Genomic DNA, 110,249 nt, shown 5'->3' on the forward strand with positions numbered 1-110,249 from the left:
TGGTAACAAAATCAGCAATCCGCCCTGGGTCAAATTTCAATCGGCAGGGTGGGTCAATTTTCCATCAGCGCCAACACGTCATGCTTCAGGTTATGAATATTCATGGCTGCTCTCCTTGCAGGGAGGCGTCAATGGCGGCGTCTACGCACTCGCGGAGTGCGCCCCTGATAGAGCTAAATGCAATCTTCCCGGTATCCTCGCTTTCGGCACTGACGACGTATCCGCCCAGCCAGTCCAGCCGCTCGGAATCCTTCCGCAACGCATCCCGTTCGGCCTTCAGCGTCTCGATCTCAGCTAGCAATGCTTTTCGCGTGACCTCTGCGGCATCCATGTAGTCGTTCTTATGCTCGCGCAGGTTGGCAGACACGCGCTGCTCAACCTTGATATCGCTCTTGGCTATCAGCAGTGCACGCTCAACCGCATCCCGCTCAGCGAGAAGGGCGCGATTCCGAGCGACCTGATCGTCCAGAAGGGCCTGCAGCTGCATGCGCTGGTCGGCTTCCTTTGCCAGTCGCGCCTTGAGCTTGTCGATGTAGCGATTCGTGCTCATGCCGCCTCCCGCTTGCTCTGTTCGATCTGCTCTGCCTTGCTGCGCAACTGCGCCGCGTGGTGTTCGATGAATGCCGCTTGCTGCTTGTCGATGCTCCAGACGATCTCGTTCAGGGCCTCGTCTAGCCATTCGTTCGAATAGCCAATGCGGCTGCGCAGGGCGTCCCACTTGCCGGAGCAGATGGACAGGATCAGCGCCTTGGCCAGAGCTGCCGGCACCTCAAGCTTGTCCTCGCAGAACTCGGCGTAGGCCTGCATGGTTGATTCGTGGAGGCTGTCGAGCGCGGCCAGAACCTGCTCTGCCTCGGAAACGCTGTCATCCGGGCACGGGTATTCCCGAACCCCTGGTTCGTGTCTGTACATGGTGGATACCTCGGTTGCCCGGATGGGCGGTGGAAGGGTGATGCGATGCATCGGGGAGCGGCCTGTGCGGACTTGAACCGCCTCTCACTGGTTACACCAGTCGCATATCTCACGCAGGATCGGTATCTAGAATTTCCCCTGCGCCCCTTTTGCTAGCATCTCCTAGATGCTTTCAGGCCGCTCCCCGATGCAGGCTCGTTACGTGAGCCATTCGGCCTGCTACCGATTCCCGGCAGGCGCTAGGCAGGAGTTGTCTTCCGTGACGCCGGATCGGCTCCAGCTGAGTCTGTGGCGCTACCAGCACCGGGCGCCCTCGGTTATTACAGGCCCGTTAGGGTCTGGCCTGGCTGGCTCAGGGTTTATGGCGCCACCACTCCCACGCATACAGCGCAGCTAGTACGCAGATGAGGAGGAGGGCTTGGGGTAGGGTTAGCATGGCGTGCTCGGCTTCATAAATACGAGCCAGTGGGTAAATCCTGCCCGCCCGCTGACTTGTCCAAACATTGGAGCACAAGGCGCGAGTGATAAAACCTCGCTCACCTTCACTTGCGTTTCGTTCCATTTGAATACGAGAACGCCTTCAGGCTTTAGCACTCTCCAGCACTCAGCGAATCCGCTACGCAGGTCGTCTCGCCAGTCATTGCTCAGCTTTCCGTATTTGGCTGCTAGCCAGCTTCTCGGGCCTGCGCGCTCAAGGTGCGGCGGGTCAAATGCGACTAGGCGAAAGGAGGAGTCAGGGAATGGGAGGTCGCGGAAATCCATCATCAAGTCAGGATCAATAACCAAGCTGCGCGTGCCGTTCTGCCGTCCGTTGCTGCGGTCTGTGACTACCACCGTCTCCCGGCGTATGTCGCCAAAAATGGCTCGTGGATCGGACTTATCGAACCACATCATCCGACTGCCGCAGCAAGGGTCTAGCGCGAGAGGCATTTGCGTCCATTCGCTCATCTCATCCTCCTATGTGCTGATGGGTGCCCGCTGCAGCCTGTAGCCAAGCGGCGGGGCGGGGTTAGGCGTACTGCTTGACCATCAGCTCGCGGGCTTGCTGTGCCATCCAGTAGGAGTCGCCGGCCGGCTTGGTGCCGAAACGTTTATCGTTTGCCATCAGGTAGCGCGCCTGGCTGTGTTCGCGGATCAGCTCGGCAACGCTAGGGATCTTCTGCTTCATGTTGTCGCTCCGTTTCGTTTGTGAATTCATCGCCGCCCCACCGTAAACGGCAGATCGGCGCGCTGGCCTACCGCCTGTCTTCCATACGGGAACTGCTCTGTGGCCCTGTCCTTGGGTACTAGCGATAGGGCGGGTCGGGGTTGCGCGGGTTGCGCTGGTTGCGCGGATTGCTTGGTGGGCTTCATACGTGCCTCCTTGAAGTGCTAAGGAATCCTTGGTAGTTCGTTTCGGTTGTCTTCCCAATGGCCACTCTTGCGAATGGCCTGAAATCGACTCAGGCATTACTTGATGCCGCGTTTGGCGTAGAAGTAATCCGTCGAACTGACGATCCATCCGCCAAGCCTGCATCGGAGGACTGGCAAGCTGCCTAGGTGTGGGTAGTGAATAAATTCACATCCGATCTCTGCAGGGTCAGCTTCCGCCAGCGACTCATGTGCTGGCCAAGAAGGCAGGCTATCTACGGTCCACTTAGCCATTTCGCGGCGCCGGCTATTCATGCCTGGCCAGCCCGAACTTCTCATGGAACGCCTGCACGCTCATCCTTGCGTGCCCGCCGCATAAGCGATCTCGGTAGTCGCAAAAGTTGAAGTACAGCGCTCTCAGCTCGTCTCCATTTAGCTCTCGCATCTGCATGTCTCCGTTGTTAAGCCGCCAGTTGCGCCTCATCAAGACGCTGCACGCGGGTCAGCGTCTGCTGCCGTGGTGCGTCTGGGCGGCGCATAGGCTGCATCGGTGTCGAGTGTCCGCCGCCTACCAATAACGCCAGCACCAGCGGGGCGATGATTCCCCGGCGCATGGCTTCAAGGCAGAGGCCGCGAGTGGTGCGCTGGTTGCCCAGCTTGAAGCGGGCGTCGTCCAGCTGCTGCTTGACGGTGTAGTGGCTGCAGTCCATCAGCCGGGCGATTTCCTTTGCCGTCTTGTCTGTTGCCGCCCAGAGAACGGCCAGCAACTGGCGCGGTGCCAGGCCTTCGCCGAGGCGTCCTTGCCAACCATCAATTTGGATTGTGTCCATCGTGGTTCTCCTTGCTTTGGGTCTTGCTGCTTCCCAATGCACCCTGTCGCCAAGGTGCATCAGGAAACGACTCGCTCGTTGTCTTGCGCTCCGTCCCCGCTGCTGATTGCAGGTCGTGAGTCGTCAGTGGGTTGGCATCGGGGCTTCCTGTTCACGTCGCTCGATCAGCGTTGCGGCGTGGTCATCGGCAAATACAACATGCGGCGCACAGCCCCTGGCGCCCGGTTAAGTAGGCACACCACATGAGGTCCGGCGCTCCTCATAGCCGAGGCTCGGAGCGCTAATTCGATTCTGTTTCAACTCGCTGCACCGTCCGGGTCATCCTCTCGGTTCGGTCATCACCTCGCGCACCGTCTTCCCCTCTACGGCTTTCGGTGCGCGCCGGTCGCCTTCTGGCGCAGCGTCTTGTTGATCCTGACTTTCTGTCGCCCCACAGGATCTGGCCGGGGCTGTCTTGCCGATCGCTCGGCTAACTGTTCATGGCGCATGCTGTTAAAGAGCGTTCCGGGTTGCCCCGAGGCCTCTCGGCCTGTCGTCGCTGTGTTTCGCTTCGATGGGTGAACATTACAACTAGAAATTGTAGCTTGCAAGTGGAAATTGTAATTTTCTTCAAAGAAAAGCCCGCTCAGTGGCGGGCTATGGTTTCAGTGTTCTGATCCGGTCCAGATGACGTGGACGCTTCCATCTGGCCTTCGGCGCATGGTCACGTTGTCTGCCTGTTCGATCTCTTCGAGAAGGCGCTCCCAGTCATCCTGGCGATCATCCGGGCACGGCCGGAGATTGGCCTGGCGCTCGCGCTGCGCGGTAGGCGCCGTGATGGTGAGGTTTACGCGCCGCACTAGGCGGCTGTAGCTGGAGAGCTGGCGTTGATTGGTGACGACTGCTGGTCCTGGCATGTGAATCCTCCTTACTGCTGGATATCCACACAGTAATTGTGAGGGTTTCACCGGGCAAGAGGAAACATGGTGGCCGGTTGCCACATGTAAAGAAGTGGCTCAGACCAAAGTAGGAGAGGGCTTGAAGCGCTGCACCAGAAAAGCAAAACCCGGCCGTAGCCGGGTTTCAGGCACCATCTAGGATTGCGACTCCAGAAGATGGCGGCCACCTCTCGGTGGACTTAAAGCCCGATGCGAAAGCAGAGCGGGAACGGAGGTAAATATAGGCCTTGAGGTGCATTTGCGTCAATGCACGAATGCACGAATGCGTTACACAGCTTAAACCCGGTTTACGAGATGCGGGAAGCCCAAAGCCGTGAGCATGCAACGCTGGATGGCAGCCAGATCTTCTGGGTCGACGTACTGATTTACGTACTGCCGCTGCCCTCCGGCATCCTGATACCAGGGAAGATTCAGCCGGTAAAAACCTACTGTATAGATCATGTCGCACTTCACCCAAACGCTCGGCTCCGGGTAAGGAGCTGGTAGCGGCGGGTCTATCGACAAGTTGTAGTGATAAGGCTGCTCCGGCCGAGGCGCGGTTGTGCTGATGGGCAGGATAGTGCACAGGCCTGATCTGCCTCGGAGTCGTGGCGACATCACAATAGCTGGCCGTCGCTTCACAATTTCAGGGGCTTTCAGTCCTTGAAAATCGCAGATAACAATCTGTCCAGCGGGAGGGTGAAACGGTAATGACATCCTTGCGCCCTTACTAAACCCTAGCCCTGCTCGGCGGCACGATGGCGCCGACCGAATGGATGTGCTCGATTTGCTCCGTGGGGATGTTGCGGATCGCATGGCCGTTCACTGAAAGCAGGCTGACTTCCGCCTCGTTGCAGTAGAGCAGCCGCTTCAACATGCTCTCGCCTTCCGTGGTGCGAACCATGACGTACTCGCCTGGGAAGTAGTCCCGATCCGGCTCGATGACTGCGACCCAGCCGCTATGGATCGCCGGCTCCATCGAGTCACCCTTGAGGCGTAGCGCATAGGCGCTGGCGTCGCGTGAGTAGGCATCCACGGTGCCGTCAGCTTCTTCCAGGGCATACCAATAGCCCTCGGCACCCATCTGTGCAGTGCCGACGATAGGGATAGCGCGGTACGGGCTGACGATTGGCGGGCCTTGCTCGACGTTCGATTCCAACTGGCCAGTAATTCGCTGGAATTCGCCTTCAATAGCATCGTCTGACATCAGTTCGCCGACTGTTGCGCCCAATACGCCAGCCAGCTTCTTCATCTTCTGCTGGCGAGGCACGTTCTTCCCGGCCTCCCAGGCCTGTACGGACTGAGGGGTCACGCCCATTTCGCGGGCCAGTTCTGACTGGTTCCAGCCCTTCTGTTCGCGCAAGAGCGCGATGCGTTTTCCGATGCTGTTCATGCCGCTAACGATACAACCGCCGGTTGTAACTGGCATTGCAATTCTCCCTTGTAAAATCCTCTGCATCCCTGTAACTTTGCGTTGTAGTTCGAGATAAACGGAGTTCCACATGAACGAAAACGCCGCCACTCGTGCTGCGGCTGCAGCGGGTGGGCAGTCAGCTCTCGCCAGGCTTCTTGGCTGTTCTCCTCAGGCCGTACAGCGCATGTGCGCTACCGGTCGAGTACCAGCCGAACGTGTTTTGCAGATCGAGGCGGCCAGCGGCGTTTCTCGTCACGAGCTTCGTCCTGATCTGTACCCGAAGTCGCGGAAGCGAGCTGCTGCATAAGAGACATCCCTGTCAGTGGTTTCCATGGTTCCCATCTTAGGACCAACGGATCGGACAGGTAAGCGAAGCGGAGAGGGTGTTGGTTTATCCAGTACCTGATTCTGCAGGCGAAAAAAAGCCCGGAGGCAACCGGGCTCTCAACAGCAACAACACAGGAAGGAATTTAGCACATGACTTACGGATTTATCTACTGCCTAGGTAACCCAGCGATGCCGGGCATCTTCAAGATCGGTATGACCGAGCGTGCACCGGCTCAGCGCTGCATTGAGCTGTCCGCATCGACCAGCGCCCCCTTTCCGTTCGACATCCTTTGCTTCGGCCAGGTTGAAGAGCCGCGGAGCACGGAGGCAGAGATTCACGAAACGTTTTCAGCCGTTCGGGTTAATGAGTGCCGTGAGTTCTTCAGGGGTCCGTACTCCGACATTCGCGAAGTAATCAAGAGCTACAGCGAAGGGTTTGCTGAGACTAGCTTCGGAGGTGAGGCACTACAGCGCGAAGACCTGATGTCGGCCTTCCTGATCCACGAGGACATTGAGAAAAAGGCAGAGGCACTTATTGCTGCCGCTCACTTTGAGGGGATCACCTTCTGGAAAGAGGCTGGAGAGCTTCGCATGAATGGTCTCCTGCTTCCTTCCTCGTGGATTTCAGGCGCAGTGCACATGCTTCGCTCTCAGCTGGTCAGCCTGGTTTCTGAGAAAAAGCAGAGCCACTTGGCGGTCGTCGCTGCGAAGGTTTGCGCAGAGGAGATCGACTGGTGAGCACAATCATTATGACTCAGTGCTGGTCTCTCCAGTCCATGTCTGCAGCTCAGAAGGCCGTCCTGATCTCGCTTGCAGACAACGCAAACGACGAGGGTGTGTGCTGGCCTGCGATTAGCACCATCGTTAAGCGTACCTGCCTCTCAGAGCGCGCTGTGCGTAACGCTATCCGCTGGCTGGAAGACTCGAAAGTCCTGACTAGCCATCAGCGTCATGGCCGTTCCACTTGGTACACCGTCACCCCGGCATCTTATGCCCCCGGCACTAAATGCCCCCCGGCACTAGATGCCGCCCCACCCCGGCATGACGTGCCCCCCACCCCGGCACCAGATGCCCCCAGAACCGTAAAGGAACCATCAATTGAACCGCAAGAAGGTGCTAGCGCACCTGTCGCCAAGTCGCCCCGCAAGGTTTCGGTTCCAGTGCAAGCGATTGTCGACCTGTTCAACGAGACGCTTCCTGAGTTGCCAACCGTCGTCCTGATCAACAAGGGCCGCCAGGCCACCGTGAAGGCCCGCTGGAACGACAGCGAGGTTCACCAGGATCTGGACTTCTGGCGCGATTTCTTCGAGTCGGTACGCAGCAGCGACTTCCTGATGGGCAAGACCAAGGGCCGCGACGGCCAGCCTTTCCGCTGCAGCTTCGACTGGCTGCTGTGCCCGTCCAACTTCGTGAAGGTCGTCGAGGGTAACTACCATGCATGATCCCTACAGCCTCGAAGCCGAGCAGGGCGTCCTTGGCGCGATGATGATCCGCCCCGAGCTGATCGACACCCTGGCCGACGGCCTGACCCCGAGCGATTTCTACTTCGCCGACAACGAAGAAGTGTTTCGCGCAATCCTTGAGATGCACGGCAAAGGCCAGGGCGTCGATTACATGACCGTCGCCGAGCACATCGGCACCCTGCAGAGCGGCGATTTCGCCCTGGGTTACACGGCCACCCTGCACAAGAACACCCCAAGCGTCGCCAACGCTTCGACCTATGCCCGCATCGTCGCAGACCGGGCCACTGAGCGCGCCCTGATGACCTGCGGCGAGCGTATCCACGAGATCGCCTGTAGCGATCAGGATGTGGCCGACAAGGTTGCCGCGGCTCAAGCCGAGGCGATGGCAATCCAGTCCGGCGTCGGTGATGACGAAGTGGTCATGGCTGCCGACATCCTCAACGAGCAGGTTGAGGTGTGGCAGGAGCGCCAGGATCGCCACACCCGCGGCGAAACACTGATCGGCCTGTCTACCGGCCTGACTGATCTGGATGAGATCACTGGAGGCCTGCAGCCCGAGCAGCTGATCATTGTTGCCGGCCGTCCTGCGATGGGAAAAACAACCATCGCAATGGGCTTTGCCGCTGATGCAGCAATCCGCCAGGGCAAATCGGTTCTCGTCTTCAGCCTGGAAATGAGCAAGGGCCAGCTGATTGACCGCATGACTGCAGCAGAGGGCAAGGTCCCGCTGAAGCTGATCAAGAACGGCACCGCGGCTTTCGACTACGGCTCTCAGATGATTGCAGCCGGTGCGCTGATCAAGCGTGCTCGCCTGGCCATTGCCGACCGGGCCGGTCTGACCATGAACCGCATTCGGGCAATCGCTCGCAAGCACAAGATGCGCCGCGGCCTTGACCTGATCGTCATCGACTACCTGCAGCTTCTTGACGGCAACGGCGGTAGCGGTAACCGCACCGAGGAAGTGAGCGCCATGAGCCGCGGCGCCAAGTTGCTAGCTCGCGAGCTGAAGATCCCGGTGGTGATGCTCTCCCAGCTCTCCCGCAAATGCGAAGAGCGCCCGAACAAGCGCCCGATTCCGGCTGACCTGCGCGAGTCCGGTGCCATTGAGCAGGACGCTGACGTGATCCTCTTCGTCTACCGCGACGAGGTTTACAACGAGAACAGCGAATACCGCGGCGTCGCCGAAATCATCATCGGCAAGGGCCGTGACATTGAAACCGGAACCGTTCGCGCGTCCTTCCGTGGCGAGATCAACCGCTTCGACAACCTAGCCGCGGGCTGGCAAGAGCCAGAAGACCGTCCGGCCAAGCCATCAAAAGTCGCCTCCCTGGCCGGTCGCTACGGGAGCCGCACATGAAGCACATCAACGAACTTCTCGAAGCAAGGCTCGAGCAAATGGAGCCCCAGCAGGAGACGGCCATGAACCGTATGCGTATTCGAAACCTACTCGCCAAGGTTCGCGCCAAGCGCGCCGATCGCCGGAGGGCTGCAGCATGACCGACTTCATGGAAATCACCGAAGCCTTCCACCAGGCCCGCACAGCCCCCGATGTAACAGACCGCGCTACTGGTCTAGAGGAAGCGGATCGTATCGGTGGCGTGGCGATGGTGCGTGAACGGCTGCAGGGGCAGGGCGCTGAGTTCTGTGCCGACTGTGACGAGCCTATCCCCGCCAAGCGTCGCGCTGCTGCTCCGTGGGCAGAGCGCTGCATCTCCTGCCAGGACGACCACGACAAGCGGGAGGCGCGCCGCCATGGCTAAAGCCACTAAGGCGATGCCGGTCTACCTGACCCTTCGCAAGATGATCGACCCAGCTACCGGAAAGGAGCGCGCCGCATTCGTGGCCGCTTCCGATGCCGATGCCGCGCTGATGACCGAGCGCGGCTTCAAGCTCAACGCCAGGGTTCGCGCCGACCTCAAGCAGCCCCGCAACGAGCGATTCAACCGCCTGGTGCACGGCCTGGGCCGCGTACTGGTCCAGAACATCGACCGCTTTGCCGGTATGCAGGCCCACGCAGCCATCAAGGAGCTGCAGGCCGAGTCGGGCGTGTACTGCGACCGGGAAGAGTTCGACATTCCCGGCCTTGGTCGCCTGAGCCGCCTTGTTCCGCAAAGCCTCGCGTTCGATTCGATGGGCGAGGAGGCATTCCAAGACTTCTGGCGCGGCTGCTGCGCGTATCTCGTCGCGACCGACTGGCCGACGCTCACCGAAGAGCGACTGACCGAGATGGCCGAGTTCGAGACGTTCCGGGAGGTGGCATGAGCCGAATAGTCAGCAAAAAACTGCGCGATTCGGCTCGCGGCCAGTCCTGCACCCTTCGCCTGCCTGGCTGTGGATTCGATGACGGCACGGTCGTTCTGGCCCATCTGCCGTGCGGCCAAAAGGGAATGGGCATGAAGGGGCCGGACCAGATTGCCTGCTTCGCCTGCGACCACTGCCACTCGGTGCTCGACGGGCGCCGCAAGGGCGAAATCACCGAGGGCGACATGCTGCGCGCCCTGGCTGAAACACAACTGATCTGGTTCCGCGAGGGGCTGCTGACTGTGAAAGGTGCTGCATGAACGACGAAATCAACAACCCGAGCCATTACATGCTGTTCCCTGACATGGAAGCCATCGACGTAATCAAGGCAGCCCTGACCCCCGAGGAGTTCGCCGGCTACTGCAAGGGCAATGCTCTGAAGTACCGGCTGCGCGCTGGCGAGAAAGGCCCGGTTGAGAGGTGCATCGCCAAGGCCTGCTGGTATCAGAACAAGCTGCGCGAGGTGACCCGCGCCGACTTCGGCCAGCAGAACACCCTCGACTACCGCACCGTGCATGGAGGCTTGGAAAGGGTAGAGATCGCCCCTGAGGTTCTTGATGAGCTTACCCGCCAGTTCGCTGTGAATAGGGGTAGGCCATGAAGATTTCTCGAATCGACGTACAGGCGAGGCTAGGCGATGACGCTATCTGCGGACAGTGCTGGATCGACCGAGACGAGCCGTTCGGCTGCGCCTGCGAAGGCTTGCTGGTCGGTCAAGCTGCCGGGCCGGAAACCCTTCGCCATGGTGGGCGCGAAGATGACCGAAGCCGAGGCGCTGGAGACGGCGCGCAGGATCTGGCCATCGGCATTAGTGTCGTGATGGATCGTGTGTGCGAGTGCGCCGGTTGCGGTTGTGGTCCGGCTGAAGGCGAGGGCGCGTGATGCTTGAACTTCCATGGCCACCGAAAGAGCTTTCGCCCAACGCCCGGACCCACTGGGCCAAGCGCAGCAAGATCGCCAAAAACTACCGCGCTGCGTGCCATGTGCTGTGCAAGGCGGCCGGAATAGTCGCGCCAGAGGGAAAAATGCTGCTGATCATGGAGTTCGTGCCGCCAGATCGGAGGCGCAGGGACGATGACAATCTTCTCAGCAGCATGAAGGCTGGCAGGGATGGCCTTGCAGACGCGCTGGGCATTGATGACCACCGATTCGTTACACAGATCAGCATCAGCGACGAAACCACCAAGGGCGGCACCGTACGCGTCCAGATCAGAGGGGTAGCAGCATGAAAGACATGAGCACCGAGTATCTGCTGCGTGAATGGGGCGTATGGGTTCGCTGCCAGACCGGAGTGCCGAAGTATGTCTCACCATCCTATGCCCTGATGCGCGACAAGATGGGTGACACTGGCGGGGAGGTTCCTCAGATCCAGGAAGAGACGGCCATGATGATTGACCGTCTGGTGTGCCGGATGGCTGCTCGCTACCACGAAGCCGCCTATGCACTGTTCCTGTGGTATCGGCACAGCATGACCAGCTATCGCCAATTGGGCCGAGCGATGGGCGTTCACCACAACAAAGCAGAGATGTACCTGACTGCTGGGATTGCCTGGGTAGACGCTATGCTCTGCAGTTACGCTGAGGCCGCTTAAATTTACATGTAAAAAGACTAGACGTGGCGCCAGTTGTATGTGAGTATTCCCACAAATTGCGGTTTTACCGCTTCACAAGAGCCCGGCCATTGAGTCGGGCTTTTTTGTGCCTAAGTTTCGGGCGCTAAAGACCGTTTGAATGGCTCGCCACCATGCGCCCAACCCAGCAATACATCCGCCATGCCTCTGACCATTTGGAGAAACACCTCAACATGGTCATGCACAAGTCGCGCGGATATTCATTCGCACCGCATCGCGCACTAAGGTGCAGCACCACGGCAGCTTACGCGGCCTAACGTGCAATGCAGTGCAACCCTATTCCGGCCTCGCCTAGTGCGGGGCTTTCTTGTTATCGCACCCATTAGAGGAAGACGCGATGCCGACCAATGAAGCAGCACTCGAGCAAGAGATCCAAGCCAAAGGCCTGAATGCGCCACGACTTACGCCTGACCTGATTGATTCAGTTATTGCCAGTGAGTGGTACATCAACGCTGGAGAAGGCGTTGCGGCCGATGAGTTCCAGCCACCAGTTCCCGCCAGCCATCCTCTTCGGCAGTTAACTTTCTGCGTTCTGGTCCTCAAGAACGGCTTCACCGTCACTGGTGAGAGTGCATGTGCCTCGCCAGAGAACTTCAACGCCGAGATCGGCCGGAAGATCGCCCGCGACAACGCACGCAACAAGATATGGCTGCTGGAAGGCTACTTGCTCCGCCAGCGCCTGCACGAACAGGGCTAAGCCCGACCCTATTCCGGCCCCATGCCTGCCTCCTTGCTCATAGGCGGATCGCACGCGCATGCGAGGCCGGACCAATTCGATACACACCCAGGACATTCCATATGGCTGAACCGACCTCTACCGGTATCGCAGTTGCCGGCGCGTTCGGGGCAGGCATTGCCGGTGTGCTCGCTGGAGTGGATAGCGCCGCTGCTGTCGGCTCGCTGTGTGGCTCGGTGATCTACTTCATCAGCTCCAAAGAACTGCAGATGCCCGAGAGGCTGGCGTACTTCCTGATCTCGTTCGTGATGGGCTACCTACTGGCGCCCGCGATCACTGGTATCGAAGCATGGGGCATCAAGCCATTCACAATGCCAGCGCCTGCAGCATTCGGCGCATCGCTGATGGTGGTAACGATTTCCCTAGCAGCCCTAAAGCGCAAAGGGCGCTCGCCCATAGATGGTGGCTTAGATGGCTAACTCTCTGACCTACGCAACCCTGATCCTCTGCCTGGTGATGTTCGTTCGCCTGTTCACCTACCAGAGAGGCGATTCCCAGTTCCGGCGTGACGTGTCAGTCATGGCCGCGCTGATCATGGCCTGCTGCGGTGCGACTGCGATCTACATCGTGTCCGGCGATCTGCGCATTCCCTATCAGGCGTGGCCACTGGTACTGCTACTGGCCGTCCTCGCTGCCTCGCTAATGCGCTGCGGCGGGAACATGAGCAAGGTGCTGCGTCACCCCATCGAATGGGATGGGCACGAACGCAGGCGCCGACAGTGAAACGCCTCCACGCCACCCTCCTGCTACTCCGCATAGCCGCCTGTATCGCTGTGATGATCGGGAAAGAGGTGTGGGTGGCAGCTCGAAGGGAGTGGAAGAATGGGCGCAAAGCCGCTTAAGCCATGCGCAACTCCTGGATGCTCAGCCCTGGTAAGGGGAACAGCTCACTGCCCGCCTCACCAAGTAGCAGCAGACGAGCGACGCGCATCTCACATGAAGAAGATTCACGCCTCGTACAACCAGAGGCGTGATGATTCGGACAAGTTCTACAAGTCGCAGGTATGGCAAAGATTCAGAGCGGTCTACCTGCAGCAGCATCCTCTGTGTGTGGAATGCCAGCGTCACGGACGTGTGAAGGCAGCAGTAATTGTCGACCACGTCATCCCTTTCAAGAAGGCCCCAGAGAGAGCGCTAGACGCGAGCAACATGCGAAGCCTATGCAGGGCATGTCACAACCGCGTGGGCGAGCGTGTGGGCCTCACAGGAGGGGCGGGGGTAGGTTAAAACCTCTTTCGAATCGGTTCCCGAACGACGGGGGGAGCCTCTTTTTCATCTCCACAAAATTCGAAGTCCCGAAAAATGGCCAGACCACGCAAGCCGACCAATGTCCTCGAGCTGACGGGGGCGTTCAAAAAGAACCCCAGCCGCGCACGCCAGGACGCTGACACGGTAGGGCCATTGACCGACGCGCCCGCCCATCTCGGCGGTGCCGCCTTGCATGCCTGGAACGAGATCGCGCAGTACGCGCCGCTTGACGTGTTGACCGACTCCGATCGGATCGCGCTCGAGGTGGCTGCGAATCTATTGGCTCAGTTCCGAGACGATCCAGTCGAGTTCCCGTCCACCAAGCTTGTCCGCCTCGAAGCGCTGCTCGGTAAGTTCGGAATGACCCCGGCTGACCGCGCCAAGGTCGGCGGAAAGAAAGAGGCGCCAAAGGGCAACCCCTTCGCGAACCTGTAATGGCAGGAAAGACCAAGTATCCCGGCGTTAAAGCTGCGGAGGATTACGCGCGCGCCGTTGTTTCAGAAAAGATCGTTGCCTGCAAGTGGATACAGCTCCTCTGCAAGAAGCATCTGGACGAGCTGGAGCTATCCAAGCAGGACGATTACCCGTACTGCTTCGACCCTGCCAAGGCTGAGCGTGTCGCCAAGTTCCTGCAGCTGCTGCCCCACACCAAGGGCAAATGGGCCGGAAAGCGCGAACTGATCAAGCTAGAGCCTTGGCAGCTGTTCTCGGTGTGCATCCCGTTCGGCTGGCTGCGCAAGAAGGACGGCACCCGACGCTATAGAACATTGCTGGTCTTCGTGCCGCGTAAGAACGGAAAGTCAATCATCGGCGGCGGTCTTGGCGTCTATATGTTCGTCGCTGATGGCGAGTTCGGCGCCGAGGTATACAGCGGCGCGACAACCGAAAAGCAAGCATGGGAGGTCTTTCGGCCTGCTAAGCAAATGATCGAGCGGACGCCAGAGCTTCGCGATCACTACGGCGTCGAGGTGAATGCCTCTAACATGGTTTGCCTGTCGGACGGATCTCGATTCGAGCCTGTGATCGGCAAGCCAGGCGATGGCTCGTCTCCCTCCTGCTCCGTGGTCGACGAATACCACGAGCACCAAGATTCAACCCTGTTCGACACGATGGAAACGGGCATGGGCGCCCGCGAGCAGCCGATCATGCTAGTGATTACCACGGCAGGATCGAGCATCGGCGGGCCTTGTCATCAGCTGGTACGTGATTCCGAGCGCATGCTCGAGGGTGTGATCGACCGTCCCGATCTGTGGCCGGCGCTCTACACCATCGACCAGGGCGACGATTGGACGTCTGAAGACGCTTTGCGAAAGGCGAATCCGAACTTCGGCATCTCAATTAGCGAAGATTTCCTACTGGCTCGCCAGCGTGACGCCATGCAGTCGGCAACGAAGCAGGCGACATTCCGAACCAAGCACTTGAACGAGTGGGTCGGTGCGAAAAATGCCTGGCTGAATATGCTGCGCTGGCGAGAGGCGCCGGCACGCAAGAGCTTGTCCGAACTCGAAGGTCGCCCGTGCTTCATCGGGCTCGACCTGGCTAGCAAGATCGATATCGCCGGCAACATTCTGGTGTTCCCTCCAGTTGCTGACGATCCGCTCTGGCATGTGCACGGCCGGTACTACCTGCCGGAAGCGCGCGTGATCGAGGAGTTGGATAGCAACACGGCGCGGTATCGGGAGTTCGATGCGCTCGGCTTGCTCACCCTGACTGATGGCGAGGTCATCGACTTCGAAGTCATCAAGGAGGATCTACGCGAGTTCGCCGGGCGGTTCGATGTCCAGCAGGTCGCCTATGACCCCTGGCAAGCCACACAGATTGCGCAGGAGATGCAGGCTGAGGGGATGGTCATGGTTGAGGTGCGCCAGACGGTGCAGAACATCAGCGAGCCAATGAAGGAACTGGAGGCGCTGACGCTCCGCAAGGTGCTCGCTCATGGTGACTGCCCGATCCTCACTTGGATGGCCTCTAACGTCGTCGCCAAGCTGGACGCGAAGGACAACATTTACCCGAACAAAGAGCGACCCGAGAACAAGATCGACGGGGTCATTGGTTTGATCATGGCGATCAGTCGAGGGATGGCACGTCCCGCACCTGAGCCTGAATACAAGATGATCTTCCTGTAGCAATCAACCAGAAGAAAGCCCGCTTAGAGCGGGTTTTTCCGTTTTATGGAGTCCGTAATGGACAAAAGAGCCTATAGCACGCTGCATATCAAGGCGGTGGACGATGACCTGCGCGAGATCGTAGGCATTGCCAGCACGCCTGGCACTGACCGGATGGGCGATGTTGTAGAGCCGTCCGGCGCAGAGTTCACGCTTCCGATTCCGCTTCTGTGGCAGCACCGCCACGACGCGCCAATTGGCCAGGTTGTATCGGCCAAGATCGTGAAGGGGGGCATTGAGATACGCGCAAAGCTGGTTGCGCCTACTGAAGGCATGCCAAGCCAGCTGATTGCCCGACTTGATGAAGCCTGGCACTCGATCAAAACCCAGCTTGTCCGCGGCCTGTCGATCGGGTTCAACGCCATCGAATACAGCTTCATGGACAACGGTGGGATTCACTTCACCCGCTGGGACTGGCACGAGCTTTCGGCCGTGACTATCCCGGCAAACGCAAGTGCATCCATCACCGCTGTTAAATCCCTCGATCAGAAGCAGCGCGCCGCGCTTGGCGAAAAGCTGCTTCCGGTTGTTCGTGCTCTACCCGCCGGCGCTTCGGCATCCGTCAACAAATCAATCAAAAATCCGAAGCCCCAGGAGGGCCGAGAAATGAAAACCATCGCTGAACAAATCGCTGAATTCAAGCAAACCCGTCAGGCCAAGTCGGTCGAGATGGAAGGCATCATGACCAAGTCGGCAGAGCAGGGCACCACCCTGGATGCTGAGGAGTCCGAACAGTTCGACACCTTGCAGGCTGAGATCGAGTCGATCGACAAGCACATCTCCCGCCTGCTCACCATGCAGAAGGCCCAGGCAGCCAATGCCAAGCCTGTGAGCGAAGACCCGCGCGGCGAGAAGTCCCTGGAAATGACCAGTGGCCTGCAAGTTCGCGCCAAGAACACTCAGAAACTGGAGCCTGGCATTGCCTTCGCTCGCGCTGCAAAGTGCCTGGCGCTCGGCCACCTCGAGCATCGCGATGCTATCCAAATCGCCAAGTCGCTTTATGACGGTCAGGAGTCGATCATTGGCGCAACTCAGCGTCTGGTGACAAAGGCTGCTGTTGCACCGGCTACGACCACTGACGCGTCCTGGGCTGGCGCTCTCGTTGGCCCGCAAGGCGACGTTTTCGCAGACTTCATCGAGTATCTGCGCCCGCAAACCCTGCTGGGCCGTTTCGGCCAGGCCGGAATCCCAGATCTGCGCCGCGTTCCTTTCCGTGTTCCCCTGATCGGACAGACTTCTGGCGGTGATGGTTACTGGGTAGGTGAAGGCCAGGCCAAACCGCTGACCAAGTTCGACTTCTCTCGCACCACGCTTGAGCCGCTGAAGGTTGCCAACATCGCAGTTGCCACCATGGAAGTCATTCGTGATTCCAGCCCGGCTGCTGACTTCATCATTCGCGACCAGTTGTCCGCCGCGCTGCGTGAGCGCCTGGACATCGACTTCATCAATCCGGCCAAGGCTGCAGTAGCTGGCGTCTCTCCAGCTTCGATCCTGAACGGTGTTGCCGGTATCCCTTCCAGCGGCAACGATGCTGATGCGATCCGCACCGACGTACGCGCTCTGTTCATGTCCTTCGTGGCTGCCAACAACGCACCGACCTCGGGCGTATGGGTGATGAACTCGGCCGCGGCACTGGCCCTTAGCATGCTGCGCAACCCGCTCGGCCAGAGCGAGTTCCCGGGCATCACCATGAACGGCGGCACTTTCGAGGGCCTGCCGGCCATCGTGTCCGAATACGTGCCTTCCGGCATCGTTGCTCTGGTCAACGCCTCCGACATCTATGTCGGCGACGAAGGCGGTATCGACTTGTCGATGTCCACCGAGGCTTCTCTGCAGATGGACAGCGCGCCGGATAACCCGACCAGCGATACCACTGTCATGGTCAGCCTGTGGCAGCGAAACCTGGTTGGCTTCCGAGCTGAGCGCTCCATCAACTGGGCTCGCCGCCGCGCTTCCGCAGTGGCTTACCTCACCGGCGTGGCCTGGGGTACGCCTGAAGTCGCAGCTGGCTAAACGAGCCGTTTGGCTCAAGGGGCTGCCTAGCGGCCCCTTCTACGAGACGGCACGGAGAACGACATGAAAGTAGATTTCACACACAAGACAGGCCGAATCCAGCCAATGAGCCGTAGGGATGCAGAAATTCTGCAGCGCCTGGGGCGTGGCACCTACCTGACCCGCGATATGCGAGCAAGCACTTCACTCGTTCCTTCCTCGACGCCTGTCGAGCCGCCGTCCGATGAGCTCGATGCATTGAGCGCTGAAGAACTGCACAGGCTGGCAAAAGAGCGCGGCGTTGAGGTCCACCACCGCGCCGGTGCTGACAAGGTGAAAGAAGCTCTGCGTAAAGCGCAGTCTGGCAACTAAGCGGAAGACGACTATGCGGATTTTTGGAGTTCATATGCCGTTCACCGGCAAGCAGGAGAAGGCATTATCTCCGGCTTCTGGCGGCAGCGGCTGGTGGCCGATGATCCGCGAGCCGTTCACCGGAGCATGGCAGCGGAACATGGAAGAGCGCGTCGACACGCTCATTCAGTACCCAACGCTATACGCCTGCATTGCCCGGATTGCTCAGGACATTGGCAAGCTGCCGTTTATGATGAAGGCGCGGCAGGCCAGCGGTATTTGGGTAGAGGTCACCGTTGACTCAATCAGCCGAGTCCTACGAAAGCCGAACCACTACCAGACCCACCAGCAGTTCCGTGAGGCCTGGCAGCTTTCCAAGCTAACCCAGGGCAATACCTACGTACTTAAGGAACGCAACAATCGCGGCGTCGTGGTTGCTCTATACATCCTTGATCCAATGCGCGTCATGCCTTTGGTATCGGATTCAGGTGAGGTCTTTTACCAGCTGTACGTCGATAACCTCAACATGCTCGGCGAAGACCAGCAAATGCTGGTAGCTGCGTCGGAAATCATTCACGACCGATGCATATGCCCGTTCCACCCATTGATCGGGCTCCCGCCAATCGCGGCGGCGAACTGGCCTGCTCTGAAAAACATGCGAATCCTGCGCTCATCGGCCGAGTTTTTCGGAAATGGTGCCCAGCCTTCGGGAATTCTGGCGGCGCCGGGCGCTATCAGCGATGACACGGCAAAACGCCTGTCCGCATATTGGAATGAAAACTTCTCCGGAAAGAACTCGGGCAAGGTTGCGGTGGTTGGCGATGGCTTGAAATTCGAGTCTCTGTCGGCTAAGTCAGTTGATGCTCAGATGGTCGAGCAGCTCCGCTATTCGGATGAGCAGATATGCCAACCGTTTGGTATCCCGCCGTTCAAAGTTGGAATCGGCTCAATTCCTGCCGGCCTAAAGGTCGACGACATCAACCAGCTTTACTACTCCGACGCTCTTCAGGCCTCGATCGAAGCCATGGAGACACTGCTTGATGAAGGGCTGAGCGTTCCTGATCGACACGGAGTCGAGCTGGATCTATGGCCATTGCTGCGGATGGATATGCAGAAGCAGGCAGAGGTAGAGGGCGCGTTGGTGAAAGGGTCGATCAAGAAAATCGACGAGGCCCGCAAGAATTTCGATCTTGCTCCGGTCGAGGGCGGCGATTCGATCTACATGCAGCAGCAGAACTACAGCCTTGCAGCACTTGCGCGTAGAGACGCACAGCCTGACCCGTTCAACCCTGCTGCAACCGAACTCCCTGTCGGACTCATCGAGCCCGCCGACGAAGAAATCAACGAACAGGCCCGCATGCTGGCGTTCCTGATTGAAAAGGAGATGACCAGTGCACAACTTGCGTGAGCTAGAGGCCCAGGCTAAGGCATTGGCGCCGGTATTTTCCAAGCTGCTCGACCAGGCGGGAGCTGCTATCCGTAAGGAATTCAAGCAGCAACTGGATGAGCGCGATCAGGTGATCAAGTCGCTGAAGCAGGACCTCGAGTCCATGCAGATCGATGAAGATTCCATCGTTCAAAAGCTGCTGAAGGCTATCCCGCCACCGAAGGACGGTGAGCCTGGCGCTGATGCGGACATGGATGCTCTGAAATCCCATCTTGAAGCATTGGTGAAAGCATTGCCGGCGCCTGAAAACGGCAAAAGTGTGACCGCAGAAGAGCTGATGCCGCTCATATCTGAGGAAGTGGGCAAGGCCGTTGCTGGGATTCCTAAGCCTGAAAACGGCAAGTCAGTTTCGGCTGAAGACGTTCAGCCAATGCTCGCTGAAATGGTTGCTGCGGCCATCAGGTCCATTCCAGAGCCGAAGCCGGGGAAAGACGCCGATATGGAAGCGCTACGCCTCCATTTGGACAACCTTTTCAAAGGATTCGAGCCGCCAAAACCCGCCAGCGCAGAAGAAATTGCCGCTAAATTCGAGCGCAGATTCTCTGATTTGGTGCTTTCTTGGGAGCGTCAGGCCCGCGACACCTTCGACAAGGCCGCTGATCGCATGCCTGTACCGAAGGACGGCGAAAACGGCCGCGATGCTCTGCCACTTGAATCCTTCGACCTTTCGCTTTCAGAAGATGGCCGCACGGTAACTTTTAAGCTTCAGGCCGGTGAAACGATCATCGAGAAGTCATTGAGGATCGCAGCGGTGCTGGATCGCGGCGTGTATTCGAGCGAGAAGGCTGCCAAGTACGAGCGGGGCGACGGCGCCACTTATGGCGGTTGCTATTGGATTGCTCAGAAAGACGCGCCTGAAGGGGTGCCGGGAAGCTCTGCAGACTGGCGTCTTGCAGTGAAGAAGGGGCGTGACGGCAGGGACCTGCGCGACAGTGCTTCCAAGCATGATCCAGCCAAACCGGTGAGCATTCGGAGCGACCTCTAATGGCAATAATCACGCTGGCCGAGGCGAAGATTCACCTCCGGATGGAGGATGAAACGCACAACGACCCACGAATCATGCAAAAGCTAGAGCAGGCGTCGGCGATAGTAGTGGATTACCTCAAGCGTCCGGAAGATAGCTGGGGTATTGAGCCTGATGATGAGCAGGCGCCGTTCCCAATCAAGGCGGCGACCTTGCTGGTTATGGGAATCCTATTCACTGATGAGCAGGCGGACCCAATATCTCCAGCAGTTAGGAGTTTGCTGGTTCGCTACCGGGACCCGGCCCTGGCATGAAATACGGACAACTGAAGCATCGAGCATTGATTTATGAGGTAAACGCAGACCTTAAAGCGGTCGATCTGGGCGGGGTATGGCTTGAAATTCAGGCCAAGGAGTCGGCAGATCCTGCGTTCCCGGTAGGGCTGCGTAGCCCGGCAAGGATTGATATCCGCGCCTGGTATAGCGAGAGGCTAGTACAGGGCCGCTACCTGAAGCATGAAGAGCGGCTGTTCCAGATCACCAGCGCCCGCGACGTGATGGGAACGAAAGCGGAGCTGCGCATCACCGCTGACGAGTTCATCGGCCAGCCTGCCCAGTACCGGCCGCAAGAAGGCGTCCCGGTGCCGTGCCGTGTGCACCTCACCCATGAGGCGCCATATCGCGACGAACTGGGGCAGGTCACTGACTACCGAACTCGCGCCGAGGTGGCGCTGATCGAGGTCGGTCGCCCGCAGCCTGATGACCAGCTGCTGGTTGGTGGCACGCTGTACAACGTGATCGCCTATGCCGACGAGTCGGACGACGGCGTCGTGCGTGGGCTTTGGCTGGAGGGCGTCTGATGCAGGTTTCGGTCAAGATTACCGGATTGGACATGGCGCGAGCACGGCTTGCGGAGGTCAGTCGCCAGGTCGATCCGGTGCTGCGCGGTGCGCTGAACACCACTGCAACAAAGGCGCGCACAGTTCGCTATGTGAACCCTCTGCGCGGCTCGCTGACGCCGGTTTACAGCCGCCGAGCACTGCGCGTGAAGCGTGCGCGTGGTCGGCTTACCAACGCCCGAGTCATCCCGTCCAGCTCCGGTGTGCCCGTAACGCGGTATCTCGGCTGGGGCTACAGCAAGATCAGCGCGACTCGAGCCCGTATCTGGGTCAAGGGTCCGAAAGGGCACAAGGTTGCAGCTGGCTTCGTTAACCCGTCGAGCTTCAGCCGAATGCCTTGGAGCACGCGCATCAAGGTACGTGGTGCGGCGAAAGGCTTCTTGGCTCCAGCGCTCGGCCCTTCGGTCGCGTACTGGTTCAAGCAGCTCACTGACGGCCAAACCATCCGCTGGACGAACATCTTCCTGCAACAGGAATTCGAGAAGCGGATCAGGCGAGAGATTGCAAAGGGGGCGCGATGACCAAGGCCAGCGATATCAGCCAGGGCCTGCGCTCCCGGCTTGAACAGATCAAGCCCGCCAACGGCTTCCACACCGAACTCCAGCGCGTTTACGGCCCGACGGAAAAACCTACAGACAAGGCGCCGCTGCCACTCGCGCTAATCCGCCCGCAGCACGACGCCAAGACCAGCGCGGCCGGAGTGCAAGCGACGCGGGTGCGCACCTATGAGATCGAAGTCCAGTTCTCCAAAAGCGCGGATGAGGCGGCGCTATCGGCCGTGCACGTCGACATCCTTCGGGCGCTCGGCTTTGGCCAGGACCAGCCCGAACGCAAATTCCCCGGGCTACTTGAAGAAGACGACCAGGCTGAGTTCCGCTTCGCCAGCGCTGGCGAAACCACCCACAGCATCACCCTCACCATCGGCGTGCTGTACGTCGAGAGCTACAACTGACGGCCGCAGGCCAGGAGAACCCCATGAGTCTGATGAACTACACCCAGCTGTTCCGCGGCCCGATCTTCGTCTCCGCGTGGCCGAACTGGAACTTCGAGGAAGTGTTCAAGCTGCAGAACGTTACCGCTGAACCGACCACGACCGAAATCACCATCAATGACCCGACCCGTATCGGGCTGCCGCCGCTGGACAGCGTGACCTCCACCAGCGAAATCAACCTGACCGGCGAGGCGGTCTCCTTCAGCCCTCGCGCCGCCGCTATTGCCATGTACGGTTCCGTCACCCAGGTGCCGAGCGGCTCGGTAGCCGGTGAGGAACATGCTGCCTTTATCGATCGCGCCATCATGCTGGCCAACATCCCGCTTGAAGTCACTGCGGTGACCAGCGAGGACGGGGCAACCACCTATGCCCGCAACGTGGACTACGCGGTCGGCCCCTACGGCATTCGCATTCTGCCGGGCGGTCCGCTGGCCGCCGCCATCGCAGCCACCACTCCGCCGGAAGGTGAGCTGCGCAGCCTGCCGATCCTGGTGGACTACAGCTACCCGACCGTGGATGTCATCAAGCCATTCACCACCGGCCAGAAGTTCTACCGCGTGATGACCGGCCAGACCAACGAAGGCGGCAACGGCGAGAAGCGCCGCATCCAGTGCTTCTACTGCAAGATCGCTCTCAACGGCGGTGTGCCACTGAACCAGGGGGCAGAGTTCGGCACCATCCCCGTGCAGATAAAGCTACTGGCCGACCCGAACATCATGGACGCCGACGAAGCCGCCATGTGGCAGTGGGAAGTGCAGAACACCATCGCCTAAGCGCCCGAGTCCAAGCCCATCGGATCGGTGGGCTTTGGCGCGTGCGCCGTGTCCGCGCTTCATATGAAAATCATATGAAAACCATATTAACTGCCTAATAACTCCTTGCTAGTGTTTCTGCTTGGGTCTATATTTCCCCTCAGCGCCGGTACTGGCGCCCACATGGAGGGGAGTGATGACGCAAAATATATCAATATCAACATTCGAAGACCTCGTGTTTGAGGTCGAGCAGGTTCGTATCGTTGTCCGAGGAAATCCACGGGATCTCGTTCAGGATTACGGGTACGAGCGCAAAGCTGCAGGCAACACGTCGGTTACGGGCTGGCTAGAGACGCGGGTTTACCCGGCGCTCGAAGGCAAGTATTCCGTTGCGGTTGTCGATGGCAGCGGAGCGATACCGCACGGGCGAACTCATATGAGCAAGCTGCGTGGAAGCTACCTGGTCGAATAGCGGTAGGCAGAAACAAGGAAGCCCCAAGTGCTGGAACACCTGAGGCTTCGTACAACGTGAACACACTGGCAAGGATATTCACATGGACAAGTTTAACACAGCATCAGGCAATGTAATCCCGTTCAGCTTCGGAGCTCAGCCCGTCCGCGCTTTGTTGGATGACGATCAGCCATGGTTTTTCGCGAAGGACGTTTGTACCGCGCTGGCGCTGATGGACACGAACAAGGCTTTGATCGGGCTTGATGATGAAGAGAAACGCGAACACGAACAGTATTCGGGTTCGGGAAGAAAGCCTGTTCTGATCAACGAGTCAGGTCTTTACTCGCTGATCCTTCGCAGCAGGAAAGCCGAAGCCAAGCGCTTCAAGAAGTGGGTGACCGCTGAAGTGCTTCCGGCCATCCGCAAGCACGGCCGTTACTCCGACGACAGCAGAAAGATGGCAACGCTGGTGAATGATGTGATCGGCGTGTCAGGCGCAAACCTTATCGGTGGAGTGATCAGTCAGAAGGTGTCGGTGCTCCCGGTGGGAGTTCAGCGCCAGGCGCGCCACCGGATGCACTCGGTTCTCCACACTCGCTTCAACGTGCCGCGCACCGAGCTGATCCCGGCCGAAAAGCTGGACGCAGCCTGCCAGTACATTGCGGCCTACGTGCTGGAGGGGGAATGGCTCGAAAGCAGCCAAGCCAAAGGCATGCAGCTGTCGGAGCGTGAAGTGCAGGCGCTCTATCTGATGATGAGTCACTACCACTTCGCTATGGAGTGGGCGATGAAGTCCGGGATTTACGCCATTGCGCGTATGACGGATTCAAGGCCGCTGTCCAACTTCAATGAGCACTTTTCAGAGATTGGCATGGGCTTCCGCACCTTGGACGAGCGCCGTGATGAGATTTATCGCATCTACAGCCAGCGTGGAGCGGGAGGCGGCTACGCAATGCAGGCCGCGAGTTAGGTATCAGCTTCAGACAGAACCCAGCCATGTGCTGGGTTTTGGCTCTGCCGTCGTGATAGATTTCCCTCATCAATGGGAGGGAACCTTATGCAGTGCCCGAAATGCAAATATGAGCCGACGATGAGCGAGATGCAGCGCAGCCCGGATGACTGCGTGAAGTGTGGAGTCAAATTCAGCAGTTCAACCCCATCGGCGATTCCGAGGCCAGTAAGGCGAGGCGCGCTATCTGCCGTCACTGGAGTGATTGGTTTATCTATCCTGCTAGTCGTTGGCGGTTACTTCGGGCTGATTGAGTACAGAAAGCAGGCAGCTATAGACGAAGCTGGGCGTTACATGAGATCTGCAAACGGCTATGTCGCCGAAATGCTAGACGAGAAGGCTAACCGGACTACCGCTGAATTCCTTGGAAAGCTTCCCAGAAGAATACAAAGCTTAGATGACCTAAATGCACAAGTTCTGGCAATGGATGATTCTTCACTGCCAGGCCTGAAGGGGGCGACCGCTGACTATATAAGAGCGTCTCGTTCCTTTCTTTCTAGTTTCGCTGATATGCGTCGGGCAGAAATCAGCCTTTCGGTAAAGAAGGCAGGTCATGCTACCTACGAGTCTTACTCCGTCAGCCATCAAGGTCGTTCGGATCTGGCGCTTTCAGATGCGCAGATGAAAGCAGAGCTAGATGTTGCAACCGCAAGGCATGACTCTGCCAGCACGATGAGCGAAAAGATTGCGGCGCTCGGGGCTAGTGCGAAAATTCTTTCGAGATCAAAAAAAAGATTGTCATATCTGACTTCTCTTGAAGATGTAGGCGCGGCGGATCAACAATTTGAAATGGCAAAGAGACGTTTCGAGGCTGCGCGAGACGAATTGAGCACGGCTGGCCGGAAGCTGTCTGAGCTTGCCGATGAACCGATGCCGGTGCAGCCGTGGTTCGACAAGTAGCATTCATTTATTAATCAACCCGCTTCGGCGGGTTTTTTATTGCCCGGAGTTTTTATGAGTGAGTTGAAAATCCTGTTTCCTGATCCAGTCACCGTCGAGGTGATGGGGCGTGAAGTGCAGATTCTTCCCGTGAAGCTCCGCCACTTTGAGCAATACGGAAAGTCGGCTGGCAACCTGGTCGAGCTGTTCAGTCCAGCCAGCGTCCATCAGATCAACCGCTATGCCGTAACGCATGCCCGAGAGCTGCGCAAGGTGCTACTGGTAACGACCAGCCTTAAGCGCTGGCAGCTGTGGTTCCTGCCGGCGACCGTCTCGGTGCAGCTGTTCGTCGAGGTGGTGCGGGTCAATTCCAGTTTTTTCGGCGAAGCCCTGCCGGCAATGGTAAGGGCGCTGAGTGGGGCTCCGTCGTCCAGCGACTGATTGGCGCCGGCCATGCCTTGGCTGACGTGCAGGAATACAGCCTGCGGCAGATCGAGACATTCCTAGTGGCGATCGATCAGGAAGACCGTGCAGCTAACCGGGTCGCGCTGATCGCTGCGCGTGCGGCAAATGCCAAGCCCGAAGATTTCAAACGATTACTCAAGGATATTGCCTGATGGCTACGGTAAAAACTCAGCTAGTCATCGACGGCAAGAACAACTCCAAGAAGGCGTTCGATGAGGTCAATTCGCAGCTCGATACAATGAATAAGCGCCTTGCATCTTCCGGTAAAGCCTTAGTGGGCTTGTTCTCTGCAGCCTTAGTGGCGGGCGCCGCGAAAGCCTATGGCGATCTCGCCGACCAGAGCAAGCAAATGGAAGCAAGGCTGCGTCTTGCATATGGGACTCAGGAAGAGTTCAACCGGGCTATGTCAGATGTTCGCAGGATTGCTGACGAGAACGGCGCTTCATTAGAGTCGGTCACCAATTTATATACGCGCCTAACGCCAGCTCTCAAGGGAGCCGGACGTAGCCAGAGTGAGATTGGAAAGGTCACAGAGGCGGTGACCAAGGCGTTGCGCATTTCTGGCGCATCAGCTGCTGAGTCTTCCGCCGCAATCACTCAGTTTGGTCAGGCGCTGGGGGCTGGCGCCTTGCGGGGAGATGAGTTTAATAGCATTGCCGAGCAAGCGCCTCGTCTTATGCAAGCCCTTGCTGACTCCTTGGGCGTTCCAGTTGGAAAGCTACGAGAGATGGCAGCAGCAGGCCAGCTGACTGCTGAGGTAGTAACTGACGCACTGATTCAGCAGCTGCCGAAGCTATCAACAGAGGCAGAGCAGCTTGGTGACACTTTTGGGACTGCCGGGGAACGGCTTAGTAATAGCGCAATCGAGGTCGTTGGCGCATTCGACAAGATGACAGGGGCGTCAACTAAAGCTACTGGCGCAATGAATGACCTGGCTGCTGCCATGAACAAGGTTGCCACTGGCGAATTTCTAGACCTGTTCAGAGATGAAAAGCAAACAGCGGGCGGGATCAACACTGAAATATCGCTGCTGCTTTACCAGCTTCGCGAACTGAACACGCTTCGGGACAAGCTTAAAAATGCGAACTGGTTTGAGAAAATAGCTCTCAAGCTAAGAGGCGTCACCGAAGAGTCTGTGCGCGAGGGCGAGGCGTCGCTTAATGCTCAAATTGGAGCCTTGAGGAATCAACTGAGGACTCAGTTCGACGGAGCCAATGATGAGAGGAATGATGATCTCGCCTCCCGCCGAAAGTACGTTGCCGAAATAGAAAAGGAGCAGGACCGACTGGTCAAGGCGTCCGAGCAGGGCGTAAAAGCGCTGATCTCGGCAGAGAAGAAGGCCAACAGCGAGCTGGAGAAGGTGCGCAAAGCGCGCCTGGATATTGAGAAGCGATACCAAGATGCCATCGCTGGCATGAACTCTGGCGGCGAGGCTTCCTACGGGGCCGCTCAGGCGCTGAAGGTCGGCGCACGTGAGGCATTGCGTGCCGGTGACGTTGAAGGCGCCCAGGCGAAGGCCCAGGCCGCTCTGAAGATGCTGCAGGACTTGCAGGCAGCCGGTGCCAACACCTACGGCTTTGCCGGCTTCGTTGGCGAGCTGCGCGACATTGAGCTTGCCGCGAATGACATCGAGCAGAGCCGGGCAGAGCAGAAGATCGCCGACATCAAGCAGGAGATGGTCAACCTCAAGACGGCAGCTGCCGCGCTGGAGGATATGCCCGTCAGTGTGAAGATGGATGATGCCGCGTTGGCGCAAGTGCAGGCCGCCCTGGATGCCCTGGCCAAGCGCGAAATCATCGTCAAGGTTGGGGCAAAGTACGACTTCAGCCAGCCTTACACGCTGCAGGATCCAGGCCCTGCGCCGCAGAAGTTCGCCACAGGCGGTTATATCAGCGGTCCGGGAACTGGAACCAGCGACAGCATCCCGGCCTATCTGTCGAACGGCGAGTATGTGATCAACGCAGCGGCCGTGCGCAAGCTTGGCAAGCGGCATCTCGACATGCTCAACAACGGCATCCCGATCCCTCGGTTCGCCGATGGCGGCATGGTCGGGACGGTTGCGAGCTTAGATACTGCGGCATCAGGCCCGAGCCGGGGCGTCGTCAATCTCACGCTTCCTGGCGGTGAAACGTATACGATGCTTGCGGAGGCGGATCAGTTTGACCGCTTGTTAAGCAATACAGCGCGGAAGTTCGGACGCACGCATCGGGGACCCTAATGGCAAGCAGGTATCTATTTTCGGTTGAGGCAAAGCATGAGCTGGTGAAGCTCCCGCATTTCGGTCCGTTTTTAACGGCGACCGAAGCGGGTCAAGCTGTAGATCGGCTTCTAGCGAGATATGAAGAACTTTCAGTTCGTATTCATGTTTTTGAAGATGCTGGTTTGACCGGAGAAGAAATCGAAGAAAAGAACAGGCTCTGCACCGTCCAGATCGATGACGCCTGCACTGAAGGATTATATCTGTCGGTAGTGGAGCCAATTCAGGAGGTGCCCGAGTTGCCTAGCAGCCAACTTGCTGCGCAAATAGCAGCCGATAACCATATCGAGCCTCAGGACTTAGGGTTCCTCCCGAGCAGCAATGGCTATGTGTTATTGCGGGTTCACATGATTACTACTGACCTATCAAAGGCCATGACCGCCGTACGCTGGCGTCGTCGCGAGTTGGTTGGGGCTAGCAATGCACCAGAGGTCGCAGTAATGACAATGCCAGTACCTGTCGTTCCCTGACAGCAAGCCTGCCTTAATACGGCCCGCCTAGTGCGGGCTTCGTCGTTTCTGGAGCCTGAGAAATGCCACAAACACAAATCATGCTCGGCGGCGTGCCGATCATGGCGCACGCGGGTGCGCCGGAACAAAGCGAAGAGGCCATCGGCGGCAGCACCGTGCTCCGTATGAGCGATGGCGCGGCAGCCAAGATGCAGCATTGGCAGAAAACGGCCGGAACCATCACCGGCACGGGCCTGATGCCACCCGGGCTGGATGGTTTGGACTTCAGCCAGCCGCTCGAGCTGCGCAGCATGCAGGTGAGCAACATCGTCGGGCCTGGCCCGACCTTCACGCTCACCAGCACGCCACGGCCTGACCTGGCGCCGTGGGCGCACGCCTTCTTGGGAGGGCGTTGGGTGCGCACCCCGTGCGTAACCAATGAGGGCGTGGTGACCGTCACCGCCGTGGCAGGCGCTACCGATTACCAAGTGTCCTGGTTGCCCGTGTACTCGGTATTTGCCACCAAACCGGCGAAGTCGCAGTCGTCCGCGCACACCTGGTCCATCACCTGGGAAGAAACCTAAATGCTCAACGCCTCGCCACTCAACGCCGTGCCGCTGAATGGCGTAGCTGGATCGTCTGCCGAGCCGGAGTACATCGTGCGCGGCAATGCGTTCGTATGGGCGCTGCGCGTGCTGGTGGGCGGCGTGAACCTCACGTCTCAGCTGACGGGTACCGTAACGGTAGATCGGGAAGAGGGCGCAGCCGGCATCGCTGGTTTTGACCTCTACATCGCGCCTGGCACGCCTGTCGTGCCGCCTGACTGGAAAGGTCAGACGGTCACCATCGACTACATCAGCACGAAGCAGGGCGAGACGACCGAGGCGCGCAGCTATACCGGACAGATCAGCCGCGCCGATTGGAACCCTGTCAATCGGGTGCTGAGCTGCGAATGCTCGGACCAGCTGCAGCAGCGTGTCGAGGGCATGAGCATTGCGGCAATTAACGCTCTGGTCGGTGGACTCTGGTCGGAAGATTTGTTCGAGCCGGTCGAGGGCCGCAGTCATTGGGACTACGCGCAGGAGCGGCTAAGTACGCGCCCCGTGAGCCTGGACTGTTCCGCCAATGGAACGATTCGCGTCAGCAGCTGGTATGCCGGGGCGCCTAACTTCGTGTTCGGCCAGGGCACCACGCTGTATCAGCGAATCGAGCTGCAGCAGTCGGACCTTGATGCGGCCACGAACCGGGTTGAGATCGAATTCAGCTACCGTTATCAGCGGTTGTGGCAGCTTAACGAAGGCTATACCTGGACGCACATCAACGCGGGCGGCGGCATCAGCGGATTCTGTAATTGGCGGGTATGGTCCACCGATCTGCCGGACACAGAGATGATTGCCAGCGCCGTATCTGGCAGCGGGCAACAGCTACTCGGCGGTGTGGGTGGCTACAAGCTGCCGCTGTCCATGCCAAACCCATGCGGCGACGGCAACGCGTGGAGCAATACTTTCGACAACCTGTGGCTTTCGGCGCAGTTCACTGGTGCCCGCCGCTGGGTGCAGACGGTAACCGAGAGCTACAAGCTGGTCCTGGCGACGGCGGCGGGCGAGGTTGAACAGTCCCGCATCGTCCAGCGTGCCGGATACACGCTTTCCGTGGAGCGTGACATTGCCGAAACCTGGGGCAGTGATCCGATCCGCGACGGCGGTACTGGCAGCCAGGATCTCTCGGACGAGAGCCGGCGCAGCAATGCGCTGGCGACCGCGCTGCGCATTGGGCAGGTGCAGATCGTCGGCGCCCACCGCGAGACGACGCTCACCTGGGAGGTTCCGGCAAGTCTGGCCATGGGGGTTGATCTCTCGCACACACTCGAGATCAGCGATCAGGGCGTGCACGCCAGAGGCAAGTGCCGGCGCATCGTGCACCAGTTCAACCTGGCCAGCGGCGAGGCCATTACGGCGCTCAGCGTTGCGATCATGCGCGGCGGCGGTGCGAGTGACGTACTGAGTATTCCGGCCAGCCCTGACACCAGCCTGCCACCATTCGGCTCTTCGATGACTCCGTTGCTCGGCACGCAGCTGGGCGGGCGTCAGGTCGACCCGTTCACCGGCTTTTCCATCGGCCCGTACGACGAAGACCGAATGGGGTTCGCCGGCAACTACGACGCCAACGACAACATGCCGGCCGAGATATACCCGCGCCGTTTCGATATTGAGTCTCGGGAGATTGCCGCGGAGTACCGCGACGAGCGAGCGGGTACGACCGAAGCGCTGTATCGCGTAGGCATCCCTAACGATTTGCTGGAGCTATGACCCATGACCAATGAGGAACGCCGCCGCGCTTCTGGTGCGGCCATGGCATCAAGCCGGCAGGCCAGTGGCGCAGCCATGGAGGCGAGCCGTCGGGCTGGTGGAACGGCGATGGTCGAGCGCCGCACAGGCAAAAGCGTGGCCGAAGACATCCAGTCTCTCGCCGCTCCCCAGCGCCAAGCCAGATCATTGCCGCGTGTCGATCCGGTCGGTCCGCTCCCAGCCCAGCGCGGGACTGGCAACTATCAGGCGCCATCCGGCGGCGGTACTGGCGGCGGGATTGCCAGCCCGCTGACCGAGGTTCCTGAATCTCGGGCTTATTACACCGAGGCGCAGTCGCAATCGATCTATTCAAATGACTACCTTCTGAGTATGGAAGTCTTGCCGCTGAAGTCGTTGTTTATGACCGATGCCTCAGGCGCTGCCGTGCAAATGAACTTCGCCCTGCCGGTGAGGGAAGCCTGATGTTTGATTCGCCGCTTGAAGAGTCGATACCGGGCCAGGTTCTGCGCTATGGCCTCGGTTATCACGGCTTCGTCGAATTCCCAACGCTCCAATCGAAGACGTCATGCCCTGGCAATGAGGTGAAGCTGACGACCTATAACGGGCTGACGCTCTATCCGTTTCCGGCTGGCGTGACATTCCCGCGGCGAACAGGCGAGAGCGCCGTGCTGTTCCGCGATCCACGGGCAATCGATCTGCCAGGTGACGAGGAAAACGCTGCAGGCCGGGACTGGCGCCGCTACGCGGTCATCCAAACCAACGGCATCCGAACTGGATCAGGGCCAGGCGATCCGACATACAACTTCGCGCTTCACACGCCTACGCGAAACCTCTTCGTCAACGTGTCCCTGACTGTTTGCCTGGTCACAAAAACGAAGGTCGTCGCCCGTAGATCATCGCCCGTTAGTCAAGAGAGCTACCGAATAAGCGGGCCGTCGCTCGGTAACAGCGCGCTGTTTGTCGACGCGGTGCCGACGGGCGCTAGGGCGTTGTATTGCAGCCCTGGCAACTGGCTACGGCAGCTTGTTATCTCGGGGAGCTATCCGGGAATCAGCCCGGTTAGTTCTGACATTGTTCCGCAGGCTTCCGCCGACACAAGTTCTGAAAGCCGAACCGGGACATTCGCCGAGGATGTTGATACTTGGCGCTTTGGTGCGTCCGCAGAAGTCGGGATTGGCGGCACCTACTACGTTCTGGTCATCGATAACGTGAATCAGGGCGGAACTTATGGACGCACATTCAGGCTCCCGTACGCAGGCGAGACGACGACTACCCGCCGTCGCATTGTTGGTGGCTACTTCGATGGCGAGCAAATCGCTCAGCTATGGCGCGAAGATGTATTCAGCGCTGCCAGGTCGCATGACGTAACGTGGGGCGTGACGAATGAGCTTGTTACCGATGAAGGGGCGACGGTTTCGACCAGCTTCAGCTCAAGCACCACTGAGGACCGCTCTACTTCAATCGCGCTGATTCAGGATGGAATCCCGGTTACCAAGTTTGAGATCCGCACAGCGCTAAGCACAAACGTTTCCGATATCAGAAACAGTAGCCTTGGAGAATTCACCAACAACGAAAAAGTGGAAACCATCACTTCTGAAGATGATCTTCAGATAACGCTAGATGGTGTAGATCTGCTTGCGGGCTTTGCCGGGGAGTGGGTAATCATCGGTGGCGGCGGGGATGGGCTGTTCTATTTCAGCGACACCTCTGCCCCGTCTCGCACGGTGACGCAGTTGCAACTCAACGTCGGCGTTTACAGCTACTCCATGCAGCTCAAATGCCTTCGCGTGGAGATCATCTATACGCGGCGCGTATCAGACGTCGTGGTTGAGACTCGAGCCGCCTATTTCTACGGCAACGCCTGCAGCCGTGGCGCTATCGACAGCGGGGTGTTCTCTCCCGCCGGCGGCGGCACGCTTTACGGCTCGGCCGACCCACTGACTGGCGAGATACGCCGTAATTATCCATATCCTGTGACCTGGTGTTAACCATGCCTAACTTTGTAAACAACTGGCTCCGGGATATCACCCTGGAGCAAGGCGCTACGTCGTGCCCGCTGGATTTGCCAGACGGCGAATATCGCCTGACGCTGGCCGATGCAGCAGCCGGCGCAACTCAGTGGGAGATTGTCGACGCAACAGTTGCCAGCGGTGTCGCCACTTTGGTGCGTGCGCGCGAGGGCACTACGGCGCAGCTCTGGTCAATGGGAAGCGTCATCTACTGTGGGCTGACCGCGGCAACGCTTGCAGCGCTCTCTTCTGGTGGATCTGGCGGCGACAATACTGTCGTTGAAGTGATTAATAATGCAGCCCACCGCATGTTCTTCGGGCGGCCATCTGCCTCACCAAACCAGATTGGTCAGCGCTGCATCCAGATCGACCAAAATGGTACGGCTTGCGAGTGGGTTGCTCACTCGTTTAATGGCTCGTTGAAGTGGACCAGGATCGTGCTCCCCCTGGCCGATTGGGGCACGACGTTACCCGCCACTTACACGGAAACTCTTGGTGCCGCCGACCGCGCATATGCAGCCAGCAAGAGCTGGTCAGACGACGAGCCGAGCGTTACAACCCTGCAAATTCCTGCACTTGTCCCTGGCGATGTTGATGACACACTTGAACATGCCCCTATTCCATTGGTGTTTGCCAATAGAAGCTCATATACCTGGACAGTGCTGATTGATCCTGTGCTGTTTTGGGAGGCGGGCGGCTATGCCGGTATCGAGGCGGAAGGTTTCGAAGCCCTTGGCATCGCCGTCGGCCAGCAGGGTCCTGATGATAGCGTCGTCGCTCTAACGATCCCTGCCGAAAAAACGGTTTGGATCGACCTCGCCGCTACAGGAGGAACAGACCAGGAAGGCCGCTGGCTGATCTATCAGCTGCAGGTACGTCCGCTGAGCCTTTTTGCATAGTAGCGACGCAAGCACACCACATCCTCAAGCCAGGATTAATCATGCAGCCAGCAACACACGATCTGCACATCGTGCAGGGTTCGACCCTGCGCGACACCCTGCGGCTGATGCAGCCGCGCTACGAATACCGGCCGATCGCCGCCCTCGGCGGGTCGCCGCTGCGCCTCACGGTTGACCACGACTTGCCGGGTAGCTGGCTGGCCTGGGTCGAAGGCGTAAATGGCATGCAGGTAGTTAACCGATCGCCCAGGGAGCGCCCGCACCGCGTCACGGTGATCGATGAATCGACGCTGGAGATCAACGCGCTCTCCGCGTTTGGCCTGGCGCCCAGCGGCGGGCAGCTGATCTACAAACCCCCGGTAGACCTTACCGGCGCCACGGCGCGCATGCAGATTCGCGAGCAGGTCGGCGGCGCTGTTTTGCTTGAGCTGACGACCGAGAACGGCGGCCTAGCCATCACTGGCCCCGGCACACTGACGCGCACCCTGAGCGCAACTCAAACCGCCGCTCTCACATGGACTGATGGCGTTTACGACCTCGAGGTCGAGTACGCCGACGGCACCGTCCAGCGCTACCTGCAGGGGGCCGTCACCGTCAGTCGTGAGGTGACCGTATGAGCACCGTAGCGATCTGCGGCGACCCCGAGGTGCTGGTCATCGAGGCCGGCGCCGAATACGCCGTCGGCCTTGAGCCGGACGCCGAGACGGTTGTCGTCACGTCCGGCGAGCAGGGGCCGCCCGGCCCACCTGGCAAAGACGCGCCAGGCGCTGGTGACGCACCGCTGATCAGCGAAGACCCCGACAACCGCCTCACCCAGGGCAGCGACGACGGCCTATACGTCCGCGATGACCTGATTCCAGACCCGCTTGCTTATTACATCCTCGCAAAAGGCTGAATCCATGACTCTCGAAACCAAAATCATCGCTGTCGTTCAAGCCATCGGCGCAGATATCAAAGACTTGCGCACCAAGCAGGGCGACCTCACGGCGCTCAGCACTACGGCAAAGGGCAACTTGGTCGCAGCAATCAATGAGCTGTACGGCCTGCTTGGTTCGTCAGGGGCTGTCATTGACGACAACGCCGGAGACGGCGCCACGTCCGTCACCTGGTCTGCCAACAAGATATTCGACTCAATCGCCGCCGCCTCGGCTGCGCTGAAAAACGAGCTGGTAGATGGGGCCGGTGCCGCTCTCGACACGCTTAAAGAGCTGGCGGATGCGCTGAACAACGACCCGAATTTCGCTGCAACCATCGCCAGTGAGATCGCCAATCGGGTGCGCTACGACGCGCCGCAGACCCTTACCACCGCGCAGCAACTGCAGGCATGCCAGAACATCGGCGTCGGCAACCCTGAGCGCGATTTCGTCACGGACTACACCACAGCCAAGGCGTAAACCATGAGCCTACAGACCCGCATCACTGCACTTGTGCAGGCAATCGGCGCGGACATCAAGGCGCTGTATTCTGGCAAGGTTGGTACATCAGACGCCCGCCTCACCGACGCCCGTGAGTGGACGGCATCGACCGTCACCCAGGCCGAAGCTGAAGCCGGCACCGCCACGACTCGCCGCGCCTGGACCGCTCAGCGTGTGTTCCAGGCCGTCGCTGCATGGTGGGCCGCGAGCGCGATGAAGACGAAGCTGGACGGCATCGCAACCGGCGCAACGGCGAATGCCACGGATGCCCAGCTGCGGGACCGGGCCACCCACACCGGCGCTCAAGCGATCAGTACCGTCTCCGGCCTGCAAACTGCGCTTGACGGCAAGATCAACACGACCGAGCGCGGCGTGTCTGGCGGCATCCCGACCCTCGACGAGTTCGCCCGCATTCCGGCCAGCCAGTTGCCGAGCTATGTTGACGACGTGCTGGAGTATCCGACTCGCCAGGATTTCCCCGCTACCGGAGAGGGCGGAAAAATCTACATCGCCATCAACCAGGGCACTGCGGCGAACCCAACTCGCCAGTACCGCTGGACCGGCTCGGTGTACGCCGAGATCAACCCGTCACCCGGCACGACCGATGCCCTGGCCGAGGGCTCGACGAACCTCTATTTCAACGAAATCCGGGTGCGCAACACGGTGCTGATGGGGCTGAGTCTGGCTGTGTCCACGGCAGTCACGGCGGCGGATAGCGTGCTGTCGGCGTTCGGGAAGATTCAGGCTCGAATCAATCTGCTAGGCACGGCAGCGAACGCGAATACCCAGACCAGTCCAACGGATACAACGCCGGGCGCACTGATGGCGGTGGGGGCTTTTGGGGTTGGCGGCATTGCGCTTGGCGCTGGTGTTTCAGACCTAAACCAATTGGTTACGCCGGGTCGATGGCGAGACGACGGGGCGGCAATGGCTAATCGCCCACCTGGATTTATATTCGGAGAGGTTATTGTGGGTGGCTATTTGCCCGATTACGAGAGCCAGACGTACTGCACAACTTACGGCAGACGTGCATTTAGGACGCGCGCCGCTGGTGAATGGGGTGCGTGGCGCGAGATTTTTCACACCGGCAACTTCGACCCCACCACCAAGCAGGACAAGTCCACCATCGTAACCACGGCCACCAGCCGCACGCTGGCCCTGACTGATGCCTGGAACTACGTGCGGCCAGGCACCACGAGTGCCATCACGCTGACTGTTCCGACAAACGCATCCGTGGCGTTTGAGATCGGAACCGAGATCACCGTCCGCGCACTGGGCAACGTTACCCTGGCGGCGGCGAGTGGGGTCACGCTCAACGCTCCGTCCGGCGGCACGCTAAGCATGACGGCCCGAATGACTGTCACGCTCAAAAAGGTCGGCACGAACGAATGGGACGTGATCGGCCAGACGGTGGCAGCATGATGCCCGGTGTGGTGGCGGGGTTCACTCGGCCAGTGGTAGTGGTAGCCCCTTCAGCGCCTACAAACTTCGAGCAGCTCAGCGCGGGCAGAGACCCGGCGCTGTACTACATACTCGCGTGGCAGGCGCCGCAGTCTGGCAGCCCGCCGAGTGGTTACCGCGTCTACATGAAGACAGGCACCGGGAACTATGTACTGCAGGCGCAGACCGCGGCAACCTCTGTGCGCGTCGACGGTGTTTCGGACGGCGTGACGCAATACTTCTACGTCACCGCTTGGAACGGTGCAGGCGAGAGCCCGGCGTCGAACGTTCTGACGTTCTTTCCTTCCTAACCAGAAGCAGCGCAACCCCTGAAGCCCACCTAAGCCCCGCCAGTCGGGGCTTTCTCTGCCCGGAGTTTTCCATGACCCTCTCAGAACTACGGGAGCGAGCCATAGCGCCCGCTCTCGCGCTGCTGCCTGCGCGGATGTCTAGCCGAGAGGCTGAGATCATGTTGCTGGCTATCACGCAGCAGGAAGATCCGGAACAGCGGCGCCGCCAGTGGCCGACCGGTCCGGCCCGCGGCCTACTGCAGTTCGAGCAGGGCGGCGGTGTGCGTGGCGTGCTGAATCACCCGTCGAGCCGTGAACATGCCCGGCGCGTATGTGCTGCGCGCGGCGTGGCTCCGGAGCCTGCCGCCGTTTGGGCTGCGCTCGAACGTGACGACGTGCTGGCCTTCGCATTCGGCCGTCTGCTGCTATGGACCGATCCGAAGTCGCTGCCAGGCGAGCATGATGCCGCTGGCGGCTGGGATTTGTATCTGCGCACATGGCGACCCGGAAAACCTCATCCGAGCCGCTGGGCCGCCCGGTACGCCGCGGCGGTGCGGGAGGTGATGCGATGATCGCCTGGCTGAAGTTTGTGCCCAGCTGGGCCTGGTGGGTGCTGGCTCTGGCTGTTGTGGCCGGCGGGCAGCAGATCCGTGTGCTATCGGCGCAGTCTGTGGCCTCGAAGGCACAGGCAGACCTTGCCAACTACCGCACCGAAGTCAGCGAGCGCGACCGCCGCGCTGCGCTGTTCGTGATTCAGGAAAACCAGCGGCGCCAAGCCGAAACGGAGAAAGCAGATGCAGAGGCACAGGAACAACTGGTTGCAGCGCGCATTGACGCTGATCGCGCTGGCAGTGCTCTTGAGCGCCTGCAGCGGCGCCTCGCAGCAGCTGAGCAACGCAGTCGTGACGCCGGCAATGCCATCACTGCCCAGCTCAGCCAGGCAGCCGAAGACGCCGCCCGAGTGCGAGCCGACGTGTTCGGCAGGGTTGGAGAGGCTGCTCAACTCTATGCTGCTGTCGCCGACGAGCGAGGAATAGCCGGTACTGCCTGCGAGAAATCGTATGAAGCAGTGAAGGGGAATTGAGATTGCCCGGACGGGCTGAGATGGGTAGCAAAAAAGGTTGCTGAAATGTTGCTGAAACCCCGACTAACCGGGACATATTTTCAGCTACTTTCAGCAACCTTCTTCGCTAGAGCCCCCGTGTTTTGGGGCTTGTTTGGTGGAGCCGGGGGGATTTGAACCCCCGTCCGCCAGCTCTCCGCTATCGGTTCTACATGCTTAGCCAGATCTACTGAGTTAACTCCGCGCCGCCCGATTGGCAGGGTGCTTGGAGCGAGCTGTATGAGTTTTAGCCGTTACGTCTACAGCGAACTTGGCGGCGATCCTGTTCTGTCTGACAGTCATTTCGGGTTTACAGGCATCCCCTAGTGACCGCTGGAGCCGAAGCTACCAGATGAAGGTTAGGCGGCTAGCGCGTACCCTTCGTAGTTGTCGTCGTTGGCAACTATAAGTTTGCAACAGTTTATTTACGAGTTCTGTTACCAACTCGGCATGCCCCTCAAGTTTTGTTACCGGCGTCGAATCCTAATCGGCCCCTGGTGACGCTTGTGGTGCTGGACGCGAGTGTACGGCGATCTTTACGCGCTGTCGATCAGTTTGTAGCCATGCTGGTTATAAAACGTACAGCTGGCCGCGGCAGGATCGCTGGTGCGACCCCGCCGCCTTGGCTCAGTTACCGGAGCCGGAGCCTGCAGTGCCGCTGCTGCCCGAGCTGCCTGGGCCTTTAAGCTCTTGCAGGGCTTTGGTGGAGTGCGCGATGCAGGCCTCAGTGTCACCGGACTGCTGAGCCTCGCGGGCTTGTTTGACGTACTCGTCGACTTTGCTCTTGGCCGGCTCACCCAGAGTGGCGGTGTTGGTGGCCATGTTGTCGTCGATTTCCTGCAGGTTGATCTGGCACAGGTCTTGTGCGAAGACAGCCGGGCTAGCGAGCAGTACCGCGGATGCAAGCAGTGCATGAACTTTCATTGTGGGGCCTCCAGTCTTGTGGACTTCCCGGGCCTGCCTGATAACAGCTGAAGCGGCGGCGCCGAGTCGAATAGAACCCGTCACGGGCTCTAAAAATCCGACTGCGATTGCGCGTGAGCGTTCATCGAAGCGACACAAACGAAGCGGCCCCGCTCTCTTGAGCGGGGCCGTGGTGCGCGGGTTAGAGCGGCTGGGCCGCTGTTTTGCTGCGCGTGACGCGGTCTACCAGATAGACCAGTCCGTGGTAGTCGATCTGGCCATGACGGGACAGGCCGATCTCGCAGGTGCGGCTGGTGGAGATGCCTTCATCGCAGATCTGCACCGCATCTTTCAGGCTGCGCAGGGCGTGGCCGTTGAGCTCCGGGGTGGTGAAGCCTTTGTCTCCGGCGAAACCGCAGCAATGAATGCCTTCGGGCACCACAACCTCCTTGGCGCAGCGTCGAGCGATGTCGATCAGTGCCTGTGCTTCCCCAAGGTGCTGGGTGCTGCAGGTGACGTGCACGGCGATCGCCTTTTCCTGCGGGACGAAGTCCAGCTTGTCGAGCAGATGCGTGCGGATGAAGCGTACCGGGTCGTACATGTCGAGGCGCTGATCGGTCAGGCCCTGGACCAGGCGCAGCGTGCAGGGGCTGGTGTCGCAGTAGATCGGGTCGAGCCCGCCGCGACTGGCCTTGAGCAGCGCATCGAGCATCTCCTGGCGCTTGCGTTCGCCCTGTTCGGCATAGCCCTTGGAGGCGAACGGCTGGCCGCAGCACAGGTCGTTCAACTGTTCGGGGAAGATCACCTGGTAGCCGGCCTTTTCCAGCAGGCCGCGGGTCTTGTCGAGCAGCGGCTCCTGTTCCTGATCACGCGCCGCCGGGCCCATGGCACGGGAAACGCAGGCGGCCAGATAGACAACGCGCGGACGCTCATCCTGAGCGGCGGGCTGGGGCAGGTGCAGGCGCTGCAGGGGCTGCGGCATGGCCGGTGTCCATTGCGGGACGCGGCCCTTGCTGACGTTGCTCATGCTCGCGGACAGCTTGGCCAGGCGCTTGGTGCCGAGGATGATGTGCGCGCCGTTGGCGGCATGCAGCATGAAGCGGGTGCCCTGTACGGCGGTGCTGAAATGGTCGGCCAGCCAGTTGGCGGTTCCGGTTTTGCTCGCTTCACGTCCGCGCAGCTTGCGCACCAAGTCGCCGGTGTTGATGCCGACCGGGCAGCGCTGGGCACAGAGGCCGGTGGCGGCGCAGGTCTCGACGCCGTGGTAGTGGTAGAGGCGTTCGATTTCCGTGGTATCGACACCGGCGCGCTTGCGCGCCTGGATATCGCGCCAGATGACGATACGCTGGCGCGGCGTCAGGGTCAGCCCGTTGGATGGGCAGACCGGCTCGCAAAAGCCGCACTCGATGCACTTGTCGACGATCTCGTCGGCGGCGGGCATCGGCTTGAGGTTCTTCAGGTGGATGTCCGGGTCTTCGGAGAGCACCACGTCCGGATTGAGAATGCCGGTGGGGTCGAGCAGGCGCTTGATCTTCCACATCAGCGCGTAGGCTTCGCTGCCCCATTCCAGCTCGACGAAGGGCGCCATGTTGCGCCCGGTGCCGTGTTCGGCCTTGAGCGCACCGCCGAATTCGACGGCAACCAGCTGTGCCACTTCGCCCATGAAGGCTTCGTAACGGGCGACCTGCGCCGGATCATCGAAGCCCTGGGTGAAGACGAAGTGCAGATTGCCCTCCAGCGCGTGGCCGAAGAGGATCGCTTCGTCGTAGCGGTGCTTGTCGAGCAATTCGATCAGCCGGTTGACGCCCTCTGCTAGGCGCTCGACGGGGAAGGTCACGTCCTCGATGATCACCGTGGTGCCGGTCTGGCGCACGGCGCCGACCGCTGGGAAGGTGTCCTTGCGGATCTTCCACAGCTGGTTGTAGACCACCGGGTCTTCGCTGAAGTCGACCTGTTTCTCCACCGGGAAGTGCGCGATGGAGGTCATGATCAGGTTGATCTGCTCGTGCAGCAGCGACTGACTGGCGGCGCGTGATTCGATCAAGAGCGCGCAGGCGGTCGGCGACAGTTCCTTCACCCACTCGGGCATGCCGGCCTTGTGCTCGACCGAGCGCAGACTGCGGCGGTCCAGCAGCTCCACGGCCGACACCGGCTGCTGCTTGAGCACCGGTACGGCCAGGCAGCAGGTTTCCACGTCAGGGAACACCACCAGCGCGCTGGCTTTGTGCGGGTGATCCGGCACGGTGTCGTAGGTCACCGCGCTGATAAAGCCCAGCGTGCCTTCGGAGCCGACCATCAGGTGGTTGAGGATATCCAGCGGCTCGTCGTAGTCGACCAGCGCATTGAGCGAGAAACCGGTGGTGTTCTTCAGTCGGTACTTGTGGCGGATCTTCGCGGCCAGTTCGGTGTTGGCGCGGGTTTCGCGGCCCAGCTCGGCCAGCTGTTCGAGTAGCGCCGCATGGCTCTGGCGGAAGGCGGCAACGCTGGAGGCATCCTCGCTGTCGACCACGGTGCCATCGGCCAGCACGACGCGCAGGCCGGCGAGGGTTTTGTAGGTGTTCTGCGCCGTGCCGCAGCACATGCCGCTGGAGTTGTTGGCGACGATGCCGCCGATCTTGGCGGCGTTGATCGAGGCCGGATCAGGGCCAATCTTGCGCTGAAATGGCGCGAGCACGGCGTTGGCATTGGCGCCGATGACGCCGGGCTGCAGGCGGATCTGCGCGCCGCCGTTGCGAATCTCGCGGCCGTTCCAGTTGTCGCCAAGCACGATCAGCAGCGAGTCGCTGATCGCCTGGCCGGAAAGGCTGGTGCCGGCGGCACGGAAGGTCACCGGGACGCTTTCCGCATGGGCCAGCTGGAGCAGCGCAATCACCTCGGCTTCGGATTCGACGCGCACCACCAGTTTTGGAATCAGTCGGTAGAAGCTTGCATCAGTGCCGAAGGCTAGGGTGGAGAGTGGATCGTCGAAGCGACGCTCGACCGGGATCAGGTGTTCGACTTCGCGGAGGAATGCGGCTGGCAAAGGCGCGCGTTCGAGTTGCGCGGCCGCGTTCATGCGTCCTCCAGGATCAGCAGGATCAGATCCTTCGGGCCGTGGGCGCCGTAGGCCAGCACCTGTTCGATGTCGGCGGTTTTCGACGGGCCGGAGACCAGCAGCGCATTGGTCGGCATGCCGGCGGCCCACTGGAACTTCTGCTGGATTTCGTAGAAGTTGTCGTGGATTTCGCTGGCCTTGAGGATGGCGAAGTGTACCGGCGGCACCAGGCTCATCAGGCGCGGCTCCTCGCGGGTCGGCCACATGATCAGGCTGCCGGTGGAGGCGATGGCGCCGAGGGTGCCGGTGAGGCTCGCCGGGGTGTCGTTGAACAGCTCGTCCTTCCAGTCCTCGACCGGGCGGTCGTAGGCCTTCAGCGCCGGCAGGCCTTCACGGCCGGCGCAATGCGCGGTGAAGCGCTGGCCGTATGGCGTAGTTGGGGCGATCAGCAGGCTCGGCAGCTGGCGGTCGTGCAGCAGCTGCTCGAGCAGGGTGGGCCAACCGGCGTCCGTGGTCAGGTGGATCTCGGTGTGCACCGCTTCCATCAGCTGGCGCAGCCGGGCGATACGCTGCTCGGGCGCGTAGCTCCAGGGTTGGGTGACCAGCGATACGTCGTAGTCATCGACGATAGGCGTGGTGCCTTCCAGGCTCTTTTTCAGCTTGGCGAGGATATTGGCCTTGGCGCTCATCGCTTGCCCTCCAGGTGCTCGCGGGCCAGCTCGTGTAGCGAGCGGGCAGCAGGTTTCGGTGCGCTGTGGTTCTGCGTCCAGGGGCCGATGTTCGATGGCGTCAGGCCGCGCAGGCGTGTGGCGAAGAAGCCGAATACGCGGTACAGCGTCGGGCTGGTGTTGAGCAGGCGCCAGCCGGCCCACATCAGTCGTTCCTGCTTCGAGTATTTGCTGCCCTGGCCGCGCATGACCTTGTGCGGATCGTCCGGGGCCTTGACGTTCTCCTCGCGCAGGCGCCGCAGGATGGATGGAATCGGGATCTTCACCGGGCAGACCTCACCGCAGGCGCCGCACAGCGACGAGGCGCTGGGGTGGTCCGGCACCTTGTCCAGGCCAACCATGTGCGGGGTGATGATCTTGCCGATCGGACCGGGGTAAACCTCGCCGTAGGTGTGGCCGCCGACACGGGTGTACACCGGGCAATGGTTCATGCAGGCGCCGCAGCGGATGCAGTTGAGCGTCTGGCGCAGCTCGCTGTCGGCGAAGGCCTGGCTGCGGCCGTTGTCCAGCAGGATCAAATGCACTTCCTGCGGGCCGTCGAGCTCGTCGGCCTTGCGCGGGCTGGAGATCATGTTGACGTAGGTGGTGATCGGCTGGCCGAGCGCCGAGCGGGTCAGCAGCGAGAGCAGCGGGACCACGTCGCGCAGGTTCTCCACGACCTTTTCGATCCCGGTGACGGCGATATGTACTGGCGGCACGCCGGTGGACATGCGCCCGTTGCCCTCGTTTTCCACGAGCAGCAGGGTGCCGGTTTCAGCCACCGCGAAGTTCACGCCGGAGACGCCGATATCGGCCTCGAAGAACTTCTGGCGCAGGGTGCGGCGGCCGATCTGAATGAGTTGGTCGACGTCCTTGGTGTACTCCACGCCGAGTTTCTCGTGGAACAGGGACGCGACCTGGCCGGCGTTCTTGTGGATTGCCGGCATGATGATATGGGAAGGCTTTTCGTGGTCGAGCTGGACGATGTACTCGCCCATGTCCGATTCCAGGCATTCGATGCCATGGCCTTCGAGGAAATGGTTCATCTCCATCTCTTCGCTGACCATCGATTTGCCCTTGATCACCTGCTTCGCCTCGTGGGCGCGGGCGATCTCGAGGACGATGTTGTTCGCCTCTTCAACCGTCTCCGCCCAGTGCACTTTCACACCGTTGCGGGTCAGGTTGGTTTCCAGCCGCTCGAGCAGTTCGGGCAGCTTGGACAGTGCGCGGGCGCGGATACGGTTGCCCATCTCGCGCAGCCGCTCGCGTTCGTCGGCATCGCTGAAGGCCACGGCGCGCTTGCTCATCAGCGAATCCATGGCGGTGCGGAAGTTGCGTCGCAGCTGGTCGTCCTTCAGGGATTTGCGGGCACGGGCGCGGAAATCCGGGTCACCGGCGTTCTCGATCTGTATCGCGGGAATACGTTGTTCGGCGTTCATCGGGCACCTCCGGTGCGTTGCCAGAGGAAGGTCGCCAGATGCTGACCGCGCAGGGCTTCCCGCTGTTTCTCCAGCGAACCGTTGATGTTCATCAGGCAGCCACAGTCGGCGCTGACTACCTGATGCGCGCCGGATTCCTTCAGTGCGCGGGTCTTGTCCAGCACCATGGCGCCGGAGATGTCCGGCATGCGTACGCTGAAGGTGCCGCCGAAGCCGCAGCATTCGCTTTCGTGGTCGTGCTCGACGCGCTCGACCTGGCCCAGCTGCGCAAGCAGGGCGCGGCCGTGCAGGTGGGTGTTCATTTCGCGGCGGGCCGAGCAGGAGGTATGCAGGGCAACCTTGGTCGGCGTGCCGGCGTCCTTCAATTCGACCTTGCAGACGTTGAGCAGGAACTCGGCCAGCTCGAAGGTGCGCTCGGCCAGCGCTTGCGCCTTCTTGAGGGTCTGCGGCTCATCCTTGAACAGGTCGAGATAATGGTGGCGCAGCATGCCGGCGCAGGAACCGGACGGGACGACCACCGGCCAGTCGTTGGCGAACAGATCCAGCTGCGCCCGTGCGACCTTGCGTGCCTCGTCGGTGTAGCCGGTCGTGTAGGCCGGCTGGCCGCAACAGGTCTGGCCCTGCGGGAAGTGCACGGTCAGGCCTTCGCGTTCGAGCAGGCGGATGGCATCCAGGCCGGCCTCGGGATAGAACAGGTCGACCACGCAGGTACCGAATAGATAAACCTGGCTCGGCTTGGCGGGGTATTCGCGCGGCTTTGGCAGCGGCGGCGCCACGCGGGTAGCGTTCGGCGCAGCATCGTAGAAGAGTTCGCTCATCGGCTTGGTCTCCGGGTTAGCCCGGTTATCCGCAAACAGGCTTTTGAAAAACTATCTGCGTTGGCATACGTCGTTAAAAGCAGCCTCAGAATGCTCATTTAGAAAACTAAACTCGCTTTTTCGGCTGTTTTTGCCTCGTCGTGCCCGCCTCGCCTACGTCTTTCAATTGCCTGTCAGGTGCGGTTTCTGGAATGCAACCGTGCCCCCAAGCGGGGGCACGATTCCTGTTTCTTACACGCCAACCAGTGGGTCGGTAACGCCTAGCACGTAGATGGCGATCAGGCTGATCACCCCCGTGAACAGCACGTAGTACAGCGTAGGCCATATGGTCTTGCGCAGCGTGGAGCCTTCACGACCGAGCAGGCCGACGGTGGCGGAAGCAGCAACCACGTTGTGGATCGCAACCATGTTGCCTGCCGCAGCGCCAACAGCCTGGGTGGCAACTACCATCGCGCCGGAAATTCCGAGCGACTGCGCAACGCCAAACTGGAACTGGCTGAACATCATGTTGCTGACAGTGTTGGAGCCGGCGAGGAACGCACCCAGCGCACCGACAGCTGGCGCCAGCAGCGGGTAGATGCTGCCGACGCTATCGGCCACGTAGCGCGCCATCACGATCGGCATGCTGGCCAGCTCGGCGCCGTTGACGCCGGAGTTGATCAGGATGCGAACCATCGGCACGGTGAACAGCAGCACAAAGCCGGCGCTGAGCAGTACGCCGCTGGATTCCTTCACGGCAGCCTTGAGCTCGGAAACGCGCATGCCATGCAGGAAGAAGGTGATCAGCACCACCATGACGAGGATGCCGCCCGGCAGGTACAGCGGCTCGATGCCCGCATTGATGCCGGTCTCGCCAAGGATGTTGGCAAAGGCGATGGATACCGATTTCAGCGCAGCAGTGACCTGCGGGAACACGCGGCTGATCACCAGGATCACACCGACCAGCACGTAGGGCAGCCAGGCACGGAAGGCGCTCATCGGGCGGGCGGCCATCTCGTCCAATTTCATTTCGATGGTGCCCAGCCACTCGGCCGGCCATTCCTTGGCGTCGGCGAAGTCCCAGGTGGTCTTCGGCGTCAGGAACTTGTAGTGAGCAGCGGTGGTGACGATCGCCAGACCCACCAGGCCGCCGAGCAGCGACGGGAATTCCGGGCCGAGGAAGATGCCAGTGGCGGCGTAGGGCAGGGTGAACGCCAGGCCGGCGAAGATCGCGAACGGCAGCACTTCAAAGCCGGCTTTCCAGCTCTTCTCCTTGCCGAAGAAGCGCGTCAGCATCAGCACCATGATCAGCGGCATCACGGTGCCGACGATGGCGTGGGTGATCGCCACGCTGCTGGTGATCTGCTGCAGGTAGGCGTTCCAGCTCGAACCCTGTGCCGCCAGTTGTGCACCGATGGTGGCGGTATCCAGGCCGCTATTGATGCCGACAACGATCGGCGTACCGACCGCACCGAAGGATACCGGCGTGCTTTGTACCAGCATGCCAAGCAGGACTGCGGCCATCGCCGGGAAGCCGACCGCAACCAGTAGCGGTGCGGCGATAGCGGCCGGGGTGCCGAAGCCGGAGGCGCCCTCGATGAAACAGCCGAACAGCCAGGCGATGATGATGGCCTGGATACGACGGTCAGGGCTGATGGTGGTGAAGCCAGCGCGGATGGCGGTAATGCCGCCGGAATGCTTGAGGGTGTTCAGCAGCAGGATCGCGCCGAAGATGATCCACAACAGACCCAGCGTGATCACCAGGCCTTGCAGTGTCGAGGCGATGATGCGGTTGACGCTCATGTCCCAGACGAACAGCCCGATGGCTGCGGTGAACAGGAAGACCAGCGGCATGGCGCGGCTGGCGGGCCAGCGCAGGCCGATCAGCATGATTGCCGCGAGCAGAATGGGTGTGAAGGCGAAAAGTGCGAGCAGTCCGTTGGACATGTCAGGCTTCCCCTGCGGTTCGGTTCAGATGGGGCCCTGAGCGGACCGTGGAGTTGTTGTTGTGCGCAGATCTCATGCTGAGTCCTCTTATTTTTAGACCGCACTGTTAATTGGTAAGACCAATTAACAGAAGGGAATCGCCAGCGTAAGAGCTGCGTATAGGGGCGTCAATTAGCTAGCTATAGACTTTGGTCGCAGCCGGTGGCCTTGTGCAGATGCGCGGTCATGGCTAGCATTTTCAGATTGGTCAGACCATTCGAGGGTGATTATGGACGTGGGAATGGTGCGGCAACGGCGGCTTGCGGACGATATCGTTGCGCAGCTGGAAACCATGATTCTCGAAGGAACGCTCAAGGCTGGTGAGCGGCTTCCGGCAGAGCGTGCTTTGGCCGAGCGCTTCGGTGTCTCTCGGCCGTCCCTGCGCGAGGCTATCCAGAAGCTAGCGGCCAAGGGATTGCTGATCAGTCGGCATGGCGGCGGCACCTTTGTTGCCGAGTCGCTGGGCTCCACGTTCAGCGATCCGTTGTTGCACTTGCTGGAAAACAATAGCGATGCGCAGCGCGACTTACTGGAGTTTCGTCATACGCTCGAAGGCAGCTGTGCTTATTACGCCGCGCTGCGTGCAACCGAGGTGGACCACAAGCGTCTCACCGAAGCCTTCGTTGCATTGCAGGATTGCTATGCCCGGGAAGGCAAGGTCACCCGAGCCGAAGAGGGCGCAGCCGATGCCCAGTTCCATCTGGCCATTGCCGAGGCCAGCCACAACGCCGTACTGCTGCACACGATTCGCGGGCTATTCGATCTGCTCAAGCGCAACGTGGTGACCAATATCGGTGGCATGTATGCCCTGCGTGACGAGACGCGCGACATGCTGATGAGCCAGCATCGCGAGCTGTACGAGGCGATCATGGCCCGGCGAGCGGCAGACGCCCGTGAGGTCATTCATCGCCATATCAATTACGTGCAGGAAGTGCTTGCCGAAGGGCAGCAGGAGGCTCAACGGCTGGCGCGTGCACAGCGTAGGCAGGGTGAGAGGATTGGGGTAGTGTAGAGGGTGGAATAAGGCGCGGCCTGGCAGTTGGCGCATGCCAGGGCGGAGCTAGAAGAGTGTCGATCGGGGCGGCTGGCGCCGCCCCACGATTCTTAGTCGTCTTTGCCCTTGGTGCGCATTGCGCGCTGAATCTCCCGATCGGAATCACGTTCCTTCTCGGTGTGGCGCTTGTCGAATTCTTTCTTGCCTTTGCCAAGCGCAATTTCGCACTTGATCATGTGCTTCTTCCAGTACAGCGCCAGCGCGACGCAGGCGTAACCCTTCTGCTGTACTGCACCGAACAGCTTGCCCAGCTCGCGCTTGTTCAGCAGCAGCTTGCGGGTGCGGGTCGGGTCGGCAATGACATGGGTGCTGGCGGCGGTCAACGGCGTAATGTGACAGCCCATCAGCCAGGCTTCTCCGTCCTTGAGCAGGACGTAGCTGTCGACCAGTTGCGCCTTGCCAGCACGCAGGCTTTTCACTTCCCAGCCGGACAGCACGAGGCCAGCCTCGAATTTCTGCTCGATGAAGTAATCGTGTAGCGCTTTCTTGTTCAGCGCGATGGTCCCGGGGGACTGTTTCTTCTGTTTGGCCATAGGGGCGGCATTATAGGGAGTCTCCTTGCGGCTGGCGACAGCTCGCAGGGGCGGCAAACGCAGAAACTTGAGGGGCAGCCGCTAATCCCCGACAATGTGCCCGTTTTGCCATCGCGCTAGCTCTTCACCATGACGAGTGATGCGGTTGCAGGCTGGCTGCGCCGGGCTGTTCACGTGGCGCGCAATGAAACGAAGACGTAGAAGGTCTGCATGACGACGCACATTCAACGTTCTGCTCTGCTGCCATACCCGGCGCAGGCGCTGTTCGACATGGTCAACGACGTAGCTAGCTATCCTCAGTTCCTGCCTTGGTGCTCGGCCACCGAGGTGCTTTCCAGCAGTGAGACTGAGATGCACGCCAGCATGACGGTAGCGAAGGCTGGGTTGAGTCAGCGTTTCATGACGCGCAATGCCCTGCAGCTCGGCAAGCGCATCGAGATGACGCTGGAGGAAGGGCCTTTCAGCCATTTGCACGGCATATGGGAATTCAAAGCGCTGGGCGAGAAGGCCTGCAAGATCAGTCTCGACCTGAAGTTCGATTACGCCGGGCCATTGGTCAAGGCGACGTTGGGACCTTTGTTCAATCAGGCAGCCAATACACTGGTGGATGCGTTTTGCGAACGGGCGAAACAGCTTTATGGATAAGCCGTCGATTGCTGTTGAGGTAGTTTATGCACTGGCTGACAAGCAGAAGCTGCTGCAAATGACAGTGCCTGCTGGCACCACTGTGCGTGAGGCGGCTTTACGCTCGGGAATGGAGGCGCATTTCCCCGGCCTCGATCTGGCCACGGCACCACTTGGCATATTTGGCAAAGCTGTGCCTAAGCCCGAAGAGCGTGTGCTGGAGGAGGGCGAGCGCGTGGAGATCTATCGACCGCTTATTGCCGATCCAAAGGAAGTACGCAAACTGCGCGCCGCGCGTGCGGCAAAGAATAAGGCCGAAGAGGCCTGAGCTACGCATGTTGAAACATAAAAAAGCCCGGACTAGCCGGGCTTTTTTTATTCAGTATCCAGTGGTTCAGGCGTCGGTACTGGTACCGGCTCGGCTTCATCCACTTCGCGCTGGATCTGCTCCAGGAGCGAGCCAGGTGCCGGGCGCTCTTCGGGCTGGCGCGGTACTGCGGCAGGCGTGGTACTGGTGCCCTGCGCCTCACGCCCAAGGATCTGCTCGTCGCGGCTTACGCCGGGCATAAAGTCGCCAGCCAGGCCTGCCAGCTGATCGTTCGCATTGAATACCAGGCTCACGCGTTCTTGCTGGCGCGGGCTGCCGCCGGGCTGGATGCTGTACAGGTAGTCCCAGCGGTTGGCGTGGAAAGTATCGGTGATCAGCGGATTGCCCATGATAAACCGCACCTGCTGGCGGGTCATTCCGGGGCGCAACTGGTCTATCATGTCCTGCGTGACGACATTGCCCTGTTGAATGTCGACCTTGTAAACCCCGGGAAATGAACAGCCGGCGAGTGCGACCAGACCTGCGAAGGAGAGACTGGCCAGCATGAGCTTGGTGTTTTGCATCGGTGGGTGACTTCCACTATCTTGGCTGGGCAAAGAACCCGGATCATACCCGTATTGAAGGAGGCTGCGAAACAGCAGCAGCGAGAAAGCCCACCATGGTTGAAAATAGCGAACTACGTAAAGCTGGTCTCAAAGTAACTCTGCCGCGGGTCAAGATCCTGCAGATGCTGGATACGACGGACCGCCGCCACATGAGCGCCGAAGACGTTTACAAGGCGTTGATGGAGGCGGGTGAAGATGTCGGTCTGGCAACGGTCTATCGCGTGCTGACACAATTCGAGGCGGCCGGTCTGGTAGTTCGGCACAACTTCGATGGTGGTCATGCCGTCTTCGAGCTGGCCGATGGCGGGCACCACGACCACATGGTCTGCGTCGATAGTGGCGATGTCATCGAGTTTTTCGATCCCGAGATCGAAAAACTGCAGAAAGAGATCGTCAAACGCCACGGCTACGAGCTGGTGGATCACAATCTGGTGCTCTACGTGCGCAAGAAAGACTGATCTGAAGTACATGAAAAAGGCGGCCACGGCCGCCTTTTTCATGTCTTTTTTAGGCCGTCAGGCTTGAGCGGAGGTGACCATCTGCCGAGCGTGCGCCAGCGACTGTTCGGTCAGGTCGACGCCGCCGAGCATGCGCGCAATTTCCTCGATACGGCCGGCCTGATCGAGTTCGGTGACCGCCGTACGCGTTTCGTCGGCGCCGCGGGCTTTGTGTACGAACAGGTGGTGATGGCCTTGTGCGGCCACCTGTGGCAGGTGAGTTACGGTCAGTACCTGGCCGCGCTCGCCCAGGCGGCGCAGCAATTGCCCGACGACCTCTGCAGTGGGGCCGCCAATGCCGACATCGACTTCATCGAAGACCAGTGTCGGCACGCGGGATGTCTGCGCGGTGATGACCTGAATAGCCAAACTGATGCGCGACAGCTCCCCGCCCGAAGCGACCTTGGCCAGCGGACGCAGCGGTTGGCCCGGGTTGGCGCTGACCAGAAACTCCACTAGCTCCAAGCCGTACGGCATCAGTTCTCCTTCTACGGCTGGCTTGAGCTGCACGCTGAATCGGCCGCCTGGCATGCCCAAGCGTTGAAGTTCCACCTCTACTGCGCGTGCCAGCCGATCCGCTGCTGCCTGGCGGTTGAGGCTGAGTTCGCCGGCTTTCTCTTCGTAGTGTCGTGCGTACGCTGCTAGCTCTTCACCAAGTCGCTCGACCGCTTCGTCGTTGGCATTGAGTCCTTCGAGTTCTTCCAGCAGTTGCTGGTGCAGGCCCGGCAGTGCCGCTGGCTGCACCCGATGCTTGCGGGCCAGCGTGTAGATGGTGTCCAAGCGCTCCTCCAGCGTTTGCTGGCGCTCGGGATCGGCGTCGAAATGATCGACGAAGCGGTTGAGTTCGCCGATGGCTTCTTCCACCTGAATCTGCGCGCTTGCCAGCAAGTTGACCGCTTCGCTAAGGGCTTGGGGTTGGTCCTGGAAGGCGGTCAGGCGCTGTAGGCTGCCGGTTAGCGCTGAAAGCACATTGCCGGCATCGCTCTCGCTGCACAACTCCATGACCTGACGGCAGGCGCCGAGCAGTTGTTCGGCGTTGGCCAGGTTCTTGTGTTCGTGCTCCAGTTGCTCCAGTTCGTTCTCGCCCAGGGAGAGGTTTTCCAGCTCTTCCAGTTGGTAGCTGAGCAGCTGGTGGCGTGCGCGTTGTTCGTCGCCACTATTGCTCAGTCGCTCCAGTGTTTGGCGGGTCTGCCTCCAGCGTTGCGCGGCTAACTGCACTTGTCGCGCAAGTTCTTGACTGCCGCTGTACTCATCGAGCAGGCGACGATGGGTGTCGGTCTTCAGCAGGGACTGATGCTCGTGCTGGCTATGAATATCGATCAGCAGCTCACCGAGTGCTTTGAGGTCGCCCTGGGGGCACGGTGTGCCGTTGATGTAGCCGCGAGAGCGGCCCTCTGCGGTGATTACACGGCGCAGGATGCAGGCCCCGTCATTTTCCATATCGCGCTCGGCGAGCCACGCCCGCGCATCGGGAATGTCGTCCAGATCGAAGCTGGCGAGGATGTCGGCCTTGTCGGCGCCAATGCGCACAACGCTACTGTCGGTACGATCGCCCAGGGTCAGGCCGAGGGCGTCAAGCATGATGGACTTGCCGGCGCCTGTTTCCCCGCTGATAACGCTCATGCCGCGTTTGAGCTCGAGGTCAAGGTGCTCGACGATGGCGTAGTTGTGTACCGACAGATGAACCAGCATGTGAGGCTCCTGAGTTGCTTGCCTGGGTATTTATACAGTGGTTTCTGTGGCAACTACAAGCGTTGCGGGATGAGCGTGAGCGGTCGCTTGGTACTACGGTTCGTCATTTCCTGCGTTGCCCGTCAGCCATAGCCCTTGAAGCCAGTTTTCGCGCCCCCATATAGCGGCACAAGCGCGGGTTTGCTGCCCGCTGATCGTATAGAGAGGAGGACCCATGGCTGACGAGCAGAACCTGGATAACCAGAACCCGGAAACGCCTGAGCATTCGGATGCGGACGCAGCCGAGGATCTGGCGGCCCGCGTGCAGTCGCTGGAAGAGCAGTTGGCCGCAGCGCAGGACCAGTCCCTGCGTGTGGCGGCGGAGCTGCAGAACATTCGTCGGCGTGCCGAGCAGGATGTGGAAAAGGCGCACAAGTTCGCACTGGAGAAGTTTGCTGGCGATCTTCTGGCCGTCGCCGACAGTCTGGAGCGTGGCCTCGAGCTATCGAGTCCGGACGATGAGGCGGTCAAGCCGATGCGCGAGGGCGTCCAGCTGACCCTCAAGCTGCTGCAGGACACACTGGCCCGTCACCAGCTCGAGCAGCTCGATCCGCATGGCGAGCCGTTCAACCCTGAGCATCACCAGGCCATGGCCATGGAAGAAAGCACCCATGTCGAGCCGGGCAGCGTGCTCAAGGTGTTTCAGAAGGGCTATCTGCTCAACGGTCGCCTGCTGCGTCCGGCAATGGTCGTTGTCAGCAAAGCACCGGCCGATGCGCCGCCTTCGATTGATGAGAAGGCTTGAAATTCGGTTGCCGACCCCCATCTGGTAGCCAAGCGTTTTTGTGTTACCCGCAGCCGGTAAAACAGGCGCGGACCAATCGAAATTTGGAGAGCGAATTAAATGGGCAAGATCATTGGTATCGACCTGGGAACCACCAACTCCTGCGTCTCGATTTTGGAAAACGGTAAAGCCAAGGTTATTGAAAATGCCGAGGGCGGCCGTACTACGCCGTCGATCGTCGCATATGCGAACGATGGCGAAATTCTGGTCGGTCAGTCGGCCAAGCGTCAGGCGGTGACCAATCCACACAACACTCTGTACGCAGTCAAGCGTCTGATCGGTCGTCGCTTCGACGAAGAAGTCGTGCAGAAAGACATCCAGATGGTCCCTTACAAGATCGTCAAGGCAGACAACAGCGACGCCTGGGTCGAGGTGAATGGCCAGAAAATGGCGCCGCCGCAGATCTCTGCTGAAATCCTGAAGAAGATGAAAAAGACCGCCGAGGACTATCTCGGTGAGCCAGTGACCGAAGCGGTGATCACCGTGCCGGCCTACTTCAACGACAGCCAGCGCCAGGCCACCAAGGATGCCGGCCGCATCGCTGGTCTGGACGTCAAGCGCATCATCAACGAACCGACCGCGGCCGCGCTGGCCTACGGCATGGACAAGGCCAAGGGCGACCACACCGTGATCGTCTATGACCTGGGTGGCGGTACCTTCGACGTGTCAGTGATCGAGATCGCTGAAGTCGATGGTGAGCACCAGTTCGAGGTGCTGGCTACCAACGGCGACACCTTCCTCGGTGGTGAGGACTTCGACATTCGCCTGATCGACTACCTCGTCGACGAGTTCAAGAAAGAAAGCGGCATGAACCTCAAGGGTGACCCGCTGGCGATGCAGCGCCTGAAGGAAGCGGCTGAGAAGGCGAAGATCGAGCTGTCCTCCAGTCAGCAGACCGACGTCAACCTGCCGTACATCACTGCCGATGCGTCCGGTCCTAAGCACCTGAACGTGAAAATCTCCCGCGCGAAGCTGGAAGCGCTGGTCGAAGACCTGGTGCAGCGCACCATCGAGCCTTGCCGCATCGCGCTGAAGGATGCCGGTGTCGACGTATCGAAGATCGACGACGTGATCCTGGTCGGTGGCCAGACCCGTATGCCGCTGGTGCAGCAGAAGGTCGCCGAGTTCTTCGGCAAGGAAGCGCGCAAGGACGTCAACCCGGACGAAGCCGTAGCCATGGGCGCCGCCATTCAGGGCGCTGTTCTGGCAGGTGACGTCAAGGACGTGCTGCTGCTTGACGTTTCCCCGCTGACCCTGGGTATCGAGACTCTCGGCGGCGTGATGACTCCGCTGATCGAGAAGAACACCACCATTCCGACCAAGAAGTCTCAGGTGTTCTCTACTGCTGACGACAACCAGAGCGCCGTGACCATTCACGTGCTGCAGGGCGAGCGCAAGCAGGCTACGCAGAACAAGTCGCTGGGGCGCTTCGACCTGGCCGAGATTCCACCGGCGCCGCGTGGCATGCCGCAGATCGAGGTCACTTTCGACATCGACGCAAACGGCATTCTGCATGTGTCCGCCAAAGACAAGGCTACCGGTAAGCAGCAGTCCATCGTGATCAAGGCCAACTCGGGTCTGTCCGAGGAGGAAATTGAGCAGATGGTGCGCGACGCCGAGGCCAATGCCGAGGAAGACCGCAAGTTCGAGGAACTCGCGACTGCGCGCAATCAGGGTGACCAACTGGTGCATGCCACTCGCAAGATGCTGGTCGAGGCTGGCGACAAGGCCAGTGACGATGACAAGGCGGCAATCGAGAAGGCGCTTGGCGAGCTGGAAGTTGCCATCAAGGGCGATGACAAGGCCGAGATCGAAGCCAAGATTGCTGCGGTTTCCCAAGCATCCACGCCTGTTGCGCAGAAGATGTACGCCGAACAGCCTCAGGGTGGTGAAGGTCAGCCGGCAGACGAGCAGGCCAAGCCGGGCGACGACGTGGTCGACGCCGAGTTCGAAGAGGTCAAGGACAACAAGTAAGCCCTGGCTTGCTTCCGTTCCAGCCCGTTCCGGTGTTGTCCGGACGGGCCCGACCGCTGCGCGGGGGCTTGCTCCCGCGTCGGCGTGTCTGGAAGGCATGAAATTGAGGGTTCAGGATAGTTATGGCCAAACGCGATTTTTATGAGGTGCTGGGCGTCGAGCGCGGCGTTAGCGAGGCGGAGCTGAAAAAAGCTTACCGGCGCCTTGCGATGAAGCATCACCCGGACCGCAATCCGGGGGACAAGGCGGCTGAGGACGCCTTCAAGGAGGCCAATGAGGCCTACGAAGTACTCTCCGATCCGAGCAAACGGGCTGCCTACGATCAGTACGGCCACGCCGGTGTCGATCCGCAGATGGGTGCTGGCGCGGCCGGTGCCGGTTATGGTGGTGCGAACTTCTCCGATATCTTCGGCGACGTGTTCAGCGATTTCTTCAGTGGCGGCCGCGGCGGCGGTCGTGGCGGCGCGCAGCGTGGCAGCGATCTGCGCTACACGCTCGAACTCGACTTGGAAGAGGCGGTGCGCGGCACCACCGTGACTATCCGCGTGCCGACGCTGGTTGAGTGCAAGACCTGCGATGGCTCCGGTGCGAAGAAGGGCACCAGCCCGGTGACCTGTACCACCTGTGGCGGTATCGGCCAGGTGCGCATGCAGCAGGGTTTCTTCTCGGTACAGCAGACCTGCCCGCGCTGCCACGGCAGCGGCAAGATGATTTCCGATCCGTGCGGCAGCTGCCATGGGCAGGGGCGCGTGGAGGAGCAGAAGACACTCTCGGTCAAGGTGCCGCCGGGTGTCGATACCGGTGATCGCATTCGTCTGTCTGGCGAAGGCGAGGCGGGCACTCAGGGTGGCCCGGCCGGCGATCTGTATGTGGTGGTCAATGTGCGCGAGCACGCGATCTTCCAGCGCGATGGCAAACATTTGTATTGCGAAGTGCCGATCAGCTTTGCCGATGCCGCGTTGGGTGGCGAGCTGGAAGTGCCGACGCTGGATGGCCGCGTCAAACTGAAGATTCCTGAAGGTACCCAGACCGGCAAGCAGTTCCGCTTGCGTGGCAAGGGGGTCGCGCCGGTGCGCGGTGGTGCGGCGGGCGATCTGCTGTGTCGGGTCGCGGTGGAGACGCCGGTCAACCTGAGCAAGCGTCAGCGTGAGATGCTCGAGGAGTTTCGCGGCACCCTGCAGGGTGACACCTCCCACTCACCCAAGGCCAGTGGCTGGTTCGAAGGTGTGAAGCGCTTTTTCGGTGATGTATGACACTGGCCTGCGGGTAATAGGCGACCGGCTTTCAGCCTCGCCTGTCACCTGCGGCCTGCAGCCTGGAGCTGATTGAATGCGACGTATTGCAGTGACCGGCGCCGCCGGGCGTATGGGCAAGACCTTGATCGAAGCAGTGCAGCAGACCGGCGGTGCCGCTGGCCTGACCGCTGCTATCGATCGCCCGGACAGCACCTTGGTGGGTGCCGATGCCGGTGAACTGGCCGCCATTGGTCGTCTCGGTGTGCCGCTAACCGGTGAGCTCGCCAGGGCGGTCGACGAATTCGACGTGCTGATCGACTTCACCCACCCGTCGGTGACCCTGAAGAATCTCGAGGTTTGCCGTCGGGCAGGCAGGGCGATGGTGATCGGCACTACCGGTTTTTCGCCGGAAGAGAAGGAGCGGCTGGCTATCGCGGCCAAGGATATTCCGATCGTCTTTGCCGCCAACTTCAGTGTTGGGGTCAATCTGTGCCTCAAGCTACTGGATACGGCAGCGCGGGTGCTGGGCGACGAAGTAGATATCGAGATCATCGAGGCGCATCACCGGCACAAAGTGGACGCACCCTCGGGTACCGCGCTGCGCATGGGCGAAGTGGTCGCCGAGGCGTTGGGGCGTGACTTGGAAAAAGTGGCCGTGTATGGGCGTGAAGGGCAGACTGGTGCACGTCAGCGCGACACCATTGGCTTCGCCACCGTACGCGCTGGCGATGTGGTCGGCGACCACACCGTGCTGTTCGCGGCGGACGGTGAGCGCGTGGAAATTACGCATAAAGCTTCCAGTCGCATGACCTTCGCCAAGGGGGCGGTGCGTGCTGCGCTATGGCTGCAAGATAAGCCGGCCGGCCTCTACGATATGCAGGATGTGCTTGGTCTGAAATGAGTTTTTCTGTCAGGCAGGGAGGGTGTGCCCGCTTCGGGTGCGCTTGTCGGGCATTTTGGCTGGACCCGAAATAGGGTTTTCTGTAAGCTTCTCGCTTTAGTGTGTCCACTAAAAGTTGCGCAGAAATGAATCAAATAAAAAGCGGGATGACCTTCACACGTCATCCCGCTTTTTTACAATCTGCGTCTGCTCCAGCCTTGATCTACGGGAGGTCTCTTGACTAAGCCAGCCCTTACGCCAGCCATTCTGGCTCTTGCCGATGGCAGCATCTTTCGCGGCGAATCCATCGGCGCCGATGGGCAAACCATTGGTGAGGTGGTGTTCAACACCGCCATGACCGGCTATCAGGAAATCCTCACCGATCCTTCCTACGCCAAGCAGATCGTAACCCTGACCTATCCTCATGTCGGCAACACGGGTACCACGCCGGAGGATGCCGAGTCCTGGAAAGTCTGGGCTGCGGGTCTGGTTATTCGCGACCTGCCGCTGATTTCCAGCAACTGGCGCGACAAGCAACCCCTGCCTGACTACCTCAAGGCCAATGGCACCGTTGCCATCGCCGGCATCGATACTCGTCGCCTGACCCGTATCCTGCGTGAGAAGGGTGCGCAGAACGGCTGCATCCTGGCTGGTAGCGACGCGACAGAAGAGAAAGCGCTGGAGCTGGCGCGCAGCTTCCCCGGCCTCAAGGGCATGGATCTGGCGAAGGAAGTCAGCGTCAAGGAGCGTTACGAGTGGCGCTCCAGTGTCTGGTGCCTGAAGGATGACGGCCATGCCGAGATTCCCGCCAGCGAGCTGCCCTACCATGTCGTCGCCTTCGACTACGGCGTGAAGTACAACATCCTGCGCATGCTGGTCGCCCGCGGTTGCCGCGTCACCGTGCTTCCGGCACAGACGCCTGCCAGCGAAGCCCTGGCGCTGAACCCGGACGGTATCTTCCTGGCCAACGGTCCGGGTGACCCCGAGCCTTGCGACTACGCGATCAAGGCGATCCAGCAAGTGCTCGAAACCGACATTCCGGTGTTCGGCATCTGCCTTGGTCACCAGTTGCTGGCGCTCGCCTCCGGCGCCACGACCGTGAAGATGCCCAACGGCCACCACGGTGCGAACCACCCGGTTCAGGATCTGAAGACCGGTGTGGTGATGATCACCAGTCAGAACCACGGCTTTGCCGTGGACGAAGCTAGTCTGCCGGCCAATGTGCGTGCGACACACAAGTCGCTGTTCGATGGCACCCTGCAGGGCATCGAGCGCACCGACAAGGTTGCTTTCAGCTTCCAGGGTCATCCCGAAGCTAGTCCTGGCCCGCACGATGTCGCGCCGCTGTTCGACCGTTTCATCGAAGCCATGGCCAAGCGCCGCTAAGCCAGTCGACTGACTAAAGGATTCGAGAGTAAGAAAATGCCAAAACGTACAGATATCAAAAGCATCCTCATCCTCGGCGCTGGCCCCATCGTCATCGGCCAGGCCTGCGAGTTCGATTACTCCGGTGCTCAGGCGTGCAAGGCTCTGAAAGAGGAAGGCTTCCGTGTCATCCTGGTGAACTCCAACCCGGCCACCATCATGACCGACCCGTCGATGGCCGACGCCACCTATATCGAGCCGATCAAGTGGGCCACCGTGGCCAAGATCATCGAGAAGGAGCGGCCCGATGCACTGCTGCCGACCATGGGTGGCCAGACCGCGCTGAACTGTGCGCTGGACCTGGAAAAGCACGGCGTTCTGGAAAAATTCGGCGTAGAAATGATCGGTGCGAACGCCGATACCATCGACAAGGCTGAAGACCGCTCGCGCTTCGATAAGGCGATGAAGAACATTGGCCTTGCCTGCCCGGTTTCCGGCATTGCCCACAATATGGATGAAGCCTACGGTGTGCTCGAGAAGGTCGGCTTCCCCTGCATCATTCGCCCGTCGTTCACCATGGGCGGCACCGGTGGCGGCATTGCTTACAATCGTGAAGAGTTCGAAGAGATCTGCGCTCGCGGCCTCGATCTGTCGCCGACCAGCGAACTGCTGATCGACGAGTCTCTGATCGGCTGGAAGGAATACGAGATGGAGGTGGTCCGCGACAAGAAGGACAACTGCATCATCGTCTGCGCCATCGAAAACTTCGACCCGATGGGCGTGCACACCGGCGACTCGATCACCGTTGCCCCGGCGCAAACCCTGACCGACAAGGAATACCAGATCCTGCGTAACGCATCGCTCGCGGTGCTGCGTGAGATCGGCGTGGAAACCGGCGGCTCCAACGTGCAGTTCGGCATCTGCCCGAACACCGGCCGTATGGTCGTGATCGAGATGAACCCACGCGTATCGCGTTCCTCGGCGCTGGCTTCCAAGGCTACCGGCTTCCCGATCGCTAAGATCGCCGCCAAGCTGGCGGTGGGTTACACCCTCGACGAGCTGAGCAATGACATCACTGGCGGCCGCACCCCGGCATCGTTCGAGCCGGCCATCGATTACGTAGTGACCAAGATCCCGCGTTTCGCCTTTGAGAAATTCCCGAAGGCCGACGCCCGCCTGACTACGCAGATGAAATCGGTCGGTGAGGTCATGGCCATCGGCCGTACCTTCCAGGAATCCCTGCAGAAAGCCCTGCGCGGTCTGGAAGTGGGTGTGGCTGGTTTCGATGAGAAACTCGATCTGGCCGATCCTGAAGCCGAGAGCACCCTGCGCCGCGAACTGACCGTGCCCAGCGCTGACCGTATCTGGTATATCGCCGATGCCTTCCGTGCGGGTAAAACCGTGGCTGATGTCTTCGCGCTGACCAATATCGATGAGTGGTTCCTGGTTCAGATCGAAGACCTGATCAAGGACGAAGAGCGCATCAAGACCCTGGCGCTGTCCAGTATTGATCGCGACTCGATGTACACACTCAAGCGCAAAGGCTTCTCCGACATTCGCCTGGCCAAGCTGCTGGGTGTGACCGAGAAGAACCTGCGCAGCCACCGTCACAAACTCAAGGTGCTGCCGGTGTACAAGCGCGTCGACACCTGCGCTGCCGAGTTCGCTACTGACACCGCCTACATGTACTCGACCTACGAGGAAGAGTGCGAAGCCAATCCGTCGAGCCGCGACAAGGTCATGATTCTCGGTGGCGGCCCGAACCGTATTGGCCAGGGCATCGAGTTCGACTACTGCTGCGTACATGCGGCGCTGGCGCTGCGTGAAGACGGCTACGAGACCATCATGGTCAACTGCAACCCGGAAACCGTCTCCACCGACTACGATACCTCCGACCGCCTGTACTTCGAGCCGGTGACCCTGGAAGACGTACTGGAAATCGTCCGCGTCGAGCAGCCCAAGGGTGTGATCGTGCAGTACGGCGGCCAGACCCCGCTGAAGATCTGCCGCGCCCTGGAGGAAGCTGGCGTGCCTATCATCGGTACCAGCCCGGACGCCATCGATCGCGCCGAAGACCGTGAGCGCTTCCAGCAGATGGTTCAGCGCCTTGGTCTGCGCCAGCCGGCCAACGCCACCGCGCGTAGTGAAGAAGAAGCCCTGGCTCACTCCAAGACCATCGGTTACCCGCTGGTGGTGCGTCCGTCCTATGTACTGGGCGGTCGTGCAATGGAAATTGTCTACCAGGAAGACGAGCTAAAGCGTTACATGCGCGAAGCGGTAAAAGTCTCCAACGACAGCCCGGTGCTGCTCGACCACTTCCTCAATTGCGCCATCGAAGTGGACGTGGATGCGGTGTGCGACGGCGAAACCGTAGTGATCGGCGCGATCATGCAGCACATCGAACAGGCCGGCGTGCACTCCGGTGACTCCGCCTGCTCGCTGCCGCCGTACTCGCTGCCGATGCATATCCAGGACGAGATCCGCGATCAGGTCAAGAAAATGGCCTTGGAGCTCAATGTTGTCGGCCTGATGAACGTGCAGATGGCCGTGCAGGGTGAGGACATCTTCGTCATCGAAGTGAACCCGCGTGCTTCGCGTACCGTGCCGTTTGTCTCCAAGTGCGTTGGCGTCTCGCTGGCCAAGGTGGCCGCGCGTGTCATGGCCGGCAAAACACTCGAAGAAGCGGGTTACAGCGCCGAAATCATCCCGCCGTACTTCAGCGTCAAGGAAGCTGTGTTCCCGTTCGCCAAGTTCCCAGGCGTCGACCCCATCCTCGGCCCAGAAATGAAGTCCACTGGTGAAGTGATGGGCGTGGGCGATACCTTCGGTGAAGCCTTTGCCAAGGCCCAGTCGGGCGCCAGTGAAATTCTGCCGAATGCCGGTGTGGCTTTTATCAGTGTGCGTGATGACGACAAGCCCTTGGTGGCGGGCGTTGCGCGTGACTTGATCGAGCTGGGCTTTGAGGTGGTGGCCACTGCTGGTACCGCCAAGCTGATCGAAGCGGCGGGTTTACCTGTGCGTCGCGTCAACAAGGTGACCGAGGGCCGTCCGCATGTGGTCGACATGATCAAGAATGACGAAGTCACCCTGATCATCAATACCACCGAGGGCCGTCAGTCGATTGCTGACTCCTACTCCATTCGTCGTAACGCTCTGCAGCACAAGATCTACTGCACCACCACCATCGCGGCGGGGCAGGCGATCTGTGAGGCGCTGAAATTCGGTCCCGAGAAGACCGTGCGCCGGCTGCAGGACCTGCATGCAGGAATCAACGCATGACTAAATACCCAATGACCATCCAGGGCGCGCGCGCCCTGGAAGAAGAGCATGCGCACTTGACCAAGGTGGTGCGCCCTAAGCTCAGCCAGGATATCGGCACCGCGCGTGAGCTCGGTGACCTTAAGGAGAACGCCGAGTACCACGCTGCGCGCGAACAGCAGGGCATGGTCGAGGCGCGTATCCGCGATATCGAAGGGCGTCTGCAGAATGCGGTAATCATCGACGTCACCACCATTGCTCACACTGGCAAGGTGATTTTCGGAACCACCGTGGAAATCGCCAATGTCGAGACAGATGAGCGAGTGACCTACCAGATCGTCGGCGACGATGAGGCGAATATCAAGCAAGGCAAGCTGTCGGTGAGTTCACCGATTGCGCGCGCACTGATTGGCAAGGAAGAAGGCGACGTTGTGGCCGTCAAGACGCCCAGCGGCGTGATCGAGTACGAGATTGTCGAAGTCCGCCATCTCTGACCGGCAGCCCGCGCGGGCTGGCATCATCACCTGGCAACTGGCCCAGACGTTCTGGGTCGGTGGCCTGTGGTTGCTGCAGTTTATGGTGCTGCCTGCGCTTGCGCGCATCGGTCTTGCACCATTGCTGGTCGAGGAAATCGCGGGCAGTCTGCGGCCATTGCTCGTCGGCTTTGCTGCGTTTTGTGGTGCACTGCAGGTGCTGGTGCTGATCCAGGTGACTGGTCTGCGCGGCTTGTGGCGTGACGTTCGGGGTCAGCTGTTGCTGACGGTGATCCTGCTCGCAGGCAGTCAGCTGCTGATGCGAGCGGGCTGGTTCGAATCGCTCTACTGGGCCAGTTTCAGTTTTCTGGCCATGGCGCTTTGCGGGTTGATGCTGGTGCTGCAGCCGGCTCCGGGAAGCGAGCGTTAAGAGGTGCGGCAGGCTCGACCTGCCGCACGATCTCAAGCCTGGAAGCGGTGAACGTTCGATAGCTGTTTGTTCACTTTTGGGTTCTTGCGGTATACCAGTGCCATTTTGCCGATCGCTTGTACCAGATCGCACTTGCCGATCTTGCACAGCTCTTCCATCAGTGCGCGACGGTCTTCACGTTCGGTGAGACGGAACTGGATCTTGATGAGCTCGTGATCATTCAGTGCTCGCTCAAGTTCTGCTTGAACACCTTCGGTCAGCCCGTTTTCGGCTACGATCAGAACCGGTTTCAGGTGGTGGCCGATGGACTTGTACTGTTTCTTCTGCTCGTTTGTGAGCGGCATATTTCGACCCTTGCGTCAGAACCCTTGAAAAACGGCTGTTAGTGTAACTGAGAGGTGCGAGGCCGCACAGATCGGGCAGCAGCTTGACACGGCCGACAGTGCAACGTCGGCTCATTGGCAGCAGGGGTGATCCATTGCTTCTGATATCCTTTGCGCATAGACGTTACCGGTGTGATCCTTTCACCTCGTTGGTTATTTCGTAGGTGAGGTGTCTGCAGACCCTTGTTGTAACTGCCAGTGTGGCCGGCCTTGTGTTTTTGGATATGGCCCCAATATGAGTCAGCAGGCTGCAACTCAATCGTGTTTCATGCTTCTCCAGTCCAGAGTTGTTGGGTCTCGCTATGCGCGAGGAGCACCGTCCCAGAGACTTCCTGATCATAATATGTCGGAGCATGGCATTTGCCTGAGTCCGGGCGTGGTGCGGCAGGTGTCGGAAAGTCAGGCTTGGCAGGGCAGGTTATGCGAGTGGCTCCCCCATGCGGTAGTGGTAATGGCTTGAGGTTTCGCAGGCGGTGCAAGCCGATTGGGCCGGTGGTGCCAAAACGGCTCTTTCGTGGTCTATGAAGGCAGGCTTCAGTCGAATGGACGGCCCCGCGGCACAAGGGCTAGGCTGTTTCATAGGGTTACAGACCGACTGCCAGTTCCAGTGCGTTGTGTAGTAAGTTAGGCCGAGCAACCAATCGGCCGTCATGCGGGCCTGAAGACAACGGGTTTGCTCCAGAGGGTAGTTAATTTGAACGACATGGCAAAAAACCTGATCCTGTGGCTGATCATCGCCGCCGTCCTGGTCACGGTGATGAACAACTTTTCCAGCCCGAGCGAGCCCCAGACGCTGAATTACTCGGACTTCCTCGAGCAGGTCAAAGAGGGACGGGTCGAGCGCGTTACCGTCGATGGTTTTGTCATCATCGGTAAGCGCAGCGAGGGGGATACCTTCAAGACCATTCGGCCAGCTATTCAAGACAATGGCTTGATTGGCGACTTGCTCGATAACAATGTGCTGATAGAGGGCAAGCAGCCTGAGCAGCAAAGCATCTGGACGCAGCTGCTCGTTGCCAGCTTCCCGATCCTTGTGATCATTGCCGTGTTCATGTTCTTCATGCGGCAGATGCAGGGTGGCGCTGGCGGCAAGGGCGGCCCGATGAGCTTCGGCAAGAGCAAGGCCCGTCTGCTGTCTGAGGATCAGGTCAAGACTACCTTTGCTGACGTTGCAGGTTGCGACGAAGCAAAGGAAGAAGTTCATGAGTTGGTCGAGTTCCTGCGCGATCCGGGCAAGTTTCAGCGCCTAGGCGGACGCATCCCGCGTGGTGTGCTGATGGTTGGCTCGCCAGGTACCGGTAAGACTCTTTTGGCCAAGGCAGTTGCTGGAGAAGCCAAGGTGCCGTTCTTCACCATTTCCGGTTCAGATTTTGTGGAAATGTTCGTAGGTGTCGGTGCATCCCGTGTGCGTGACATGTTCGAGCAAGCCAAGAAACACGCGCCTTGCATCATCTTTATCGATGAGATCGATGCTGTAGGCCGCCATCGTGGTGCGGGCATGGGTGGTGGTCACGACGAGCGTGAGCAGACTCTCAACCAGTTGCTGGTAGAGATGGATGGCTTCGAAATGAACGACGGCATTATCGTGATCGCCGCCACCAACCGTCCTGATGTGCTCGACCCTGCCTTGCTGCGTCCGGGCCGCTTCGACCGTCAGGTGGTGGTTGGCCTGCCGGATATCCGTGGTCGCGAGCAGATCCTCAAAGTACATATGCGCAAAGTGCCCATGGGCGAAGACGTTGCTCCGGCCGTTATTGCGCGCGGTACGCCGGGCTTCTCCGGTGCCGACTTGGCTAACCTAGTTAACGAGGCTTCGCTGTTTGCTGCCCGTGCCGGTAAGCGCGTGGTCGAGATGAAAGAGTTCGAGCTAGCCAAAGACAAGATCATGATGGGCGCCGAGCGCAAGTCCATGGTCATGTCGGAGAAGGAGAAGCTCAATACCGCTTACCATGAGGCAGGTCATGCCATCGTTGGTCGGGTGGTTCCTGAGCATGATCCCGTTTACAAGGTGTCTATCATTCCGCGTGGTCGGGCGCTCGGCGTCACCATGTTCTTGCCGGAAGAAGACCGTTACAGTCTCTCGAAACGCGCACTGATCAGTCAGATATGTTCGTTATTTGGTGGTCGTATCGCTGAGGAAATGACTCTGGGGTTCGAGGGCGTCACTACCGGTGCGTCGAACGACATCATGCGGGCAACGCAGCTGGCTCGGAATATGGTCACTAAATGGGGCCTGTCGGAAAAGCTCGGACCGTTGATGTATGCCGAAGAAGAAGGCGAGGTTTTCCTCGGCCGCAGCGCCGGCAGTCAGCACTCGAACGTTTCTGGTGAGACGGCAAGACTGATTGATGAGGAAGTTCGCAGCATCATTGATCACTGCTATGGCACTGCCAAGCAGATCCTGACTGACAATCGCGACAAGCTCGATACGATGGCTGAGGCGTTGATGAAGTACGAAACCATTGATGCGCCGCAGATCGACGACATCATGGCCGGGCGCCCACCGCGTGAGCCGCGGGACTGGGAGGGTGGTTCAGGAACGTCGGGAACGCCAGCGGTCCCGGATGATAGCCTTCCGCAAGCGCCCATAGGTGGCCCCGCGGGCGAGCATTGAGCGTAAATAGGCCCGATGCTCTCATCGGTACGTGATGTGGCGGTTATATCCAGAAGGGGCGCATAGGCGCCCCTTCTGGTGTAAATTGTCCGTCCCCGTTGCGCCATGGTGGTGCAGCTGGCGTGGATTGCCTGCTCCGGGTGTCCGGCCTGAACGCTCAAGGCTCGTAGATGACCGACTCATTTTCTCCCGCTCGACTGGTCTGTGGCAGTCGGGTTCTCGATTTATCCCGTCCCCATGTGATGGGGATTCTCAATGTCACCCCCGATTCGTTTTCCGATGGTGGTCGCTTTGCTGAGCGCGACGCCGCATTGCGGCACGCCCAGGCAATGGTCGGTGCGGGCGCTACGCTGATTGATGTGGGTGGAGAGTCCACTCGCCCCGGGGCTCGTTCGGTATCGCCTACCGAAGAGTTAGAGCGGGTCGCGCCAATTGTCGAGACTATTGCGCGTGAGCTGGATGTGATCGTATCGGTCGACACCTCTACGCCAGCAGTCATTCGCGAATGCGCTCGCCTGGGCGCTGGCTTGATCAATGATGTGCGTTCTCTGCGACGCGACGGAGCATTGGATGCCGCGGCCGACAGTGGGCTCCCTGTGTGCCTCATGCACATGCGCGGAGAGCCCGGTGATATGCAGAATGATCCACACTATGACGACATTTCTCGCGAGGTCTGCGCGTTTCTCGCCGAGCGCATGGCTGTCTGTGTGGCGGCGGGTATCCCGGCCGAGCGAATTGTTTTGGACCCCGGATTCGGCTTTGCCAAGACGCTGGAGCATAACCTCAGTCTTTTCAGGCGTCTGGAGGAGCTTCACCGCTTTGATCGGCCTTTGCTCATAGGGGTTTCACGCAAGAGCATGATCGGTGGTGTGCTGGGACACCCGGTGGGGCAGCGCCTATACGGCAGCCTGGCGCTAGCGGCGCTTGCTGTGAGCAAGGGTGCACAGATCGTCAGGGTGCATGATGTTGCTGAGACAGTTGATGTGATTCGAATGATCGCTGCAGTGCAGGCGGCGGAATAAGGGAAAGCACCATGAGTAGAAAATATTTTGGCACTGACGGCATTCGTGGGCGCGTCGGGCAGTATCCCATTACGCCCGATTTCATGCTCAAGCTGGGCTGGGCGGCTGGAATGGCCTTTCGCAAGCAGGGTAAATGTCGAATTCTGATTGGGAAAGACACGCGCATCTCGGGCTACATGTTCGAGTCGGCGCTGCAAGCGGGTCTATCGGCCGCAGGTGCCGATGTTCTATTGCTAGGGCCAATGCCCACTCCTGCGGTGGCTTATCTGACGCGAACCTTTCACGCGGAAGCCGGCATTGTCATCAGCGCTTCGCATAATCCCCATCACGATAACGGGATCAAGTTCTTTTCTGGTCGCGGTACCAAGCTTCCGGATGAGGTGGAGCTGATGATTGAGGAGCTGATCGATACGCCGATGTCCGTGGTCGAGTCGGCGCAGCTGGGCAAGGCTTCGCGAATCAATGATGCTGCGGGGCGTTACATCGAGTTCTGCAAAAGCAGCGTGCCGACCAGTACCGATTTTTCCGGTATGAAGCTAGTGGTCGATTGTGCTCACGGCGCCACCTACAAAGTCGCGCCCAGCGTGTTTCGCGAATTGGGCGCTGAAGTGATAGTGATAGGCGCGCAGCCTGATGGGCTCAATATCAACGCCGATGTCGGGTCCACGCATGTGGGACAGTTGCAGAAAGCTGTCGTCGATCATGGTGCCGATCTGGGTATCGCCTTCGATGGTGATGGTGATCGAGTGATGATGGTCGACCATACTGGTGCTGTGGTCGACGGCGATGAGCTGCTCTACATTATCGCGACTGATTTGCAGGACCGCGATCGGCTTGGCGGAGGAGTAGTTGGCACCTTGATGAGCAATCTCGGGCTTGAGTTGGCCTTGAAGGCGCGTGATATCCCGTTCACGCGGGCCAAGGTGGGTGATCGATACGTAATCGCCGATATGCTCGAGCGCAACTGGATTCTAGGTGGTGAAAACTCCGGCCATATCGTCTGCGCGCAGCACACCACCACCGGTGACGCAATTATCGCCGCGCTTCAGGTCGTATTGGCACTGCGTCGCCGTGAGCAGACGCTGGCCCAGGAGCGGCTGGCTTGGCACAAATGCCCTCAGGTATTGATCAATGTGCGCTTCTCCGGCGATCGCGATCCCATCTCTCACCCAGACGTGCAAGCCGCTTGTGATAGCGTCACCAGTCGGATGGGTGGGCGCGGTCGGGTTCTGCTGCGCAAGTCTGGAACTGAGCCTTTGGTGCGGGTCATGGTTGAAGGCGACGACGAGAGTCAGGTGCGCGGCATGGCTGAAGAGCTCGCGAGAGTCGTGACTGAAGTTTGTGCGTGATCATGCTTGCCAGGGCGTTTGCTGTTGAGTAACATCTGCGCCCACTTTGACCGATGAGGTAAAGCATGCGTCGCGCCATGGTTGCTGGTAACTGGAAGATGAACGGTACCGGCGCTAGCGTCGCAGAGCTGATCGGGTCTCTCCGTGCGCAGGAATTGCCTGCGTCGGTTGAGGTTGCCGTATTCCCCTCCTGTTTGCATATCTGTCAGGTCCTGAGGGCTGTCGATGGTGCTGGATTTGCTGTCGGCGCCCAGGATTGTGCGGCGCAAAATGGTTTTGGGGCGCTGACCGGTGAGGTGTCAGCCGATCAGTTGCTTGAGTCTGGTTGTGAGTGGGTGCTGGTTGGTCACTCTGAGCGTCGCCTGATTTTGGGTGAGACGGATGAGGTGGTAAGTCAGAAGTTTTCAGCGGCGCAGGCTGGTGGTTTGAAGCCTGTGTTGTGCCTGGGTGAAACGCTCGAAGAGCGTCAGGCGGGCAAGACGCTTGAGGTGGTTGGGCGGCAGCTGGCGAAAGTGATTGATGATCATGGTATTGCTGCCTTTGACTCGGCTGTCATCGCTTATGAGCCGGTGTGGGCGATAGGCTCCGGCTTGACGGCGAGTCCTCAGCAGGCTCAGGAAGTACATGCTGCCATTCGGGAGCAGTTGTCGCGTTTGGATCGCCGTGTCGCCGAGGGCGTAAGGCTTCTATACGGCGGCAGTGTGAAGGCGGAAAACGCCGCCGAGCTGTTCGCGATGGCAGATATTGATGGGGGGTTGGTTGGTGGGGCCTCTCTGAAAGCGGATGAATTCGGTGCGATCTGTCGCGCCGCAGGGAACTGAACAGATGTTGCAGACTGTTGTGATTGTGGTGCATCTGCTGGTTGCTCTTGGTGTTGTTGCGCTGGTGCTGCTGCAGCAGGGCAAGGGTGCGGATGCTGGTGCGTCTTTCGGTTCGGGTGCTTCGGCAACTGTTTTCGGAAGCCAAGGTTCTGCTACCTTTTTGAGTCGGCTTACTGCTATACTTGCCGGCGTTTTTTTCGTGACCAGTCTGGGTTTGGCGTTCTTCGCCAAAGAGCAGGCTGATCAGTTGTCCCAGGCAGGTTTGCCGGATCCAGCGGTTTTGGAAGTTCCGGTCAGCAAGCCCGCAGTTGAAGATGTGCCTGTGCTCGAGGAGCGTAAGCCAGCAGATACTGCAAGTGACCTCCCTGAAGTGGAGAAGGGGCGGTAAGGTTTTTGCCGAGGTGGTGGAATTGGTAGACACGCTACCTTGAGGTGGTAGTGGCCATAGGCTGTAGGGGTTCGAGTCCCCTCCTCGGTACCAAACAAGCAGGCCCGCCTAGTGCGGGCTTTCTTGTGTTTTAAGGGTTTAGGTTGACCTGTATAAGGCATGAGTCGTATAATTCGTGCCCAGTTTGACGCGGGGTGGAGCAGTCTGGTAGCTCGTCGGGCTCATAACCCGAAGGTCGTTGGTTCAAATCCAGCCCCCGCAACCAGTCAATAAAGAGCCCCTGTACAGGGGCTTTTTATTAGCTTGAGGCCAGGTCGCCGGCATTTACAGGCGGTCAAAAGGGATGGGCGTTTCGCCCATTTTTCATTTGTACAGCATGCGCGAGGGACTTCGATGTCGAGCAAGCTAGAACAGTTGCAGGCCTTGTTGGCCCCGGTGGTTGAGGCGCTTGGCTATCAGTGCTGGGGTATCGAGTTTATTTCCCAGGGGCGGCATTCACTGCTGCGGGTCTATATCGACCATGCCGACGGCATCCTCGTCGACGACTGCGAGAAGGTCAGCCGTCAACTGAGTGGTGTGCTCGATGTGGAGGATCCAATCAGTGTGGATTACACCCTTGAGGTCTCTTCTCCCGGAATGGATCGGCCACTGTTCACTGTTGAGCAGTACACCGCCCATGTCGGTGAGCAAGTAAAAATAAAGCTGCGCTCGCCCTTCGAGGGCAGGCGCAATTTCCAGGGTCTTCTCCGTGGGGTTGAAGAGCAGGACGTCGTGGTGCTGGTGGACGACCATGAATACCTGCTGCCGATCGACATGATCGATAAGGCCAACATAGTTCCCCGTTTTGACTGAGAGCGGATCCCCGCGGACCCCAATGGATTGCGAAAGGCGAGGCGTACGATGAGCAAAGAAGTACTGCTGGTTGTGGAGTCGGTGTCCAATGAAAAGGGCGTACCGGCTAGTGTGATCTTCGAAGCGCTGGAGTTGGCTCTGGCCACTGCTACCAAGAAGCGCTACGAAGACGAAGTTGATCTGCGTGTAGAAATCAATCGCCAGAACGGCAGCTACGAGAGCTTCCGTCGCTGGACCGTCGTTGACGATGAACACTTTGACGATCCTGCCCATCAGCTGGCGCTGGATCAGGCCCAGGCGCGTAATCCGGACGCCAAGCTTGGTGACGTTTTCGAAGAGAAAATCGAATCCATCGAGTTCGGGCGTATTGCAGCTCAGACTGCCAAGCAGGTCATCGTGCAGAAGGTGCGCGAGGCCGAGCGTGCGCAGGTCGTAGAAGCCTACCGTGATCGTTTGGGCGAGATCATTTCCGGTACCGTCAAGAAGGTTACGCGGGACAGCGTCATCGTCGATCTGGGCAACAACGCTGAGGCGTTGTTGGCGCGCGAAGACATCATTGCGCGTGAGACCTTCCGTGTCGGTGCCCGTGTTCGTGCGCTGCTCAAGGAAATTCGCACTGAAAACCGTGGCCCGCAGCTGATCCTGTCGCGTACTGCGCCGCAGATGCTGATCGAGCTGTTCCGTATCGAGGTGCCAGAGATTGCCGAAGGGCTGATCGAGGTCATGGGTGCGTCTCGTGATCCGGGGTCGCGCGCCAAGATTGCCGTTCGTTCCAAGGACAAGCGCATCGATCCGCAGGGCGCCTGTATCGGCATGCGTGGTTCGCGCGTTCAGGCGGTTTCCGGTGAGATCGGCGGCGAGCGCGTGGATATCGTCCTTTGGGACGAAAATCCGGCGCAGTTCGTCATCAATGCAATGGCCCCGGCTGAAGTCGCAGCGATCATCGTCGACGAGGATGCCCATGCAATGGACATCGCGGTGGGCGAAGACAATTTGGCACAGGCGATCGGTCGTGGTGGTCAGAACGTGCGTCTGGCCAGCCAGCTGTCTGGTTGGACACTGAATGTCATGACCGAAGCAGACATCCAGGCCAAGCAGCAAGAGGAAACCGGCGACATCCTGCGCAACTTTATCGAAGAGCTGGACGTCGATGAGGAGCTGGCTCAGGTGTTGGTGGAAGAGGGCTTTACCTCCCTCGAAGAGATTGCCTATGTCCCCATGGAGGAAATGCTTGGCATCGAAGGCTTCGACGAAGACATCGTCAATGAGCTGCGTACGCGGGCCAAAGATCGCCTGCTGACCAAGGCCATCGCCAACGAGGAGAAGCTTGCAGACGCTCAGCCGGCTGAAGATTTGCTGGCACTCGAAGGCATGGATAAAGAACTGGCGGTCGAGTTGGCCGTGCGGGGCGTCATCACCCGCGAAGACCTGGCCGAGCAGTCGATAGACGATCTGCTCGACATAGACGGCATCGATGAAGAGCGTGCCGGCAAGCTGATCATGGCCGCCCGAGCCCATTGGTTCGAGTAAGTAATTAGCGGCCTGAGGAGAGAAATGCATGACGGAAGTCACGGTGAAAGAACTGGCCCAAGTGGTCGCCACACCGGTCGAACGACTGCTTCAGCAGATGCGTGAGGCAGGACTGTCGCACACCAGCGCCGAGCAAGTAGTGACCGATAGTGAGAAACAAGCCCTGCTGGCCCATTTGAAAAGCAGTCATGGGGCAAAAGTGGATGAGCCGCGCAAGATTACCTTGCAGCGCAAAACCACTACCAAGCTGAAAGTTGGTGGCAGCAAAACCATCAGCGTCGAAGTGCGCAAGAAGAAAACCTTCGTCAAGCGTAGCGCCGAGGAAATCGAGGCCGAGCAGCGTCGTGAGCTCGAAGAACAGCGTGCTGCGGAAGAAGCGCTGCGCCTGAAGGCCGAGCAAGAAGCACGCGAGCGTGCCGAGGAAGAGGCTCGTCGTCAGGCAGAGTCCGCCAAGTCCGACGCGCCTGCCCCCGCAGCTGCTGAAGCGGCCGTGATCGCAGAGCCTGCGCCGGTCGCAGTCGAGCCTGTGGCTCCTGCTCCGGATCGCAAGAAGGAAGAGCCGCGTCGTGTCGAGAAGCCGCGTAGTGATGACGACGAGCGTCGTGATCGCAAGCATGCGCAGCATCGTCCGTCGCTCAAGACCAAGGCGCCGCTGGCACGCACCGTGCGCAGCGGCGATGACGAGGCCGATGGCTTCCGTCGCGGCGGTCGAGGCAAGTCCAAGCTCAAGAAGCGTAATCAGCATGGGTTCCAGAGCCCTACAGGACCTGTCGTGCGCGAAGTTTCGATCGGCGAGACCATCACTGTTGCCGAACTGGCCCAGCAGATGTCGGTGAAAGCGGCCGAAGTCATCAAGTTCATGTTCAAGATGGGCTCGCCAGCCACCATCAATCAGGTGTTGGATCGCGAAACCGCACAGCTGGTAGCTGAGGAGCTCGGCCACAAGGTCAAGCTGGTCAGCGACAACGCGCTAGAAGAACAACTGGCCGAGCTGCTGAAGTTTGAGGGCGAGTACGTTTCCCGTGCGCCGGTAGTGACCGTCATGGGCCACGTCGACCATGGTAAGACTTCGCTGCTCGACTACATTCGTCGCGCCAAGGTAGCGGTCGGTGAGGCTGGCGGTATTACCCAGCACATCGGTGCCTATCATGTCGAAACCGAACGGGGCATGGTTACGTTCCTTGACACCCCGGGTCACGCGGCGTTTACCGCCATGCGTGCTCGCGGCGCCAAGGCCACCGACATCGTGATTCTGGTAGTGGCTGCGGACGATGGTGTAATGCCGCAGACCCAGGAAGCGGTCCAGCATGCAAAGGCAGCTGGCGTTCCGATCGTGGTTGCGGTGAACAAGATCGACAAGCCGGATGCTAACCCGGACAACATCAAGAATGGCCTCGGTGCCCTCGATGTGATTCCGGAGGAGTGGGGTGGCGATACACCGTTCATTCCGGTTTCGGCCAAGATGGGTACCGGTGTCGATGAGCTGCTTGAGGCCGTTCTGCTCCAGGCCGAGATTCTTGAGCTCAAGGCGATTCCTTCGGCCCCTGGTCGTGGTGTGGTGGTCGAGTCGCGCCTGGACAAGGGCCGTGGTCCGGTCGCCACCGTGCTGGTTCAAGACGGCACGCTGCGCCAGGGCGATATGGTTCTGTGCGGTGTCAATTTCGGCCGCGTACGCGCCATGCTCGATGAGAATGGCAAGCCGGTTAAGCAAGCTGGCCCGTCGATTCCGGTTGAGATTCTCGGTCTAGATGGTACGCCTGAGGCCGGTGACGACCTGACCGTCGTAGCTGACGAGAAGAAGGCCCGCGAAGTTGCCATGTTCCGTCAGGGCAAGTTCCGCGAAGTGAAACTGGCTCGCGCGCATGCCGGCAAGCTGGAAAACATCTTCGAAACCATGGGCCAGGACGAGAAGAAGACACTCAATATCGTCCTCAAGTCCGATGTGCGTGGCTCGCTCGAAGCGCTGCAAGGTTCGCTCAACAGTCTGGGCAACGATGAAGTCCAGGTGCGCGTGGTCGGTGGCGGTGTGGGTGGTATCACCGAATCCGATGCCAACCTTGCATTGGCTTCCAATGCGGTGCTGTTCGGCTTCAACGTTCGCGCCGACGCCGGTGCCCGCAAGATCGTCGAGGCCGAAGGCTTGGACATGCGCTACTACAACGTCATCTACGACATTATCGAGGACGTGAAGAAGGCGCTCACCGGTATGCTCGGCAGTGACGTCCGGGAGAATATTCTCGGTATCGCCGAGGTCCGTGACGTGTTCCGCTCGCCGAAGTTCGGCGCGATCGCTGGTTGCATGGTTACCGAGGGTATGGTCCACCGCAATCGTCCGATCCGCGTACTGCGCGACGATGTCGTCATCTTCGAAGGCGAGCTGGAATCGCTGCGTCGCTTCAAGGATGACGTTGCAGAAGTACGCGCTGGCATGGAATGCGGTATCGGCGTGAAGAGCTACAACGACGTCAAGGTCGGCGACAAGATCGAAGTGTTCGAGAAGGTCGAAGTGGCGCGTTCGCTGTAAGCAAGCGTCAATCTGAAAGCTGGGAGCAAGGAGTCGGTGACCGCCTGGGTGCGGTTGCTGCTTCGAGCTTCCAGCTTTCGGCTTTTAATCGGGTAGAAATTTATGGCCAAAGAATTCAGTCGTACCCAGCGTATCGGCGATCAGATGCAGCGCGAACTGGCGCTGCTCATTCAGCGCGAGATCAAGGATCCGCGTCTGGGTCTGGTCACCATCACCGCAGTCGACGTCAGTCGTGATCTGTCCCACGCGAAGATCTTCATCACGATCATGGGGCAGGACGACGATCAGGAAGCGGTCAAGGGCAACCTGCGCATCCTTAACGATGCTGCAGGCTTCCTGCGCATGCAGCTCGGCAAGAGCATGAAGCTGCGTACTGTTCCGCAACTGCATTTCAACTACGACGCCAGTATCCGTCGCGGTGTCGAGCTGAGCTCGCTGATCGAGCGCGCAGTTGCTGAAGATCGCAAGCACAGTGATGAGCGCGGAGAATAAACGTGGCACAGGTCAAGCGTGTACGCCGTAACGTCGATGGCATCATCCTGCTCGACAAGCCGCGCGGGTTTACGTCCAATGCGGCGCTGCAGAAGGTCCGCTGGCTGCTCAATGCAGAGAAGGCGGGGCACACCGGAAGTCTCGATCCGCTAGCCACTGGAGTATTGCCGCTGTGCTTCGGCGAAGCCACCAAGTTCTCTCAGTACCTGTTGGACGCTGACAAGGCCTATGAAACGGTCATGCAGTTGGGCGTTACTACAACCACCGCTGACGCCGAAGGCGAAGTGCTGGAGCGCAAGCCGGTAGCTGTTACGCGTGAGCAGCTAGAAGCGCTCCTGCCCCAGTTTCGCGGCGATATCCAACAGGTCCCGCCGATGTATTCGGCTCTTAAGCGCGACGGCCAGCCGCTATACAAACTGGCGCGTGCCGGAGAGGTGGTGGAGCGCGAGCCGCGTTCTGTTAATATTGCGCGCTTGGAGTTGCTCGAGATCGACGGTGATAAGGCGCGACTTGCTGTGGCATGCAGCAAGGGCACTTATATTCGCACGCTGGTTGAGGACATCGGCCTGTTGCTAGGTTGTGGTGCGCATGTGGCAGAGCTGCGGAGGACGCAGGCCGGCCCCTTCGTGTTGTCGCAGACGGTGACGCTCGAAACACTGGAGCGGTTGCACGGCGAAGGCGGCTCCGAGGCGTTGGATGATCTCTTGCAGCCGGTCGATAGTGGTCTGGAACATTGGCCGCTGTTGCAGCTCTCCGAGCACAGTGCCTATTACTGGCTGCATGGACAGCCGGTGCGGGCGCCGGAAGCGCCCAAGTTTGGCATGGTGCGCGTGCAGGATAACAATGGTCGCTTCATCGGTATCGGTGAAGTGAGCGAAGACGGGCGGATCGCGCCGCGTCGACTAATTCGGTCGGAATGACCGTAGCGCAACGCGTTCGCGCGGTGCGTCAGAGGGTGGCTGTCAGCAGGCACGGTCATTTCTCTTTATTAAACACGGGATGATTCCCGGCCTGTTCACTCAAGGAGCCCTATCATGGCACTGAGCGTTGAAGAAAAAGCCCAGATCGTTAACGAGTACAAGCAAGCTGAAGGCGATACCGGTTCTCCGGAAGTGCAGGTAGCCCTGCTGACCGCCAACATCAACAAGCTGCAAGGCCACTTCAAGGCCAACGGCAAAGACCACCACTCTCGTCGTGGTCTGATCCGTATGGTTAACCAGCGCCGCAAGCTGCTGGACTACCTGAAGGGTAAGGACACCACTCGTTACAGCACCTTGATCGGTCGTCTGGGTCTGCGTCGCTAAGACGTACCCGAGCTGGAAGCCGGAAGCTGGAAGCTGGAAGCCTGAAGTTGAAAGCAGAGATATCTCTCGCTTACAGCTTCGGTCTTCCAGCTTTTGGCTTTCTTGCAGGAGGTTTCGGGCCGACTCCCGAGCGTTCTGCCAATTTCCCCAAAGGCAACAAAGAGAAGGAAGAACCGTGAACCCGGTAATCAAGAAGTTCCAGTTCGGTCAATCGACCGTTACCCTCGAAACGGGCCGTATCGCCCGTCAAGCCAGCGGCGCGGTGCTGGTCACCGTTGACGACGACGTCACCGTGCTGGTCGCCGTCACTGGCGCCAAGACTGCTGACCCAAGCAAAGGCTTTTTCCCGCTGTCCGTGCACTACCAGGAAAAAACCTACGCAGCCGGCAAGATCCCTGGTGGTTTCTTCAAGCGTGAAGCGCGCCCGAGCGAGAAAGAAACCTTGACCTCGCGGCTGATCGATCGTCCGATCCGTCCGCTGTTCCCAGAAGGCTTCCAGAACGAAGTCCAGGTCATCTGCACCGTGGTTTCCACCAGCAAGAAGACCGACCCGGACATCGCTGCGATGATCGGTACCTCGGCTGCGCTGGCGATTTCCGGCATTCCGTTCAACGGCCCGATCGGCGCCGCTCGCGTCGCTTTCCACCCGGAAACAGGCTACCTGTTGAACCCGAACTACGAGCAGCTCAAGGCTTCCAGCCTGGACATGGTTGTAGCCGGTACCAAAGACGCCGTGCTGATGGTTGAGTCGGAAGCCAAAGAGCTGACCGAAGACCAGATGCTGGGCGCTGTGCTGTTCGCCCACGACGAATTCCAAGCCGTGATCCAGGCCGTGACCGAGCTGGCTGCCGAAGCCGCCAAGCCGCGTTGGGACTGGCAGCCGAAAGCGGAAAACACCTCGCTGCTCGATGCTATCCGCAGCGAGTTCGGCGAGGCGATTTCCCAGGCTTACACCATCATCATCAAGCAGGACCGCTACGCGCGTCTGGGCGAGCTGAAAGACCAGGTGGTTGCCAAGTTCTCCGGTGAGGAAGGCCAGCCTTCTGCCAGCGAAGTCAAAGAAGCTTTTGGCGAGATCGAATACCGCACCGTGCGCGAGAACATCGTCAACGGCAAGCCGCGTATTGATGGTCGTGACACTCGTACTGTGCGCGGCCTGAACATCGAGGTCGGTGTACTGGACAAGACTCACGGTTCGGCGCTGTTCACCCGTGGCGAAACCCAGGCTCTGGTGGTTGCTACCCTCGGTACCGCCCGCGACGCGCAGCTGCTCGACACCCTGGAAGGCGAGAAGAAAGACCCCTTCATGCTGCACTACAACTTTCCGCCGTACTCGGTGGGCGAGTGTGGTCGCATGGGCGCAACTGGTCGTCGCGAGATCGGTCACGGCCGTCTGGCTCGCCGCTCCGTTGCAGCCATGCTGCCGAGTGCCGATGAGTTCCCGTACACCATCCGCGTAGTTTCGGAAATCACCGAATCCAACGGTTCGAGCTCCATGGCTTCCGTTTGCGGTGCTTCCCTGGCGCTGATGGACGCTGGTGTGCCGATGAAGGCACCGGTGGCCGGTATTGCGATGGGTCTGGTTAAAGAAGGCGAGAAGTTCGCCGTTCTGACCGACATCCTTGGCGACGAAGATCACCTTGGCGACATGGACTTCAAGGTCGCCGGTACCGCCAAAGGCGTTACTGCACTGCAGATGGATATCAAGATCCAGGGCATCACCGAAGAGATCATGGAGCAGGCGCTCGAGCAGGCGCTGGAAGCGCGCCTGAACATCCTCGGCCAGATGAACCAGGTCATCTCCCAGTCGCGCAGCGAGCTGTCGGCCAACGCACCGACCATGATCGCGATGAAGATTGATCAGGACAAGATTCGCGACGTGATCGGCAAGGGTGGCGCCACCATTCGTTCCATCTGCGAAGAGACCAAGGCTTCGATCGACATCGAAGACGACGGCTCGATCAAGATCTTCGGCGAAACCAAGGAAGCGGCCGAGGCGGCGCGTCAGCGCGTTCTGGGCATCACAGCTGAAGCCGAAATCGGCAAGATCTACGTCGGTAAGGTCGAGCGCATCGTTGACTTCGGTGCCTTCGTCAACATCCTGCCTGGCAAGGATGGCCTGGTGCATATCTCGATGCTGAGCGACCAGCGTGTCGAGAAAGTCACCGACGTACTGAAGGAAGGTCAGGAAGTGAAAGTGCTGGTACTGGACGTGGACAACCGCGGCCGTATCAAGCTCTCCATCAAGGACGTGGCTGCGGCAGAGGCTTCTGGCGTCTGAAACGACGTGCTTGGTGTACAGAAAGGGCCTTAGGGCCCTTTTTGTTTGCCTCATCCTCCGGTCAGCGAAGGCGCTGAAGGTTGCAAGATGCACGCAATCCTGAGGGGAAACTTGCATTGTGCAAGTCAAGAGCAGTTGGTTGGTTTTGTAAGTGGCTGTATTTAAAGAAAAAAAAATTATAATCAAGTTGGCATAACGCTTGCGATGTTATCTGTGCATCTGAGGCCGGAGTCATGCCCCAGAAATCACGAGAACAGGAGTGACATCTATGAAGACTACTCAGACCCTTACTGCCGCCGCCATTGCCGCTGCCCTCAGCCTGCCGTTCGCCGGTGCAGCCCTGGCAGATAACACCCCTGCCATCGACAAGACTGACACCGTCATGTTGGCCGCTAACACTATGGACGATGCTGGTGATGCCGTATCCGATACTTGGATCACCACCAAGGTGAAGTCCACCCTGCTGGCCGAGGACGCAACTCCTGGCATGGATATCGAAGTAGAGACCAAGGATGGCGTTGTTTCGCTGTCCGGCACCGTAGCTACCGAAGCAGAGAAAGAAGTCGCCATCAGCAAAGCCAAAGGCATCAAAGGCGTGCGTGATGTGGCTGCGGACGGCCTGAAAGCCGCCGAGTAATACCTCTTTCCCGCCATTGAGTGGTGGGTGAGCGAATAAAAAAACCCCGCCGATGGCGGGGTTTTTCGTGCGGCTAATTACCTCGCTGGCTGTCGATTTGCCGGAGCCGATTGCCCTCGAAGCGCAGGAAATGCAGCATGCCGTTGTTTGGCCCATAGATCCATTCCTCGACTGGCACCTCCTGGCGGTATCCGTAATCGTCGACGATCTCCTTGTAGCCGACCATAGCGCTGCTGGCCGGATCTCCGCATTTGCTGCGTACCTCCGCGGTGGATGCATCCAGGCTCACCAGGCGGCTGTTACAGCGATAGGTAGACGATGCCTCGGCGTGCAGAGTGCCTAGCGACAGGCAGAGCAGTAGGGCGGATACGCGTTGATTCATCAGCTGACTCCAGGTGTTCAATTGGCCCGGCGGGTTTCGATACGAACCAGACGGTTGCCTTCGAAGGTGAGGATGCTGAGCATGCCATTGCGCGGCCCATAGACCCATTCTTCCAGCGCGAACTCTTGCCGGTCGTTGCGGCTTAGGGTGTAGCCCACCAGATCGCGATGTCCCGGTGTTCCGCATTTGCGTTCGACCTCGAAGGTGCGGTCACCCGTGGTGACCAGCTGACTACCGCAGCGCATGGTGTCGGCCTGAGCGTTGGTAATGGTTGCCAGCAACACGCCGGCGACGAGGTATTTCATCATTTCCATCAGTCACTCCCTAGGTGCAGTGCAGTGGCTACCTTGCCATCGCTCGGCTGTTCTGCGGTGCCGGTGTCCAATAGATAGACCCGCTCGGAATCCAGTCCGGCCTCGACCAGATAGCCCTTTATCGCCGCGGCGCGATCACGGCTGAGCCGACGCAGTAGTGCTGCATTGTCCGCCCAGGACTCGAGCACTGCCTGACGCATCTGCTGGGTACGTTGTTCGGCATCCAGTTCGGCCCATGCGGATGGCGGCTGATGGCTGAGTCGGCTGCGGTAGATGCCCTCCAGCAGCGGCGCTTCGTCCTCTGTCTCGATGCGTATCAGCGAGGGATCGGCAGGCACCTTGTCGCCTCGACGCTGCAGGATCCGGTACTGCGTTTCGCGGTATTCCTGCTGCAAACGCTGTTCGGCCAAGAGCGGCCCATCAATAGCACCGGCACTCATCCCTTCCACTTCCAGGCGCAGGCCTGGACGCTGTTTCAATGCTGATGCGAGGGTGTCGAGAACCTTGCGCGCTTCGGCGTCCAGCGTGCTACTAGCCGGTTCGAACCCGATGTGGCTGAGGTCGCTATCGTCACCGCCGGCCAAGCCCGCAATGAACTTGAATGGTGCCTGGGCGGCGCGCACTACCAGGTTACGTAGTGTCTGCCAGACGATCGGCATGACGCTGAACTGCGGATCGTTCAGATTGCCCTGCACGGGCAGCTCAATCGAAATAGTGCCTTTGGTGTCCTTGAGCAACGCCACCGCCAGCCGTATTGGCAGGTCTACCGCATCAGGGCTGTCGACTTTTTCGCCAAGCTGCAGCTGTTCCAGTACAACCTTGTTTTGCGCGTTCAGTTGGCCTTGTTGAATTCGGTAGTGCAAATCTAGGTTCAGGCGACCCTTGCGGATGCGGTATCCGGCGAACTTGCCGGAATAAGGGGTGAGGGTGGTCAATTCGACCTGGCGAAAGCTCGTAGCGATATCAAGGCTCTGCAGCGGGTCGAACGGTGTCAGGCTGCCTTTGATGCTGACCGGCGCGTACTGATCAACCTTGCCCGCGATATCCACCGAGGCAGCCTTTTGCGCCCGATTGTCGAGCGTACCGATCTTGCCGTTCAGCGATTGGACGGCTGTGACGAACGGAGGACGCAGACTGAAGTCGGCGAAGTTCGCCGAGCCATTGGCGATAGCGATGCCGCCAATGTGAATAGCGAGCGGTTCCGATGCACTTGGTTGCACCTGCGCGCTTCCATCTGCAGGCTCGCTGCGATCAACCAGCAGATCATTGATGTTGGTGGTCAGGTCTGGGTTGATGATGAAGCGGGCGTAGGGTTGGCTCAGATCGATCCGCTCGATGTCCAGGCTCTTCGGGTGCTGGTAATCAAGCCCACTGAGCTGTAGCCGCTGCCATTTGACGAAGTCACGATTGTTAATCGTATCGAGGGTATGCAGTTGCGTGGCGTCGATCGCTCCGCGCACGCTAAACGCCAGGGGTTCGGCGCTCTGCAAATCAACCTCAAGTTCGCTGGCCAGCATGCCGCTGCGCAGTTCCAAATGCACCAGCGGGCTCAGATAGGCCTGAGCCAGCCGCAGGTCGATGTCGCTCATGGATACGGCCAGCTTGCCGCTTACCGGGCTCAGCTGCAGCTGACCAGCTGCCCGGAGGGCGCCCTGCCTGCCTACGCCTGTATCCAGCTTGAGGGCGAAGGGGCTAGCGCCCAGGCTATCGAAGTCGCTGATGTCCAGGTTCAGTGGGCCTAGTTTCAGCGCAACTTCCTCTTCAGGGACGCGATCGACGAGGTGGGCCTGATAGTCGCGCAGTTGTGCGTCGCGCAGCAGCACCTGCCAAGGGGGGCTCTGCGTCGTCTGTGACTCGGTTCGCTGGGCATCTGCCGGGGAGTCCGCGTTGTCATTCGTTGAGGTAAACAGCTTTTGCCAGTCCAGCTCTCCATCGGCCTCGCGGGCGGCCCAGGTCTCCAGGTCGCGACTGCGCAGCTTGCCGATGATGACTTTTTGCTTAGCCAGATCCACTGCGGTTTCGCTCAGTTCGAGACGCTCCAGGCGAACCAGCGGGCGCCCGTCGGCGGCGTCGAGCGCCAGCGATTGTAGTGCTAGGACGGCATTCTCCAGCGTGAGCGCCAATCCTTCGCTGAGGTCCAGACGATAAGCGGTACTGAGCTCGACGCTGCCTTCCTTAAGAGCCAGTGGAGCAGCGTCGCGCACGTAAGGCCAGAAGTCCTTCAACTGGAGTTTGCTGACTTGCAGCTGGCCCTGGGATGCCAGCGGCTGCAGGCTGAAGGTGCCTTGCCAGTCGATACGTCCGCCACTCTGGCCGCTGGCTGTGAGACGAGCCTCGGCGTGGCCGTCGGCCCGGGTGGCCAGATTATGCAGTTCGAAATCGAGCGAATCGTAGACCAGCGTTATCGCCTCGCTGGGGCGCTGGTCCTGAAAGCTGAGGTATCCGCGCTCCAGCTGCAGACGATCGATACGCAGCGGAAAAATATCCCGCTCCTCACCGGCTGGTGCTTCTGATTCGGGCACTTCGAACAGCTGACTAAGGTTGAGCGTGCCGTCTTCGGCTATGCGCACCTCGGTATGCGGCGCGACCAGCTCCACGCTGGCAAGGTGCAGCGTGCGCTGCCAGAGGCTAGCCCATTGCAGGTCGAGGTATAGCTTTTCCAAAGCCAGCTGGCGATCGTCCTGTTCACCTATGTGCAGGTTGTACAGAGCGAGCTCAAGGCTGAAGGGGTTGAGCTCGATGCGTTCCAGGCTGGCCGGCACGGTCGCGTAGGCAGCCAGTTGCTGATTGGCGATGCGCTGCGCAACACCGGGCAGGATCAAAAAGCCAAGCAGGCTGTAGCAGATTAATGCGAGCGTGACACCGGTGAACGCACGCTTCATTCCATTGGGCATGGCCGGATGTATTCCTGGCGGATGGGTGCCTTGGAGTATGGCATGGGTTTGCGGTTCCCCGAGTCGAGCGATATGGGCGAGGCGTTCAGAGCTGGAGAATCAGAATCTTGAGCGGTGGCAGCCCGTCGTGGGAGGGGAAATCCGCGGCAGGCGCCAGTGTCTGCCATTCGCGCACCGCTCTGCCGGCCTTCTCGGCGCAGCGCAGCACCTGAGTACGCCAGTCCTGCATCGACACTTTTGCCAGGTTGTTGCAGCAGATCAGCACCCCGCCCTCAGCAGTGGCCAGTAGTGCTGGCTTGAGTAGGCTCTGATAGTCACGCAGCAGGTCCACCGTGCCGAAGGCGCTGCGCGCCCAGGCGGGTGGATCGAGCAGCACCAGATCGAACTGACGCTGCGCCAAGCGTGGGTACGCCGGCAACGTTCGGCCACGACGTGCGCTCACCGGTAGGCCGGCCAGTTGGCGAATGGCTGGGAAGTAATCGGAGTGAACGAATTGCATTGGCGGCAGCGATGGGTTGAGTTCGCCGTTTTCCCGACCCACCGCCAAATTGCGCTCGGCAAAATCGACGTTCCAGACTTCCTGCGCGCCGCCCGCCGCAGCGCATAACCCGACGCCGCAGGTGTAGGAAAACAGGTTGAGCACCGACTTGCCGGCGCTGTGTTGCTTGACCCAGCCGCGGGCGTTGCGCAGGTCGAGGAAAAGCAGCGGATCCTGGCCGGAGTGACGCGCGCGTACGCGGTAGCGCAGCCCCCACTCATGGCCGATCTGATCCTCGAGTGCGGCATCGTCTGGCTGATGTCCCGCAGCGCTGCGGTCGATACGCGAGTTGCTCTGCGAGCGATCGTTGTAGATGAGCTGCAGCCGCTGGCCGATAAAGCTGATGGCCTCGTCATGGATAGTTTGCAGCGATTGCGCATCGAGCGACTGGTGAAAGCTCTGCACCATCAACTGCGGACCGTAACGATCAACGGTCAAGCCGGCCGCACCCTCCTGGCTGCCGTGGAATAAGCGATAGCAATCCGTGCCCTGTTGCTGCAGTTCGTCGAGCAACTCGCGTCGTGAGTCGAAGGCGGCGCGCAGCGCCTGGTCTAGAGATGCCATGCGCGGCGACTCGAAATAGAGAAGGGCGCGCAGTTTAACAAGAAACGCTTCAGCGGTCGGTCGACGCTAGCGTGACGGCAGGCCCATACGCCGCCGCGCACGGTGTACCGAGGCGTTACGCACGGCCCAGCGCAGCACTGGTGCGATATTGCGTACACCCGTCCGGATGAGCTGGCGGCGGGCCTCGCTCAGGGTTAAGCCGAACATGACGGTAGCCCAATCGGGCATCAGTTCTACGCCAGCGTGCAGCATCAGCGTGCCGAACGGTCTCAGCAGTCTGCTGGGCGCGGGGGCGGTGCGCAGTATCTGCAGAATCTCCAGCGCGCGCTCGTCACTGTGCAACTGCGGGCGGACGCGTTCGAAATATGCCTCGATCTCTACACGCGAGCGTGGCACTTCACGGGCGCCCAGGCGCTCGGCGATCAGCGCGACTTCTGCGTAATAGCGATCCTGGTCGGCAGCGGAAAGTGCCGGGTTGAGATAGCGCAGGTGTGACTTGAGGAAGCTGCTGACTTCGGCGACGTGAACCCAGGTCAGCAGGTCCGGATCGGACGCGGCATAGGCCCGGCCGTCTGGCGCCGTGCCAGTCACTCCGGAGTGAATTCTCCGGACCCGCTCGATCAGCCGGTCGGCATCGGCATGGCTGCCGAAGGTCGTCGCCGCAATGAACTGCCCTGTGCGGCGCAGTCGGCCGAGCAGGTCGTCACGGAAGTTCGAGTGATCCCAAACGCCGGCCAGCGCCAGCGGATGCAGTGCCTGCAGGAGCAGCGCGGATATTCCGCCGACCATCATCGAAGTGAAGTCGCCATGCACGCGCCAGCAGACCGAGTCGGGGCCGAACAGGCCGGGGTCGCCCGGCGGGCTCTCATAGTCCACCCCGCCGATCGCAAGGCCAGTTAGGCTCAGTACGCGGGTTTCGATATGTTGGCGGATGAGTTCCATGGATACAGCGCTTTTGGCTTGGACCTGAGCGATGTTACCTGATCACGTAGCGCCCATCGGCCGGTCGTCAGTTGCTGGCGAAAGGGACAGAGAGGGGGAACGAGACCGGGCAGTAGCCAGGCACTGTCCGGTCGAGAGCGGAATCAGCCGCGATGGCGACCGCGGAAAAAGTCGATTAGGCCTTGGGTGGAGGCATCTTCTGCCGGAGCCGCGTCGAAGCAGGTCATCTGGTTGTAGACGGTTTTGCCCAGATCCTTGCCGAGTTCCACTCCCCACTGGTCGAACGAGTTGATTCCCCAGATCACGCCCTGAACGAAGACCTTGTGCTCGTAAAGTGCGATCAGGGCGCCGAGGCGGCCGGGACTGATGGTCTCCATCACCACGGTATTGCTCGGCCGGTTGCCCGGAATCACCTTGTGCGGTGCCAGGCGTTGGACCTCGGCTTCGCTCAGCCCTTTGGCACGTAGTTCGGCCTCGGCTTCCTCGCGTGTCTTGCCGCGCATCAGCGCCTGACTCTGCGACAGGCAGTTGGCATAGAGCCATTCATGGTGGTCGGCAACGGGGTTGTGGCTGACCACCGGCACGATGAAGTCGGCTGGAATGAGCGGGGTGCCTTGGTGCAGCAACTGATGGTAGGCATGTTGACCATTGGCGCCTACGCCGCCCCAGATCACCGGGCCGGTAGTGCAGGAGACCGGCGTACCGTCCTGCCGCACGCTCTTGCCGTTGGACTCCATATCCATCTGCTGTAGGTGTTTGACGAAGTTGCGCAGGTAATGGTCGTAGGGCAGGAAGGCATAGCTCTCAGCGCCCCAGAAGTTGTGGTACCAGATGCCGAGCATTGCCAGCAGCACCGGCATGTTGCTTTCGAACGGTTCCGTGAGGAAATGCTGGTCCATGCTATAGGCGCCGGACAGCAGGTCCTTGAAGTTGGACATGCCGATCGCCAGCGCGATGGGCAGGCCGATTGCCGACCACAGCGAATAACGACCACCAACCCAGTCCCACATCGGGAAGATGTTCTTTTCGCGAATACCGAAATCGACGGCGGCCTTCTTATTGCTGGTGACAGCGATGAAGTGGCGGTAGAGCTTCTCTTCGGTGCCGCCCTTGCCCAGATACCAGGTGCGCGCGGCCTGGGCATTCTTCAGCGTTTCGAGCGTGCCGAAGGTCTTGCTGGAGATGATGAACAGGGTCGTTTCGACGTTGAGCTTGGCGGTTACTTCGCGGAACTCGCTGCCGTCGATATTGGCCAGGTAGTGCGTACGCACGCCGTGCTGGGTAAACGGCAGCAGCGCTTCTGATACCAGCTGCGGACCGAGGAACGAGCCGCCGATGCCGATGTTCACCACATCGGTGATGGTCTTGTCGCTGAAGCCGCGCCACAGGTTGTTGTGGATTCGGGTAACGATATCGGTCATCTGCGCCAGTGCGGTGTGCACATCGCGCATGATGTTCTGCCCGTCGACCATCACTGACTCACCCATAGGGCGACGCAGTGCGGTGTGCAATACGGGGCGGTTTTCCGATGCGTTGATGCGTTCGCCTTCAAACATGGCGCGTGCAGCCTGCTCGACGCCAGCCTCGCGGGCCAGGTTCACCAGCAGCGTGCGGGTTTCAGGGGTGATCAGGTTTTTCGAATAGTCGAGAAACAGGCCGCTGCAGGAAACCGACAGATCATCGAAACGCGTCGGGTCGGCCTTGAATGCCTCTCGCATGCTGAAGTTCTGCATGGTCAGGCGGTGTTCTTCCAGGGCCTTCCAGGACGGCAGGCCGGTGACATCGAGCGGATGCTGGTAGTAGCTCATGGTGATGCGGCTTCCTTTGCTTTGACAGGCCGCTGAATCCCTGCGGTTCACGCGTCGGCGGGCAATGCCGTGACAGGATTCAGTGATGTGTATGACCGTGCGGGCGCGCCGGCACTCCTCCTGAATGCTGCGGATGCTGGCCGAACCCGGCTTTGACCGAGCCGGTGAAGGCACATCCTATGCCATCAGAGACAGCTCAGACAGGGAAAACCCCCACTGTGTTCCGGGCCATTGCCTTCTATTGTGCCCATGCCGGTACTTTCACCCAATGGCCTGTTGACCGTGCAGTCACTATCAAACGAAAAAGCCCGAAGTGCAGAACACTTCGGGCTTCTATTCGACGACACCTGAACGGTGGCTCAGGCGACCTGTACCGGGATTGCGTTGCTGGTATGGCTCAGCTCGCCGTCGGCACCCATGTAAAGCACATGCGGTTTGAAATTGGCCAGCTCGGCCTCGCTGTAGTGGGCGTAGGCGCAGATGATCAGGCGGTGACCGACACCGGCCTTGTGAGCAGCGGCACCGTTGACCGAGATGATCTTCGAACCTTCCTCGCCGCGGATGGCGTAGGTGGTGAAGCGCTCGCCATTGTCGACGTTGTAGATCTGGATTTGTTCGTATTCACGGATGCCGGCCAGGTCCAGCCACTCGCCGTCGATGGCGCAGGAACCTTCATAATCGAGCACCGAGTGAGTTACCTGGGCGCGGTGCAGTTTGGCCTTGAGCATGATGGCGTGCATGGCGGGGTCCTCCGGGTGCGCAAGCGGCGCAGAGTGTGCCTTAAGCCTCGAACGTGATCAAGGCTGCGGGCAAATGGCTGGGATCAGGCCGATGTGTGGATGTCCACCAGCAGGTTGTCGATCAGCCGCGTCTTGCCCAGGTAGGCGGCGGCGAGGATGACCAGCTCGGTGGAGCGCTCGCTGACTGGCTGCAGGTCGATTGCGTTGCGAATCTCCAGATAGTCCGGACGCAGGCCAGCAGCCTGCAAAGCGCTCAGGCCTTCGGCGATCAGCGCCGGGTAGTCGCGCCGACCGCCCCGGATCGCTACGTCCAGCTGGCTCAGGGTACGGTACAGCGACGGAGCCGTGGCGCGTTCGTCTTTACTCAGATAGCCGTTGCGTGAAGACAGCGCCAGGCCGTCGGCGGCGCGAACGACCGGCTCCGAGAGGATCTGCACCGGCATGTTCAGATCGCGGACCATGGTGCGGATCACCGCCAGCTGCTGGAAGTCTTTCTGACCGAATACGGCGAGGTCCGGCAGCACCATGTTGAACAGTTTGCTGACCACGGTGGAGACACCGTCGAAATGCCCTGGGCGGCTGCCACCGCAGAGACCTTCGGAAACGCCGGGCACGCGAACGATGGTCTGCTGGGCCTGGCCGTGCGGATACATCTCTTCGACGCTCGGCGCAAAGAGCAGGTGGCAGCCGGCTTCGAACAGCTTGTCCTGATCCGCAGCGAGGGTGCGCGGGTAGTTGTCCAGGTCTTCGTTGGGGCCGAACTGCAGTGGATTGACGAAGATGCTGGCGACCACGAAGTCGGCGCGCTGCCCGGCCTTCTTCACCAGCGCCATGTGACCGGCGTGCAGGTTGCCCATGGTCGGTACGAAGCCGATGCGCTTGCCTTCCCCACGGGCGCGGGACACTGCGGCACGCAGGTCGGCGATGGTCTTGACGATGTTCATGCGGAGAAACCGTGTTCGACGGCGGGGAATTCGGTGGCCTTGACGGCCTTCACGTAGCCGGCGATGGCGGATGGGATGTCACCGTGCTCACGCATGAAGTTCTTGACGAACTTCGGTACGCGGCCACCGAGCGAGAGCCCGAGCATATCGTGCAACACCAGCACCTGGCCGTCGGTGTCGCTGCCGGCGCCGATGCCGATCACCGGAATCTGCACCGCCCGGGTGATGCGCGCAGCCAGTTCGCTGGGTACGCACTCGAGCAGCAGCATGGCTGCACCGGCGGCTTCCAGCGCCTTGGCGTCCTCCAGCATCTGAAGTGCCTGGGCTTCCTCGCGGCCTTGTACCTTGTAACCGCCGAAGATGTTGACCGCCTGTGGCGTCAGGCCCATGTGTGCGCAGACTGGAATGCCACGCTCGGCCAGCAGGCGGATCGACTCGGCCAGCCAGGCGGTGCCCTCCAGCTTGATCATGTGTGCGCCAGCCTGCATCAGCACGGCCGAATTGTTCAGGGTCTGCTCGGTGGTGGCGTTGGCCATGAACGGCAGGTCGGCGACGATCATCGCGCCACGATTACCGCGTTTGACGCTGGCGGTGTGATAGGCCATGTCGGCAACGGTGACCGGCAGGGTGCTGTCGTGACCTTGCAGGACCATGCCGAGTGAATCGCCGATCAGAAGCATCTCGACGCCCGCATCGCAGGCGGTCTTGGCGAAGGTGGCGTCATAGCAGGTGAGCATGACGATCTTTTCGCCCTTCTGCTTGAGCCCTTGCAGCGTGGTCAGGGTTACGTCTGGCATGAATGTCGTCCTCTTCGAGCCTCGGAGGTCAGGGTTGCCGCGCGGTGCACCGGTTGGGTGCATGGGGCCGCGGATGGCAGAGGGCGCTTATAGTCCCGGCGGCGACAGAGTAAGTCAATCGCGAGTGTTACCCGCGCGTTACGTTCGTTACCGCGGCGGTGACACCGTCATCGCCAAGCCTCTCGAGACCGCTGAATGGGCAGGCGGTGAGCAGGTCGACGAGTCGGCGACCATCGGCCAGCAGCAACTCCGCCGGAGCGACTTCAGCGAGCGGGTAGAGCACGAACGCGCGGGCTTGCAGGTGATAATGCGGAACCTGCAGACGGGGTTCGGCGATCAGGCGATCGCCGAACAGCAGGATGTCCAGATCCAGCGTACGCGGACCCCAGCGCTCCGCCTTGCGCTCACGGCCCTGGGCCTGCTCGATGCGTTGCAGGGCGTCGAGCAGATCGAGCGGCGCGAGACTGGTGTCCAGTGCGGCCACGGCGTTGACGTAACGTGGTTGGTCGGCTGGTCCGAGTGGGTCGCTGGCATAGAGTGACGATACTGCTGCGAGACTGCTCTGTGGCAAGTCAGCCAGCGCTTGCAGGGCGCCGCGCAGTTGCTGTTGCGGATCGGCCAGGTTGCTGCCCAGGCCGATGTAGACGCGTTCCATTTTACTCGGCCGGGTTGGCGGCGTTGTCGCCCGGACCACGGCGGCGGCGCCCCCCACGACGACGCTTCTTCGCTCCGCCGGCTTCTTCCTTGTTGCTGAGGCCGCGAATCATGTTGCGACGTTCGCTGTCGCTGGCTTCCTGATATTCGGTCCACCAGTCGCCGAGGCCGTTGGTTTTCTCTCCGGCGCTTTCGCGTAGCAGAAGGAAATCGTAGCCAGCGCGGAAGCGCGGATTTTCCAGCAACTGATCGGCGCGGCGCCCCTGGCGGCGCGGCAGGCGTTCCTGCATATCCCAGATCTCGCGCATTGGCATGGTGAAACGCTTGGGAATCGCCGTGCGCTGGCACTGCTCCCATATGATGTCGTGGGCGGCTTCCTGCATCGCGGGAATAGGCGGCATGCCGCGGTCCTGCAGCTCCTGTACGCGGGCAGGGAGGGCAGGCCAGAGCAGGGCGGCGAAGAGGAACGCGGGCGTTACCGGCTTGCCCTGCTGGATACGCAGATCGGTATTTGCCAGCGCGTTGCGGATCAGTGTGCCGGCGTATTCCGGATCGCGCTCCAGCGCTGCGGCGCTCGCCGGGAACAGCGGGGCGAAAAGATCGTACTCGAGCAGCAGCTCGAAGGTGCGCTCGGCCTTGCCGCCGAGGAATAGCTTGAGCACTTCGTCGAACAGGCGTGCCGAGGGAATGCCGTCGAGCAGGTCGGCGAGGTCGACGATGGGTTCGGCGCTGTGCCGTTCGATCTCGAAGTCGAGCTTGGCGGCGAAACGCACGGCACGCAGCATGCGCACCGGGTCTTCCTGGTAGCGCTGCTCGGGGTCGCCGATCAGACGGATCAGGCGATTGCGGATGTCGTGTACGCCACGGGTGTGGTCGAGGATGCGCTCGGTAGTCGGATCGTAATACAGCGCATTGATGGTGAAGTCGCGGCGCTGGGCGTCGTCTTCGAGGGTGCCATAGATGTTGTCACGCAGGATGCGGCCGCTCTCGTTGCGCGAAGCGAGATGGCTGGCGTCGTCGTCATCCTCTTCCGGATGGTTGGCGCGGAAGGTGGCGACCTCGATGATCTCGCGACCGAAATGCACATGCACCAGCTTGAAACGGCGTCCGATCACGCGGGCGTTGCGGAATTCGGCGCGGACCTGTTCAGGGGTCGCGCTGGTCGCGACGTCGTAATCCTTGGGATTCAGCTGCAGCAGCAGGTCGCGCACGCAGCCGCCGACCACATATGCCTCGTAACCCGCCTGCTGCAGTCGTTCGACCACGCTCACCGCGTAACGACTGATCTCGTTGCGATGCAGGGAATGCTGCCGGCTGGACAGAATTTCAGGTGTGCGGCGGGGATGCGGGATGCGGCGCAGAGGAAGACGAAAAGACTGGAACAGCTTTTTCAGCATGGGGGGCAACTGTGTGGCGGAAGACGGGCCGGTGTCGCGAATGGCCGCGAAACCTGCGCGGATTCTAGCACCGAGAGTGCTGGATGTTGAACGATGCGCAGGGAGGTGTCAAAAAGCATCGTGCGCCGCGTCACGCAGGCAGTGCTTGGCGCAGGGCGGAGGCCACGCGATTGTCGAGCAGTAAGACTGCTGTGAAGGAAAATGGGTAAGCCCCGGATAGCACAAAGGGGAGCCGAAGCTCCCCTTTGAATACTGTTGCGTGCTTTATTGTTATTAGTCGCTCAGGCGTTGCTGTTTTTGTTGTTCGCCTGTTCCATCGGGCCGTGGCCGTCAGGAGCACTCCACACTGAGAGCTAATAGCAAACGGATTTCTTTGGTCGCTGACTTTGCCTTGATCTTCGATCCAACCAGTGCGGGCCCTGCTGATGCAGTTTTTTGTTGTTCTCGGCCTGGTCGTGGGGCGAACCCCGTGGCAAGTCCTCTCCAAAAGAATCAGTTAGCTGCGCCTCCGCCTTCTTGTCGTTATTTTGCTGGAGCCGTTACGTCTTGTTCTTATTGTGGGGTCTGCTTGTTATTGTTGTTGTGCCTGTACGTAAGCAGTTGCCGTGCCAGCTTTAGAAAATCCTTATTTATCAACGGCTTGGTAATTATCTAGACTGAGGGGGGCAATAAAAAACCGGGGCAGCGTTACCGTTGCTCCCGGTTTTTGTTACGAGTCATGGCGGGCGGTAACAGATTACCCTGTAGCGCTACTCGATTTGCGGCGTGGAATGCCCAGGCGCTGGCGCCGTTCCCATAGGCATTTGCGGCTGATCCCCAGCTTGCGAGCCAGCTCGGTCTCGGTCATGTGATCCTGATGCTCGAGCACGAAGTGCTGGAAGTAGTCCTCCAGCGACAGATCCTCGGTCGGCTCGTTGCCCGTGGCAATGCCGCGAATGGTGCCCAGCGGCTCGTCGAAATCGTCGTCCAGTTCATCGAGTTCGATATCGATGCCTAGTAGCTCGGCATCGATCTCCGGGCTTTCGCTAAGAATCGCCGCGCGCTCGATGGCATTTTCCAGTTCGCGCACATTACCTGGCCAAGAGTAATGACGGATGGCCTGCTCGGCATCGCGGGAGAAGTGCAGGTCGTCGCTGCTCATGCGTTCACCCTGGCGAGTAAGGAATGCCTTGGCGATTTCCAGCACGTCGCTGCCGCGCTCGCGCAACGGCGGCAGTTTGAGCGCGATGACGTGCAGTCGGTAATAGAGGTCTTCACGGAACTGGCCGGTCTTGGCCAAGGTTTTCAGGTCGCGGTGGGTGGCCGCGATCAGGCGCACATCGACCTTTTGCGATTGCACCGAGCCAACCCGACGAATCTCACCTTCCTGCAGCACCCTGAGCAGCCGAGCTTGAGCCTCGAGCGGCAATTCGCCGATTTCGTCGAGGAACAGCGTTCCGCCGTCGGCGGCTTCGACCAGGCCTGCACGTCCAGCGCTGGCGCCGGTAAAGGCACCTTTCTCATGGCCGAACAGTTCGGACTCGATCAGTGTTTCCGGAATGGCTGCACAGTTAACCGAAATCATCGGTGCCTTGGCGCGCCGCGAAAGGTTGTGCAGAGCGCGGGCGACCAGTTCCTTGCCGGTGCCCGATTCGCCCTGAATCAGCACGTTGGAATCGGTCGGGGCTACCTTGCGAATCTTGCCGAACAGATCCTGCATCGGTGCGCAGTGACCGATGATGCCGATGTCGTTTCGTACTGCCTCGCCCGGTGCGCCGGTCTGGCTGCGGACGGGTTGTGCCAGGATCGCAGCGCTTTGCTGATGATCGTCGAGGATCCGGGCGACCGTTTGCAGCATCTCGTCGTGGTCGAAAGGCTTGGCGATGTAGTCCACCGCGCCCATCTTCATCGAGTCCACGGCTGAGCGCAGGCTGGCGTAACTGGTCATGATCAACACCGGCGTACCTTCGGCAAGCTTGATCAGCTCGGTACCGGGGGCGCCGGGGAGTCTCAGGTCGCTGACGATGAGGTCGAAACCCGGGATGCTGTAGCGCTCCTGTGCTTCCTGCACCGAGCCGGCTTCGCTGACCTCGTACTGGTTACGCTCAAGGAGGCGTCTCAGGGCAGAGCGGATGATGGTTTCGTCTTCGACGATCAGTATGTGTGACATCAGTACTCTCTCGACGGTCTGGAGGCAGAACCGGCGCTGGGCCGGTACGGCAGTCGCCTCTTCAACTTACGGCATGGGACGCTTCGACATGCCGCGGCAGGGTGATGCGAAAACGGGTGCCGCGTTGTGTTTCCGGGTCGGCCGGGCTGTCGATATCAATCTGTCCATAATGCTCTTCAATGATCGAATAGACCAGCGCAAGGCCCAGGCCGGTGCCTTCGCCAGGGTCCTTGGTGGTGAAGAACGGCTCGAACAGCCGGTCCTGAATATCCTTGGGAATCCCGCTGCCCTCGTCTTCCACGATGAGGTACACGGTCTGCTCGGCGACTTCGCTGCTTATGCGGATGATCCCGCCTTGCGGCGATGCGTCGCGGGCGTTGGAAAGCAGGTTGATCAGCACCTGGGCAAGGCGCTGTGGATCGCCTTCGGCAAAATGCGCCGGGTCGCAGATATTGATGAACTGCACCTCGGTGCGGTTGCGGTTGAGCGAGAGCAGACCGATGGCGTCCTGGGTGGCTTGCGCCAGGCTAACCGGATAAAGCTGGTGCTGGCGCTCTCCGGCATGGGCAAAGCTCATTAGCGATTGCACGATGCGCGATACACGTTTGGTCTGCTCGATGATCTGCCCGCTGATCTCGACGATTTCGCCGTCACTGTCGCGCTCTTCCCGAAGGTTCTGCGCCAGGCAGGCAATGCCAGTGATCGGGTTGCCGATCTCGTGCGCCACGCCAGCGGCAAGGCGGCCGATGCTGGCCAGCCGTTCGGAGTGCACCAGGCGGTCTTCAAGCTGCTGGGTTTCGGTCAGGTCTTCCACCAGTAGCACGAGGCCGCTGTTACCCGGTGCCAGCGGTTCGGCAATGGCTGCCTTGTGCAGGTTGAGGCAGCGGCGGTGTCCGTTGTGCGCCAGACGCTGTTTATGCAGGTGTTCATCGGCCTGGCCGATGAAGTCGCTGAGCAGGCTTCGCCAGGGTTCGGCGATGGTCGACAGACGCGAACCCACTACCTGTAGCGCGGGAATCTCGGTGAGTTCTTCGAGGGCGCGGTTCCACATGAGGATCTCCTGATCCTTGGCCAGCGAACAGACGCCCATGGGGAGCTCCTGCAGCGTTTGCCGGTGATAGCGGCGCAGGGCGTCGAGTTCCGCTGCTAGGCCGGTCAAGCGCGAGTGATACTCCTCCAGGCGGCTCTCAATGAAGTGGATATCCTCGGTGATATAGCCATCTGCACCGTTCTTGTAGGCCAGGAAGTTCTCGACGATATCCTGGGCCACGCTTGGCCCCATCAGCCCGGAAAGGTTGGCTTCGATACGGTCGCGCAGACGGCGCAGAGCATAGGGGCGATGCTCGTCGAAAGGCAGTTGCAGATCGCGCAGTGCTTGCTCCACTTCGCGTTGGGCGGTCTTGGTGCCAAGTGGTTTGGCCAGTTGAGTCGCAAATTCCTGAGGCGAGGCAGCCATCAACTCGCGACGTTGCGGTCGGCGCACGTTTTCCACGGCGCAGGCTTCGGCGGCGCTCTGCTCCTCGGGGCTGGTTTCGCTGAAGATCGAGAACAGTGAAAACGCCAGCACGTTGACCGCCAGTGAGGCGATCGCTGCCAGGTGCCAGCTGGTGTCATCCAGCACATAGACGATGTTGAACAGCGGAATGTAGAAACCGTCCAGATTGCCCACCAGTGGCAGCAGCATGGTCACCACCCAAACGCCGATGCCGGCCAGCAGACCGGCGATGTAGCCGCGGCGATTGGCGGTCGGCCAATAGAGCACCGAAAGTACGCCTGGGAGAAATTGCAGGGTGGCGACGAAGGCAACGATGCCGAGGTTGGACAGGTCCTGCTCGGCGCCGAGCAACAGGTAGAAGCCGTAGCCGGCCATGATGATGGCGAAGATCAGGCTGCGGCGGGTCCATTTCAGCCAGCGGTAGATGTTGCCCTCGCTGGACGGCTGATACAGCGGCAGCACCAGATGGTTGAGCGCCATGCCGGACAGCGCCAGGGTGCTGACGATGATCAGCCCGCTTGAGGCCGACAGTCCGCCGACGAAAGCCAGCAGCGCCAGGGTTTCGCTCTGTGCGGCAATGCCCAGGCCCAGGGTGAAATATTCCGGGTTGGTGCTGACCCCCAGTTTGAGTCCGGCCCAGAGGATCAGCGGCACGGCCAGGCTCATCAGCAGTAGATAGAGCGGCAGACCCCAGCTGGCGCTGACCAGGCCACGCGGGTCGAGGTTCTCGGTAAAGGTCATGTGATACATGTGCGGCATCACGATGGCCGAGGCAAAGAACACCAGCAGCAGCGTACGCCATGGGCCTTCCTGCAAGGGGGTATGCAATGCCTGCAGGGCCGACTGGTTCTGCAGCAGCCAGATCTCCAGCTGATGGGGGCCGCCGAACACGACATACAGCGCATAAAGGCCAATGGCACCAAAGGTGACCAGTTTGACGATCGATTCGAAGGCGATGGCGAACACCAGGCCTTCGTGTTTTTCCCGCGTGGCGATGTGGCGGGCGCCGAAGAGGATGGTGAACAGCATGATCATCAGGCAGTAGCCCAACGCCACGCGTTCCTGCAGGGGCTCCAGGGTGAGGATGCCGATCGCATCGGCTACTGCCTGGATCTGCAGCGCCAGCAGCGGCAACATGCCGATCAGCATGACGATGGTGGTCAGGGCGCCGCTCCAGGTGCTACGAAAGCGGAACGCCACCAGGTCGGCCAGTGAAGACAGCTGATAGGTACGGGTAATCCGCAGGATCGGATAGAGCAGCACCGGCGCCAGCAAAAATGCGCCGCAAACCCCTAGGTAAGTGGCGAGAAAGCCGTAGCCATACTGATAGGCCAGGCCGACCGTGCCGTAGAACGCCCATGCGCTGGCGTAGACGCCCAGCGACAGGGTGTAGGTCAACGGGTGCCGGATGATCCAGCGCGGAATCAGGCCGCGTTCGCTGACCCAGGCGACACCGAACAGCATGAACAGGTAGGCGGCGCTGATCAGGATCAGGTGGCTCAGGCTAAAGCTCGTCTGCATCACGCTGGCTCTGGAGAATGAAGGTCACCACGATCAGGATCAGCCACAGCACGTAGGGCCGATACCAGGCACCGTTAGGGTCGATCCACCAGTCCATGATGGCGGGGGAGAACAGGTAGATCCCCACCACCAGGAGCAGCACCAGTCGGTAGATATACATGCCGGGTCTCGTGTCGGAAGTGAGGCGATGGTAGAGCAGCGGCGGGCGGCAAGCCACCTGCGGCAGGCAAAAGCTGGTATGGCGTGGCGATCCGCCTAGCGCAGTTGCGATTCGGCGAGTGTCCGCGCGCGTGGAATGCGTTGAGCGTCCCAGTGCGGCACCGCCCAGGCGAGGATGTCGGCTGGCAATGCGTCGTTCAGCTCGGCGGGCGGTTGCTGGCCCAGCGCGCGTAATGCGCGCAGCAGCAGCGGACTGGCCTCGTGAGGCTGCAAGGGTGGCGAACGGTAACTCTTGCCCAGCTTGTGCCCATCCGGCTGGATGATCAGCGGCAGATGCAGGTAGCGCAGCTGGGGCACGCCAAGCACTTCCTGCAGATAGAGTTGGCGCGGCGTGGAGTCGAGCAGGTCGGCACCGCGTACGACGTCGGTTACCCCCTGCCAGGCGTCATCCAGCACCACCGCCAGCTGGTAGGCGATCAAGCCGTCGCGGCGGCGGATCACGAAGTCGCCAACCTCGCGGCCCAGATGCTGGCGAAACTCGCCTTGCACACGGTCAGTGAAGCCGTATTCGCGGTCCGGCACGCGCAGGCGGATGGCGGCGTCGTCGAGGCCATGGCCGGCGTCGCGGCAGAAACCCGGGTAGGGGCCGGGATAGCCTTGGAGCTGCTTGCGTGAGCAGGTGCAGGCATACGCCAGGCCTTCATCTAGCAGGCGTTCGATGGCGGCGCCGTAGGCTGCGTGGCGCTCGCTCTGGCGCTGCATATCGCCGTCCCATTCAAATCCGTAGCTCGACAGCGTCTCGACGATGGCTTGTTGGGCGCTGGGCATCTCCCGTGGTGGGTCGATGTCTTCCATGCGCAGCAGCCAGCGACCGCCAACCGCGCGGGCGTCGAGATAAGAAGCAAGGGCTGCGACCAGTGAGCCGAAATGCAGATAGCCGCTGGGTGTCGGGGCAAAGCGGCCGACGTAGCGATGGGCTTGGGGCGGGGCAGGAAAGGGCATGTTGGGGCCGGCGCTATCTGGGATGGCGGGGCGGATGAAACGCTGCAGAGCCTGGAAATGAAACGGGGCGCCGAAGCGCCCCGTTCGGGATCAGGAACCGATCTGCTTTTCCTTGATCTCCGCCAGCGTCTTGCAGTCGATGCAGAGCGTAGCGGTAGGGCGGGCTTCCAGTCGGCGGATGCCGATCTCGACGCCGCAGGAATCGCACCAGCCGTATTCGTTGTCTTCGATCAGCTGCAGCGTCTCGTCGATCTTCTTGATCAGCTTGCGCTCGCGGTCGCGGGCGCGCAGTTCCAGGCTGAACTCTTCTTCCTGGCTGGCGCGGTCGGCCGGGTCCGGGAAGTTGGCTGCCTCGTCCTGCATGTGATGTACGGTGCGATCGACCTCTTCCATCAGCTCCTGTTTCCACTTGTTCAGGATGCCGGTGAAGTGGGCGCGCATCTTGTCGCTCATGTATTCCTCGCCCTTGCTTTCCTTATAGGGCTCGAAGGCGCGAATCAGTTGCTTGCTCGACGGTGTTTCTTTGGTAATGGGCATGGATGAACGCCTCTCGCTATGTCCATTGCGCAGGATGATTTTTCCCTTGCCGACCCGTGCCGGCCCTGCGGCTGCAAGCGGGCGAACTTACCAGATCGGATCGGGGCGCGCTACTCCCGAATCCAACAGTAACTGCAGCGGTATCGGGACCTTGGGTAGAATTGTCGCTTTGTTCTCAACAGGAAGGTCAGATGACCTCGTCATACAGTGCGCGCAGCCGCGCAATCGAACCTTTCCACGTCATGGCGCTTTTGGAGCGGGCCAACCAGCTGCAAGTTCAAGGCCACGACGTCATTCATCTGGAAATTGGCGAGCCGGACTTCACCACCGCCGCGCCCATCGTGGCTGCAGGGCAGGCTGCGCTGGCGGCGGGGCACACACGCTATACCCCTGCTCGCGGTCTGCCACAACTGCGTGAAGCGATCGCCGGCTTCTACGCACAGCGCTACGGACTATCCATCGATCCCGAACGCATCCTGATTACGCCCGGTGGCTCCGGTGCGTTGCTGCTGGCCGCCAGCTTGCTGGTGGATCCCGGCAAGCACTGGTTGCTGGCTGATCCGGGTTACCCCTGCAACCGGCATTTTTTGCGTCTGGTGGAGGGCGCTGCGCAACTGGTGCCCGTCGGCCCTGAGGTGCGTTACCAATTGACCCCGGAGCTGGTCGAGCGCTACTGGGATCGCGACAGCGTCGGTGCGTTGGTCGCCTCGCCCGCCAACCCCACAGGGACGCTGCTGGATCGCGAAGACCTGGCCGGGTTGTCGACAGCGCTGAAAGCGCGTGGCGGCCACTTGGTGGTCGACGAGATTTACCACGGGCTGACCTACGGCGTGGACGCGGCGAGCGTACTCGAGGTCGACGATGACGCCTTCCTGCTCAACAGCTTCTCCAAGTATTTCGGCATGACCGGCTGGCGCCTTGGCTGGCTGGTCGCGCCACCGGCCGCGGTTCCGGAGCTGGAGAAGCTCGCGCAGAACCTCTACATCAGCGCCCCGAGCATGGCCCAGCACGCAGCGCTGGCCTGTTTCCAACCAACGACCCTGGAGATTCTCGAAGCACGCCGCGGCGAATTCGCCCGCCGCCGTGATTTCCTCTTGCCAGCCTTGCGTGATCTGGGTTTCGGCATCGCGGTCGAGCCGCAGGGCGCGTTCTATCTGTACGCCGATATCAGTGCGTTCGGTGGCGATGCCTACGCGTTCTGCCAGCACATGCTGGAAACCGAGTTTGTCGCGATCACCCCAGGGCTGGACTTCGGTCGTTTCCAGGCCGGACATCATGTGCGTTTTGCCTACACCCAGGATCTGCCGCGCCTTGAACAGGCCGTCGAGCGCATTGCCTGCGGCCTGCGCAGCTGGCGGCCCTGATGCTTTTCTTGCAACCCCTGGAGCAGGGGCGACTGGTCAGGCGCTACAAGCGTTTTCTCGCCGATATCATCACCGACGACGGCGAAGCGCTGTGTATCCATTGCCCCAACACCGGCTCGATGCTCAATTGCATGAGCGAGGGCGCACGAGTGTGGTTCCAACGCAGCAGCGATCCACGCCGCAAATTGCCGGGCACCTGGGAGTTGGTCGAGACGCCGCAGGGGCGGTTGGCATGCGTGAACACGGCACGGGCGAACCCGCTGATTGAAGAGGCGCTGCTGAATGGGCAGATCGCCGAACTGGCCGGATTCACAGCGCTTAAACGCGAGGTGGCCTATGGCGTTGAAAACAGTCGGGTGGATTTTCGCCTCGATTACGCCGGGGGGCCGGCCTTTGTTGAGGTCAAGAGTGTCACCCTCGGATTCGACGATACAGCGGTGGCAGCGTTTCCCGATGCCATCACGGTGCGTGGAGCTAAACACCTGCGTGAACTGGCGGCGCTCGCGCGTGCGGGCGTTCGTGCCGTACAGCTGTATTGCGTCAACCTGAGTGGTATTGAGGCGGTGCGTCCGGCTGAAGAAATCGATCCGTTATACGCCGCTGCGCTGAACGATGCCGTAGCGGCTGGGGTGGAAGTACTGGCTTATGGCGTCGAGCTATCCGCGCAGGAAATGCACGTCACGCGTCGCCTGAAGGTACTGCTCTGAACGGGCAACGCTGAGCGGGCGAAAAAAATATACAGCCGTGTGGGGAACAAAGTGCCTTTCATCTGGCCTCAACGAGGCTGGAAACCATATCCCACCATGCACGGGGAGGGCCCTGCTCCGCCGTTTGGCGCGGCGTCGAGGCGCGACTCTGCCTGTTTCGGTGGATATACGGCGGCACCGCAATCCTGATACGGATGTGGCGTCGCGGCAAAATTATTCTGGATGCTCGCGCCTGGCGCGGGCGTCGACGATGAGGCGACAGAAGAATGCGAATCCTCGTTTGTGGTGCGGGTGGCCAGGTAGGTCGGGAGTTGGTTGAGCGGGCTGCGGGTTTTGGGTTGGAAGTGCTGGCTCCTGCGAGCGCGCAGCTGGATGTATCCAAGCCCGAGCAGGTGGCCGCCGCGATGCGTCAGCGACCCGGCTTGATTATCAACGCCGCTGCGTACACCCATGTGGACAACGCTGAATCTCATGCCGAGCAGGCTTATGCGGTAAACCGCGACGGCTCGCGCAACCTTGCCGAAGCCGCCGAGCGCGCCGGCATTCCTCTGTTTCATATTTCTACCGACTATGTGTTCTCCGGTGAGGCCAGCAGGCCGTACAGCGAGGGCGACGAGACTGGCCCGACTGGCGTCTACGGTTTGAGCAAACTGGAGGGTGAAGAGGCGATCCGTTCGCGCCTGCCGGCACACCTGATCCTGCGCACCAGCTGGGTTTATGGCGTACACGGACACAACTTCGTCAAGACCATGCTGCGACTCGCTCAGCAGCGCGACGCGCTTGGTGTGGTGAGCGACCAGATCGGCTGCCCGACTCAGGCCGGGAGCATTGCCCGAGTGTTGCTGGAGCTGGCGCGGCGCTATGCCACCCAAGGCGATCTAGCCTGGGGGGTTTACCACTACAGCGGCGCGCCTGCGTGCTCCTGGTATGACTTTGCCGTCGAGATCTTCCGTCAGGGCGAGGATGTCGGTCTGCTTGCGCGGCAGCCTAAGGTGTCGCCGATTGCCACCGCGCAATATCCGACTCCGGCGCGACGCCCGGCCTGGTCAGTGCTCGATTGCAGCCGCTTCGAGAGGACGTTCGGCTTGGCGCCCCACGCTTGGCAGGATGACCTTGCCGAAGTGATCGCCTTCCTCCATGGGCAGGAAAGGTCGGCAGTCTCTCGTGCTCGAAGCTCCCGAGCCTGACGCTAGACGCGCGGCCGCCAGGGCCGCCGTGCCATCACCCCTACCGCCATGTATTCTTGCGCTCCGCAGTTAGGTGTGGCCTGACGTTCGGCACTCGGGAGGAGGCGCAACGTGGTAGTGGTGTTGGCAATTCTGCCGATCTTCGGTCTGATTACACTCGGTTATCTGTTCGGTTGGCGCCAGTGGTTGAGCAACGAAGGCGCGGCGGGGCTGGGTAGTGTCACATTCAAGCTGTTCATGCCGGCCGTACTCTTCACGGGGATCACCCGCGCCGAGCTGAGTGATGGCATGTCGCCAATGCTTTTGCTCGCCTACTTCGTGCCGGTGTTGCTGGTGTTCCTGCTGGTCAATCTGGTTGCTCACCGCTGCGCCGGGCGAGCGACGCCGCTGGGTCTTGCGGCCGCCTATTCGAACAATGTGCTGGTCGGGATTCCGCTCGTGACGACGCTGCTCGGTGCGGAGAGTCTGATCTACGTGTTCGCCATTCTGGTGTTCCACAGTCTGATTCTGTTCTCACTGCAGAGCTTCTATGCCGCGCTGGGTGATGGCGACAGGGTAAGCGTCCCGGCGCTGCTGAAGAATCTGGCCAACCCTCTGATCATCGGCCTGCTACTGGGCGCGCTACTCAATCTATCCGGCCTCGAACTACCCGAGCCGCTGTGGCGCGTCGCAGGCTGGCTGGCACAGGCCGCGCTGCCCTGTGCATTGATCGTGCTGGGTATCAGTCTGTCGCGTTATCGCTTGCGGCCGAGCGGCTCGGTAGTGCTGCTCACTCTGATCAAGCTGGCGCTGTTTCCAGCACTGGTCTGGTGGCTAAGCAGCTTATTGCCTGGGCTGAATCAGGATGCGCGCAACGTACTGGTGTTGCTTGCGGCCTGCCCGAGCGGCGTGAACGTGCTGGCCTTCGTCAAGCATTCCGACGATACGCGAGCGGTCAGTTCGACGGTGTTCCTCTCCACTGTGATGGCAGCAGTCAGCTTGCCCCTATGGATGCTGCTGGCTGCTAATTGACGCAGCTAGCAATGCGCACCCACAGCCAGAGTGGCCAGCCTAAACGGCTCCTTGTCGGTTTTCACGAACGCCCTTGAGCCAGGGATGTCACAAAATCACAGACTTGGAAAAACGGGAGAGAACAGCATGCTGAAATTTATCGGCGGGACCGCAGGAATCATCTTCATCATCGGCCTGATCGTCGTGATCGGGATATTCAAGCTGCTGTTCTGACTGAACGGGGGCCAAAATAAAGGGCTGTTCGGCGCGTGCTGAACAGCCCTTTTTCACGCCCGGTTACTGCTATCGCCTTGCCCCTGCGTGCCGGCGGCCATGATATCTTCGAGCCGCAGGCCAGTCAGGCCATGGATGGTGCGCCAGAGGTAATAGAAGATCGCCATCATCATCAGCATGCTGGGAATGGCAATCATCGGGTAGCTCAGCAGGGTCATGCGCCCCAGCTCAGCATTGAATGCTTCGCTGCCTGCTGGGCTGTTGACGATCCACTTCGCAAGCACGTAGTTCATGAAGGACGAGAAAAAGAATGTGCCACTGAGCAGGTACGTCGCCCGCAGCAGGCGCGTCTCGAAGTGCTCGACTTGGCCGTTGTGTTCCAGCTGCTCGTGAATCTTGTCCACGTTCAGCACCTTGGGGTTGTACAGCAGGGTGCGGATCAACGGGTAACGTGTGCGGGTTGACGCCAGTACGGCGATACCGATGAGGCCCGGGACAGCTGCTTCTTTGACTGCCAGCCATTGGGTATCGAGCTGTAGCAGACCGATGCCGCCAGTAAGCACTACGCTGATTAGGCCGAGCAGTGCGATCCAGTTGAACTTGCGGTATTTGGCCAGCTCCCACAGCCCCCAGCCTAGCGGAAAGGCCAGGGCGAGCAGGAGCGCGCCATCAGCGCCGAGGCGGTGTTCGCCACTGAGCTTCATCAGGATCAGCGAAGGAATCAGGATGCTCACGGCCAGGTCGATCAGTGGGCGTGGTTTATGTTCGGCGGGGGTGTGGGCGGTATCGGTCATGACTTCTGGTTGGTCTGAAGAGGGCTGCATGATCGCCTGTGTAGCGTCTCTTCGCCAGACCAACTTCGTCGGGATGGGAATTCTGCATGTTTCGTTTCGCGCTACTCATGTGGCGACGCGCCGACACGCCTCGTGCGCCATTGGCTGTGCTCGAAGAACAGCACAACTACCATCGCCAGTGCGAAAGGCAATAACAGATAGAAAACGCGGAAGACGATCAGTGCTGCGAGTACATCGACAGTTGGTAGCTCGGGTAGTGCGGCGACGAAGGTCAGTTCGAGCACGCCGAGCCCTCCCGGTGCGTGGGAGAGCAGCGCCAGCGAGAAGGATGCGAGGAATACCCCGAGGATTGTCAGATAACCCGGGTTGTTTTCCGCAGGCAGTGCGAAATAGATGATCGCCGCAGCACAGAACAGCTCAAGCGGCCCGGCCAGCAGCTGGCGGCCGACAATTGGCAGTCGTGGGTATTCGATATGCCATTTGCCCAGGCGCCAGGGCGCTAGCTGGCGCCACGCACCGAAAGCGTAAAGCGCTATCAGCCCAAGTAGACCGGCCCCCACCGCAATCGATACCCAACTGGCGCTGGCCACGACACGCTCCAGCAGTTGCGGTTTGAGAATCAGCACGATACCTGCTGCAAGCAGGGTGCCCAGGGCGAAAGTCAGCGAACAGAAGACGATGAGGATGCCGATTTCCTGTGGTGTCAGTCCTTTGCTGCGGTATGCGCGGTAGCGCACCAACGCGCCCGAGAACACCGAAGCGCCGATGTTGTGGGCCAGGGCGTAGGTCGTGAACGAGCAGAGGGCGATGAACCACCAGGAGATTTTCTTGCCCAGGTGGGCCATGGCAATACGGTCGTACCACGCCAGTGCGGCATAGGCGCCCAGTGTCGAGAGCGCAGCCAGCAGCCAGTGTCGTGCACCGATTGCCTGCAGGCTGCCGGTGAGCTCGGCCAGTGAGATATTGCGCACCTCGTGGTACAGCAGGTAACCAGATAGCAGCACGGCTGCGACCCCGAACAGGGTCCAGGCGACATCGCTCCTCTTCATCATTGCGTGACTCCTTGGGGTTTTCAGGGCGGTCACGCTCGCTGCTGGCGCGCACCGGTCATCCCTGATTCGCCGCCAGGCCAACCACCTCCACCTGTTTCGGCTCGTCCTGATAATCGGCAGCAATCGGTGGGTTTTGTTCAGTTTTCCGACTCTCGGGGCGCTCCCCCGGCAACGCCTGAAGCAGTGAGCTGTCGACTGCAGACCCAGCTAAAAGGAGTACGCCAATGACCGACATTCCCCGTGACGAACATCTGGAGAGCTCGCTTTCGCTGCTTGGCGAAGGCTATCCCTTCATTCGTGAGCGCTGCCGACGCTTGCACAGCAACCTGTTCCAGACGCGTCTTCTGATGCAGAACACCATCTGCCTGAGTGGCGAGGAGGCTGCGCGCCTGTTCTATGACGAGCACTATCTGCAGCGGGACAAGGCAATGCCGCGGATGCTGAAAAAGACCTTGATCGGCGAAGGTGGTGTTCAAGGACTGGACGGTGAGGCCCACCGGCATCGCAAGCGCATGTTCATGCAGCTGTTGGATGCCGCAGCCGTCGAAGAGATCGTAATGGCGACCGAACAGGGCTGGCGCCGTGCTATCGGCGAGTGGCAGGCGCGCAGCAACATCGAGCTCATGCGCGAGGTCCAGACCCTACTCACCGATAGCGTATGCCGCTGGGCCGGTGTGCCACTGCCGTCAGCGGAATTGGCTGAGCGCCGTGACCAGTTGGTGGCCATGATCGACGGCGCGGGGGGCATTGGCACGCGGCAGTGGGCTGCACGCAAGGCCAGGCGCGAAGCAGAAGCCTGGTTGCAGCAGCTGATCGAACAGGTACGTTCGGGCGAGCTGGAGGCCGATCCGGCGACAGCGCTGATGGTCGTCGCACACCACCGCAACCTGGATGGCTCGCCCCTCGACAGCCGCGTGGCGGCAGTCGAGTTGCTCAACCTGTTGCGCCCGACCGTCGCTGTCTCCTATTTCATTATCTATGGCGCGCTGGAGTTGTTGGCTCACCCACAGTGGCGCGAGCGCCTGCGCACCGACGATGCCATGCTCGAGCCTTTCGCGCAGGAGGTGCGGCGAATTCATGCGTTCTTCCCTTTTACAGCCGCCCGGGTGCGCGAAGGGTTCGATTGGCAGGGCTACCATTTCCCTGCGGGCACGCGTGTCATGCTCGACCTATGGGGTACGAACAGGGAAGCAAGTCGCTGGAGCGAACCCGACACGTTTCAACCAGAGCGCTTCGAAGGTTGGCAGGGCAACGCCTTCAGCTTCGTGACCCAGGGCGGTGGCGATCCTGCCGAGGGGCATCGTTGTCCGGGCGAACGGCTGGCCATCGAGTTACTGAAGCTTGCATTGCGCATGTTGACCCGGGAGATGCAGTACGCGGTGCCGGCGCAGGATCTGCGCATCGACCTGACGCGCATGCCAGCTAAACCGGAAAGCGGCTTGCTGATTTGTGATGTGAAGCCACTGGCTGCCTGATGCTCACGCGGGCGGTCAGTCGATGTGCTCGGCCTGCTTGACGCGGACCCAGTGGTCGATCAGCTCGCGCAGATGCGAGAGTTCGACCGGCTTGGCCATGTGGCCGTCCATGCCCGCTTCCCGCGCACGTTCTCGGTGCTCGCTGAGAATGTGCGCGGTCAGGGCAACCACGGGGGTGCGCGGTCGCGCATTGTTGGCTTCCCACTCACGCAGTTGGTGGGTGGCCTGGAAGCCGTCGAGCACGGGCATCTCGCAATCCATCAGGACCAGGTCGTATGGCTGCGCCTTGATCGCTTCCAAGGCCTCTTCGCCGTTGCAGGCGGTATCCGGTTGCAGGTTGAGCTTGTTCAACATGCCGCGGATGACCTTGGTGGAGATGCTGTTGTCCTCGGCGACCAGAATGCGGAAGTCGGCAGGAACGTCGAGCAGCGTCGAGGGCGGTGGTGTCATCTGACGATGCTGACCGCCCTGTTGGCGCTGGGCAAGCTCATCAGCCAGGGTGGTTCTTAGCGTGTAGCCCGCTACCGGCTTGGCGAGGATGCGCTTGATGCCGGCATTGCGGGCGATGATCTTGCTCGGTGCGCTGCTCATCCCGGTAAGCATGATCAGCAGAATGTCGTGGTTGAGGCTTGAGTCTTCCTTGATCTTGCTGGCCAGCTGCATGCCGGTCATCCCCGGCATGTCCTGATCCAGTAACACGACATCGAAGTATTCCTTTAGATGAGCCTTGGTACGCAACAGGGCCAATGCCTCCTTGCCCGACGCAACCGCGCTGACCTCCAGTCCCCACCCGCTGCATTGCTGGACCAGCACCTTGCGACAGGTGTCGTTGTCATCGACGATCAGTAGTCGCGTACCTTGCAGTGGTCCGTCCAGATCGGCATTGCTTTGCGCCAGTCCGTCGCTGGCCAGCGGCAGGCTGATCCATAGCGTGTTGCCTTGGGTGGTGCCGGTCTGAATCCCGAAGTCGCCGTCCATCAGCTGCACAAGCTGGCGAGCGATGATCAGCCCAAGGCGTCCGCCATGCCGCGTAGCGGCCAGGAAGTCATGGCTATCCACCGCAGCGTTGAGCAGCGCATCGCGCTCGTATGCCTCGAGCGGGCGGCCGCTATCCTGCACGGTAATCCGCAGGCGCGGGCTGTCTTGTGGTCCGTCTACCGCTGCGATGAGCAGAACCTCGCCTTCGTCAGTCTGTTTGAAGGCGTTCTCCAGCAGATTCAGCAGGGTTTGGCGCAGACGTGTCGGATCGCCTACCACTACCTGCGGCAGCTGCGGCTGGATGAAGCTGATCAACTCGACCTTTTGCTGCTCGGCCTTGGCGCGGAAGATACTCAGACAGTCCTCGATCAGGGCGTTGAAGTCGAACTGCACGTCATCCAGTTCGATCTGGCCGGATTCCAGTTTGGAAATGTCGAGAATCTCATTGATCAGATTGAGTAGTTCGTTGCCCGAGCTGTGGATGGTTTGAACATAGTCGCGCTGTTTGGCCGACAGTGAAGTCCCGAGCAGTAACTCGCTCATGCCCAGCACGCCATTCATCGGCGTGCGCAACTCGTGGCTGATTTTCGAAAGGAAGTCGGCCTTGGTTTTCAGCTCGGCGCTGGTCACTGCAGCGGCGGTGTACTGGGTGCGGCTGTCTGACTGTAGTTGGCGCTGTCGTTCAAGCAACGCGAAGCTCAGCAGCAGGCCGCCAAACGTCGCCAGGCTGAATAGCCCGCCGGTCAGCCAGCCGGGATCAAGCTGATCGAACCCGAGCAGCATGGGCATGAAGAAGGCCATGCCCATGTTGAACAGCGTCAGGCCGGCGACCACGAGTCGCGCAGGCTGATAACCCTGTCGCCAGTGGTAGAGCGCCACGAATAGCGCACTGAACGAGGCGGCTAAGGTGAGCGAATAGATCAGCCAGCTGTACCAGAGCCAATTACCGAGCAGGATGATGCCGGCCAGGGCAAGCACCAGATTGAGCTCGATTCCGAGCAGCCAGGTTATCCAAGTGCGCCCGCGATGATGGAAAAAGCCCAGGCTGTAGCCAAGCAGCGCGCTGCTTGCCGCCAGCGCCGAGAGGTCGGCTATCAGCGGCTGGCTATAGGTCAGCCCAGGCAGCCATACCGCCAGTACTCCCAGGTTGGCCATGGCGCAGGTCAGCAGCGCGCCGTGCAGTAGGCTGAGCCAGATATGGGTGTAGCTGCGCGTATAGGCAAAGCGCAGCAAGTTGTAGACCATCAACAACGCCAGGGCGCCGAACAGTGCACCGAACAGATAGGCCGGCTTGCTTTGGCTGACCAGGCCACTATCGTCGATGGTTTTGAACCAGGTCATCACCGGATGACTGGACTGCAGGCGGATATAGGCTTCGCGTGGCTGTCCATCGTTCGGCAGGCTGAACAAGTACGCCCGGTTAGGCAGCGGCCTTGCGCTTAATGGGCGCAGCTCGCCGGTCGCTGTGTGTTGCTCCAGTTGGCCGTCGCGTAGCAGATAGAAATCCAGATACTGCACACGCGGTGCGAACAGCCATAGCCATTTCGGCTTGGTCAGCGGCGGCAGGCTGACTTGCAACCAGACGGCTTTGTCACTCTCCGGGGCGCTATATGACAGTTTGTCCAGGCGCTGAAACAGTGCGCGCTGGGAAACCACCTCGTCGAGCGTAAGCCCTCCCGACTGGTCGATCAGCATGCGCCAGTTCTGTGGCACGGAATTGGGTGGAGCAGATAGTGCTGGGGAGGGCGTCGACTGGGTAATGGACGCCAGGGCCGGAAGCGGGATCAGGTTGATCAGCAGCAGGCCGAAGAAAACAGCGATGGCAATCCGGAGCCGACCCACTTGAGAAGTCCGTTCATGTGTGTGACGGCCGATTATAGCCATGCCTTTGTCGGCCTGTAATGCGTGCGGCAGCTATAAAACTTGGCGCCGCACGCATTCCTGGCGCCTGGCTACGCTCAGCTGCCGCCCAGCTCCCGGGAGATGGCGCGATAGCCGATATCTTTGCGATAGAAACAGCCATTCCAGTGGATTTTTTCCGCCAGACGGTATGCCTGTTGTTGCGCCTCCGATACGGTGCGGCCGATGGCCGTTGCGCAAAGCACGCGGCCACCGGCGGTGACGACCTGGCCCTGGTCGTTCAGCGCGGTACCGGCATGAAACACCTTGCCATCCAGCGCAGCGGCATCGTCCAGCCCTTCGATCACATCGCCCTTGGCGTAATCGCCCGGGTAGCCGCCAGCGGCCAGCACCACGCCGACGGTCGGGCGCGGATCCCAGGTCGCCTCGACCTTGTCCAGCGCCTTGGCCAGCGCGGCTTCGACCAGCAGCACCAGCGAGGATTCGAGGCGCACCATGATCGGCTGGGTTTCCGGGTCGCCGAAGCGGCAATTGAACTCGATGACCTTCGGCTGGCCAGCCTTGTCGATCATCAGGCCGGCGTAGAGGAAGCCGGTGTAGACATTGCCTTCGGCAGCCATGCCGCGCACGGTCGGGTAGATCACCTCGTCCATCACGCGCTTATGCACATCGGCGGTGACCACCGGAGCCGGCGAATAGGCGCCCATGCCGCCGGTGTTGGGGCCGCTGTCGCCGTCGCCGACGCGCTTGTGGTCCTGGCTGGTGGCCATCGGCAGCACGTTCTCGCCGTCGACCATGACGATGAAGCTGGCCTCTTCGCCATCCAGGAATTCTTCAATGACTACGCGCGCGCCGGCGTCGCCGAAGGCGTTGCCGGACAGCATGTCGCGCACCGCTTCCTCGGCTTCGGCCAGGGTCATGGCGACGATCACGCCCTTGCCGGCGGCCAGGCCGTCGGCCTTGATGACGATCGGCGCGCCTTTTTCACGCAGGTAGGCCAGCGCCGGCTCGACTTCGGTGAAGTTCTGGTAGTCGGCAGTGGGGATGTTCTGGCGCGCCAGGAAGTCCTTGGTGAAGGCCTTGGAGCCTTCCAGCTGGGCGGCGGCGGCGGTCGGTCCGAAGATGTCCAGGCCGCGCGAACGGAACAGATCGACCACGCCTTTGACCAGCGGTGCCTCGGGGCCGACGATGGTCAGTTGTACGTTGGCAGCGGAGAAATCCGCCAGTTGCTCGATGGCCAGTACGTCGATGGCGACGTTCTCGCACTTGGCTTCGGTGGCGGTGCCGGCGTTGCCCGGGGCGACGAAGACCTTGGCAACGCGTGGATCCTGCGCAACCTTCCAGGCCAGGGCGTGCTCGCGGCCGCCGCTGCCGATGATCAGTACATTCATTTCTCTCTCCCAATGGAGGCGGGCCGGTCGCCCGCTTGGTGGATAAGCGAAGCGTTATCCACCCTACGAATTCTGAGGTCGCGATCGGGCTGGTAGATGCAAGGCGCCCGATTCTTCACCCAGCGGAGTTGCCTTCTGGCAATGAGCATGGGGGAGGAGCCGGGCAACGCCGCAGATGCCTGTCCGAGTGCGGCCGATTTTAGTGCCGGAAGTGGCGCATGCCGGTAAACACCATGGCAATGCCGGCTTCGTCAGCCGCTGCGATCACTTCGTTGTCACGCATCGAGCCGCCCGGCTGGATCACCGCGGTGATGCCGGCCTTGGCCGCGTTGTCGATGCCGTCGCGGAACGGGAAGAAGGCGTCCGAGGCCATCACCGCGCCGGGAACCGGCAGGCCGGCGTGCTCGGCCTTGATCGCGGCTATGCGCGCGGAGTTGACGCGGCTCATCTGGCCGGCACCAACGCCGACTGTCTGGCGGTTCTTGGCGTAGACGATGGCGTTGGACTTGACGAACTTGGCCACTTTCCAGGCGAAGATCAGGTCATGGATTTCCTGCTCGGTCGGCGCGCGCTGGGTGACGATCTTCAAGTCTGCTTCGGTGATCATGCCGATGTCGCGGCTCTGGATCAGCAGGCCGCCGTTGACGCGCTTGTAGTCCCAGCCCGGGCTGCGCTCGGCCGGCCACTCGCCGCACTCGAGCAGGCGCACGTTGGCTTTGCTGGCGACGACGTCGCGCGCGGCTTGAGAGACCCTGGGTGCGATGATCACCTCGACGAACTGGCGCTCGACGATGGCCTGGGCGGTTTCGCCGTCCAGCTCGCGGTTGAAGGCGATGATGCCGCCAAAGGCCGACTCGCTGTCGGTGGCGTAGGCCAGGTCATAG

General features: G+C 60.4%; 116 protein-coding genes, 2 tRNA genes, 1 other RNA gene and 1 pseudogene (1 of these 120 running past the window's edge). 80 read left to right on the plus strand and 40 right to left on the minus strand.

All coding sequences use genetic code 11. The features are described 5' to 3' along the window. Nucleotides 1-100 precede the first annotated feature (100 nt). The 8 genes from AAEZ08_RS18640 to AAEZ08_RS18675 form a co-directional block, all read right to left on the minus strand. Nucleotides 101-550 carry a hypothetical protein gene (locus tag AAEZ08_RS18640; RefSeq protein WP_500124877.1) on the minus strand — a complete coding sequence of 150 codons (450 nt, stop codon included), beginning with the start codon at nt 548-550 and terminating at the stop codon, nt 101-103. Continuing rightward, entirely contained in the window at nt 547-912 is a 366-nt protein-coding gene (locus tag AAEZ08_RS18645) for a hypothetical protein (RefSeq protein WP_500124878.1), read from the minus strand. Before AAEZ08_RS18645 ends, AAEZ08_RS18640 begins: the two co-directional genes overlap by 4 nt. Before the next feature lie 429 nt (nt 913-1,341). Next, on the minus strand, nt 1,342-1,860 hold the full coding sequence (locus AAEZ08_RS18650; RefSeq protein WP_500124879.1) for a TRM11 family methyltransferase: 519 nt from the start codon (nt 1,858-1,860) through the stop codon (nt 1,342-1,344). 61 nt (nt 1,861-1,921) lie between these two features. Further along, nucleotides 1,922-2,080 (minus strand): hypothetical protein, encoded by a 159-nt coding sequence (locus AAEZ08_RS18655; RefSeq protein WP_500124880.1) that lies wholly within the window; start codon nt 2,078-2,080, stop codon nt 1,922-1,924. 643 nt (nt 2,081-2,723) lie between these two features. After that, the gene (locus AAEZ08_RS18660) at nt 2,724-3,092 is read right to left on the minus strand and encodes a helix-turn-helix transcriptional regulator (RefSeq protein WP_368852291.1); all 369 of its coding nucleotides are present in this window, start codon (nt 3,090-3,092) and stop codon (nt 2,724-2,726) included. A gap of 644 nt (nt 3,093-3,736) precedes the next feature. Then, nucleotides 3,737-3,988, minus strand: coding sequence for a DUF1654 domain-containing protein (locus AAEZ08_RS18665; protein WP_500124881.1), 252 nt, complete (start codon nt 3,986-3,988; stop codon nt 3,737-3,739). Nucleotides 3,989-4,306: 318 nt separating this feature from the next. Further along, nucleotides 4,307-4,825: a type II toxin-antitoxin system PemK/MazF family toxin gene (locus AAEZ08_RS18670; RefSeq protein WP_500124882.1), complete on the minus strand. Its 519-nt coding sequence runs from the start codon at nt 4,823-4,825 to the stop codon at nt 4,307-4,309. Further along, the gene (locus tag AAEZ08_RS18675) at nt 4,740-5,438 is read right to left on the minus strand and encodes an XRE family transcriptional regulator (RefSeq protein WP_500124883.1); all 699 of its coding nucleotides are present in this window, start codon (nt 5,436-5,438) and stop codon (nt 4,740-4,742) included. Before AAEZ08_RS18675 ends, AAEZ08_RS18670 begins: the two co-directional genes overlap by 86 nt. A gap of 73 nt (nt 5,439-5,511) precedes the next feature. Between AAEZ08_RS18675 and AAEZ08_RS18680 the strand changes: the two genes are divergently transcribed. The 47 genes and pseudogenes from AAEZ08_RS18680 (at nt 5,512) to AAEZ08_RS18910 (ending at nt 37,644) form a co-directional block, all read left to right on the plus strand. Continuing rightward, nucleotides 5,512-5,730, plus strand: coding sequence for a transcriptional regulator (locus AAEZ08_RS18680; protein ID WP_200630569.1), 219 nt, complete (start codon nt 5,512-5,514; stop codon nt 5,728-5,730). A gap of 170 nt (nt 5,731-5,900) precedes the next feature. Further along, entirely contained in the window at nt 5,901-6,488 is a 588-nt protein-coding gene (locus tag AAEZ08_RS18685; RefSeq protein ID WP_500124884.1) for a GIY-YIG nuclease family protein, read from the plus strand. A gap of 38 nt (nt 6,489-6,526) precedes the next feature. Next, nucleotides 6,527-6,661 (plus strand): annotated as a pseudogene (locus AAEZ08_RS18690) (helix-turn-helix domain-containing protein); the annotation flags it as partial. Nucleotides 6,662-6,910: 249 nt separating this feature from the next. Next, the gene (locus AAEZ08_RS18695) at nt 6,911-7,192 is read left to right on the plus strand and encodes a hypothetical protein (RefSeq protein ID WP_500124945.1); all 282 of its coding nucleotides are present in this window, start codon (nt 6,911-6,913) and stop codon (nt 7,190-7,192) included. After that, on the plus strand, nt 7,185-8,570 hold the full coding sequence (dnaB, locus tag AAEZ08_RS18700) for a replicative DNA helicase (RefSeq protein ID WP_500124885.1): 1,386 nt from the start codon (nt 7,185-7,187) through the stop codon (nt 8,568-8,570). The genes AAEZ08_RS18695 and dnaB overlap by 8 nt, the downstream gene beginning before the upstream one ends. After that, nucleotides 8,567-8,710 carry a hypothetical protein gene (locus tag AAEZ08_RS18705; RefSeq protein WP_500124886.1) on the plus strand — a complete coding sequence of 48 codons (144 nt, stop codon included), beginning with the start codon at nt 8,567-8,569 and terminating at the stop codon, nt 8,708-8,710. Before dnaB ends, AAEZ08_RS18705 begins: the two co-directional genes overlap by 4 nt. Then, a complete protein-coding gene (locus tag AAEZ08_RS18710) occupies nt 8,707-8,973 on the plus strand; it encodes a TraR/DksA C4-type zinc finger protein (RefSeq protein ID WP_500124887.1) in 267 nt (88 codons plus the stop codon). Before AAEZ08_RS18705 ends, AAEZ08_RS18710 begins: the two co-directional genes overlap by 4 nt. Then, complete coding sequence (locus tag AAEZ08_RS18715; protein ID WP_500124888.1) at nt 8,966-9,475, plus strand: hypothetical protein; 510 nt, start codon at nt 8,966-8,968, stop codon at nt 9,473-9,475. The genes AAEZ08_RS18710 and AAEZ08_RS18715 overlap by 8 nt, the downstream gene beginning before the upstream one ends. After that, nucleotides 9,472-9,774 (plus strand): nuclease domain-containing protein, encoded by a 303-nt coding sequence (locus AAEZ08_RS18720; RefSeq protein WP_500124889.1) that lies wholly within the window; start codon nt 9,472-9,474, stop codon nt 9,772-9,774. The genes AAEZ08_RS18715 and AAEZ08_RS18720 overlap by 4 nt, the downstream gene beginning before the upstream one ends. Beyond that, a complete protein-coding gene (locus AAEZ08_RS18725) occupies nt 9,771-10,115 on the plus strand; it encodes a DUF3310 domain-containing protein (protein WP_500124890.1) in 345 nt (114 codons plus the stop codon). Before AAEZ08_RS18720 ends, AAEZ08_RS18725 begins: the two co-directional genes overlap by 4 nt. Then, nucleotides 10,112-10,396, plus strand: coding sequence for a hypothetical protein (locus AAEZ08_RS18730; RefSeq protein ID WP_500124891.1), 285 nt, complete (start codon nt 10,112-10,114; stop codon nt 10,394-10,396). The genes AAEZ08_RS18725 and AAEZ08_RS18730 overlap by 4 nt, the downstream gene beginning before the upstream one ends. Further along, nucleotides 10,396-10,743, plus strand: coding sequence for an endodeoxyribonuclease RusA (locus AAEZ08_RS18735; RefSeq protein WP_500124892.1), 348 nt, complete (start codon nt 10,396-10,398; stop codon nt 10,741-10,743). Before AAEZ08_RS18730 ends, AAEZ08_RS18735 begins: the two co-directional genes overlap by 1 nt. Then, nucleotides 10,740-11,105 carry an antiterminator Q family protein gene (locus AAEZ08_RS18740; RefSeq protein ID WP_500124893.1) on the plus strand — a complete coding sequence of 122 codons (366 nt, stop codon included), beginning with the start codon at nt 10,740-10,742 and terminating at the stop codon, nt 11,103-11,105. The genes AAEZ08_RS18735 and AAEZ08_RS18740 overlap by 4 nt, the downstream gene beginning before the upstream one ends. 376 nt (nt 11,106-11,481) lie before the next feature. Further along, nucleotides 11,482-11,841, plus strand: coding sequence for a Gp49 family protein (locus tag AAEZ08_RS18745; RefSeq protein WP_064481594.1), 360 nt, complete (start codon nt 11,482-11,484; stop codon nt 11,839-11,841). A 101-nt stretch (nt 11,842-11,942) separates the two neighbouring features. Beyond that, the gene (locus AAEZ08_RS18750; protein WP_312964579.1) at nt 11,943-12,299 is read left to right on the plus strand and encodes a putative holin; all 357 of its coding nucleotides are present in this window, start codon (nt 11,943-11,945) and stop codon (nt 12,297-12,299) included. Beyond that, a complete protein-coding gene (locus AAEZ08_RS18755) occupies nt 12,292-12,603 on the plus strand; it encodes a phage holin family protein (RefSeq protein ID WP_500124894.1) in 312 nt (103 codons plus the stop codon). Before AAEZ08_RS18750 ends, AAEZ08_RS18755 begins: the two co-directional genes overlap by 8 nt. Before the next feature lie 99 nt (nt 12,604-12,702). Next, the gene (locus AAEZ08_RS18760) at nt 12,703-13,107 is read left to right on the plus strand and encodes an HNH endonuclease (protein WP_500124895.1); all 405 of its coding nucleotides are present in this window, start codon (nt 12,703-12,705) and stop codon (nt 13,105-13,107) included. Nucleotides 13,108-13,182: 75 nt separating this feature from the next. Further along, on the plus strand, nt 13,183-13,563 hold the full coding sequence (locus AAEZ08_RS18765; protein WP_500124896.1) for a hypothetical protein: 381 nt from the start codon (nt 13,183-13,185) through the stop codon (nt 13,561-13,563). Then, nucleotides 13,563-15,254, plus strand: coding sequence for a terminase large subunit (locus AAEZ08_RS18770; protein ID WP_500124897.1), 1,692 nt, complete (start codon nt 13,563-13,565; stop codon nt 15,252-15,254). Before AAEZ08_RS18765 ends, AAEZ08_RS18770 begins: the two co-directional genes overlap by 1 nt. Nucleotides 15,255-15,311: 57 nt before the next feature. Further along, nucleotides 15,312-17,306: a phage major capsid protein gene (locus AAEZ08_RS18775; RefSeq protein ID WP_500124898.1), complete on the plus strand. Its 1,995-nt coding sequence runs from the start codon at nt 15,312-15,314 to the stop codon at nt 17,304-17,306. 63 nt (nt 17,307-17,369) lie between these two features. After that, nucleotides 17,370-17,657: a hypothetical protein gene (locus tag AAEZ08_RS18780; RefSeq protein WP_500124899.1), complete on the plus strand. Its 288-nt coding sequence runs from the start codon at nt 17,370-17,372 to the stop codon at nt 17,655-17,657. 34 nt (nt 17,658-17,691) lie between these two features. Further along, nucleotides 17,692-19,044, plus strand: a complete 1,353-nt coding sequence (locus tag AAEZ08_RS18785; RefSeq protein ID WP_500124900.1) for a phage portal protein — start codon at nt 17,692-17,694, stop codon at nt 19,042-19,044. Beyond that, complete coding sequence (locus AAEZ08_RS18790; RefSeq protein ID WP_500124901.1) at nt 19,028-20,068, plus strand: hypothetical protein; 1,041 nt, start codon at nt 19,028-19,030, stop codon at nt 20,066-20,068. The genes AAEZ08_RS18785 and AAEZ08_RS18790 overlap by 17 nt, the downstream gene beginning before the upstream one ends. Then, on the plus strand, nt 20,068-20,361 hold the full coding sequence (locus AAEZ08_RS18795; protein ID WP_500124902.1) for a head-tail connector protein: 294 nt from the start codon (nt 20,068-20,070) through the stop codon (nt 20,359-20,361). The genes AAEZ08_RS18790 and AAEZ08_RS18795 overlap by 1 nt, the downstream gene beginning before the upstream one ends. Continuing rightward, the gene (locus tag AAEZ08_RS18800) at nt 20,358-20,906 is read left to right on the plus strand and encodes a head-tail joining protein (RefSeq protein ID WP_500124903.1); all 549 of its coding nucleotides are present in this window, start codon (nt 20,358-20,360) and stop codon (nt 20,904-20,906) included. The genes AAEZ08_RS18795 and AAEZ08_RS18800 overlap by 4 nt, the downstream gene beginning before the upstream one ends. Further along, a complete protein-coding gene (locus AAEZ08_RS18805; RefSeq protein ID WP_500124904.1) occupies nt 20,906-21,466 on the plus strand; it encodes a hypothetical protein in 561 nt (186 codons plus the stop codon). The genes AAEZ08_RS18800 and AAEZ08_RS18805 overlap by 1 nt, the downstream gene beginning before the upstream one ends. Beyond that, nucleotides 21,463-21,897: a hypothetical protein gene (locus AAEZ08_RS18810; protein WP_278397744.1), complete on the plus strand. Its 435-nt coding sequence runs from the start codon at nt 21,463-21,465 to the stop codon at nt 21,895-21,897. The genes AAEZ08_RS18805 and AAEZ08_RS18810 overlap by 4 nt, the downstream gene beginning before the upstream one ends. Nucleotides 21,898-21,920: 23 nt before the next feature. Further along, a complete protein-coding gene (locus AAEZ08_RS18815; protein WP_500124905.1) occupies nt 21,921-22,709 on the plus strand; it encodes a hypothetical protein in 789 nt (262 codons plus the stop codon). 175 nt (nt 22,710-22,884) lie between these two features. Beyond that, nucleotides 22,885-23,160: a hypothetical protein gene (locus tag AAEZ08_RS18820; protein ID WP_049325965.1), complete on the plus strand. Its 276-nt coding sequence runs from the start codon at nt 22,885-22,887 to the stop codon at nt 23,158-23,160. 82 nt (nt 23,161-23,242) lie between these two features. Continuing rightward, nucleotides 23,243-24,109 (plus strand): BRO-N domain-containing protein, encoded by an 867-nt coding sequence (locus AAEZ08_RS18825; RefSeq protein WP_500124906.1) that lies wholly within the window; start codon nt 23,243-23,245, stop codon nt 24,107-24,109. Nucleotides 24,110-24,229: 120 nt separating this feature from the next. Continuing rightward, nucleotides 24,230-25,048 carry a hypothetical protein gene (locus tag AAEZ08_RS18830; RefSeq protein ID WP_500124907.1) on the plus strand — a complete coding sequence of 273 codons (819 nt, stop codon included), beginning with the start codon at nt 24,230-24,232 and terminating at the stop codon, nt 25,046-25,048. A 54-nt stretch (nt 25,049-25,102) separates the two neighbouring features. Then, nucleotides 25,103-25,468: a hypothetical protein gene (locus tag AAEZ08_RS18835; RefSeq protein ID WP_500124908.1), complete on the plus strand. Its 366-nt coding sequence runs from the start codon at nt 25,103-25,105 to the stop codon at nt 25,466-25,468. Nucleotides 25,469-25,485: 17 nt separating this feature from the next. Next, on the plus strand, nt 25,486-25,644 hold the full coding sequence (locus tag AAEZ08_RS18840; protein WP_500124909.1) for a hypothetical protein: 159 nt from the start codon (nt 25,486-25,488) through the stop codon (nt 25,642-25,644). Beyond that, nucleotides 25,644-27,710, plus strand: a complete 2,067-nt coding sequence (locus tag AAEZ08_RS18845) for a tape measure protein (RefSeq protein ID WP_500124910.1) — start codon at nt 25,644-25,646, stop codon at nt 27,708-27,710. The genes AAEZ08_RS18840 and AAEZ08_RS18845 overlap by 1 nt, the downstream gene beginning before the upstream one ends. Then, nucleotides 27,710-28,219: a hypothetical protein gene (locus AAEZ08_RS18850; protein WP_500124911.1), complete on the plus strand. Its 510-nt coding sequence runs from the start codon at nt 27,710-27,712 to the stop codon at nt 28,217-28,219. The genes AAEZ08_RS18845 and AAEZ08_RS18850 overlap by 1 nt, the downstream gene beginning before the upstream one ends. Nucleotides 28,220-28,281: 62 nt before the next feature. After that, nucleotides 28,282-28,782: a hypothetical protein gene (locus tag AAEZ08_RS18855; RefSeq protein WP_500124912.1), complete on the plus strand. Its 501-nt coding sequence runs from the start codon at nt 28,282-28,284 to the stop codon at nt 28,780-28,782. After that, nucleotides 28,783-30,507: a hypothetical protein gene (locus AAEZ08_RS18860; RefSeq protein WP_500124913.1), complete on the plus strand. Its 1,725-nt coding sequence runs from the start codon at nt 28,783-28,785 to the stop codon at nt 30,505-30,507. A 3-nt stretch (nt 30,508-30,510) separates the two neighbouring features. Then, nucleotides 30,511-30,969 carry a hypothetical protein gene (locus AAEZ08_RS18865; RefSeq protein ID WP_500124914.1) on the plus strand — a complete coding sequence of 153 codons (459 nt, stop codon included), beginning with the start codon at nt 30,511-30,513 and terminating at the stop codon, nt 30,967-30,969. After that, a complete protein-coding gene (locus AAEZ08_RS18870; RefSeq protein WP_500124915.1) occupies nt 30,969-32,495 on the plus strand; it encodes a hypothetical protein in 1,527 nt (508 codons plus the stop codon). The genes AAEZ08_RS18865 and AAEZ08_RS18870 overlap by 1 nt, the downstream gene beginning before the upstream one ends. Before the next feature lie 2 nt (nt 32,496-32,497). Then, the gene (locus tag AAEZ08_RS18875) at nt 32,498-33,415 is read left to right on the plus strand and encodes a hypothetical protein (protein ID WP_500124916.1); all 918 of its coding nucleotides are present in this window, start codon (nt 32,498-32,500) and stop codon (nt 33,413-33,415) included. Nucleotides 33,416-33,456: 41 nt separating this feature from the next. Then, nucleotides 33,457-34,032, plus strand: a complete 576-nt coding sequence (locus tag AAEZ08_RS18880; protein WP_500124917.1) for a hypothetical protein — start codon at nt 33,457-33,459, stop codon at nt 34,030-34,032. After that, nucleotides 34,029-34,310 carry a hypothetical protein gene (locus AAEZ08_RS18885; protein WP_500124918.1) on the plus strand — a complete coding sequence of 94 codons (282 nt, stop codon included), beginning with the start codon at nt 34,029-34,031 and terminating at the stop codon, nt 34,308-34,310. The genes AAEZ08_RS18880 and AAEZ08_RS18885 overlap by 4 nt, the downstream gene beginning before the upstream one ends. A gap of 4 nt (nt 34,311-34,314) precedes the next feature. Next, nucleotides 34,315-34,809 (plus strand): hypothetical protein, encoded by a 495-nt coding sequence (locus tag AAEZ08_RS18890; RefSeq protein ID WP_500124919.1) that lies wholly within the window; start codon nt 34,315-34,317, stop codon nt 34,807-34,809. Nucleotides 34,810-34,812: 3 nt separating this feature from the next. Continuing rightward, a complete protein-coding gene (locus tag AAEZ08_RS18895; RefSeq protein ID WP_500124920.1) occupies nt 34,813-36,252 on the plus strand; it encodes a pyocin knob domain-containing protein in 1,440 nt (479 codons plus the stop codon). Beyond that, nucleotides 36,249-36,581, plus strand: coding sequence for a fibronectin type III domain-containing protein (locus tag AAEZ08_RS18900; protein ID WP_500124921.1), 333 nt, complete (start codon nt 36,249-36,251; stop codon nt 36,579-36,581). Before AAEZ08_RS18895 ends, AAEZ08_RS18900 begins: the two co-directional genes overlap by 4 nt. Nucleotides 36,582-36,652: 71 nt before the next feature. After that, the gene (locus AAEZ08_RS18905; RefSeq protein WP_500124922.1) at nt 36,653-37,132 is read left to right on the plus strand and encodes a hypothetical protein; all 480 of its coding nucleotides are present in this window, start codon (nt 36,653-36,655) and stop codon (nt 37,130-37,132) included. Beyond that, on the plus strand, nt 37,129-37,644 hold the full coding sequence (locus AAEZ08_RS18910; RefSeq protein WP_500124923.1) for a DUF2514 family protein: 516 nt from the start codon (nt 37,129-37,131) through the stop codon (nt 37,642-37,644). The genes AAEZ08_RS18905 and AAEZ08_RS18910 overlap by 4 nt, the downstream gene beginning before the upstream one ends. A gap of 134 nt (nt 37,645-37,778) precedes the next feature. Here the strand turns inward: AAEZ08_RS18910 and ssrA are convergent. The 7 genes from ssrA to AAEZ08_RS18945 form a co-directional block, all read right to left on the minus strand. Then, nucleotides 37,779-38,157: a transfer-messenger RNA gene (gene ssrA / locus AAEZ08_RS18915) on the minus strand. A 132-nt stretch (nt 38,158-38,289) separates the two neighbouring features. Next, a complete protein-coding gene (locus AAEZ08_RS18920) occupies nt 38,290-38,586 on the minus strand; it encodes a PA2433 domain-containing protein (RefSeq protein ID WP_003280841.1) in 297 nt (98 codons plus the stop codon). A 181-nt stretch (nt 38,587-38,767) separates the two neighbouring features. Further along, entirely contained in the window at nt 38,768-41,620 is a 2,853-nt protein-coding gene (locus AAEZ08_RS18925) for an FAD-binding and (Fe-S)-binding domain-containing protein (protein WP_500124924.1), read from the minus strand. Next, entirely contained in the window at nt 41,617-42,288 is a 672-nt protein-coding gene (locus tag AAEZ08_RS18930; RefSeq protein ID WP_058065529.1) for a LutC/YkgG family protein, read from the minus strand. Before AAEZ08_RS18930 ends, AAEZ08_RS18925 begins: the two co-directional genes overlap by 4 nt. Next, the gene (locus AAEZ08_RS18935) at nt 42,285-43,745 is read right to left on the minus strand and encodes a LutB/LldF family L-lactate oxidation iron-sulfur protein (protein WP_102821476.1); all 1,461 of its coding nucleotides are present in this window, start codon (nt 43,743-43,745) and stop codon (nt 42,285-42,287) included. The genes AAEZ08_RS18930 and AAEZ08_RS18935 overlap by 4 nt, the downstream gene beginning before the upstream one ends. Next, nucleotides 43,742-44,563: a (Fe-S)-binding protein gene (locus AAEZ08_RS18940; RefSeq protein WP_003280855.1), complete on the minus strand. Its 822-nt coding sequence runs from the start codon at nt 44,561-44,563 to the stop codon at nt 43,742-43,744. The genes AAEZ08_RS18935 and AAEZ08_RS18940 overlap by 4 nt, the downstream gene beginning before the upstream one ends. Before the next feature lie 231 nt (nt 44,564-44,794). Further along, nucleotides 44,795-46,489, minus strand: coding sequence for an L-lactate permease (locus AAEZ08_RS18945; protein ID WP_500124925.1), 1,695 nt, complete (start codon nt 46,487-46,489; stop codon nt 44,795-44,797). 268 nt (nt 46,490-46,757) lie between these two features. Between AAEZ08_RS18945 and AAEZ08_RS18950 the strand changes: the two genes are divergently transcribed. Then, nucleotides 46,758-47,540 carry a GntR family transcriptional regulator gene (locus tag AAEZ08_RS18950; RefSeq protein ID WP_500124926.1) on the plus strand — a complete coding sequence of 261 codons (783 nt, stop codon included), beginning with the start codon at nt 46,758-46,760 and terminating at the stop codon, nt 47,538-47,540. Nucleotides 47,541-47,632: 92 nt separating this feature from the next. Here the strand turns inward: AAEZ08_RS18950 and smpB are convergent, their stop codons facing one another. Beyond that, nucleotides 47,633-48,115: an SsrA-binding protein SmpB gene (gene smpB, locus AAEZ08_RS18955; protein ID WP_003280860.1), complete on the minus strand. Its 483-nt coding sequence runs from the start codon at nt 48,113-48,115 to the stop codon at nt 47,633-47,635. Between the two features lie 210 nt (nt 48,116-48,325). On the opposite strand from smpB, the gene AAEZ08_RS18960 reads away from it, so the two are divergent. Together AAEZ08_RS18960 and AAEZ08_RS18965 are read left to right on the plus strand one after the other, a co-directional pair. Continuing rightward, nucleotides 48,326-48,760 carry a type II toxin-antitoxin system RatA family toxin gene (locus tag AAEZ08_RS18960; RefSeq protein WP_003280861.1) on the plus strand — a complete coding sequence of 145 codons (435 nt, stop codon included), beginning with the start codon at nt 48,326-48,328 and terminating at the stop codon, nt 48,758-48,760. Further along, a complete protein-coding gene (locus AAEZ08_RS18965) occupies nt 48,753-49,067 on the plus strand; it encodes an RnfH family protein (RefSeq protein ID WP_058065527.1) in 315 nt (104 codons plus the stop codon). Before AAEZ08_RS18960 ends, AAEZ08_RS18965 begins: the two co-directional genes overlap by 8 nt. 47 nt (nt 49,068-49,114) lie before the next feature. On the opposite strand, the gene AAEZ08_RS18970 is transcribed toward AAEZ08_RS18965, so the two are convergent. Beyond that, nucleotides 49,115-49,630, minus strand: coding sequence for an outer membrane protein assembly factor BamE (locus AAEZ08_RS18970; RefSeq protein ID WP_058065526.1), 516 nt, complete (start codon nt 49,628-49,630; stop codon nt 49,115-49,117). Nucleotides 49,631-49,725: 95 nt separating this feature from the next. On the opposite strand from AAEZ08_RS18970, the gene fur reads away from it, so the two are divergent. Next, a complete protein-coding gene (gene fur / locus AAEZ08_RS18975; RefSeq protein WP_003280866.1) occupies nt 49,726-50,130 on the plus strand; it encodes a ferric iron uptake transcriptional regulator in 405 nt (134 codons plus the stop codon). Nucleotides 50,131-50,187: 57 nt separating this feature from the next. On the opposite strand, the gene recN is transcribed toward fur, so the two are convergent. Further along, a complete protein-coding gene (recN, locus tag AAEZ08_RS18980; protein WP_500124927.1) occupies nt 50,188-51,861 on the minus strand; it encodes a DNA repair protein RecN in 1,674 nt (557 codons plus the stop codon). 214 nt (nt 51,862-52,075) lie between these two features. Here recN and grpE point away from each other — a divergent pair, with 214 nt between their 5' ends. The 8 genes from grpE (at nt 52,076) to AAEZ08_RS19020 (ending at nt 62,299) form a co-directional block, all read left to right on the plus strand. Next, complete coding sequence (grpE, locus tag AAEZ08_RS18985) at nt 52,076-52,645, plus strand: nucleotide exchange factor GrpE (RefSeq protein ID WP_500124928.1); 570 nt, start codon at nt 52,076-52,078, stop codon at nt 52,643-52,645. A gap of 99 nt (nt 52,646-52,744) precedes the next feature. Further along, a complete protein-coding gene (gene dnaK / locus AAEZ08_RS18990; protein ID WP_058065524.1) occupies nt 52,745-54,658 on the plus strand; it encodes a molecular chaperone DnaK in 1,914 nt (637 codons plus the stop codon). Nucleotides 54,659-54,780: 122 nt separating this feature from the next. Next, the gene (gene dnaJ, locus AAEZ08_RS18995) at nt 54,781-55,911 is read left to right on the plus strand and encodes a molecular chaperone DnaJ (RefSeq protein ID WP_003280872.1); all 1,131 of its coding nucleotides are present in this window, start codon (nt 54,781-54,783) and stop codon (nt 55,909-55,911) included. A gap of 76 nt (nt 55,912-55,987) precedes the next feature. Beyond that, nucleotides 55,988-56,794, plus strand: coding sequence for a 4-hydroxy-tetrahydrodipicolinate reductase (dapB, locus tag AAEZ08_RS19000; protein WP_003280873.1), 807 nt, complete (start codon nt 55,988-55,990; stop codon nt 56,792-56,794). A 216-nt stretch (nt 56,795-57,010) separates the two neighbouring features. Further along, nucleotides 57,011-58,159, plus strand: a complete 1,149-nt coding sequence (gene carA / locus AAEZ08_RS19005) for a glutamine-hydrolyzing carbamoyl-phosphate synthase small subunit (protein WP_003280874.1) — start codon at nt 57,011-57,013, stop codon at nt 58,157-58,159. 36 nt (nt 58,160-58,195) lie between these two features. Next, nucleotides 58,196-61,417, plus strand: a complete 3,222-nt coding sequence (gene carB / locus AAEZ08_RS19010; RefSeq protein ID WP_003280876.1) for a carbamoyl-phosphate synthase large subunit — start codon at nt 58,196-58,198, stop codon at nt 61,415-61,417. Further along, nucleotides 61,414-61,890 carry a transcription elongation factor GreA gene (gene greA, locus AAEZ08_RS19015; protein ID WP_003280877.1) on the plus strand — a complete coding sequence of 159 codons (477 nt, stop codon included), beginning with the start codon at nt 61,414-61,416 and terminating at the stop codon, nt 61,888-61,890. Before carB ends, greA begins: the two co-directional genes overlap by 4 nt. Continuing rightward, complete coding sequence (locus tag AAEZ08_RS19020; protein ID WP_003280879.1) at nt 61,868-62,299, plus strand: hypothetical protein; 432 nt, start codon at nt 61,868-61,870, stop codon at nt 62,297-62,299. Before greA ends, AAEZ08_RS19020 begins: the two co-directional genes overlap by 23 nt. Before the next feature lie 32 nt (nt 62,300-62,331). Here AAEZ08_RS19020 and AAEZ08_RS19025 read toward each other — a convergent pair whose 3' ends face one another. Beyond that, complete coding sequence (locus tag AAEZ08_RS19025; protein ID WP_003280880.1) at nt 62,332-62,643, minus strand: YhbY family RNA-binding protein; 312 nt, start codon at nt 62,641-62,643, stop codon at nt 62,332-62,334. A gap of 742 nt (nt 62,644-63,385) precedes the next feature. Here AAEZ08_RS19025 and ftsH point away from each other — a divergent pair. The 15 genes from ftsH (at nt 63,386) to AAEZ08_RS19100 (ending at nt 78,496) form a co-directional block, all read left to right on the plus strand. Then, entirely contained in the window at nt 63,386-65,296 is a 1,911-nt protein-coding gene (ftsH, locus tag AAEZ08_RS19030) for an ATP-dependent zinc metalloprotease FtsH (protein WP_003280881.1), read from the plus strand. Between the two features lie 170 nt (nt 65,297-65,466). Further along, nucleotides 65,467-66,318, plus strand: coding sequence for a dihydropteroate synthase (folP, locus tag AAEZ08_RS19035; protein WP_500124929.1), 852 nt, complete (start codon nt 65,467-65,469; stop codon nt 66,316-66,318). Between the two features lie 11 nt (nt 66,319-66,329). Continuing rightward, nucleotides 66,330-67,667, plus strand: coding sequence for a phosphoglucosamine mutase (glmM, locus tag AAEZ08_RS19040; protein ID WP_500124930.1), 1,338 nt, complete (start codon nt 66,330-66,332; stop codon nt 67,665-67,667). A gap of 65 nt (nt 67,668-67,732) precedes the next feature. Further along, a complete protein-coding gene (gene tpiA, locus AAEZ08_RS19045) occupies nt 67,733-68,488 on the plus strand; it encodes a triose-phosphate isomerase (protein WP_500124931.1) in 756 nt (251 codons plus the stop codon). Nucleotides 68,489-68,492: 4 nt separating this feature from the next. After that, nucleotides 68,493-68,876 (plus strand): preprotein translocase subunit SecG, encoded by a 384-nt coding sequence (gene secG, locus AAEZ08_RS19050; protein ID WP_500124932.1) that lies wholly within the window; start codon nt 68,493-68,495, stop codon nt 68,874-68,876. Nucleotides 68,877-68,883: 7 nt separating this feature from the next. After that, nucleotides 68,884-68,969: transfer RNA gene (locus AAEZ08_RS19055), tRNA-Leu, on the plus strand. A 95-nt stretch (nt 68,970-69,064) separates the two neighbouring features. After that, nucleotides 69,065-69,141 (plus strand) — tRNA-Met (locus AAEZ08_RS19060). Nucleotides 69,142-69,269: 128 nt separating this feature from the next. After that, entirely contained in the window at nt 69,270-69,728 is a 459-nt protein-coding gene (gene rimP / locus AAEZ08_RS19065) for a ribosome maturation factor RimP (protein WP_058065518.1), read from the plus strand. A 48-nt stretch (nt 69,729-69,776) separates the two neighbouring features. After that, entirely contained in the window at nt 69,777-71,258 is a 1,482-nt protein-coding gene (gene nusA, locus AAEZ08_RS19070; RefSeq protein ID WP_003280890.1) for a transcription termination factor NusA, read from the plus strand. A gap of 28 nt (nt 71,259-71,286) precedes the next feature. Continuing rightward, on the plus strand, nt 71,287-73,782 hold the full coding sequence (infB, locus tag AAEZ08_RS19075) for a translation initiation factor IF-2 (RefSeq protein ID WP_003280892.1): 2,496 nt from the start codon (nt 71,287-71,289) through the stop codon (nt 73,780-73,782). Nucleotides 73,783-73,884: 102 nt separating this feature from the next. Continuing rightward, nucleotides 73,885-74,274: a 30S ribosome-binding factor RbfA gene (gene rbfA, locus AAEZ08_RS19080; RefSeq protein WP_003280893.1), complete on the plus strand. Its 390-nt coding sequence runs from the start codon at nt 73,885-73,887 to the stop codon at nt 74,272-74,274. A gap of 2 nt (nt 74,275-74,276) precedes the next feature. Next, complete coding sequence (truB, locus tag AAEZ08_RS19085) at nt 74,277-75,194, plus strand: tRNA pseudouridine(55) synthase TruB (protein WP_003280895.1); 918 nt, start codon at nt 74,277-74,279, stop codon at nt 75,192-75,194. A 114-nt stretch (nt 75,195-75,308) separates the two neighbouring features. Next, complete coding sequence (gene rpsO / locus AAEZ08_RS19090) at nt 75,309-75,578, plus strand: 30S ribosomal protein S15 (RefSeq protein WP_003280896.1); 270 nt, start codon at nt 75,309-75,311, stop codon at nt 75,576-75,578. A gap of 175 nt (nt 75,579-75,753) precedes the next feature. Continuing rightward, entirely contained in the window at nt 75,754-77,859 is a 2,106-nt protein-coding gene (pnp, locus tag AAEZ08_RS19095) for a polyribonucleotide nucleotidyltransferase (protein ID WP_003280897.1), read from the plus strand. Nucleotides 77,860-78,127: 268 nt separating this feature from the next. Beyond that, the gene (locus AAEZ08_RS19100; RefSeq protein ID WP_003280898.1) at nt 78,128-78,496 is read left to right on the plus strand and encodes a BON domain-containing protein; all 369 of its coding nucleotides are present in this window, start codon (nt 78,128-78,130) and stop codon (nt 78,494-78,496) included. Nucleotides 78,497-78,569: 73 nt separating this feature from the next. Here AAEZ08_RS19100 and AAEZ08_RS19105 read toward each other — a convergent pair whose 3' ends face one another. From AAEZ08_RS19105 to dksA, 16 genes are all read right to left on the minus strand, one after another. Beyond that, nucleotides 78,570-78,878: a DUF2845 domain-containing protein gene (locus AAEZ08_RS19105; RefSeq protein ID WP_003280899.1), complete on the minus strand. Its 309-nt coding sequence runs from the start codon at nt 78,876-78,878 to the stop codon at nt 78,570-78,572. Between the two features lie 17 nt (nt 78,879-78,895). Beyond that, on the minus strand, nt 78,896-79,192 hold the full coding sequence (locus AAEZ08_RS19110) for a DUF2845 domain-containing protein (protein ID WP_003280901.1): 297 nt from the start codon (nt 79,190-79,192) through the stop codon (nt 78,896-78,898). Next, nucleotides 79,192-82,086, minus strand: a complete 2,895-nt coding sequence (locus tag AAEZ08_RS19115; RefSeq protein ID WP_500124933.1) for a DUF748 domain-containing protein — start codon at nt 82,084-82,086, stop codon at nt 79,192-79,194. Before AAEZ08_RS19115 ends, AAEZ08_RS19110 begins: the two co-directional genes overlap by 1 nt. A gap of 85 nt (nt 82,087-82,171) precedes the next feature. Then, nucleotides 82,172-83,188 (minus strand): class I SAM-dependent rRNA methyltransferase, encoded by a 1,017-nt coding sequence (locus AAEZ08_RS19120; RefSeq protein WP_483031685.1) that lies wholly within the window; start codon nt 83,186-83,188, stop codon nt 82,172-82,174. A gap of 66 nt (nt 83,189-83,254) precedes the next feature. Beyond that, nucleotides 83,255-84,130, minus strand: a complete 876-nt coding sequence (locus AAEZ08_RS19125) for an oxygenase MpaB family protein (RefSeq protein WP_003280906.1) — start codon at nt 84,128-84,130, stop codon at nt 83,255-83,257. Between the two features lie 143 nt (nt 84,131-84,273). Then, entirely contained in the window at nt 84,274-85,938 is a 1,665-nt protein-coding gene (gene pgi / locus AAEZ08_RS19130) for a glucose-6-phosphate isomerase (RefSeq protein ID WP_003280907.1), read from the minus strand. 359 nt (nt 85,939-86,297) lie between these two features. Then, entirely contained in the window at nt 86,298-86,678 is a 381-nt protein-coding gene (panD, locus tag AAEZ08_RS19135) for an aspartate 1-decarboxylase (protein WP_014597581.1), read from the minus strand. A gap of 83 nt (nt 86,679-86,761) precedes the next feature. Next, a complete protein-coding gene (panC, locus tag AAEZ08_RS19140) occupies nt 86,762-87,622 on the minus strand; it encodes a pantoate--beta-alanine ligase (RefSeq protein WP_313477828.1) in 861 nt (286 codons plus the stop codon). Continuing rightward, the gene (gene panB, locus AAEZ08_RS19145; RefSeq protein ID WP_014819250.1) at nt 87,619-88,419 is read right to left on the minus strand and encodes a 3-methyl-2-oxobutanoate hydroxymethyltransferase; all 801 of its coding nucleotides are present in this window, start codon (nt 88,417-88,419) and stop codon (nt 87,619-87,621) included. The genes panC and panB overlap by 4 nt, the downstream gene beginning before the upstream one ends. A gap of 127 nt (nt 88,420-88,546) precedes the next feature. After that, nucleotides 88,547-89,074 carry a 2-amino-4-hydroxy-6-hydroxymethyldihydropteridine diphosphokinase gene (gene folK / locus AAEZ08_RS19150; RefSeq protein ID WP_014819251.1) on the minus strand — a complete coding sequence of 176 codons (528 nt, stop codon included), beginning with the start codon at nt 89,072-89,074 and terminating at the stop codon, nt 88,547-88,549. Between the two features lies 1 nt (nt 89,075). Continuing rightward, nucleotides 89,076-90,470: a polynucleotide adenylyltransferase PcnB gene (locus AAEZ08_RS19155; protein ID WP_500124934.1), complete on the minus strand. Its 1,395-nt coding sequence runs from the start codon at nt 90,468-90,470 to the stop codon at nt 89,076-89,078. A 736-nt stretch (nt 90,471-91,206) separates the two neighbouring features. Continuing rightward, a complete protein-coding gene (locus AAEZ08_RS19160; protein WP_500124935.1) occupies nt 91,207-92,619 on the minus strand; it encodes a sigma-54-dependent transcriptional regulator in 1,413 nt (470 codons plus the stop codon). Nucleotides 92,620-92,680: 61 nt separating this feature from the next. Beyond that, nucleotides 92,681-95,635 carry a sensor histidine kinase gene (locus tag AAEZ08_RS19165; protein ID WP_102821462.1) on the minus strand — a complete coding sequence of 985 codons (2,955 nt, stop codon included), beginning with the start codon at nt 95,633-95,635 and terminating at the stop codon, nt 92,681-92,683. Then, nucleotides 95,619-95,795: a hypothetical protein gene (locus AAEZ08_RS19170; protein WP_003284901.1), complete on the minus strand. Its 177-nt coding sequence runs from the start codon at nt 95,793-95,795 to the stop codon at nt 95,619-95,621. The genes AAEZ08_RS19165 and AAEZ08_RS19170 overlap by 17 nt, the downstream gene beginning before the upstream one ends. 95 nt (nt 95,796-95,890) lie before the next feature. Then, the gene (gene gluQRS / locus AAEZ08_RS19175) at nt 95,891-96,796 is read right to left on the minus strand and encodes a tRNA glutamyl-Q(34) synthetase GluQRS (RefSeq protein ID WP_102821461.1); all 906 of its coding nucleotides are present in this window, start codon (nt 96,794-96,796) and stop codon (nt 95,891-95,893) included. Nucleotides 96,797-96,886: 90 nt separating this feature from the next. After that, the gene (gene dksA / locus AAEZ08_RS19180) at nt 96,887-97,333 is read right to left on the minus strand and encodes an RNA polymerase-binding protein DksA (RefSeq protein ID WP_003284903.1); all 447 of its coding nucleotides are present in this window, start codon (nt 97,331-97,333) and stop codon (nt 96,887-96,889) included. A 191-nt stretch (nt 97,334-97,524) separates the two neighbouring features. Between dksA and AAEZ08_RS19185 the strand changes: the two genes are divergently transcribed. From AAEZ08_RS19185 to AAEZ08_RS19205, 5 genes are all read left to right on the plus strand, one after another. Then, nucleotides 97,525-98,697 (plus strand): pyridoxal phosphate-dependent aminotransferase, encoded by a 1,173-nt coding sequence (locus tag AAEZ08_RS19185; RefSeq protein ID WP_500124936.1) that lies wholly within the window; start codon nt 97,525-97,527, stop codon nt 98,695-98,697. After that, nucleotides 98,697-99,404 carry a DNA/RNA nuclease SfsA gene (sfsA, locus tag AAEZ08_RS19190; protein WP_003284905.1) on the plus strand — a complete coding sequence of 236 codons (708 nt, stop codon included), beginning with the start codon at nt 98,697-98,699 and terminating at the stop codon, nt 99,402-99,404. Before AAEZ08_RS19185 ends, sfsA begins: the two co-directional genes overlap by 1 nt. A 266-nt stretch (nt 99,405-99,670) precedes the next feature. After that, nucleotides 99,671-100,591, plus strand: a complete 921-nt coding sequence (gene rfbD / locus AAEZ08_RS19195; protein ID WP_102821458.1) for a dTDP-4-dehydrorhamnose reductase — start codon at nt 99,671-99,673, stop codon at nt 100,589-100,591. Nucleotides 100,592-100,702: 111 nt separating this feature from the next. Beyond that, a complete protein-coding gene (locus AAEZ08_RS19200; protein WP_102821457.1) occupies nt 100,703-101,602 on the plus strand; it encodes an AEC family transporter in 900 nt (299 codons plus the stop codon). Between the two features lie 126 nt (nt 101,603-101,728). Continuing rightward, nucleotides 101,729-101,815, plus strand: coding sequence for a small membrane protein YohP (locus tag AAEZ08_RS19205; RefSeq protein WP_443977743.1), 87 nt, complete (start codon nt 101,729-101,731; stop codon nt 101,813-101,815). Nucleotides 101,816-101,868: 53 nt separating this feature from the next. Here AAEZ08_RS19205 and AAEZ08_RS19210 read toward each other — a convergent pair whose 3' ends face one another. Together AAEZ08_RS19210 and AAEZ08_RS19215 are read right to left on the minus strand one after the other, a co-directional pair. Then, on the minus strand, nt 101,869-102,609 hold the full coding sequence (locus AAEZ08_RS19210) for a VC0807 family protein (protein ID WP_336444422.1): 741 nt from the start codon (nt 102,607-102,609) through the stop codon (nt 101,869-101,871). 101 nt (nt 102,610-102,710) lie between these two features. Continuing rightward, the gene (locus AAEZ08_RS19215; protein ID WP_102821455.1) at nt 102,711-103,661 is read right to left on the minus strand and encodes a lysylphosphatidylglycerol synthase transmembrane domain-containing protein; all 951 of its coding nucleotides are present in this window, start codon (nt 103,659-103,661) and stop codon (nt 102,711-102,713) included. Between the two features lie 224 nt (nt 103,662-103,885). Between AAEZ08_RS19215 and AAEZ08_RS19220 the strand changes: the two genes are divergently transcribed. Then, nucleotides 103,886-105,136 carry a cytochrome P450 gene (locus tag AAEZ08_RS19220; RefSeq protein ID WP_003284912.1) on the plus strand — a complete coding sequence of 417 codons (1,251 nt, stop codon included), beginning with the start codon at nt 103,886-103,888 and terminating at the stop codon, nt 105,134-105,136. A 15-nt stretch (nt 105,137-105,151) separates the two neighbouring features. Here the strand turns inward: AAEZ08_RS19220 and AAEZ08_RS19225 are convergent, their stop codons facing one another. The 3 genes from AAEZ08_RS19225 to purH all read right to left on the minus strand — a co-directional run. Then, the gene (locus AAEZ08_RS19225; RefSeq protein WP_500124937.1) at nt 105,152-107,956 is read right to left on the minus strand and encodes a hybrid sensor histidine kinase/response regulator; all 2,805 of its coding nucleotides are present in this window, start codon (nt 107,954-107,956) and stop codon (nt 105,152-105,154) included. A gap of 116 nt (nt 107,957-108,072) precedes the next feature. Continuing rightward, entirely contained in the window at nt 108,073-109,365 is a 1,293-nt protein-coding gene (purD, locus tag AAEZ08_RS19230) for a phosphoribosylamine--glycine ligase (protein WP_500124938.1), read from the minus strand. A 199-nt stretch (nt 109,366-109,564) separates the two neighbouring features. Beyond that, nucleotides 109,565-110,249, minus strand: partial view of a bifunctional phosphoribosylaminoimidazolecarboxamide formyltransferase/IMP cyclohydrolase gene (gene purH, locus AAEZ08_RS19235; protein ID WP_003279912.1) — the final stretch only. Its footprint extends 920 nt past the window's final position; only the last 685 of its 1,605 coding nucleotides appear in the window; its start codon lies off the right edge, out of view — the gene reads right to left on this strand; its stop codon occupies nt 109,565-109,567.

Origin of the sequence: Pseudomonas sp. E45-MNA-CIBAN-0222, from assembly GCF_040310405.1 — a bacterium.
Taxonomy (GTDB): domain Bacteria; phylum Pseudomonadota; class Gammaproteobacteria; order Pseudomonadales; family Pseudomonadaceae; genus Stutzerimonas; species Stutzerimonas stutzeri_AC.

Bases quoted from the DNA above. Each gene is read 5' to 3' on its own strand.
- fur (WP_003280866.1), top strand. From the start codon at position 49,726: ATGGTTGAAAATAGCGAACTACGTAAAGCTGGTCTCAAAGTAACTCTG.
- nusA (WP_003280890.1), top strand. From the start codon at position 69,777: ATGAGCAAAGAAGTACTGCTGGTTGTGGAGTCGGTGTCCAATGAAAAG.
- folK (WP_014819251.1), bottom strand. From the start codon at position 89,074: ATGGAACGCGTCTACATCGGCCTGGGCAGCAACCTGGCCGATCCGCAA.
- purD (WP_500124938.1), bottom strand. From the start codon at position 109,365: ATGAATGTACTGATCATCGGCAGCGGCGGCCGCGAGCACGCCCTGGCC.
- secG (WP_500124932.1), top strand. From the start codon at position 68,493: ATGTTGCAGACTGTTGTGATTGTGGTGCATCTGCTGGTTGCTCTTGGT.
- AAEZ08_RS18965 (WP_058065527.1), top strand. From the start codon at position 48,753: ATGGATAAGCCGTCGATTGCTGTTGAGGTAGTTTATGCACTGGCTGAC.
- AAEZ08_RS18850 (WP_500124911.1), top strand. From the start codon at position 27,710: ATGGCAAGCAGGTATCTATTTTCGGTTGAGGCAAAGCATGAGCTGGTG.
- AAEZ08_RS19220 (WP_003284912.1), top strand. From the start codon at position 103,886: ATGACCGACATTCCCCGTGACGAACATCTGGAGAGCTCGCTTTCGCTG.
- glmM (WP_500124930.1), top strand. From the start codon at position 66,330: ATGAGTAGAAAATATTTTGGCACTGACGGCATTCGTGGGCGCGTCGGG.
- panC (WP_313477828.1), bottom strand. From the start codon at position 87,622: ATGAACATCGTCAAGACCATCGCCGACCTGCGTGCCGCAGTGTCCCGC.
- gluQRS (WP_102821461.1), bottom strand. From the start codon at position 96,796: ATGCCCTTTCCTGCCCCGCCCCAAGCCCATCGCTACGTCGGCCGCTTT.
- pgi (WP_003280907.1), bottom strand. From the start codon at position 85,938: ATGAGCTACTACCAGCATCCGCTCGATGTCACCGGCCTGCCGTCCTGG.
- AAEZ08_RS18890 (WP_500124919.1), top strand. From the start codon at position 34,315: ATGACTCTCGAAACCAAAATCATCGCTGTCGTTCAAGCCATCGGCGCA.
- AAEZ08_RS18880 (WP_500124917.1), top strand. From the start codon at position 33,457: ATGCAGCCAGCAACACACGATCTGCACATCGTGCAGGGTTCGACCCTG.
- AAEZ08_RS18670 (WP_500124882.1), bottom strand. From the start codon at position 4,825: ATGCGATCCGCAACATCCCCACGGAGCAAATCGAGCACATCCATTCGG.
- AAEZ08_RS18680 (WP_200630569.1), top strand. From the start codon at position 5,512: ATGAACGAAAACGCCGCCACTCGTGCTGCGGCTGCAGCGGGTGGGCAG.
- AAEZ08_RS18740 (WP_500124893.1), top strand. From the start codon at position 10,740: ATGAAAGACATGAGCACCGAGTATCTGCTGCGTGAATGGGGCGTATGG.
- AAEZ08_RS18715 (WP_500124888.1), top strand. From the start codon at position 8,966: ATGGCTAAAGCCACTAAGGCGATGCCGGTCTACCTGACCCTTCGCAAG.
- ftsH (WP_003280881.1), top strand. From the start codon at position 63,386: ATGGCAAAAAACCTGATCCTGTGGCTGATCATCGCCGCCGTCCTGGTC.
- AAEZ08_RS19170 (WP_003284901.1), bottom strand. From the start codon at position 95,795: ATGTATATCTACCGACTGGTGCTGCTCCTGGTGGTGGGGATCTACCTG.
- sfsA (WP_003284905.1), top strand. From the start codon at position 98,697: ATGCTTTTCTTGCAACCCCTGGAGCAGGGGCGACTGGTCAGGCGCTAC.
- AAEZ08_RS19025 (WP_003280880.1), bottom strand. From the start codon at position 62,643: ATGCCGCTCACAAACGAGCAGAAGAAACAGTACAAGTCCATCGGCCAC.
- AAEZ08_RS18720 (WP_500124889.1), top strand. From the start codon at position 9,472: ATGAGCCGAATAGTCAGCAAAAAACTGCGCGATTCGGCTCGCGGCCAG.
- AAEZ08_RS19215 (WP_102821455.1), bottom strand. From the start codon at position 103,661: ATGATGAAGAGGAGCGATGTCGCCTGGACCCTGTTCGGGGTCGCAGCC.
- AAEZ08_RS18870 (WP_500124915.1), top strand. From the start codon at position 30,969: ATGTTTGATTCGCCGCTTGAAGAGTCGATACCGGGCCAGGTTCTGCGC.
- AAEZ08_RS18745 (WP_064481594.1), top strand. From the start codon at position 11,482: ATGCCGACCAATGAAGCAGCACTCGAGCAAGAGATCCAAGCCAAAGGC.
- dnaK (WP_058065524.1), top strand. From the start codon at position 52,745: ATGGGCAAGATCATTGGTATCGACCTGGGAACCACCAACTCCTGCGTC.
- AAEZ08_RS18945 (WP_500124925.1), bottom strand. From the start codon at position 46,489: ATGTCCAACGGACTGCTCGCACTTTTCGCCTTCACACCCATTCTGCTC.
- AAEZ08_RS18865 (WP_500124914.1), top strand. From the start codon at position 30,511: ATGACCAATGAGGAACGCCGCCGCGCTTCTGGTGCGGCCATGGCATCA.
- dnaB (WP_500124885.1), top strand. From the start codon at position 7,185: ATGCATGATCCCTACAGCCTCGAAGCCGAGCAGGGCGTCCTTGGCGCG.
- AAEZ08_RS18835 (WP_500124908.1), top strand. From the start codon at position 25,103: ATGAGTGAGTTGAAAATCCTGTTTCCTGATCCAGTCACCGTCGAGGTG.
- panB (WP_014819250.1), bottom strand. From the start codon at position 88,419: ATGCCAGACGTAACCCTGACCACGCTGCAAGGGCTCAAGCAGAAGGGC.
- AAEZ08_RS18675 (WP_500124883.1), bottom strand. From the start codon at position 5,438: ATGCCAGTTACAACCGGCGGTTGTATCGTTAGCGGCATGAACAGCATC.
- smpB (WP_003280860.1), bottom strand. From the start codon at position 48,115: ATGGCCAAACAGAAGAAACAGTCCCCCGGGACCATCGCGCTGAACAAG.
- panD (WP_014597581.1), bottom strand. From the start codon at position 86,678: ATGCACGCCATCATGCTCAAGGCCAAACTGCACCGCGCCCAGGTAACT.
- AAEZ08_RS18925 (WP_500124924.1), bottom strand. From the start codon at position 41,620: ATGAACGCGGCCGCGCAACTCGAACGCGCGCCTTTGCCAGCCGCATTC.
- AAEZ08_RS18905 (WP_500124922.1), top strand. From the start codon at position 36,653: ATGACCCTCTCAGAACTACGGGAGCGAGCCATAGCGCCCGCTCTCGCG.
- greA (WP_003280877.1), top strand. From the start codon at position 61,414: ATGACTAAATACCCAATGACCATCCAGGGCGCGCGCGCCCTGGAAGAA.
- AAEZ08_RS18855 (WP_500124912.1), top strand. From the start codon at position 28,282: ATGCCACAAACACAAATCATGCTCGGCGGCGTGCCGATCATGGCGCAC.
- AAEZ08_RS18735 (WP_500124892.1), top strand. From the start codon at position 10,396: ATGCTTGAACTTCCATGGCCACCGAAAGAGCTTTCGCCCAACGCCCGG.
- rfbD (WP_102821458.1), top strand. From the start codon at position 99,671: ATGCGAATCCTCGTTTGTGGTGCGGGTGGCCAGGTAGGTCGGGAGTTG.
- AAEZ08_RS18935 (WP_102821476.1), bottom strand. From the start codon at position 43,745: ATGAACGCCGAACAACGTATTCCCGCGATACAGATCGAGAACGCCGGT.
- AAEZ08_RS19185 (WP_500124936.1), top strand. From the start codon at position 97,525: ATGACCTCGTCATACAGTGCGCGCAGCCGCGCAATCGAACCTTTCCAC.
- AAEZ08_RS18795 (WP_500124902.1), top strand. From the start codon at position 20,068: ATGGCAATAATCACGCTGGCCGAGGCGAAGATTCACCTCCGGATGGAG.
- AAEZ08_RS18650 (WP_500124879.1), bottom strand. From the start codon at position 1,860: ATGAGCGAATGGACGCAAATGCCTCTCGCGCTAGACCCTTGCTGCGGC.
- AAEZ08_RS18960 (WP_003280861.1), top strand. From the start codon at position 48,326: ATGACGACGCACATTCAACGTTCTGCTCTGCTGCCATACCCGGCGCAG.
- dnaJ (WP_003280872.1), top strand. From the start codon at position 54,781: ATGGCCAAACGCGATTTTTATGAGGTGCTGGGCGTCGAGCGCGGCGTT.
- AAEZ08_RS18665 (WP_500124881.1), bottom strand. From the start codon at position 3,988: ATGCCAGGACCAGCAGTCGTCACCAATCAACGCCAGCTCTCCAGCTAC.
- AAEZ08_RS19155 (WP_500124934.1), bottom strand. From the start codon at position 90,470: ATGCTGAAAAAGCTGTTCCAGTCTTTTCGTCTTCCTCTGCGCCGCATC.
- recN (WP_500124927.1), bottom strand. From the start codon at position 51,861: ATGCTGGTTCATCTGTCGGTACACAACTACGCCATCGTCGAGCACCTT.
- AAEZ08_RS18645 (WP_500124878.1), bottom strand. From the start codon at position 912: ATGTACAGACACGAACCAGGGGTTCGGGAATACCCGTGCCCGGATGAC.
- AAEZ08_RS18685 (WP_500124884.1), top strand. From the start codon at position 5,901: ATGACTTACGGATTTATCTACTGCCTAGGTAACCCAGCGATGCCGGGC.
- AAEZ08_RS18705 (WP_500124886.1), top strand. From the start codon at position 8,567: ATGAAGCACATCAACGAACTTCTCGAAGCAAGGCTCGAGCAAATGGAG.
- AAEZ08_RS18910 (WP_500124923.1), top strand. From the start codon at position 37,129: ATGATCGCCTGGCTGAAGTTTGTGCCCAGCTGGGCCTGGTGGGTGCTG.
- AAEZ08_RS19160 (WP_500124935.1), bottom strand. From the start codon at position 92,619: ATGTCACACATACTGATCGTCGAAGACGAAACCATCATCCGCTCTGCC.
- AAEZ08_RS18895 (WP_500124920.1), top strand. From the start codon at position 34,813: ATGAGCCTACAGACCCGCATCACTGCACTTGTGCAGGCAATCGGCGCG.
- rpsO (WP_003280896.1), top strand. From the start codon at position 75,309: ATGGCACTGAGCGTTGAAGAAAAAGCCCAGATCGTTAACGAGTACAAG.
- AAEZ08_RS18970 (WP_058065526.1), bottom strand. From the start codon at position 49,630: ATGCAAAACACCAAGCTCATGCTGGCCAGTCTCTCCTTCGCAGGTCTG.
- AAEZ08_RS18775 (WP_500124898.1), top strand. From the start codon at position 15,312: ATGGACAAAAGAGCCTATAGCACGCTGCATATCAAGGCGGTGGACGAT.
- AAEZ08_RS19105 (WP_003280899.1), bottom strand. From the start codon at position 78,878: ATGAATCAACGCGTATCCGCCCTACTGCTCTGCCTGTCGCTAGGCACT.
- AAEZ08_RS18845 (WP_500124910.1), top strand. From the start codon at position 25,644: ATGGCTACGGTAAAAACTCAGCTAGTCATCGACGGCAAGAACAACTCC.
- AAEZ08_RS18825 (WP_500124906.1), top strand. From the start codon at position 23,243: ATGGACAAGTTTAACACAGCATCAGGCAATGTAATCCCGTTCAGCTTC.
- rimP (WP_058065518.1), top strand. From the start codon at position 69,270: ATGTCGAGCAAGCTAGAACAGTTGCAGGCCTTGTTGGCCCCGGTGGTT.
- AAEZ08_RS18800 (WP_500124903.1), top strand. From the start codon at position 20,358: ATGAAATACGGACAACTGAAGCATCGAGCATTGATTTATGAGGTAAAC.
- AAEZ08_RS18785 (WP_500124900.1), top strand. From the start codon at position 17,692: ATGCCGTTCACCGGCAAGCAGGAGAAGGCATTATCTCCGGCTTCTGGC.
- AAEZ08_RS18660 (WP_368852291.1), bottom strand. From the start codon at position 3,092: ATGGACACAATCCAAATTGATGGTTGGCAAGGACGCCTCGGCGAAGGC.
- dksA (WP_003284903.1), bottom strand. From the start codon at position 97,333: ATGCCCATTACCAAAGAAACACCGTCGAGCAAGCAACTGATTCGCGCC.
- AAEZ08_RS18755 (WP_500124894.1), top strand. From the start codon at position 12,292: ATGGCTAACTCTCTGACCTACGCAACCCTGATCCTCTGCCTGGTGATG.
- rbfA (WP_003280893.1), top strand. From the start codon at position 73,885: ATGGCCAAAGAATTCAGTCGTACCCAGCGTATCGGCGATCAGATGCAG.
- carB (WP_003280876.1), top strand. From the start codon at position 58,196: ATGCCAAAACGTACAGATATCAAAAGCATCCTCATCCTCGGCGCTGGC.
- AAEZ08_RS19110 (WP_003280901.1), bottom strand. From the start codon at position 79,192: ATGGAAATGATGAAATACCTCGTCGCCGGCGTGTTGCTGGCAACCATT.
- AAEZ08_RS18830 (WP_500124907.1), top strand. From the start codon at position 24,230: ATGAGCGAGATGCAGCGCAGCCCGGATGACTGCGTGAAGTGTGGAGTC.
- AAEZ08_RS18655 (WP_500124880.1), bottom strand. From the start codon at position 2,080: ATGAAGCAGAAGATCCCTAGCGTTGCCGAGCTGATCCGCGAACACAGC.
- AAEZ08_RS18875 (WP_500124916.1), top strand. From the start codon at position 32,498: ATGCCTAACTTTGTAAACAACTGGCTCCGGGATATCACCCTGGAGCAA.
- AAEZ08_RS19100 (WP_003280898.1), top strand. From the start codon at position 78,128: ATGAAGACTACTCAGACCCTTACTGCCGCCGCCATTGCCGCTGCCCTC.
- AAEZ08_RS18820 (WP_049325965.1), top strand. From the start codon at position 22,885: ATGACGCAAAATATATCAATATCAACATTCGAAGACCTCGTGTTTGAG.
- AAEZ08_RS18920 (WP_003280841.1), bottom strand. From the start codon at position 38,586: ATGAAAGTTCATGCACTGCTTGCATCCGCGGTACTGCTCGCTAGCCCG.
- AAEZ08_RS18770 (WP_500124897.1), top strand. From the start codon at position 13,563: ATGGCAGGAAAGACCAAGTATCCCGGCGTTAAAGCTGCGGAGGATTAC.
- AAEZ08_RS18765 (WP_500124896.1), top strand. From the start codon at position 13,183: ATGGCCAGACCACGCAAGCCGACCAATGTCCTCGAGCTGACGGGGGCG.
- AAEZ08_RS18930 (WP_058065529.1), bottom strand. From the start codon at position 42,288: ATGAGCGCCAAGGCCAATATCCTCGCCAAGCTGAAAAAGAGCCTGGAA.
- AAEZ08_RS19120 (WP_483031685.1), bottom strand. From the start codon at position 83,188: ATGGCATCTCTAGACCAGGCGCTGCGCGCCGCCTTCGACTCACGACGC.
- dapB (WP_003280873.1), top strand. From the start codon at position 55,988: ATGCGACGTATTGCAGTGACCGGCGCCGCCGGGCGTATGGGCAAGACC.
- AAEZ08_RS18805 (WP_500124904.1), top strand. From the start codon at position 20,906: ATGCAGGTTTCGGTCAAGATTACCGGATTGGACATGGCGCGAGCACGG.
- grpE (WP_500124928.1), top strand. From the start codon at position 52,076: ATGGCTGACGAGCAGAACCTGGATAACCAGAACCCGGAAACGCCTGAG.
- AAEZ08_RS18900 (WP_500124921.1), top strand. From the start codon at position 36,249: ATGATGCCCGGTGTGGTGGCGGGGTTCACTCGGCCAGTGGTAGTGGTA.
- AAEZ08_RS18725 (WP_500124890.1), top strand. From the start codon at position 9,771: ATGAACGACGAAATCAACAACCCGAGCCATTACATGCTGTTCCCTGAC.
- AAEZ08_RS18730 (WP_500124891.1), top strand. From the start codon at position 10,112: ATGAAGATTTCTCGAATCGACGTACAGGCGAGGCTAGGCGATGACGCT.
- AAEZ08_RS18940 (WP_003280855.1), bottom strand. From the start codon at position 44,563: ATGAGCGAACTCTTCTACGATGCTGCGCCGAACGCTACCCGCGTGGCG.
- folP (WP_500124929.1), top strand. From the start codon at position 65,467: ATGACCGACTCATTTTCTCCCGCTCGACTGGTCTGTGGCAGTCGGGTT.
- AAEZ08_RS18860 (WP_500124913.1), top strand. From the start codon at position 28,783: ATGCTCAACGCCTCGCCACTCAACGCCGTGCCGCTGAATGGCGTAGCT.
- AAEZ08_RS19210 (WP_336444422.1), bottom strand. From the start codon at position 102,609: ATGACCGATACCGCCCACACCCCCGCCGAACATAAACCACGCCCACTG.
- AAEZ08_RS18710 (WP_500124887.1), top strand. From the start codon at position 8,707: ATGACCGACTTCATGGAAATCACCGAAGCCTTCCACCAGGCCCGCACA.
- AAEZ08_RS18810 (WP_278397744.1), top strand. From the start codon at position 21,463: ATGACCAAGGCCAGCGATATCAGCCAGGGCCTGCGCTCCCGGCTTGAA.
- AAEZ08_RS18760 (WP_500124895.1), top strand. From the start codon at position 12,703: ATGGGCGCAAAGCCGCTTAAGCCATGCGCAACTCCTGGATGCTCAGCC.
- AAEZ08_RS19205 (WP_443977743.1), top strand. From the start codon at position 101,729: ATGCTGAAATTTATCGGCGGGACCGCAGGAATCATCTTCATCATCGGC.
- AAEZ08_RS19125 (WP_003280906.1), bottom strand. From the start codon at position 84,130: ATGGAACTCATCCGCCAACATATCGAAACCCGCGTACTGAGCCTAACT.
- infB (WP_003280892.1), top strand. From the start codon at position 71,287: ATGACGGAAGTCACGGTGAAAGAACTGGCCCAAGTGGTCGCCACACCG.
- AAEZ08_RS18885 (WP_500124918.1), top strand. From the start codon at position 34,029: ATGAGCACCGTAGCGATCTGCGGCGACCCCGAGGTGCTGGTCATCGAG.
- AAEZ08_RS18815 (WP_500124905.1), top strand. From the start codon at position 21,921: ATGAGTCTGATGAACTACACCCAGCTGTTCCGCGGCCCGATCTTCGTC.
- AAEZ08_RS18640 (WP_500124877.1), bottom strand. From the start codon at position 550: ATGAGCACGAATCGCTACATCGACAAGCTCAAGGCGCGACTGGCAAAG.
- AAEZ08_RS18950 (WP_500124926.1), top strand. From the start codon at position 46,758: ATGGACGTGGGAATGGTGCGGCAACGGCGGCTTGCGGACGATATCGTT.
- AAEZ08_RS18780 (WP_500124899.1), top strand. From the start codon at position 17,370: ATGAAAGTAGATTTCACACACAAGACAGGCCGAATCCAGCCAATGAGC.
- tpiA (WP_500124931.1), top strand. From the start codon at position 67,733: ATGCGTCGCGCCATGGTTGCTGGTAACTGGAAGATGAACGGTACCGGC.
- AAEZ08_RS19165 (WP_102821462.1), bottom strand. From the start codon at position 95,635: ATGCAGACGAGCTTTAGCCTGAGCCACCTGATCCTGATCAGCGCCGCC.
- AAEZ08_RS19115 (WP_500124933.1), bottom strand. From the start codon at position 82,086: ATGCCCAATGGAATGAAGCGTGCGTTCACCGGTGTCACGCTCGCATTA.
- AAEZ08_RS18750 (WP_312964579.1), top strand. From the start codon at position 11,943: ATGGCTGAACCGACCTCTACCGGTATCGCAGTTGCCGGCGCGTTCGGG.